General features: G+C 69.0%; 110 protein-coding genes and 4 tRNA genes (2 of these 114 cut by a window edge). 36 read left to right on the top strand and 78 right to left on the bottom strand.

Going from position 1 to position 111,767, the window contains the following annotated elements:
• The 12 genes from rpsG to AC1C2S_RS12845 all read right to left on the bottom strand — a co-directional run.
• Positions 1-101, bottom strand: the 5' portion of a protein-coding gene (gene rpsG / locus AC1C2S_RS12900; RefSeq protein WP_495352920.1) for a 30S ribosomal protein S7. 370 nt of this gene lie to the left of the window's left edge; only the first 101 of its 471 coding nucleotides appear in the window; its start codon is at positions 99-101; the stop codon falls past the left edge of the window.
• A complete protein-coding gene (gene rpsL, locus AC1C2S_RS12895) occupies positions 101-475 on the bottom strand; it encodes a 30S ribosomal protein S12 (protein ID WP_108596013.1) in 375 nt (124 codons plus the stop codon). Before rpsL ends, rpsG begins: the two co-directional genes overlap by 1 nt.
• A gap of 299 nt (positions 476-774) precedes the next feature.
• On the bottom strand, positions 775-1,422 hold the full coding sequence (locus AC1C2S_RS12890; RefSeq protein WP_495352919.1) for a spermidine/putrescine ABC transporter substrate-binding protein: 648 nt from the start codon (positions 1,420-1,422) through the stop codon (positions 775-777).
• Positions 1,423-1,514: 92 nt separating this feature from the next.
• A complete protein-coding gene (locus AC1C2S_RS12885; protein WP_495352918.1) occupies positions 1,515-2,000 on the bottom strand; it encodes a DUF6121 family protein in 486 nt (161 codons plus the stop codon).
• Positions 2,001-2,029: 29 nt separating this feature from the next.
• Complete coding sequence (locus tag AC1C2S_RS12880) at positions 2,030-2,386, bottom strand: hypothetical protein (protein ID WP_495352917.1); 357 nt, start codon at positions 2,384-2,386, stop codon at positions 2,030-2,032.
• Positions 2,386-3,261 (bottom strand): T6SS immunity protein Tdi1 domain-containing protein, encoded by an 876-nt coding sequence (locus tag AC1C2S_RS12875; protein WP_495352916.1) that lies wholly within the window; start codon positions 3,259-3,261, stop codon positions 2,386-2,388. The genes AC1C2S_RS12880 and AC1C2S_RS12875 overlap by 1 nt, the downstream gene beginning before the upstream one ends.
• Positions 3,262-3,406: 145 nt before the next feature.
• Complete coding sequence (locus AC1C2S_RS12870) at positions 3,407-3,781, bottom strand: hypothetical protein (protein WP_495352915.1); 375 nt, start codon at positions 3,779-3,781, stop codon at positions 3,407-3,409.
• Entirely contained in the window at positions 3,778-4,062 is a 285-nt protein-coding gene (locus AC1C2S_RS12865) for a hypothetical protein (protein ID WP_495352914.1), read from the bottom strand. The genes AC1C2S_RS12870 and AC1C2S_RS12865 overlap by 4 nt, the downstream gene beginning before the upstream one ends.
• A gap of 4 nt (positions 4,063-4,066) precedes the next feature.
• A complete protein-coding gene (locus AC1C2S_RS12860; protein ID WP_495352913.1) occupies positions 4,067-9,754 on the bottom strand; it encodes a polymorphic toxin type 15 domain-containing protein in 5,688 nt (1,895 codons plus the stop codon).
• A 64-nt stretch (positions 9,755-9,818) separates the two neighbouring features.
• Positions 9,819-10,130: a hypothetical protein gene (locus AC1C2S_RS12855; protein WP_495352912.1), complete on the bottom strand. Its 312-nt coding sequence runs from the start codon at positions 10,128-10,130 to the stop codon at positions 9,819-9,821.
• Positions 10,123-10,782, bottom strand: coding sequence for a WXG100 family type VII secretion target (locus AC1C2S_RS12850; protein ID WP_495352911.1), 660 nt, complete (start codon positions 10,780-10,782; stop codon positions 10,123-10,125). The genes AC1C2S_RS12855 and AC1C2S_RS12850 overlap by 8 nt, the downstream gene beginning before the upstream one ends.
• A gap of 67 nt (positions 10,783-10,849) precedes the next feature.
• Positions 10,850-11,143: a WXG100 family type VII secretion target gene (locus tag AC1C2S_RS12845; protein WP_168197117.1), complete on the bottom strand. Its 294-nt coding sequence runs from the start codon at positions 11,141-11,143 to the stop codon at positions 10,850-10,852.
• Between the two features lie 225 nt (positions 11,144-11,368).
• Here AC1C2S_RS12845 and AC1C2S_RS12840 point away from each other — a divergent pair, with 225 nt between their 5' ends.
• Complete coding sequence (locus AC1C2S_RS12840) at positions 11,369-12,094, top strand: hypothetical protein (RefSeq protein ID WP_495352910.1); 726 nt, start codon at positions 11,369-11,371, stop codon at positions 12,092-12,094.
• Positions 12,091-12,729: a hypothetical protein gene (locus AC1C2S_RS12835; RefSeq protein ID WP_495352909.1), complete on the top strand. Its 639-nt coding sequence runs from the start codon at positions 12,091-12,093 to the stop codon at positions 12,727-12,729. Before AC1C2S_RS12840 ends, AC1C2S_RS12835 begins: the two co-directional genes overlap by 4 nt.
• 33 nt (positions 12,730-12,762) lie before the next feature.
• Here the strand turns inward: AC1C2S_RS12835 and AC1C2S_RS12830 are convergent, their stop codons facing one another.
• The 3 genes from AC1C2S_RS12830 to AC1C2S_RS12820 all read right to left on the bottom strand — a co-directional run bounded on the left by AC1C2S_RS12830 (position 12,763) and on the right by AC1C2S_RS12820 (position 18,916).
• Positions 12,763-13,266: an FHA domain-containing protein gene (locus AC1C2S_RS12830; RefSeq protein ID WP_495352908.1), complete on the bottom strand. Its 504-nt coding sequence runs from the start codon at positions 13,264-13,266 to the stop codon at positions 12,763-12,765.
• Between the two features lie 184 nt (positions 13,267-13,450).
• A complete protein-coding gene (locus tag AC1C2S_RS12825) occupies positions 13,451-17,782 on the bottom strand; it encodes a type VII secretion EssC family protein (RefSeq protein WP_495352907.1) in 4,332 nt (1,443 codons plus the stop codon).
• 48 nt (positions 17,783-17,830) lie between these two features.
• A complete protein-coding gene (locus tag AC1C2S_RS12820) occupies positions 17,831-18,916 on the bottom strand; it encodes a hypothetical protein (RefSeq protein WP_495352906.1) in 1,086 nt (361 codons plus the stop codon).
• A 185-nt stretch (positions 18,917-19,101) separates the two neighbouring features.
• Between AC1C2S_RS12820 and AC1C2S_RS12815 the strand changes: the two genes are divergently transcribed.
• Both AC1C2S_RS12815 and AC1C2S_RS12810 read left to right on the top strand, forming a co-directional pair.
• The gene (locus AC1C2S_RS12815) at positions 19,102-19,662 is read left to right on the top strand and encodes a hypothetical protein (protein WP_495352905.1); all 561 of its coding nucleotides are present in this window, start codon (positions 19,102-19,104) and stop codon (positions 19,660-19,662) included.
• Positions 19,659-20,459 (top strand): hypothetical protein, encoded by an 801-nt coding sequence (locus tag AC1C2S_RS12810; protein WP_495352904.1) that lies wholly within the window; start codon positions 19,659-19,661, stop codon positions 20,457-20,459. The genes AC1C2S_RS12815 and AC1C2S_RS12810 overlap by 4 nt, the downstream gene beginning before the upstream one ends.
• A 7-nt stretch (positions 20,460-20,466) precedes the next feature.
• Here AC1C2S_RS12810 and AC1C2S_RS12805 read toward each other — a convergent pair whose 3' ends face one another.
• Both AC1C2S_RS12805 and AC1C2S_RS12800 read right to left on the bottom strand, forming a co-directional pair.
• Entirely contained in the window at positions 20,467-21,486 is a 1,020-nt protein-coding gene (locus AC1C2S_RS12805; protein ID WP_495352903.1) for a hypothetical protein, read from the bottom strand.
• A 93-nt stretch (positions 21,487-21,579) separates the two neighbouring features.
• A complete protein-coding gene (locus AC1C2S_RS12800; protein WP_495352902.1) occupies positions 21,580-22,302 on the bottom strand; it encodes a hypothetical protein in 723 nt (240 codons plus the stop codon).
• 140 nt (positions 22,303-22,442) lie between these two features.
• On the opposite strand from AC1C2S_RS12800, the gene AC1C2S_RS12795 reads away from it, so the two are divergent.
• Positions 22,443-23,411 (top strand): acetylxylan esterase, encoded by a 969-nt coding sequence (locus AC1C2S_RS12795; RefSeq protein ID WP_495352901.1) that lies wholly within the window; start codon positions 22,443-22,445, stop codon positions 23,409-23,411.
• 131 nt (positions 23,412-23,542) lie between these two features.
• Here AC1C2S_RS12795 and rpoC read toward each other — a convergent pair whose 3' ends face one another.
• Entirely contained in the window at positions 23,543-27,439 is a 3,897-nt protein-coding gene (rpoC, locus tag AC1C2S_RS12790) for a DNA-directed RNA polymerase subunit beta' (RefSeq protein ID WP_495352900.1), read from the bottom strand.
• Positions 27,440-27,482: 43 nt separating this feature from the next.
• Positions 27,483-30,974 (bottom strand): DNA-directed RNA polymerase subunit beta, encoded by a 3,492-nt coding sequence (gene rpoB / locus AC1C2S_RS12785; RefSeq protein WP_495352899.1) that lies wholly within the window; start codon positions 30,972-30,974, stop codon positions 27,483-27,485.
• A gap of 337 nt (positions 30,975-31,311) precedes the next feature.
• Here rpoB and AC1C2S_RS12780 point away from each other — a divergent pair, with 337 nt between their 5' ends.
• Positions 31,312-32,064 carry a spermidine synthase gene (locus tag AC1C2S_RS12780; RefSeq protein ID WP_495352898.1) on the top strand — a complete coding sequence of 251 codons (753 nt, stop codon included), beginning with the start codon at positions 31,312-31,314 and terminating at the stop codon, positions 32,062-32,064.
• A gap of 69 nt (positions 32,065-32,133) precedes the next feature.
• Positions 32,134-32,994 carry a spermidine synthase gene (locus tag AC1C2S_RS12775; RefSeq protein ID WP_495352897.1) on the top strand — a complete coding sequence of 287 codons (861 nt, stop codon included), beginning with the start codon at positions 32,134-32,136 and terminating at the stop codon, positions 32,992-32,994.
• Between the two features lie 164 nt (positions 32,995-33,158).
• On the opposite strand, the gene AC1C2S_RS12770 is transcribed toward AC1C2S_RS12775, so the two are convergent.
• The 4 genes from AC1C2S_RS12770 to AC1C2S_RS12755 form a co-directional block, all read right to left on the bottom strand.
• Entirely contained in the window at positions 33,159-34,826 is a 1,668-nt protein-coding gene (locus tag AC1C2S_RS12770; RefSeq protein WP_495352896.1) for a glycoside hydrolase family 10-like protein, read from the bottom strand.
• A gap of 77 nt (positions 34,827-34,903) precedes the next feature.
• Positions 34,904-35,764 (bottom strand): 5-oxoprolinase subunit C family protein, encoded by an 861-nt coding sequence (locus AC1C2S_RS12765; RefSeq protein WP_495352895.1) that lies wholly within the window; start codon positions 35,762-35,764, stop codon positions 34,904-34,906.
• A 102-nt stretch (positions 35,765-35,866) separates the two neighbouring features.
• Entirely contained in the window at positions 35,867-36,499 is a 633-nt protein-coding gene (locus AC1C2S_RS12760) for a 5-oxoprolinase subunit B family protein (RefSeq protein WP_495352894.1), read from the bottom strand.
• Positions 36,496-37,287: a LamB/YcsF family protein gene (locus tag AC1C2S_RS12755; protein ID WP_495352893.1), complete on the bottom strand. Its 792-nt coding sequence runs from the start codon at positions 37,285-37,287 to the stop codon at positions 36,496-36,498. The genes AC1C2S_RS12760 and AC1C2S_RS12755 overlap by 4 nt, the downstream gene beginning before the upstream one ends.
• Positions 37,288-37,335: 48 nt before the next feature.
• Here AC1C2S_RS12755 and AC1C2S_RS12750 point away from each other — a divergent pair, with 48 nt between their 5' ends.
• The 4 genes from AC1C2S_RS12750 (at position 37,336) to AC1C2S_RS12735 (ending at position 41,593) form a co-directional block, all read left to right on the top strand.
• On the top strand, positions 37,336-38,529 hold the full coding sequence (locus AC1C2S_RS12750; RefSeq protein WP_495352892.1) for a PQQ-dependent sugar dehydrogenase: 1,194 nt from the start codon (positions 37,336-37,338) through the stop codon (positions 38,527-38,529).
• A gap of 4 nt (positions 38,530-38,533) precedes the next feature.
• Positions 38,534-39,136 carry a SprT-like domain-containing protein gene (locus tag AC1C2S_RS12745; protein ID WP_495352891.1) on the top strand — a complete coding sequence of 201 codons (603 nt, stop codon included), beginning with the start codon at positions 38,534-38,536 and terminating at the stop codon, positions 39,134-39,136.
• A 156-nt stretch (positions 39,137-39,292) separates the two neighbouring features.
• Positions 39,293-40,792 carry an HNH endonuclease signature motif containing protein gene (locus AC1C2S_RS12740; RefSeq protein ID WP_495352890.1) on the top strand — a complete coding sequence of 500 codons (1,500 nt, stop codon included), beginning with the start codon at positions 39,293-39,295 and terminating at the stop codon, positions 40,790-40,792.
• A 189-nt stretch (positions 40,793-40,981) separates the two neighbouring features.
• Positions 40,982-41,593, top strand: a complete 612-nt coding sequence (locus AC1C2S_RS12735; protein ID WP_495352889.1) for a CGNR zinc finger domain-containing protein — start codon at positions 40,982-40,984, stop codon at positions 41,591-41,593.
• Between the two features lie 46 nt (positions 41,594-41,639).
• Here AC1C2S_RS12735 and AC1C2S_RS12730 read toward each other — a convergent pair whose 3' ends face one another.
• Together AC1C2S_RS12730 and AC1C2S_RS12725 are read right to left on the bottom strand one after the other, a co-directional pair.
• Positions 41,640-42,224 (bottom strand): 2-phosphosulfolactate phosphatase, encoded by a 585-nt coding sequence (locus tag AC1C2S_RS12730; protein WP_495352888.1) that lies wholly within the window; start codon positions 42,222-42,224, stop codon positions 41,640-41,642.
• Between the two features lie 80 nt (positions 42,225-42,304).
• Positions 42,305-43,558, bottom strand: coding sequence for a hypothetical protein (locus AC1C2S_RS12725; RefSeq protein ID WP_495352887.1), 1,254 nt, complete (start codon positions 43,556-43,558; stop codon positions 42,305-42,307).
• A gap of 100 nt (positions 43,559-43,658) precedes the next feature.
• Here AC1C2S_RS12725 and AC1C2S_RS12720 point away from each other — a divergent pair, with 100 nt between their 5' ends.
• The 5 genes from AC1C2S_RS12720 to AC1C2S_RS12700 all read left to right on the top strand — a co-directional run bounded on the left by AC1C2S_RS12720 (position 43,659) and on the right by AC1C2S_RS12700 (position 48,662).
• Complete coding sequence (locus AC1C2S_RS12720; protein ID WP_495352886.1) at positions 43,659-44,228, top strand: hypothetical protein; 570 nt, start codon at positions 43,659-43,661, stop codon at positions 44,226-44,228.
• A complete protein-coding gene (locus tag AC1C2S_RS12715) occupies positions 44,225-44,854 on the top strand; it encodes a DUF1684 domain-containing protein (RefSeq protein ID WP_495352885.1) in 630 nt (209 codons plus the stop codon). The genes AC1C2S_RS12720 and AC1C2S_RS12715 overlap by 4 nt, the downstream gene beginning before the upstream one ends.
• Before the next feature lie 232 nt (positions 44,855-45,086).
• On the top strand, positions 45,087-46,655 hold the full coding sequence (locus AC1C2S_RS12710) for a DEAD/DEAH box helicase (RefSeq protein WP_495352884.1): 1,569 nt from the start codon (positions 45,087-45,089) through the stop codon (positions 46,653-46,655).
• A 502-nt stretch (positions 46,656-47,157) separates the two neighbouring features.
• Complete coding sequence (locus AC1C2S_RS12705) at positions 47,158-47,718, top strand: beta/gamma crystallin family protein (RefSeq protein ID WP_495352883.1); 561 nt, start codon at positions 47,158-47,160, stop codon at positions 47,716-47,718.
• A gap of 221 nt (positions 47,719-47,939) precedes the next feature.
• A complete protein-coding gene (locus AC1C2S_RS12700) occupies positions 47,940-48,662 on the top strand; it encodes a VOC family protein (protein ID WP_495352882.1) in 723 nt (240 codons plus the stop codon).
• Between the two features lie 93 nt (positions 48,663-48,755).
• Here AC1C2S_RS12700 and AC1C2S_RS12695 read toward each other — a convergent pair whose 3' ends face one another.
• From AC1C2S_RS12695 to AC1C2S_RS12615, 17 genes are all read right to left on the bottom strand, one after another.
• On the bottom strand, positions 48,756-49,259 hold the full coding sequence (locus AC1C2S_RS12695; RefSeq protein ID WP_495352881.1) for a hypothetical protein: 504 nt from the start codon (positions 49,257-49,259) through the stop codon (positions 48,756-48,758).
• A complete protein-coding gene (locus AC1C2S_RS12690) occupies positions 49,256-49,894 on the bottom strand; it encodes an RNA polymerase sigma factor (RefSeq protein WP_495352880.1) in 639 nt (212 codons plus the stop codon). The genes AC1C2S_RS12695 and AC1C2S_RS12690 overlap by 4 nt, the downstream gene beginning before the upstream one ends.
• A gap of 194 nt (positions 49,895-50,088) precedes the next feature.
• Positions 50,089-51,582: an aldehyde dehydrogenase (NADP(+)) gene (locus AC1C2S_RS12685; RefSeq protein WP_495352879.1), complete on the bottom strand. Its 1,494-nt coding sequence runs from the start codon at positions 51,580-51,582 to the stop codon at positions 50,089-50,091.
• 25 nt (positions 51,583-51,607) lie between these two features.
• Positions 51,608-52,609, bottom strand: a complete 1,002-nt coding sequence (locus AC1C2S_RS12680) for a proline racemase family protein (RefSeq protein WP_495352878.1) — start codon at positions 52,607-52,609, stop codon at positions 51,608-51,610.
• A gap of 36 nt (positions 52,610-52,645) precedes the next feature.
• A complete protein-coding gene (locus AC1C2S_RS12675; RefSeq protein ID WP_495352877.1) occupies positions 52,646-53,563 on the bottom strand; it encodes a dihydrodipicolinate synthase family protein in 918 nt (305 codons plus the stop codon).
• A gap of 52 nt (positions 53,564-53,615) precedes the next feature.
• Positions 53,616-55,169 carry an FAD-dependent oxidoreductase gene (locus tag AC1C2S_RS12670; protein ID WP_495352876.1) on the bottom strand — a complete coding sequence of 518 codons (1,554 nt, stop codon included), beginning with the start codon at positions 55,167-55,169 and terminating at the stop codon, positions 53,616-53,618.
• Complete coding sequence (locus AC1C2S_RS12665) at positions 55,166-55,486, bottom strand: (2Fe-2S)-binding protein (protein ID WP_495352875.1); 321 nt, start codon at positions 55,484-55,486, stop codon at positions 55,166-55,168. The genes AC1C2S_RS12670 and AC1C2S_RS12665 overlap by 4 nt, the downstream gene beginning before the upstream one ends.
• Positions 55,486-56,670: an NAD(P)/FAD-dependent oxidoreductase gene (locus tag AC1C2S_RS12660; RefSeq protein ID WP_495352874.1), complete on the bottom strand. Its 1,185-nt coding sequence runs from the start codon at positions 56,668-56,670 to the stop codon at positions 55,486-55,488. Before AC1C2S_RS12660 ends, AC1C2S_RS12665 begins: the two co-directional genes overlap by 1 nt.
• 148 nt (positions 56,671-56,818) lie before the next feature.
• Positions 56,819-57,496 (bottom strand): GntR family transcriptional regulator, encoded by a 678-nt coding sequence (locus tag AC1C2S_RS12655; protein ID WP_495352873.1) that lies wholly within the window; start codon positions 57,494-57,496, stop codon positions 56,819-56,821.
• A gap of 39 nt (positions 57,497-57,535) precedes the next feature.
• Positions 57,536-58,948, bottom strand: coding sequence for an aminopeptidase P family protein (locus tag AC1C2S_RS12650; protein WP_495353249.1), 1,413 nt, complete (start codon positions 58,946-58,948; stop codon positions 57,536-57,538).
• An 80-nt stretch (positions 58,949-59,028) separates the two neighbouring features.
• Positions 59,029-60,357 (bottom strand): alpha/beta fold hydrolase, encoded by a 1,329-nt coding sequence (locus tag AC1C2S_RS12645; RefSeq protein WP_495352872.1) that lies wholly within the window; start codon positions 60,355-60,357, stop codon positions 59,029-59,031.
• Positions 60,354-61,202 (bottom strand): ABC transporter ATP-binding protein, encoded by an 849-nt coding sequence (locus AC1C2S_RS12640; protein WP_495352871.1) that lies wholly within the window; start codon positions 61,200-61,202, stop codon positions 60,354-60,356. Before AC1C2S_RS12640 ends, AC1C2S_RS12645 begins: the two co-directional genes overlap by 4 nt.
• Positions 61,199-62,056, bottom strand: a complete 858-nt coding sequence (locus AC1C2S_RS12635; RefSeq protein WP_495352870.1) for an ABC transporter ATP-binding protein — start codon at positions 62,054-62,056, stop codon at positions 61,199-61,201. Before AC1C2S_RS12635 ends, AC1C2S_RS12640 begins: the two co-directional genes overlap by 4 nt.
• Positions 62,053-63,048, bottom strand: a complete 996-nt coding sequence (locus AC1C2S_RS12630) for an ABC transporter permease (protein WP_495352869.1) — start codon at positions 63,046-63,048, stop codon at positions 62,053-62,055. The genes AC1C2S_RS12635 and AC1C2S_RS12630 overlap by 4 nt, the downstream gene beginning before the upstream one ends.
• Positions 63,048-64,007, bottom strand: coding sequence for an ABC transporter permease (locus AC1C2S_RS12625; RefSeq protein ID WP_495352868.1), 960 nt, complete (start codon positions 64,005-64,007; stop codon positions 63,048-63,050). The genes AC1C2S_RS12630 and AC1C2S_RS12625 overlap by 1 nt, the downstream gene beginning before the upstream one ends.
• 3 nt (positions 64,008-64,010) lie before the next feature.
• Positions 64,011-65,708, bottom strand: a complete 1,698-nt coding sequence (locus AC1C2S_RS12620) for an ABC transporter substrate-binding protein (RefSeq protein WP_495352867.1) — start codon at positions 65,706-65,708, stop codon at positions 64,011-64,013.
• Positions 65,709-65,750: 42 nt separating this feature from the next.
• Positions 65,751-67,757 carry a glycoside hydrolase family 127 protein gene (locus AC1C2S_RS12615; protein WP_495352866.1) on the bottom strand — a complete coding sequence of 669 codons (2,007 nt, stop codon included), beginning with the start codon at positions 67,755-67,757 and terminating at the stop codon, positions 65,751-65,753.
• A gap of 223 nt (positions 67,758-67,980) precedes the next feature.
• Here AC1C2S_RS12615 and AC1C2S_RS12610 point away from each other — a divergent pair, with 223 nt between their 5' ends.
• The gene (locus tag AC1C2S_RS12610) at positions 67,981-68,484 is read left to right on the top strand and encodes a GNAT family N-acetyltransferase (protein ID WP_495352865.1); all 504 of its coding nucleotides are present in this window, start codon (positions 67,981-67,983) and stop codon (positions 68,482-68,484) included.
• A gap of 31 nt (positions 68,485-68,515) precedes the next feature.
• On the opposite strand, the gene AC1C2S_RS12605 is transcribed toward AC1C2S_RS12610, so the two are convergent.
• Positions 68,516-68,875, bottom strand: coding sequence for a hypothetical protein (locus AC1C2S_RS12605; protein WP_495352864.1), 360 nt, complete (start codon positions 68,873-68,875; stop codon positions 68,516-68,518).
• A gap of 246 nt (positions 68,876-69,121) precedes the next feature.
• Between AC1C2S_RS12605 and AC1C2S_RS12600 the strand changes: the two genes are divergently transcribed.
• Both AC1C2S_RS12600 and AC1C2S_RS12595 read left to right on the top strand, forming a co-directional pair.
• Positions 69,122-70,015 (top strand): NADP-dependent oxidoreductase, encoded by an 894-nt coding sequence (locus AC1C2S_RS12600; protein WP_495353248.1) that lies wholly within the window; start codon positions 69,122-69,124, stop codon positions 70,013-70,015.
• A gap of 38 nt (positions 70,016-70,053) precedes the next feature.
• Positions 70,054-70,155, top strand: a complete 102-nt coding sequence (locus tag AC1C2S_RS12595) for a zinc-binding dehydrogenase (RefSeq protein ID WP_495352863.1) — start codon at positions 70,054-70,056, stop codon at positions 70,153-70,155.
• Between the two features lie 24 nt (positions 70,156-70,179).
• On the opposite strand, the gene AC1C2S_RS12590 is transcribed toward AC1C2S_RS12595, so the two are convergent.
• A complete protein-coding gene (locus AC1C2S_RS12590) occupies positions 70,180-70,761 on the bottom strand; it encodes an NUDIX hydrolase family protein (RefSeq protein WP_495352862.1) in 582 nt (193 codons plus the stop codon).
• A gap of 35 nt (positions 70,762-70,796) precedes the next feature.
• Between AC1C2S_RS12590 and AC1C2S_RS12585 the strand changes: the two genes are divergently transcribed.
• Positions 70,797-71,450: an alpha/beta hydrolase gene (locus AC1C2S_RS12585; RefSeq protein ID WP_495352861.1), complete on the top strand. Its 654-nt coding sequence runs from the start codon at positions 70,797-70,799 to the stop codon at positions 71,448-71,450.
• Positions 71,451-71,466: 16 nt separating this feature from the next.
• On the opposite strand, the gene AC1C2S_RS12580 is transcribed toward AC1C2S_RS12585, so the two are convergent.
• Positions 71,467-71,847 carry a DUF5997 family protein gene (locus AC1C2S_RS12580; RefSeq protein WP_495353247.1) on the bottom strand — a complete coding sequence of 127 codons (381 nt, stop codon included), beginning with the start codon at positions 71,845-71,847 and terminating at the stop codon, positions 71,467-71,469.
• A 141-nt stretch (positions 71,848-71,988) separates the two neighbouring features.
• Between AC1C2S_RS12580 and AC1C2S_RS12575 the strand changes: the two genes are divergently transcribed.
• On the top strand, positions 71,989-72,720 hold the full coding sequence (locus AC1C2S_RS12575; protein WP_495352860.1) for a LysR family substrate-binding domain-containing protein: 732 nt from the start codon (positions 71,989-71,991) through the stop codon (positions 72,718-72,720).
• The gene (locus AC1C2S_RS12570) at positions 72,717-73,466 is read left to right on the top strand and encodes a glutamine amidotransferase (RefSeq protein ID WP_495352859.1); all 750 of its coding nucleotides are present in this window, start codon (positions 72,717-72,719) and stop codon (positions 73,464-73,466) included. The genes AC1C2S_RS12575 and AC1C2S_RS12570 overlap by 4 nt, the downstream gene beginning before the upstream one ends.
• Positions 73,467-73,534: 68 nt before the next feature.
• Here AC1C2S_RS12570 and AC1C2S_RS12565 read toward each other — a convergent pair whose 3' ends face one another.
• The 5 genes from AC1C2S_RS12565 to AC1C2S_RS12545 form a co-directional block, all read right to left on the bottom strand.
• Positions 73,535-73,810, bottom strand: a complete 276-nt coding sequence (locus AC1C2S_RS12565; protein WP_056011036.1) for a GlsB/YeaQ/YmgE family stress response membrane protein — start codon at positions 73,808-73,810, stop codon at positions 73,535-73,537.
• Between the two features lie 222 nt (positions 73,811-74,032).
• A complete protein-coding gene (locus AC1C2S_RS12560) occupies positions 74,033-74,848 on the bottom strand; it encodes a YidC/Oxa1 family membrane protein insertase (RefSeq protein WP_495352858.1) in 816 nt (271 codons plus the stop codon).
• Positions 74,849-74,952: 104 nt separating this feature from the next.
• A complete protein-coding gene (locus AC1C2S_RS12555) occupies positions 74,953-75,246 on the bottom strand; it encodes a DUF6412 domain-containing protein (protein WP_495352857.1) in 294 nt (97 codons plus the stop codon).
• Positions 75,247-75,331: 85 nt separating this feature from the next.
• Positions 75,332-75,871 (bottom strand): GNAT family N-acetyltransferase, encoded by a 540-nt coding sequence (locus tag AC1C2S_RS12550; RefSeq protein WP_495352856.1) that lies wholly within the window; start codon positions 75,869-75,871, stop codon positions 75,332-75,334.
• A gap of 86 nt (positions 75,872-75,957) precedes the next feature.
• Positions 75,958-76,596, bottom strand: a complete 639-nt coding sequence (locus AC1C2S_RS12545; protein WP_495352855.1) for a hypothetical protein — start codon at positions 76,594-76,596, stop codon at positions 75,958-75,960.
• 125 nt (positions 76,597-76,721) lie between these two features.
• On the opposite strand from AC1C2S_RS12545, the gene AC1C2S_RS12540 reads away from it, so the two are divergent.
• From AC1C2S_RS12540 to AC1C2S_RS12525, 4 genes are all read left to right on the top strand, one after another.
• Complete coding sequence (locus AC1C2S_RS12540; protein ID WP_495352854.1) at positions 76,722-77,801, top strand: DNA polymerase IV; 1,080 nt, start codon at positions 76,722-76,724, stop codon at positions 77,799-77,801.
• A 510-nt stretch (positions 77,802-78,311) separates the two neighbouring features.
• Complete coding sequence (locus AC1C2S_RS12535) at positions 78,312-79,025, top strand: GNAT family N-acetyltransferase (RefSeq protein WP_495352853.1); 714 nt, start codon at positions 78,312-78,314, stop codon at positions 79,023-79,025.
• Between the two features lie 358 nt (positions 79,026-79,383).
• The gene (locus tag AC1C2S_RS12530; protein WP_121659323.1) at positions 79,384-79,983 is read left to right on the top strand and encodes a dihydrofolate reductase family protein; all 600 of its coding nucleotides are present in this window, start codon (positions 79,384-79,386) and stop codon (positions 79,981-79,983) included.
• A 12-nt stretch (positions 79,984-79,995) separates the two neighbouring features.
• Positions 79,996-80,328: a YciI family protein gene (locus AC1C2S_RS12525; RefSeq protein ID WP_210228404.1), complete on the top strand. Its 333-nt coding sequence runs from the start codon at positions 79,996-79,998 to the stop codon at positions 80,326-80,328.
• 467 nt (positions 80,329-80,795) lie between these two features.
• Here the strand turns inward: AC1C2S_RS12525 and AC1C2S_RS12520 are convergent, their stop codons facing one another.
• The 3 genes from AC1C2S_RS12520 to AC1C2S_RS12510 all read right to left on the bottom strand — a co-directional run bounded on the left by AC1C2S_RS12520 (position 80,796) and on the right by AC1C2S_RS12510 (position 82,225).
• Positions 80,796-81,311, bottom strand: coding sequence for a DUF2975 domain-containing protein (locus tag AC1C2S_RS12520; RefSeq protein ID WP_495352852.1), 516 nt, complete (start codon positions 81,309-81,311; stop codon positions 80,796-80,798).
• A gap of 160 nt (positions 81,312-81,471) precedes the next feature.
• Positions 81,472-81,813 (bottom strand): immunity protein CdiI family protein, encoded by a 342-nt coding sequence (locus AC1C2S_RS12515; RefSeq protein WP_495352851.1) that lies wholly within the window; start codon positions 81,811-81,813, stop codon positions 81,472-81,474.
• Between the two features lie 322 nt (positions 81,814-82,135).
• A tRNA-Ser gene (locus tag AC1C2S_RS12510) sits at positions 82,136-82,225 on the bottom strand.
• Between the two features lie 323 nt (positions 82,226-82,548).
• Here AC1C2S_RS12510 and AC1C2S_RS12505 point away from each other — a divergent pair.
• Together AC1C2S_RS12505 and radA are read left to right on the top strand one after the other, a co-directional pair.
• On the top strand, positions 82,549-83,379 hold the full coding sequence (locus AC1C2S_RS12505) for an SGNH/GDSL hydrolase family protein (RefSeq protein WP_495352850.1): 831 nt from the start codon (positions 82,549-82,551) through the stop codon (positions 83,377-83,379).
• Between the two features lie 9 nt (positions 83,380-83,388).
• Positions 83,389-84,753: a DNA repair protein RadA gene (gene radA, locus AC1C2S_RS12500; protein WP_495352849.1), complete on the top strand. Its 1,365-nt coding sequence runs from the start codon at positions 83,389-83,391 to the stop codon at positions 84,751-84,753.
• A gap of 81 nt (positions 84,754-84,834) precedes the next feature.
• On the opposite strand, the gene AC1C2S_RS12495 is transcribed toward radA, so the two are convergent.
• Positions 84,835-85,245: a dehydrogenase gene (locus tag AC1C2S_RS12495; protein WP_495352848.1), complete on the bottom strand. Its 411-nt coding sequence runs from the start codon at positions 85,243-85,245 to the stop codon at positions 84,835-84,837.
• Between the two features lie 304 nt (positions 85,246-85,549).
• Here AC1C2S_RS12495 and AC1C2S_RS12490 point away from each other — a divergent pair, with 304 nt between their 5' ends.
• The gene (locus tag AC1C2S_RS12490; RefSeq protein WP_495352847.1) at positions 85,550-86,020 is read left to right on the top strand and encodes a hypothetical protein; all 471 of its coding nucleotides are present in this window, start codon (positions 85,550-85,552) and stop codon (positions 86,018-86,020) included.
• Positions 86,021-86,083: 63 nt separating this feature from the next.
• On the opposite strand, the gene AC1C2S_RS12485 is transcribed toward AC1C2S_RS12490, so the two are convergent.
• From AC1C2S_RS12485 to AC1C2S_RS12475, 3 genes are all read right to left on the bottom strand, one after another.
• Complete coding sequence (locus AC1C2S_RS12485; RefSeq protein ID WP_495352846.1) at positions 86,084-86,719, bottom strand: hypothetical protein; 636 nt, start codon at positions 86,717-86,719, stop codon at positions 86,084-86,086.
• Positions 86,720-86,782: 63 nt separating this feature from the next.
• Positions 86,783-87,286: an amino-acid N-acetyltransferase gene (locus AC1C2S_RS12480; RefSeq protein ID WP_495352845.1), complete on the bottom strand. Its 504-nt coding sequence runs from the start codon at positions 87,284-87,286 to the stop codon at positions 86,783-86,785.
• 210 nt (positions 87,287-87,496) lie between these two features.
• Positions 87,497-90,025, bottom strand: a complete 2,529-nt coding sequence (locus AC1C2S_RS12475; protein ID WP_495352844.1) for an ATP-dependent Clp protease ATP-binding subunit — start codon at positions 90,023-90,025, stop codon at positions 87,497-87,499.
• Between the two features lie 222 nt (positions 90,026-90,247).
• Here AC1C2S_RS12475 and AC1C2S_RS12470 point away from each other — a divergent pair, with 222 nt between their 5' ends.
• Both AC1C2S_RS12470 and AC1C2S_RS12465 read left to right on the top strand, forming a co-directional pair.
• Complete coding sequence (locus AC1C2S_RS12470) at positions 90,248-90,868, top strand: hypothetical protein (protein ID WP_495352843.1); 621 nt, start codon at positions 90,248-90,250, stop codon at positions 90,866-90,868.
• Entirely contained in the window at positions 90,868-91,116 is a 249-nt protein-coding gene (locus AC1C2S_RS12465) for a helix-turn-helix domain-containing protein (RefSeq protein WP_495352842.1), read from the top strand. Before AC1C2S_RS12470 ends, AC1C2S_RS12465 begins: the two co-directional genes overlap by 1 nt.
• Here the strand turns inward: AC1C2S_RS12465 and AC1C2S_RS12460 are convergent.
• Positions 91,109-91,591 (bottom strand): hypothetical protein, encoded by a 483-nt coding sequence (locus AC1C2S_RS12460; RefSeq protein WP_495352841.1) that lies wholly within the window; start codon positions 91,589-91,591, stop codon positions 91,109-91,111. The genes AC1C2S_RS12465 and AC1C2S_RS12460 overlap by 8 nt on opposite strands.
• A gap of 60 nt (positions 91,592-91,651) precedes the next feature.
• Between AC1C2S_RS12460 and AC1C2S_RS12455 the strand changes: the two genes are divergently transcribed.
• On the top strand, positions 91,652-92,704 hold the full coding sequence (locus AC1C2S_RS12455) for a pirin family protein (protein WP_495352840.1): 1,053 nt from the start codon (positions 91,652-91,654) through the stop codon (positions 92,702-92,704).
• 39 nt (positions 92,705-92,743) lie between these two features.
• On the opposite strand, the gene cls is transcribed toward AC1C2S_RS12455, so the two are convergent.
• The 17 genes from cls to tilS all read right to left on the bottom strand — a co-directional run bounded on the left by cls (position 92,744) and on the right by tilS (position 107,417).
• Entirely contained in the window at positions 92,744-94,210 is a 1,467-nt protein-coding gene (gene cls / locus AC1C2S_RS12450) for a cardiolipin synthase (protein WP_495352839.1), read from the bottom strand.
• Between the two features lie 4 nt (positions 94,211-94,214).
• A complete protein-coding gene (locus AC1C2S_RS12445) occupies positions 94,215-94,391 on the bottom strand; it encodes a hypothetical protein (protein WP_495352838.1) in 177 nt (58 codons plus the stop codon).
• A gap of 93 nt (positions 94,392-94,484) precedes the next feature.
• Complete coding sequence (locus tag AC1C2S_RS12440) at positions 94,485-94,643, bottom strand: hypothetical protein (RefSeq protein ID WP_495352837.1); 159 nt, start codon at positions 94,641-94,643, stop codon at positions 94,485-94,487.
• Between the two features lie 15 nt (positions 94,644-94,658).
• Positions 94,659-96,206, bottom strand: coding sequence for a lysine--tRNA ligase (gene lysS / locus AC1C2S_RS12435; RefSeq protein ID WP_495352836.1), 1,548 nt, complete (start codon positions 96,204-96,206; stop codon positions 94,659-94,661).
• A gap of 83 nt (positions 96,207-96,289) precedes the next feature.
• Positions 96,290-97,156, bottom strand: a complete 867-nt coding sequence (panC, locus tag AC1C2S_RS12430) for a pantoate--beta-alanine ligase (protein ID WP_495352835.1) — start codon at positions 97,154-97,156, stop codon at positions 96,290-96,292.
• The gene (locus tag AC1C2S_RS12425) at positions 97,153-97,911 is read right to left on the bottom strand and encodes a Rossmann-like and DUF2520 domain-containing protein (RefSeq protein WP_495352834.1); all 759 of its coding nucleotides are present in this window, start codon (positions 97,909-97,911) and stop codon (positions 97,153-97,155) included. The genes panC and AC1C2S_RS12425 overlap by 4 nt, the downstream gene beginning before the upstream one ends.
• On the bottom strand, positions 97,901-99,724 hold the full coding sequence (locus AC1C2S_RS12420) for a PH domain-containing protein (protein WP_495352833.1): 1,824 nt from the start codon (positions 99,722-99,724) through the stop codon (positions 97,901-97,903). The genes AC1C2S_RS12425 and AC1C2S_RS12420 overlap by 11 nt, the downstream gene beginning before the upstream one ends.
• Positions 99,721-100,254, bottom strand: coding sequence for a PH domain-containing protein (locus AC1C2S_RS12415; protein WP_495352832.1), 534 nt, complete (start codon positions 100,252-100,254; stop codon positions 99,721-99,723). Before AC1C2S_RS12415 ends, AC1C2S_RS12420 begins: the two co-directional genes overlap by 4 nt.
• The gene (locus AC1C2S_RS12410; protein ID WP_495352831.1) at positions 100,247-100,720 is read right to left on the bottom strand and encodes a DUF3180 domain-containing protein; all 474 of its coding nucleotides are present in this window, start codon (positions 100,718-100,720) and stop codon (positions 100,247-100,249) included. The genes AC1C2S_RS12415 and AC1C2S_RS12410 overlap by 8 nt, the downstream gene beginning before the upstream one ends.
• Positions 100,717-101,202 (bottom strand): 2-amino-4-hydroxy-6-hydroxymethyldihydropteridine diphosphokinase, encoded by a 486-nt coding sequence (folK, locus tag AC1C2S_RS12405; protein WP_495352830.1) that lies wholly within the window; start codon positions 101,200-101,202, stop codon positions 100,717-100,719. The genes AC1C2S_RS12410 and folK overlap by 4 nt, the downstream gene beginning before the upstream one ends.
• Positions 101,199-101,585 (bottom strand): dihydroneopterin aldolase, encoded by a 387-nt coding sequence (gene folB / locus AC1C2S_RS12400; protein WP_495352829.1) that lies wholly within the window; start codon positions 101,583-101,585, stop codon positions 101,199-101,201. The genes folK and folB overlap by 4 nt, the downstream gene beginning before the upstream one ends.
• Positions 101,578-102,369 (bottom strand): dihydropteroate synthase, encoded by a 792-nt coding sequence (gene folP / locus AC1C2S_RS12395; protein WP_495353246.1) that lies wholly within the window; start codon positions 102,367-102,369, stop codon positions 101,578-101,580. The genes folB and folP overlap by 8 nt, the downstream gene beginning before the upstream one ends.
• Before the next feature lie 79 nt (positions 102,370-102,448).
• Entirely contained in the window at positions 102,449-103,069 is a 621-nt protein-coding gene (gene folE / locus AC1C2S_RS12390; protein ID WP_495352828.1) for a GTP cyclohydrolase I, read from the bottom strand.
• A gap of 42 nt (positions 103,070-103,111) precedes the next feature.
• Positions 103,112-105,127, bottom strand: a complete 2,016-nt coding sequence (gene ftsH, locus AC1C2S_RS12385; RefSeq protein WP_495352827.1) for an ATP-dependent zinc metalloprotease FtsH — start codon at positions 105,125-105,127, stop codon at positions 103,112-103,114.
• A gap of 146 nt (positions 105,128-105,273) precedes the next feature.
• Complete coding sequence (gene hpt, locus AC1C2S_RS12380) at positions 105,274-105,825, bottom strand: hypoxanthine phosphoribosyltransferase (protein ID WP_495352826.1); 552 nt, start codon at positions 105,823-105,825, stop codon at positions 105,274-105,276.
• 43 nt (positions 105,826-105,868) lie between these two features.
• Complete coding sequence (locus AC1C2S_RS12375) at positions 105,869-106,291, bottom strand: hypothetical protein (RefSeq protein ID WP_495352825.1); 423 nt, start codon at positions 106,289-106,291, stop codon at positions 105,869-105,871.
• Positions 106,292-106,340: 49 nt separating this feature from the next.
• Entirely contained in the window at positions 106,341-107,417 is a 1,077-nt protein-coding gene (tilS, locus tag AC1C2S_RS12370) for a tRNA lysidine(34) synthetase TilS (RefSeq protein WP_495352824.1), read from the bottom strand.
• Positions 107,418-107,523: 106 nt separating this feature from the next.
• Between tilS and ppa the strand changes: the two genes are divergently transcribed.
• Complete coding sequence (gene ppa / locus AC1C2S_RS12365; protein WP_495352823.1) at positions 107,524-108,009, top strand: inorganic diphosphatase; 486 nt, start codon at positions 107,524-107,526, stop codon at positions 108,007-108,009.
• 159 nt (positions 108,010-108,168) lie between these two features.
• Here ppa and AC1C2S_RS12360 read toward each other — a convergent pair whose 3' ends face one another.
• Complete coding sequence (locus AC1C2S_RS12360) at positions 108,169-109,425, bottom strand: C40 family peptidase (protein ID WP_495352822.1); 1,257 nt, start codon at positions 109,423-109,425, stop codon at positions 108,169-108,171.
• 16 nt (positions 109,426-109,441) lie between these two features.
• On the bottom strand, positions 109,442-110,659 hold the full coding sequence (locus AC1C2S_RS12355; RefSeq protein WP_495352821.1) for a peptidoglycan DD-metalloendopeptidase family protein: 1,218 nt from the start codon (positions 110,657-110,659) through the stop codon (positions 109,442-109,444).
• A 319-nt stretch (positions 110,660-110,978) separates the two neighbouring features.
• Between AC1C2S_RS12355 and AC1C2S_RS12350 the strand changes: the two genes are divergently transcribed.
• From AC1C2S_RS12350 to AC1C2S_RS12340, 3 genes are all read left to right on the top strand, one after another.
• Positions 110,979-111,051 (top strand) — tRNA-Glu (locus AC1C2S_RS12350).
• A gap of 71 nt (positions 111,052-111,122) precedes the next feature.
• A tRNA-Asp gene (locus tag AC1C2S_RS12345) sits at positions 111,123-111,196 on the top strand.
• 90 nt (positions 111,197-111,286) lie between these two features.
• Positions 111,287-111,362 (top strand) — tRNA-Phe (locus tag AC1C2S_RS12340).
• A gap of 34 nt (positions 111,363-111,396) precedes the next feature.
• On the opposite strand, the gene AC1C2S_RS12335 is transcribed toward AC1C2S_RS12340, so the two are convergent.
• On the bottom strand, positions 111,397-111,767 hold the final stretch of the coding sequence (locus AC1C2S_RS12335) for a tyrosine-type recombinase/integrase (protein WP_495352820.1). 859 nt of this gene lie beyond the right edge of the window; only the last 371 of its 1,230 coding nucleotides appear in the window; its start codon lies beyond the right edge, outside the window — the gene reads right to left on this strand; the stop codon is at positions 111,397-111,399.

The raw sequence follows: 111,767 nt of genomic DNA, 5'->3' as shown, positions 1-111,767 counted from the left end.
CCGTCGATGAGGATCTTGTTGACGAGCTGGCTGACGACGGGCGAACCGTAGACCGGGTCGGCGACGACGGGGCGCTTGGGAGCTGGTCCTTTGCGAGGCATTACTTCTTCTCCATCTTCGCGCCGTACTTGCTGCGACCCTGCTTGCGGTTCTTCACGGCCTGCGTGTCGAGCGCGCCGCGGACGATCTTGTAGCGCACACCCGGGAGGTCTTTCACACGACCGCCGCGGATGAGCACCATCGAGTGCTCCTGGAGGTTGTGGCCCTCGCCGGGGATGTAGGCGGTGACCTCACTGCCGTTGGAGAGCTTCACACGGGCGACCTTGCGGAGCGCGGAGTTCGGCTTCTTCGGGGTGGTGGTGTACACACGCGTGCAGACGCCGCGCTGCTGGGGGTTGGCCTTCAGGGCGGGAGCCTTGGTCTTGGTGACCTTCGGCGAGCGACCCTTGCGGACCAACTGCTGAATCGTTGGCACTGCTTCTCCTTGTTGGTGCTGCACGGTGACAGCGTTTGATGGAATTCACATCAGACCCACCGGCACTGCAGAGCTGCAGCGCCGTTTCTGTGGTGGGTATGCCGTGGGGGCGACCCGTGAAGGTGCCCATGACGTGGTCGATCTGCCGCTGCCTGCCTCGCGCGCCTTGTTCTTCGCAGAATGTCGGGGCACGATTCAAGCGCGCGTCAAAGCGCACACTCGATCCATGGTAATGCCACGTAACCTTGCGGTCAAATGGGGACGGATGCCGCGGGCCCGCGTTCGCTGTCGGCAAACGGTCAGCTCGGCCACCCGGGCGAATCGAGCTCCCGCTCGAGATCGGCGAGGAGGTCCTCGACCTGCGGCTCGACGAACTCGGTCACGGCGTCGCCGATGCGCCCGCGGTGCTGGGCGAGTTCGACGCAGATGCGCCGCCCGAGTTGCTTCGCGAAGTCATCGGCGAGGCGCACCTCTTCGCGGAGCGCCTCCTTCTCCTCCATCGTGAAGGGGCGCGGCGCCGGCTCGAGCGCTTCGGCTGCGGCATCCGCCTCGAGTCCGCTCAGGGTGAAGAGGAACGGCTGGTCGGGCATCGGCTCGGGGTCGAGGTCGAGACCGAGGAATTCCGGCTCGAGGCCCTCACCAGCGCGGTACGGGCGCCGCGCCTTGCGCTCTTCGGCGAGCCTGATCTCACGGTGGAGCATCGGCAGGTTTCGCGCTGTGTAGTCGTCGACTGCGAGGTCGATGATGCCCTTCATGCGCATGGAGAAGGAATGCTGCACGGGGTGCGGCACGTCGATGTCGAGCCCCGCGGCGGTCAGGATCGGCGACCCGAAGCACCGCGTGCAGAGCCGCACGCGGGCGCGGTGGGTGCCCGGTCGCCACCGGGGCAGCCACGCCAGCCACCGGTCGACCTCGTGGCTCACCCGCGCCTCGATCGAACCCTGCATCAGCTTCACGATAGCGCCGAGCCGGTGCCTCGTCACCGATGCTGGTACCGGATGGCGCGCCGCGGCCCCTTCGACAGGCTCAGGGGACGCCGTCACTCGTTGTCTTGGTCGCGCTCCCACGGCCACCGCGGCCGCTCCATGCCGGCACCGCGCCCGCGCGCGACGAGCACGGCGAGTGATGCCGTCAGTACGGCCAGCGCCGGGATGAGCAACCCGAACCACCCGATGCCGAAACCGAGGCCGAACAGGAGCGCCGCCAGCATCGTGTTCGCCGTGCTCGCGAGCGCGTAGCCGATGGCCGAGACCACGACCGCGGCGAGCCAGCTCCACACCGCCGAGAACGCGAGGCTCGGCAGCATCCGAGCGGGTCGACGAAGGGTCTGGGCGAGGGTGAGCAACAGGGCGATGACGGATGCCCCGACCGCCGCCGGCGCCACGAACAGGCCGGCCTCGGGGTCGACGATCACCTCGATGTCCGTGAGGAGACTCACGAAGCCGAACGCGCAGACGACGAGCGCGAGATCGAGCGCCGCGGCGAAGGCGGCGATCACCCAAGCGTCGCGCGTGCGCTGATCCATGCTTCGAGGCTACGCCCCGTGCTCGCCGATCAAGCCGCAGCGGAGGTTCCGGCCGGATCCCAACCGGGGTACCCGGCGCAGCCGACCGTGAGACGGATGAACCCGTCGGTCTTGTCGGTGAGGATCGCGTAGGACTTCGCCGCGTCGCCCGCCTCGACGGCCTCTCGCATGCTGTCGAGGTTGCGCAGCGCCGTCGGCAGCCAGGCGAGGAACGGCCCGTCGGCCAGACCAGACGGGTCGTCGGCGAGGATGCTTCGCACGCTCGCGATCGCCTTCAGCAGCTCGGGGAGGTCTTGTGTGCGGTACGCCGCCGACATACTCGTCGCGACGAGCTCGGTGACGGGCTGACGTAGCCGCTCGCACCGATGCTCGAGGGTGTCGGCCATCAGGCGCCCCCACCGTTCTGGTCGAGCTCGAACTTCTCGAGCGGGGTCCGAACCCCATCGCGGAACGCCCCGAGGCCGGCCTCGAAGTCGACCGCCGAGCCGACGAACAGCACCGTTTCATCGGGCGCGACGTAGATCTTGCCGCCGCCGCGAACCGAGTGCACGAGGCAGACACCGAGCCCGTCGGGCAGGTCGATGATGTTCAGTTTCGGGTTGTCGGTGAGCTTCGCGAACAGCGCTCGCCCGACCGCGACGAGCCGGTTCTCGTCCGAGGCATCCGTTGTCGTCTCTGCTGTGCTGCCCTGCGCTGCAGCCGTCTGCAGGTGCTGCCGCACCGACGGCTGGCCGACGAGCTGCGCGATCGTCGTCAAGTGCTCGTAGAGACCGCCGAGCTGAAGGTTGCCCGGGTCCGGCGAACCGCCGAGGCCGAGCAGCGGTACGTAGCCATAGCACTGCTCGAAACCGGGCACGCCGTCGCGGTCGCGAGCCTCGGGGTACGGCTGCCACTCCCAGGCGCCGTCGCGCTCTGCCGGGTCTTCGATCAACGCGACGAGCTGGTCGACGTCGGCGCCCTCGATGAGGTCGATCACGCCCCAGCGAGCCTTGTAGACGAGATACAGCCCCTTGACGTGCACGACGAGGTCGCCGAGGGCCGTGGCGAACAGCACCGTGGCCCCCTCGGGCATCTCGAAGACACCGGCGAGCATCTGCGCGGCACGCGCCGGGTCGAGGAACCGGAAGTACCCGTCACCGACCAGACCTGCGCCGTAAGTGCGCCAGAGCTCGGAGACCTCGGCCGGGACCGCGCCGGCGAATGCGGCGATCGTCTCGTCGGAGATGGGGGCGACCGGATCGAAGCTCCGGAACCTCGTCATGCGTGACCCTTTCGTCAGACGGAGCCTTTTGGCTCACTGTTGAAACGGATCGGCTCGATGCGATAGGCGGCGCCGAGCCGCCTCGGAGAGTCTACCGAGGCGTGAGGCGAACGACATGGGGAGGAGTCCCCATGCGCGCGTTCGCTCAGCCCGCGTGAGCAGGAACGTCGAGGCCGACCTCGACGAACGGGGTGACGAGCAGTGCGTATTGCTCGGGCGTCAGCTGGGCGGACTTCTCCACAGCCCGTGCTGCGATCACCACGGCACTCTTGGCGTCGGAGTGCAGCCCCAGCCGGAAGTCATCCAGCTCGTCGGCCCGCGGCAGCAGCGCCGCACGCACCGCATGCTCGAGCTGCGAATTGTCGATCGCAGACAGCTTCAACGCGCGCGACGCCTCCTTCCCACCGGCGCGGCGCAGCGAAACCGCGCGATCGAAGGCCGCGGCGAGCGATACCGGCGGGAGCGCGCAGGCCTCCGCGATGAACGTCCGGGTGCTTGTCTCGAGAACGATCTTCGTCACTCCGTCCCTGCGACGGACGTCATTCGACTGATCTTCGCGAAGTTCGGGGTGTGGAACTCCTCGCGGACCGCGCCCGTGCGCTTGTCGATGAAGATCGCGAGATTGTCCCAGCGGGCGTACGCCTCGACACCGTCGACGTAGAACTGCCGTGAACCCCAGACCGGCAGATAGTCCTGCTCGTCCTCGAACCACTCATCGGCGATGTAGAGGTCGCCCGAGATCGCGGGCGGGTGCTCGACGAAGTACTGTTCGAGCGCCCGGCGTGCTTCCTGGATCGTCATGGTCCTAGTCTCGCTCCTTCGACGGGCCCGCGCCGACCCGCTTCGCATCGCCGTGCTCATCTTCGTAATCGTCGCCCGGACCGTTGGTCACGATACTCGACCGGGTATACGTTCCGTCCGACCCATTGGTCGCCGCCCCCGGTGGGGTGGTGGCCGGTGCGGCAGGCGCGCTGCTGGGCGGAGTGACCAGCTCGAGCTTGAACTGCACCGCTCCGGCCTCGAGCCTCAGGTTCTGGTCGTGGAGCACCTGGATCTCGCCGTGCAGCCGCATCGCCTCGGCCGGGCTCGTCGCCGGGTCGTGCAAGATCGCGATCCGCTCGGCCATGAGCTCGTTGTTCCGGTCGCGCCATCGTTCGTTCGCCGCGAACTCGCGGTCGATCATCTGCTGAGGCAGTGCCGAGGGATCCGCGGCGTCGCGCCAGTCGAGCAGCAGCTGGTACTCCGGCTGAGTCCACGGCTTCGAGGTCTTCAGCACCTCGCTCGTGGGCACGAGATCATCGACCCGAATGACCGAGATGTCCTTCCACGGTGCGGAGGCCGTCTCGTTGAAGTGCATCGCGTCGAGATAGCCGGAGACGTCGGACCGATTCACCTGGCCGTCGTACAGCTTCACGCCATCGGCTTCCTTCACCACGGTGAAGATGTGTCCACCGCCCGTCTTCCAGTACCCCGCGATGAACCCGCGGCCGCCTTCGGGCCACGATGCGGTGAGTGCGTCGAGCGCGTCCTGCGCCGTCTGGCCCTCGTAGTCGCCCAACTGCTCGAAGTCCCGACGACTGCCATCCGACTGCACCCAATCGGCCGCAATGCTGTGCGGGAAACGGCCCTCGAAGGTCGGGTTGATCGCGCCCGTCGAACCGTCGACGACCGCACCCTGCACGGTGGGGCTGGCGATGACGTCGTAGCCACGGAAGCGGAGCTCGAGGGCGTTGACGACGTAGTGACAGTTGTTCAGGAAGCGCCCTTGGTCGACCGTGACGCCCAGCCCGTTGACGATGTGGATCGCCTGGACTCGCGACTCAGGCGTCGCGATGTGCGGGAACGCGTCGTCGAGGACCTGGTGGTGGATCGTCTCGGGCACCTGCGGCTCTGCGGACTCCGGTGAACTGCCATCGCCCGGAGCGGACTCGGCCTCCCGCCCGGATCCGGCCTGGGACTCCGCATCGGCGGCGTCGGAACCGGAGTCGGAAGCGGGGTCGGTACCAGCACCGGAGTCGGTATCGGAAGCGGAGTCGGAGTCGCTTGCGCTGTCGGTTCCCGCCTCGCTGTCGGTTCCCGTTTCGTTGCTGGATTCGGCAGGGGTGGTGGACTCGGCAGGGGTGGTGGACTCGGCCGGGGTGGTGGACTCGGCCGGAGGGGTGGACTCGGCAGGGGTGGCCCCTGATTCGGGGTGCGACCCTGACATCGGGGCCGGGTCCGCACCGGTGCGTGCGGACGTTCCCTGTCCCGCTCCCCCGGTCGCACTCGATGGAGCGGTACCCGAGGGGGTCGAACCCGAGACAGGCGTCGCACCGGACGGCGTCGAACCCGAGGCGGGCGTCGCACCGGACGGCGTCGAACCCGAGACAGGCGTCGCACCCGAGACAGGCGTCGCACCCGAGACAGGCGTCGCACCCGACGGCGTCGAACCCGAGGCGGGCGTCGCACCCGACGGCGTCGAACCCGAGGCGGGCGTCGCACCGGGGACGGAAGCACCCGACGGCGAGCCGGCGCCCGAAGCTGCACTCGCGCCCGCCGGCCGTCCAGTCACCGGCTTCGCCGAGGTGAGCGTCGCCTGGGTGGCGTTCGGGTTTCCACCGACCGAGTCCGAGGCGCCGAGGTGCACGTTCACCTTGATGTGTGCGTGAAGCTTCGGGTCGATGTCGCTGACCGCGCCGGCGATCTCCTGCCGAAGGTCGTCGATGCGGTGCTGCCACTGGCTTCCGAGCGAGCTGTTGATTCCGAGGTCGCCCGCGCCGTCGAACCGGTCTGCGCGGCCGCCCGCCACTTGATCCGGCCCGTGCAGTACGGCCGGGTTCGTGATGGGCACGCCCGCCAGCTTGAGGGCCTTGATCGCCGCCGTCTGAAGGCCCGGAGCAACCCGCTTGAACTTGTCGTAGAAACGCGTGTTGTGCTGCCACTCGGCGACTGTCAGGTCGTTCAGGCCCTGCTGCTGCAGTCCGACCTGACGCTCGTACTCTGCCCAGTCGTGATTCGGTTCAGATCGGGCGAATGCGTCGACGTCGATCGGGTTCTTGAGCGAGTACGAGCCGTCCTGATTGCGCACGATCGGCGAGTCGGTCTGCGCAGCGAGAGCGTCGAGCTGCTGACGGATCTCGGGCGTCAGCTCCGGGATCGTGTACTTGTTGTAGGTGAGGCCGCCGCCCTTCGAACCGTCGGAGGGGTGGGACGCGTCGACCCGGAGGGACTTCGCCGGAGGACGGTACCCTCCTCGATTGCTGTCGACAGGAGTCGAACCGTCAGGAGTCGAACCGTCAGGAGTCGAACCGTCCGCGGCCGGCTGCACGGCGTTCGGCTTCGTGCCGTCGGGGTTCGTGACGCGCTCGGGCTGGATCGAGGCGTCCCAGTTGGTCGCGTTCGGCTCGGCCGGAGGCCACGGCGAGCGGCTGCCGTTCTGCGCATCGAGCGACCATACGGTATCGCCGTCGAAGTAGGCGTTGAACCAGTGACCATCAGTGGCAGACCGGTCGATGCCGACCACGCAATGCGAGCCTGCACCCATGTCGCGCAGGGTCGCCTCGATCTGCTCTGGAGTCATCGAGGTCTGCGGGTTGCCGGTGCGCGCTTCCATGTCGGGCACATCGAGGGTTCCAGTGGATGCTTCGGAGCGCGAGTTGCCGTTCAGGAAGTCGTTGAGGTTGGCCGAAGTGTTGCCGCAGTTCGTCGCGTACCCGTTGGCCGGGTCGGACGGGTCGTAGTTCGGATTGATCTCGTTCAGCGCAGCATCGATCTCGTCGAGCGTGCGGTCGCTGTGATTCGATCCGCCCTGATCGGCCTCGGGCTGGTGCGCACCGTCGTTCTCGGGCGTTGCCCCATCGTCGGGGTTCGAGCCCGAGTCGGGCGTGCTCGCGTCGTTCGAATCGGCGTCGATGCCGGAGCCGTCAGCACCCGAGCCATCCGCCCCTGCGTTCGAGGAGTTGCTCGAACCGTCGGCGTTCGGGCCGGCAGGCTTGGGCGCAGCCGGGGTCGAACCGCCGGGAGTGTGCGTCGGCAGGAAGCCGGGCTTGCCGATCATGACGGCCGCAGCACCGGCCGCAACCGCAGCGCCGGCAATCCCTTCCGGGGCCACCAGGCCATCGACATCGGATGCCTCGGGCGAAGTGCCCTCGCCGTCACCGGACGCGTCGGTCGAATCGGTGTCGCTCGAGTCGGTGTCAGCGTCGCTCGAGTCGGTGTCAGCGTCGTTCGAATCGGTGTCGGTGTCGGTCGAATCGGTGTCGGTGTCGGTCGAGCCGCTGTCAGCGTCGGCATTCGAGCCGTCGCCCTTCGAGCCCGTTGACGAAGCGCCACCCGCCGCACCCGCAGTCGGCGCCTCCGAGCCGTTCGAGCCGTCGCCGTCCACGGCCGCTGCATCGATGTCAGGTGTTCCACCATTGTCAGCAGGCGTCGTCCCACCATTCTCGGCAGGCGTCGTCCCGTTTTCAGCAGGTGTTCCACCATTGTCAGCAGGCGTCGTCCCGTTCTCAGCAGGCGTCGTCCCGTTCTCAGCAGGCGTCGTCCCACCGTTCTCAGCGGGCGTCGTCCCACCGTTCTCAGCGGGCGTCGTCCCACCGTTCTCAGCAGGCGTCGTCCCGTTCTCCGCAGGCGTCCCACCATTGTCAGCAGGAGTCGTCCCACCGTTCTCAGCAGGCGTCGTCCCACCATTCTCGGCAGGCGTCGTCCCGTTCTCAGCAGGTGTTCCACCATTGTCAGCAGGAGTCGTCCCACCATTCTCAGCAGGCGTCCCACCGTTATCGGCAGGCGTCCCACCGTTGTCAGCCGGGGTCCCCCCGCCGTCGCCGCCACCGACACCACTGCCGTCGCCGACGCCGCTGCTCGGGATGTCGACCGAGCCGCCACCGTCGCCTGCACCGGCACCGCCGTCACCGCCGCCGCCCATCGGGGCATCCGTCGGAATATCGACCGATCCCCCGCCGTCGCCGGCACCAGCACCGCCGTCACCGCCGCCGCCCATCGGGGCATCCGTCGGAATATCGACCGAACCGCCGCCGTCGCCGACGCTGGTGCCCGCATCCCCCGCGCCGGGCTGCGGCGCGTCGTTCGAGATGTCGACCGAGCCGCCACCGCCTTGGTTCGACGAACCATTGCCGGAGCCTCCGGGCGTCGGAATGCCGTCTGGAGCGGTCACACCCGAGCCCGCACCAGCGTGCGACCCAGGTCTGAGTGCGCTGACGCCGCGGCCGGCGGCCGTCATGCCGCCACCGAGCAGGGCGCCCAGCACCATGCCCGAGATCGGATTGAACTCGGTGTCGTTCATGCCCGCTTCGACCCCGGAGCTCACGAGACCGTCGGCGGCGCCGCCGACCGATTCTGCGCCGACCTCACGCATAGCGGCCTTGAAGCCGGGCCCACCTGAACCGCCGAGGATTCGCGAAACAGGTGAGGCGATCGCACCGCCCGCGAACGCGGACACGAACGCCGTGCCGACGTTCTGCTGCTGGTAGCCCTCTTCGTCGGCTCGAGCGGAGTTGACGTAGGTGACCGAGATGGTCGAGGCGAGACCCGCCTGCAGGCCCTCCTTCGCGGCGCGCAGGCCGCCGCGCACCAGAATGCCCTTGACACCGCGGATACCCCTGAGGAACGTCTTCAGCCTCTGGATGAGCTGGGCGATCTTGATGCACCAGCGGACGACGGTGTGGCCGACCTTCGCGGCCGTCGCGAGCGCGCCGATACCCACGGTGACGATGCTGAGCAGGCCGCCGATGGCGAGCTCCGCGGCAATCTCGATCGCCATCTGCTTCAGGAACCAGCCGAGCTCTTCGCGCATCTGACCCAGCTGGGTGCGGAAGTTTCGAATCCACTGCTCCATCGCGTCGGCGCTCTGTCGGAGCTCACCGAGGCCGGTCGACATGCTCGTGCGGCAGGCCAGCATCGAGGCCTTCTGCGGGCCGGGCAGCGTCGCCGAACCGGCGTTCGTGAAGCTCGAGGTGACACTGGTGCGGGCCGAGGTGATGCTGGTGGAGAAGTCGCCCCAGGCGTCGGCCGCGGTCTGCAGCTTGTCTTCGTCGCCGGTGGGGATGACGACGCCGACCTGGGCGAGACCCCACTCGAGGATCTCCTGGAACTCTCCGAGCGGACCGGGCCACCCCGGACCGAGTGCGTCTGCCGGGTTCGCCTTCGAGTTGTCGATGCGTGCGGTCGCCTCTCCCGGCCGCGCCGTCTCGGGGTCGAGCCCGGCACCCGGCTTCTGCGCCGCGTCGTAGGCGCGTGCCGTGTTCGAGAGCGCAGCGTCGAGGATGCGCAAGGCGTTGCCGTGCGAGGTGACCGCGTCGATCGTCGGACCGGCGAGCTGGTCGTATCCCTCAGAACCCTCGCAGAATTCCTCTGCGGCGTTGTCGTCGCCCGCCATGCCGCCGCAGCCACTGAGCTGCGAGAGCAGTGTGGTCACCGCGCTGTCGAGCGTCGTGGCGATGCTGTAGAGGTCATCACCGTCTTGCACGAGACGTGCAGGATCCAGCTTCACCTGGGTCATCAGGAGTCCTATCCGAGTGTCGGTTCTGATACGAGAAGGCGCGAGCAGGCGGTGGGCCTCGGCGCTACGCCTCGAAGTTCGATTGGATCGACGCCCACGAGGAGTCGAGGTTCTCGATGGTGGTGGAGTACGCCTTGGACGAGGCCTCCGCCTGGTTCTTGAGCGCCAGCGCGTTCGCCTCGATGGCTGAAGCACCGACCGTCCAAGCGCTGAACGAGCCGAGGAATGCCTGCATCGCGGGGCCTTGCCACTCGGTGGGCAGCATGTAGGCGAACCCGCTCGCTCCCTGCTTGAGTGCCGAGGCGTAGCCGATGAGTTCGTTCATCGTCTGCACGAGCTCACTGAGCTCAGTGGTGTCGGCCTGCTGCTCAGCCATTCGCGCCGCCTCCCTGGATCTGTTCGAACGCCTCGACCACGGGGCCGAAGTCGGGCAGGTCGATGTCGACCTCGACGTACCCGTTCACATCAGGCTCGCCGTCGGCACTGAGGCGGAAGACGCCTTTGCCGATCGAATCGTCATCGCCGTCGCCGTCGGTGTCGCCTGAACCACCGCCCGTAGCCTGGCCGCTCGTCTTGCGCGGGCCGAGCGCGCCACCGCCGAACTGCTCGACCTCGTCGTCGCCGGCGTAGTCGCGACCGAAGAACTCGGCCATGTCCTCCGCTTTGTCCTCGCCCTTCGCCACGCGCGTGCTGAGGTTGCCCGAGGCGCTGCGCACGCTGACGAGGCCCTGCTGGCGCTGGCGGAAGCCGGTACCGATGCCCGTCTCAGTGCGGGTGTAGCTGCCGTCGGCGGCGATCAGGCCCTGCTGCAGGCCCGTGAGAGCGAGCCGGACCTGCGAGGCCAGGGTCATGAATGCGGCCCAGTTCTCACTGAACTTCTCGGCGTCATCACCGACCCACGTCGTGCCTGCCATGCGGCTGACGACGCTGTCGGCTGACGCGAGGTTCGCGTCGAACGTCACGATGACGTTGCCGATCAGCGCCGCGACCTCGCTCAGCGAATCGGCGCGTACTTTGAAGAAGACCATCCATGACCCCTAGCCGTGAACCGATGCCGGCGTGCGTCGCCGCACGCCGGCATCTGTTGTCCTTACGTCAGCCGTTGAACGTGCCGGCGATCGCGTTCTCGCTGTCTTCGTACGACAGTGCAGCCTGGTTGAGCAGGTCGCTGATGCCCTGAAGAGACTCCTTCAGTTGGAGACCGGCCTGGTCCCACTGCGAGTACAGCTCGTTGAAGCTCTGCGACGCGGTGCCGCCCCAGTCGCCCGAGATGAGCCCCTCGACCAGCGACTTCAGGTTCGACAGCTGCGACTCGATCGACTGCGAGCCGCTCGAGAGCTGGCCGGCGACACCGGCGAGAGAGTCGGATGTGACGCGGATCTCCGCCATGATTTCCTCCGTTGAATTGGATGCCTCGGTAGGCACCGAGCAGGAGCCTTCGCTCCGAATTGTCTGTGCGTCGAACACGTTACCTGCAAGCACCGGAAATGCCGATGGGGAGGACTCCCCTACTGCTCCACGCGGCCATCGCCCCCGAATGCGCGACACGCTGAGGCCGGGTAGGCTGACGGCGCGCGCGGTACGCCTTGTCCGTGGCATGAGAATGAGGATGCAGTGCAGGCGGACTACCGGGCCCACGTCGACCGGGCGAAAGTTGACACGACCGAGCGTCTGAATCGTCGCATCCTCGTGGCCGGTCTCGTCACCGCGGCCGTCTTCGCCGCCCTTGTCGTCGTCGCGATCATGAAGGGCTTCGGCTGGTTCACGGTGGTCATCGCCGCGCTGGCCATGTTCGCCGGCCTCGCGTCCGCGATCCTCGCGCATCGACGCCGACGCGCCCTCGGGCTGCTCATCGCCGACGACGACATCGCGATCGCCGTCGGGTCCTCCGGTGTGCAGCTCGCAACGGCCCCGCTCATCCCCTGGTCCGAGATCGTCTTCGTCGGGGTGCTCGACGACCGGCGGCGCACCGGCATGCTGCAACGGCTGCCGGTCATCGGCTTCTTCGCGAACACCGCCGTGCGCGCCGGCAGTGGCACCCTCCTGTGCGAGCTCGGGGTGCGCGACGCGGCGGCGCTGCGTGACGCGTTCGCGGGCGCGCCCGGCGGTGAACGCGTCACCGTGTTCGATGAATTCGACGGTCGGCGTCGCGGTCTCGTGCCACTCCTGCTCGATGCGGTGCTCGACGACGCCAGTGCGCACCAGGCTGCACAACTCGTCATCCGCGAGGCGGAGCGCCGATGCATCCCGGCCCGTGCCTTCGACCGCATCTTCGACTACTTCGAATGGAAGGGGCCGATGATCGATCACAAGTGGCCCGTTCAGAAGGGCACCGCGTGACCGCCGAACCTCAGGAGCAGCCGCTGCACGCGAGCCCGACCGAGGTGCGCCGCGTGCGCTCGCACGGGCAGATGATCGCCGCGGTCGTGATGCTCGTGCTCGGGCTGGCCCTCTTGGTGCTCAGCATCGTCATGTACGACGCCCTCGTCGAACTGTCGAGCACGTACCGCGGCCGTCGCGGCGGCCTGCGCGACGCGGTCGCACCCGGCGCGGTGCTGCTCAGCGCCGGAGCCGCGCTGGGCGGACTCGTCTGGCTGCTCGCCTGGTCGTACCGCTGGGAGCGCGTCGCCACCGGAACGGTGCTGAAGCAGCAAGCGAGCTCCTATCTGGCGCTGCCCTCGCACGAGGCCTCCGCCGTACTCGGGCGACTGGCAGGCGGCGACCCGCGGGTCTACCTGCCGCTGCCCCTCACGAACAAAGGAGACGTCGTCTTCGGCGTCTGGCTCGCCAGGGCCGACCGTGTCGCCTACGCCGGCGTCGCCGGCCGCAACCGGCGTGACTGGCAAGCCCTGCCGCTCGTGCGACTCGAGGGGCCCTCGTACGAGGCGATCAGCCGCCTCACGGTCGACCACTACGGCGCTCGCGCCAGCCAGACGATCGTGAACGGCTTCGTCTCGGGTCTCTTCAGCGACTGAGGACTGAGCGAGTGCGCACGACCCGCTGCCGCGTCAGGCCGCGTGCAGCACGAAGCTCAGATCGCCGAGCCAGATCGTATCGGCGATCTCGACCGCGACACGGGTGCCCGCGCTCTCGAGCGGCACCAGCTGACCGGCGCGCTCGATCCGCGAGCCGTTCGCCGATCCGGCGTCGCCCACGGTGATCTGACCGCCCTGCACCTCGAGGAAGAGGTGTACCCGTGAAACCGAGCGCGTGTCGTCGACGACCTCGACGGCCCGGGCGCCCATGGCGAGCGCGGTGTCGGCGGGCTTTCGACCGATGACCGCGGCCCCCTCGACGACGATTCGCTGACCGGTCGAGAACAGCAGCTCGACCCGCTCGATCGGCGCGACGGTGACGGGCTCTGGCGCAAGCACCTCGATGCGTGCACCCGGCTGCTGCCAGGGCAGCGAGCGGGGCAGCGGAACGGGCTCGAGCGGGGCGGCTGCGGCCGGAGTCGGGGTGTCATTTCGCGGCGCCGGCTTCGGCTTCGCGACCTGGAATTGAGCGGGCACGGGCGGCGTGCTCGACTGCGGGATCAGCTGACCGCACGAGATGCAGTACATGCTGTTCGGCTGCAACGTGGCGTCACAATACACGCAACGGGCAGAAGCCACTCGGATCATCCCCTTCTCGACGGGCGCACCACCCGGTCATTCCCGGTGTCGCCCGGGCCAGTCTATGTGCGCGAGGCATCCTTCATTGCCGGATATCAGGCACCCGTACCGGCAGCCAGCCGCTCGGCGTCGTGAGTACAGCAGAACCGGGCGTGGCGCGACCGAGCATGAACTTCGGAATCGGTGAACCGACCGCCTGAGTGCCCATGATCGTCGACTCCGGGCGCAGGACGAGGGCACGCCTGGCGCGCTTCGCCTCGACGACCGGACCACCGAACAGCGTCGACAGCGACTCGGAATCGGCGGCCACGATGAACACTGCACGATGCTTCGCCCCCGTGAGCGCGTGCTCGATGGGCGCGTTCTTGAGCTGCTCGGCGTCGTCGACGACGACGGTGACGAACTCACCGGCGGCGTCGAGGATCGGGTCGAGCTCTGCCGGACCGATGTCGCCGCCCCTGAGGACGTGGATCCCGTGGGCGGCCGCCACTTCGGTGAGGATCGACTCGCGACCCGAGACCACGACGACCGGGGCCTTGCGCCAGGCGAGCTGGTGCACGATCGCCGCGAGCGCCGACGAACGACCCGACTTGCGGGGGCCGGTGACGACGAACCCGCCGTCGGCCGGCCAATCGAGCGTGAACCGCGACAGCAGGTCACCGCCGACCGCGACGACCGGGCCGTCGTCTGGCCCGGACTCGCCGAGCGGGAGTTCGTAAGAGGCCGTCAGCGCGAAGTGACCGGGCAGCGGATCGACGCGGAACGGCGAGGGCAGCGCCGCGAGCTGCGGGAACTGGTCGAAGTGGTCGCGCACCTGCTCGACGATCCGGCGTAGCGCGGTCGTCTGCGCCTCACCGCTCGTGTCATGCACGAGCACCGCGAGCTGGGCTTCGGCGGCGTTCGCACCGAAGAGCACGCGACCCGGCCCGAGGTTCAGCGGGACCTCACGGGCGAGGATGCCGGCCGTACGGTAGTCGGCGATGTCACGCAGCGGCAACACGTACTGCTCGTCGATGAACGAGATGATCTTGTCGCCCGTGATGCCGCGGTCGCCGGTGATGATCACGCGCACACCCACCGCGGGTCCCTCGCGCAGGATCCGCATGAACTGATCACGGAAGGTGACGAGCTGGTCGGGGTTCATCGTCGAGAGCATGCGCTCCCAGCCGTCGACCGCGACGATCGCGAACGGCAGCCGCGTCTCGGGGGTCGACTGGGCCCGCTGCTCGGAGATGTGCCCGACGCCGGCGGCCGAGAGCACCGACTGGCGGCGGCCGAGCTCTTCGAGCAGGCGCTGCACGAGTCGCGGCAGCCGATCGGAGTCGAGCTGGGTGACGACCGCACCGGTGTGCGGGGCGTCGACGAGCGGCAGCAGCGCACCGTTGCCGAAGTCGATGATGTACATGTGCAGGTCGGCCGGCGAGAACTCCTGCACGAGCTGCGCCAGCATCGTGCGCAGCGCCGTCGTGCGGCCCGAGAGGGCACCGCCGAGGAAGAGCACGTGCGAACCCTCTGCGACGCCCCAGGTGAGGGTGCGCTGCGACTGCTCCCCCGGCACGTCTTCGAGGCCCAGCGCGATGTGGTGCTCGGGCACCCGCTGGTCCTGGAACTTCTCGAGCGGCAGCACGGTCGGCAGCGGCATGAGCCACGGCGAGGGGTTCTTCGGCACACCGAGCTGCTGAGTGGCGGCCGTCACGAGGTTCACGAGCGCCCGCAGGTCGGTGTCGTCGTGGTCGGCGTTCTGCTGCTGGGTCGACACCGCCTTCGGATAGCGCACGGGGTAGCCGAGGTCCGCCCACTCGAGCGGCGCTTTGCGCGGCAGCACTTTCACCTGGCGCTGCGCTCCGGGACGGATGCCCGCAACTCGAGCGGTCTGGAACGGGGCGGGCGCCGAGGCCGGCCCCGTGCGCACGAAGCCCCGGCCCGGTGTCGAAGGGCTGATCATCGCCGCCTCGCCCGAGCCGAGGATGTCGGAGGAATCGGTGCGGTCGGTGACGCGCAAGGCGACGCGCAGGTTGATGTTCGACTGCATCTCGGGGGTGACGACACCAGCGGGCCGCTGGGTGGCGAGCACGAGGTTCACGCCGAGCGATCGACCGACGCGGGCGATGCGCACGAGTCCGTCGATGAACTCGGGCAGCTCGGTCTTGAGCTCGGCGAACTCGTCGATGACGATCATCAGGCGCGCGAGTCCGCGACGGGCGGCCGTGTCGGCGTCTTTCGCCCACGCGGAGTCGACGTCTTTCGCATTCATGTCGCGCAGCACCTTCTCGCGGCGCTTCAGTTCGGCGTCGAGCGAGGCGAGGGCGCGCTCGGTCTCGCGGGCGTCGAGGTTCGTCACCATGCCGACCGTGTGCGGCAGCCGCTCGCAGTCGGCGAACGCGGAGCCGCCCTTGTAGTCGACGAGCACGAAGTTCAGCGCGTCGGGCCGGTTGGCCATCGCGAGGCTGACGACGAGCGCCTGCAGGAACTCGGACTTGCCCGAACCGGTGGTGCCGGCCACGAGGGCGTGCGGGCCGTCGCGCGAGATGTCGATCGCGAACTCGCCCTCACCTGTCGCGCCGACCACGACGAAGGTGTTGCGCGGGTGGGTGGACCAGCGGCGCACGATCGGCTCGGGGTCGTCGAGGTCGATCTTCAGCAGCTCGGCGTAGCGCACGCTCATCGGCAGCATGGCGTCGTCGCCGACGCCGCTGACGTGCCGTAGCGAGCAGAGGCTGCGCGCGATCTGATCGCAGCGCGTCACCGAGAGGCCGTCGAGGAGCACGATCGGGTAGTACTCGGAGCCGGTCTCGACGCGTGCCATGGCAGGGTCGTGGTCGTCGACGACGACGACACTCTTGGCCTCCTCCGGCAGTCGCGCACGCTCGCTGTCGAGGGCGATGACGTGGATGCCGTGAGCCGCGCCATGCTCGAGCAGCGGCACCATGCCCGGCAGCATGCGGTACTCGCGCGCACCGTCGACGACGACGAGGATGTCGTTCGACGGTGGGGCGCCGCGCTGGCCGGAAGCGCGCACGCGCTGCTCGAGCACGACGCCGAGCTCCCGCACGCGCTCGCGTCGGCTGTCACCGGTGTTGCCGACGGCGGCCGCGGCGGAGCCGCTCTCGGTGTGGGGCAGCCACTGGGTCCACGCCCAATCGTCGGCCGCGTCGTCGGGGCAGACGATGACGATCTCGGAGTCCCGGGGCGAGCGTAGCGTCGCGAAGCTCGCGACGATCGAGCGCGAGACGCTGCGGACGACGTCGGCAGGCCCGGCGATGCCGAGGGGCCCGCTGCGCAGCTCGGCCGCGACCGGTGCCGGTGCCACTCCGACGCGACGCGACTCACCGCGGTCGCGACCGCCGCCCTCGAAGCGCACGTCGAGGGCGACCTCGGCCACGCCGACGCGCATCGACAGGGCGTCGGCATCGGTGCGACGCCGCTCCCAGAGGCGCGACAACGGCTTGGTCGCGATGTCGCCGATGACGACCGGGTCGGGCAGCCGATACCAGTTCTCGAGCCGCTGCACTTTGGCGAGGTCCTCGATGCGCCGCTCGGCGACGCGCACCTCCTCGATCCACTGGTGTTCGGTCTTCACGCCCTTCTTCTTCGCCAGCTTGCGGTTGGTGAGGAAGGAGCCGATGACCATGATGGGGCTCGCCGCCGCCATCAGCAGCATGATCGCGCGGCCGAACACCATCGCCATGGTCACCCCGAGCACGACCGGGATGATCGCCGAGAGCCACGGCAGCGGCGACTGGTCGGGGTCTTCGGGGCGGTCGCCGGGCAGCGAGATGGCGGGCTGCTCGGTCGCAGGGCGGATGCGCGATGGTCGGTTGAAGCCGCGATCGCCGAGGGCGTCACGGGTGAGGTCGGCGTCGGCGGCCGGCGCGATACCGAGTCGCAGCACGCTGCTGCCCAGCTGCAACAGGTCGGCCGGGACGATCTCGCGCGCCTCTTCGAGGCGCTCACCGTTGACCCAGACCTCCGCGTCGGGTGCCGGGGTGAGGGTCGCAACGAGGCGTGCTGGGCGACCGTCGGCGTTGGTCGCCTCGCTCAGCGCGAGGCTCGCGTGCATCGGCAGCAGCGCACCGTCGGTGACCACGATCGAGGCGCCCGATTCGCTGCCGACGGTCACGGCGGCGCCACGGGCGAGGGCGACCGCGTCGCCCGCGAATGGGCCGCCGACGAACTCGAGTCGCACGGTGCCCGGCTGCAGCGACTGCTCGCCTCGGGTCGGCACGGATGCCCCGGACAGCAGCGTGCTCTCGGCGAGCGCGGCGGCGTCGCCGGCGAGCGGGTCGAGTACATCGCTGGGCAGGCCGAGCGCCTCGGCGACCTCACCGACCGTCGTCGCCTCATCGACGTCGAGCGACCACGAGCCTGCCGCGTCCCCACTGATCGCCGGATCGATCGTCAGTCTCAAGCTCATCGGTCCGGCCCTCCGCCTTGGGTCATTCGTTCATCACTCATCGTTTCGTCACGCGCCCACCCGATCGAACACGGACAGGAGCGGCCCGAGCAGTCCGCCGCCCGTCGCCCCGTCGTCCTCGACCGGAACCGCGGGCGGCACGAGCACGGGCACGCCCGTCTTCGACTGTTTCGGCGGCGCGATGGACGCCATGCCCGGTGCAGGCTCGGTCGTGCCGACCGGCACGACCGTGACCGTGCCGAAGCCGCGGCCGCCCTTGGCAGTGGCCACCTGGAACGAGAACTGATCGACGCCGCCGTCGCCGCGGTACTCGGCAGTGCCGTCGGCCGCGCAGCGCACCTGCCCGCGAATCGGATCGCCGCAGCCGACTACGATCAGCTCTCCCCCGCCGAGCGGAAAGGCGAGCGCGTTCAGATCGACGCTCGCCGCGCCCTCGGCCAGCTCGACGACGATGTCGGCGGTGGCCAGTGGTCGGACGGCCGGGTCGAGGATCGACACGGCGAGTTTCGCGTCGCCCGACCATGATCCGTAGTCGTCCGCGAAGCGGAAGACGAGTTCGACGGGGCCCCGCGCATCGGCGGCGGCCCTGAACACGAGGTGCGTGGGGGTCGCCCAGAGCGAGCCCGCGCTCTCGGGCTGCACAGCGACGGCGCGCAGGCTGCCGCCAGTGGTGTTGCACACCTGGCACTCGAGCCGGAGCTCGGAGATCGGGATCCGCAGCAGCGAACCGGCCGGCACCGGGCGCAGCTCGGTGCTCGGCATCGCCGTGGGCAGCGCCGGCGGCTCGAGCACCACCCGGTACACCGTCGTCGTGCTGATGCGCCCGTCGCTCAGCGACAGTCGCAGTGCCACGGCCCCGGCATCGGGGTCGTACTCGGGTGCGGCGAGCGAGATCGTGTTCGCTTCGCACGCGGTGACCAACGGGGTCGCGGCGAGCGGCGCCGCGCAATCGGTGATGAACCAGGGAGCCGGGATGTCGATGGACGCGGTGCCGAGGTACGGGATCTCCACGCGAGCGGGGTCGGCGTCGGGCGGTGCCTCTGCGGCATCGGCGGCGAACGGAGAGGACGCCAGGAACAGCGTCGCGAAGAGCATGGCGAAGACCACGGCGAGCGCCGGGAGTCGTCGTCGCACGATGCCCACACTCACCTCTCTTGCACTCTGCTGTCGGCGCCGGGCCGAGCAGGCGCACCGATATAGCATGGTACGCGGTCGTGCGACCAGCTCTGCGCGACCGACTGAACACCGCACCTACCGAACACCGCATGTACCGAACCGCGCACCGAACACCGCGTGCACCGAAGGCAGGGAGCCGAGCGATGACCGACCGCCTGACCGGGATGCCGTCGACTGCGACGAGGACGGCGACGGTCGGTGGGGCCGCGGGCCAGCCGAAGCTCGGGGGCCGTGGCGGGGCCCGCGCACTCGGAAGCGGCGGTTCGGTCCTACCCGAGCTCTCCGAGGCGCCGCCGCATGTGCGCCGCTGGTGGCTGCACCCCGCTTTCATCGTCTCGGTCAGCCTCACCTTCCTCGCGCTCACCGGACTCGTCGTCTGGCTCATCGTCTCGGCCCTCACCGACTCGAGCGTGAAAGTCTCCGCCCTCTCGGTGAATACCGAGTCCGGCAACCTGCGCCTGGACTGGTCGGGTCCCGACGCCGACTACGCGCTCTTCGCTGTTTCCGGCGACGGCACCGCGAGCGACCTCACTGGCTTCGTGACCGGCACCGAGGCGTGGCTGCCCGCAGCAGCGGGGCTCTACGACGACCGCACCTGCTTCGTGGTGCGCCCCGCGGGCGATCAGGGCGAGGTCTCGCTCGACGCCGCCACCGTCGCCGAGCAGAAGGGCGCGAGCATCTGCGCGGCGGACGCCGCCTCGTGACCGCGCCCCGCAGCGCCGCGGGCCGCTCGGCGGGCACACGCGCGGCGAGCCGCCGAGGCATCCGGATCGCCGCCTTCGCCGTGGCCGCCCTCACCGCTCCCGCCCTGCTCACCGCCTGCAGCGCGGCGGCCGAGCTCCCGGCCGCGCCGAACGGCATCGACGCCGAGTCCTTCGACGGTGCATCCGGCAACGGCCTCTGGCTGGCCCCCTCGAGCGAGATCGCCTCGATCATCGTCCAGTCGGTGCACGCCGCCGGCCCGGTGTCGATGCGGGGCACGGTGAACGAGTTCATCTTCACCGAAGAGGGCGAGACGCTGCCCGCCCGCATGCTGACGATCGACTTTGCGGGCCGGCCGTCGGGCTATCGCGCGCACTTCCTCGCGGGCGACCTCGAAGCGCAACTGCTCGTCGATGGCGGCAGTACCCGGGTGCGAGGCAACGACGCCTACGCCGCCTCGAGCGGCCGCCCCGAACTGACGTCCGCGCAGTGCACCGTCGGCACCGATCCGGCCGCCGCCCGATGGGCGCCGTTCACCGAGCCGGCCGCCGTGCTCGACGCGGTACTGTCCGGCGCGCAGCTGTCGGTGGCCGCTCCCGACGTCGACGACGACACCCTCGCCGTGCAGATCGGCTCGTCAGAGGCGATGGTGGGCGTGCTCACGGTCGAGCGATACGGTTCGCCGCTGCCCCGTTCGCTCAGCGTCGCCGAACTCGAGGGTGATACCGAACTCGCCTTCACGGCGTGGGGCGATGCCATCGACCTCGACGCGGCCGCCGCCGAGCTGCCCTGCGGCTGAGCCGGGCTCAGCGCGCCTGCGGCCCCGCCGCGACCTCACGGTCGTAGGCCTCGAAGGCCAGGCGGTTGCGCTCGGTGACGGCGCGGCCGCGCGCGGCGATCCAGCCGCCCAACCAGATCGGGATCTCCCGGGCGATGACGGCTGCGACGATCGCGAACGGGTCGAGCCAGCGTTCGGCGATGAATTGGGAAGCCTGGTCGAGCGTCAGCGTCCACGCTTCGACGGCCAGCAGTGCAGCGCCGATGTACGAGAAGTACACGAGCACCCCGACGAGGAGGCCGAACACCGCGTAGGTCCACCACGGGCCGCGATTGACGATCGCCGCGAGCAGCGCGAAGGCCAGGAAGAAGACGATCACCGGCACCCAGAAGGTCGGCTGGGCGAGGAAGTCGGCGACGCCGAGGGCCTGGCCGGCGGGCGCTCCGTAGTTCAGGTACAGCACGTATGCGATGACGGCGTAGAGCACGCCGAACAGCACCGTGCCGATGAGTGCGACGAGCACCCCGAAGCCGCGGTTGCCCCTCGCCTTCGGCGGGGTCGGGGCCTGCACGTAGATCGTCTGCGGCCCGGCCTGCGGAGCGACGTAGAGGGGTTCGGGCGTCTCATCGGCGAGTGTCGCGGCGCCGGCGGCCGTGCCCGTCGCCACGGTCGCAGCCGGCACGTAGGTCTCGCGCCGTACGGTGTCGGCGGGAACGGGCAGAGGTGCGGCCGCGACAACCGTGTCGTCGATGCCGTTGGTCTCGGATGCCGCCGCGTCGGCGTTCGCGCGCTCGACGGCCTCGTCGAGGCGCGAGGTCACTGCGAGGTCGTCGCTGCCGGCATCGGGGGCGGGCTCGGCATCGGTTCCGAAGGCCGGTTCGACCGGGGTCGGCTCGTCGCTCGCGTCGATCGCGCCCGTGCCGGTCGCATCGCCCGTGCCGGTCGCATCGACCGCGGGGTCCACGGCGTCGACGCCGGCGCGGTCGTCGACCGGACCGGTGTGCTCGTCGTGTCGCTCCGGTTCGCTTCCGGGAGTCGTGCTGCTCATGATCGCGCTCCTTCCGGGCAACGCTCGTACCCGCGGTTGACCAACTGTAGCAACGCGCAGCCCCCGAGACCGGGAGCGCACACGGCGCTTCGCTCAGCCGAAGATCGTCGCGACGATGTCATGCGTGTACCCGTCTGCGGTGACGTTCGACCAACGCGTGGCCGACCAGATGCCCTCCCGAAGGAAATGCGACTCCCCTGAAGCGCCCGCGTCGGACGACGACTCGACGACGCATCGGGTGCCCGAGAGCTCCGCGTAGCACGCGAAGCCACTCGCGCCGAGGTGCTCCAGCATGGAGACCTGCTGCTCGGGGCTGAGACTCGAGATGTTCGTGATGATGCCCACATCGCCGCCGCCGTTCGGGCTCACCCACGCACAGGTGAGGGCGGATGTCGCTTCGAGCACGGTGATCGCTCCGGCGTCGTTCGACCCCCAGAAGGGCCCGTTGCCGGGCGTCTCCGTCCACTCCGGGTTGAGGGCGAGGCCGCCGAGCTCGGCATTCCAGTCGCGAGTGTAGATTTCGGCGCACTCCCCCGGCACCGCAGCGGTCGCCGGCGTCGCACCCGGTGTCGCGGGTGGGTCCGAGGAGGGCGTCGTCGCCGTCGAGCCGGGCGACGTGCTCGGTGACGCCGACCCTGCGGCGCCAGCTCCTGCCGCCCCGCCGATGGCGGTGCCGACGAGCACCGCGACGACGGCGACCAGCAGCACCGCGATCACGACGAGCCAGAACAGCGGGCGCTTCAGCAGGGGTCGAGGGGCACCGGCACCCGTCGGTGCCGACACCGCGGATCGTGCAGGCGGAGTGTGCTCGGTCATCGCGAGTCCTTCGGTCGGCTGCGTCGGCGTTTCGAGCGAGCGTAGCGCCCCGTGCGACGTCTTGTCACTGGCGCACTCTGCGCCGGCGACCGGCCGCGCTACGCTGACCACCGATTCCACCATTGACCCGGAAGGACCCCGTGCCCCGCTTCGACCGCCCCTTCGACGAGCTCCGCGACTATCGACCGGAGGTGGCCGAACCCGCTGACTTCGATGAGTTCTGGGCATCGACCCTCGCCGAGTCCCGCGCCCTCGCCCAGCCGCCGCGTCTCACCCGGCTCGATTCACCGCTCAGTTCGTTCGAGATCTTCGACATGACCTTCAGCGGCTTCGCCGGGGACCCGGTACTGGGCTGGTTCGTCGTGCCCGCAGGTGCAACGGGCGCGCTCCCCGCCGTGGTCGAGTACAACGGCTACGGCGGCGGCCGAGGCCTGCCTCATGAGCGGCTCGCCTGGGCCGGCGCGGGCTACGCGCACTTCATCATGGACACCCGCGGACAGGGCAGCGCCTGGGGCACGGGCGGCGGCACGCCCGACCCGCACGGCACCGGGCCCTCGTTCCCCGGCTTCATGACGCGCGGCATCGACGACCCCACGGGATACTACTACCGCCGGGTGTTCACCGACGCGGTACTCGCGATCGACGCGATCCGATCCCTCGACCGAGTCGACGAGACTCGCGTCGCCGTCTGCGGCGGCAGCCAGGGCGGCGGCATCGCGATCGCCGCGGCCGGCCTCACCGACGGTCTCGTGGCAGCGATGCCCGACGTGCCCTTCCTCTGCCATTTCGAGCACGCTGTCGGCATGACCGACCGGGACCCCTACCGAGAGATCACGCGTTACCTCTCGGTGCAGCGCGGCGCTGCCGAGCAGACCTTCCGCACGCTCTCGTACTTCGACGGTGTGAACTTCGCCAAGCGGGCGAGCGCGCCGGCGCTGTTCTCCGTGGCCGGCATGGATCCGATCTGCCCGCCGTCGACCGTCTATGCCGCACGCAACCACTACGCGGCGGCCGCCGACATCGTCGAGTACGACTTCAACGAGCACGAGGGCGGGCAGGGTGTGCAGTGGCAGCGTCAGGCCGAGTGGCTCGCGACCCGCTTGGGCTGAGCGGATGCCGCGGCATCCGTCGCCTCATGGGGTGATCGGATGCCGCAGCATCCCTGAGACGGAACAGGGCCCCGGATCGCTCCGGGGCCCTGTTCGTTGCTCACTTCGACACGCTCAGTGAGCGGTCACACTCAGCTGTAGTTGCCGGGGGTGAAGTCGTCGCTCGAGAATGCGTCGAAGTCGACGAAGCTCAAGTCGCCCTCGGTGAAGGCCGCGTCGTCGGTGAAGATGCGGTTCGGGTACCGCTCCGCCTTCGCCTCCTCAGTGGCCTCGACCGCGACGTTCCGGTACTTCTGCAGACCGGTGCCGGCGGGGATGAGCTTGCCGATGATGACGTTCTCCTTGAGCCCGACCAGCGGGTCGCTCTTGCCTTCCATGGCCGCCTGCGTGAGCACGCGGGTGGTCTCCTGGAAGGAAGCGGCCGACAGCCACGACTCGGTCGCCAGCGACGCCTTGGTGATACCCATGACCTCCTGACGGGCCGAAGCCGTCTTCTTGCCCTCGGTCAGCGCGGCACGGTTGATGCCGTTGTACTTCAGGCGGTCGACGAGCTCACCGGGCAGCAGGTCGGTGTCGCCGTGGTCGACGACGGTGACCTTGCGCAGCATCTGGCGCACGATGACCTCGATGTGCTTGTCGTGGATCGGCACGCCCTGCGAGCGATACACGTCTTGCACACCGTTGACGAGGTGCTTCTGCACATCGCGCACACCCTTGACCCGGAGGACTTCCTTCGGGTCGACGGTGCCGACGATCAGCTGCTGGCCGAGCTCGACGTGCTGGCCGTCTTCGACCAGGAGGGTCGAACGCTTGAGCACGTTGTACGCGATCGGCTCGTCGCCGTTGTCAGGCGTGAGGATGACCTTGCGCTGCCGGTCGGTCTCATCGATCGTGATGCGCCCCGGGGCTTCGACGATAGGTGAAGCACCCTTGGGGGTACGAGCCTCGAAGAGCTCCTGCACGCGGGGAAGACCCTGCGTGATGTCGTCGGCCGAAGCCGAACCACCGGTGTGGAAGGTACGCATCGTCAGCTGCGTGCCGGGCTCGCCGATCGACTGGGCCGCGATGATGCCGACGGCCTCGCCGATGTCGACGAGCTTGCCGGTCGCAAGCGAACGGCCGTAGCAGTTCGCGCACACGCCGACGGCCGACTCGCAGGTCAGCACCGAACGCACCTTGATCGACTCGACGCCTGCGGCGATGAGCTTCTCGATGAGCACGTCGCCGACGTCGGAGCCGGCCTCGGCCACGACCGTGCCCTTCGCGTCGACCGCGTCGGCGGCGAGGCTGCGGGCGTAGACCGCGTTCTCGACGTTCGGGTCGCGCACGAGCGCACCCGAAGCATCCGTCGTCGCGATCGGCAGTTCGAGACCCTTGGTCGTGCCGCAGTCGTCTTCGCGGATGATCACATCTTGCGAGACGTCGACGAGACGACGCGTGAGGTAGCCCGAGTCGGCCGTACGGAGGGCCGTGTCGGCCAGACCCTTGCGGGCACCGTGCGTCGCGATGAAGTACTCGGCGACCGAGAGGCCTTCGCGGTAGCTCGAGATGATCGGGCGAGGGATGATCTCACCCTTCGGGTTGTTCACGAGGCCTCGCATGCCGGCGATGTTGCGCACCTGCAGCCAGTTACCACGAGCACCCGACGTCACCATGCGGTTGATGGTGTTGTCGGTCGGGAAGTTCTCCTGCATGGCCTTGGCGACCTCGTCGGTCGCCTTGGTCCAGATCTGGATGAGCTCCTGGCGACGCTCGAGGTCGGTCGTGAGACCCTTCTCGAACTGGCCCTGGACCTTGGCGGCCTGCTTCTCGTACTTCGAGACGATCTCGCCCTTGTTGGGCGGCGTCAGGATGTCGGAGAGAGCCACGGTCACGCCCGAACGGGTCGCCCACTTGAAGCCGGCGTCCTTGATTCGGTCGAGGGTCGCAGCGACCTCGGTCTTCGGGTAGCGCTCGGCGAGGTCGTTGACGATCTCCGAGATCTGGGTCTTGCCCGCCTGCGCGTTCACGTAGGGGTAGTCGACCGGCAGCGCCTCGTTGAAGAGCGCACGCCCGAGGGTCGTCTCGAGCAGGTACGGCTTGCTCGGCACGAAGTTCTCGGGCGTCTCGCCATCGGCGAAGTGCAGCCCCTCGAGGCGGATCCTCACCGTGGCACCGAGGTCGAGCGCGATCTCACCCGGACGGTTCTGGTCGAACGCGAGGATGGCCTCGGAGATCGACGAGAACGCGCGGCCCTCACCGGCTGCGCCGGGCTTGCCCGTCGTCAGGTGGTGCAGGCCGATGATCATGTCCTGCGTGGGCAGGGTCACCGGACGACCGTCTGACGGCTTCAGGATGTTGTTCGAGGCGAGCATCAGGATGCGGGCCTCGGCCTGCGCCTCCACCGAGAGGGGAAGGTGCACGGCCATCTGGTCGCCGTCGAAGTCCGCGTTGAACGCAGCACACACGAGCGGGTGGAGCTGGATCGCCTTGCCCTCGACGAGCTGCGGCTCGAAGGCCTGGATGCCGAGGCGGTGCAGCGTGGGTGCACGGTTCAGCAGAACCGGGCGCTCACGGATGATCTCTTCCAGCACGTCCCAGACCTGCGGACGCGAACGCTCGACCATGCGCTTGGCCGCCTTGATGTTCTGAGCGTGGCTCAGGTCGATCAGGCGCTTGATCACGAACGGCTTGAAGAGCTCGAGTGCCATCTGCTTGGGCAGACCGCACTGGTGCAGCTTCAACTGCGGGCCGACGACGATGACCGAACGGCCCGAGTAGTCGACGCGCTTGCCGAGCAGGTTCTGGCGGAAACGACCCTGCTTGCCCTTGAGCATGTCGCTCAGGGACTTGAGGGCACGGTTGCCGGTACCGGTGACGGGGCGACCACGACGACCGTTGTCGAACAGTGCGTCGACCGCCTCTTGCAGCATGCGCTTCTCGTTGTTCACGATGATCTCGGGAGCACCGAGGTCGAGCAGACGACGCAGGCGGTTGTTGCGGTTGATCACACGACGGTAGAGGTCGTTGAGGTCGGAAGTCGCGAATCGGCCACCGTCGAGCTGCACCATCGGGCGCAGCTCGGGCGGGATGACCGGCACGACGTCGAGCACCATCGCGGCCGGCGAGTTGCCGGTCTGCAGGAAGGAGCTGACGACGCGCAGTCGCTTGATCGCGCGGATCTTCTTCTGGCCCTTGCCCTCGGCGATCTGCAGGCGCAGGTCGTCGGCCTCGGCGGCCAGGTCGAACGCCAGGAGGCGCTTCTTGATGGCCTCGGCGCCCATGTAGGCGTCGAAGTACATGCCGAAGCGGTCTTGGAGCTCGTGGAACACCGAGTCTTCGGGCTTGAGGTCGCCGACCTTGAGGGTGCGGAAGTCCTCCCACACGCGCTCGAGGTGCGCGATCTGCTCGTCTCCCGACTTGCGGACCTGCGTCATCTCCTTGTCGGCGGCAGCTTCTGCGCGCTTCTTCTGGTCGCTCTTGGCGCCTTCGGCCTCGAGGGAGGCGAGTTCCTCCTCCTTGCGGGCCATGAGCGTTGCGATGCGTGCGTCGCGCTGGTCGCCGATGGTCTTGATCTCGAGCCGGAGCTCGTTCTCGAGGCCGGGCATGTCGGCGTGACGACCTTCGTCGTCGACGTCGATCACCATGTAGGCGGCGAAGTAGATGACCTTCTCGAGGTCTTTCGGCGCCATGTCGAGCAGGTAGCCCAAGCGCGAGGGAACGCCCTTGAAGTACCAGATGTGGGTCACGGGCGCTGCGAGCTCGATGTGTCCCATGCGCTCACGACGAACGGAGGACTTGGTGACCTCCACGCCGCAGCGCTCGCACACGATGCCCTTGAATCGCACCCGCTTGTACTTGCCGCAGGCGCACTCCCAGTCGCGGCTCGGGCCGAAGATCTGTTCGCCGAACAGACCGTCCTTCTCGGGCTTCAGGGTGCGGTAGTTGATGGTTTCTGGCTTCTTGACCTCACCGTAGGACCACTTGCGGATGTCCTCTGCGGTGGCCAGGCCGATGCGAAGCTCGTCAAAAGTCGTTGCGTCGAGCAATTTCTCTCCTTGGAAAGTCTCTGGAATCGTCTACTGGCCTGGCTTAGATCTCGTCGATGTTCGACGACTCGAAGCGCGCGGAGATGTTGATGCCGAGCTCTTCCGCAGCGCGGAAGGCCTCGTCGTCGGTGTCGCGGAGGGAGACAGCCGTGCCATCGGCCGAGAGCACCTCGACGTTCAGGCAGAGCGACTGCATCTCTTTCATGAGCACCTTGAACGACTCGGGGATGCCGGGCTCCTGGATGTTCTCGCCCTTGACGATCGCCTCGTACACCTTGACGCGGCCGAGGATGTCGTCGGACTTGATCGTGAGGAGCTCCTGCAGCGCGTACGCGGCACCGTAGGCCTGGAGCGCCCAGACCTCCATCTCACCGAATCGCTGACCACCGAACTGCGCCTTACCACCGAGCGGCTGCTGGGTGATCATCGAGTACGGACCCGTCGAACGCGCGTGGATCTTGTCGTCGACGAGGTGGTGCAGCTTCAGGATGTACATGTAGCCGACCGAGACCGGGTACGGGAAGGGCTCGCCGGAGCGGCCGTCGTAGAGCTGCGTCTTGCCGCTCGAGTCGATCAGCCGCTCGCCGTCGCGGTTGGGGAGTGTCGAGTCGAGCAGACCCGCGATCTCCTCCTCGAGCGCACCGTCGAACACCGGGGTCGCGACCTTGGTGCCGGGCGCAGCCTCATGGGCGTCTTTCGGGAGCTTCTTGGCCCACGACGGGTTGCCCTCGACCTTCCAGCCCTGCTTGGCGACCCACCCGAGGTGGGTCTCCAGCACCTGGCCGAAGTTCATGCGGCCGGGGATGCCGAGCGGGTTCAGGATGACGTCGACCGGAGTGCCGTCTGCGAGGAACGGCATGTCTTCGACGGGCAGGATCTTCGAGATGACGCCCTTGTTGCCGTGGCGGCCGGCGAGCTTGTCGCCCTCGGTGATCTTGCGCTTCTGGGCGATGTAGACGACCACTCGCTGGTTGACGCCCGAGCCGAGCTCGTCGTCACCGTCTTGCGAGTCGAACACCTTGACGGCGATGATCGTGCCTTGCTCACCGTGGGGAACCTTCAGCGAGGTGTCGCGAACCTCACGGCTCTTCTCGTTGAAGATCGCACGGAGCAGGCGCTCTTCGGCCGACAGCTCGGTCTCGCCCTTCGGCGTGACCTTGCCGACGAGGATGTCGCCGGGCCGGACCTCGGCGCCGATGCGGATGATGCCGCGCTCGTCGAGGTCGGCGAGCAGGTCGGGGCTGACGTTCGGGAGATCACGGGTGATCTCCTCTTTGCCGAGCTTCGTGTCGCGCGCGTCGACGTCGTACTCCTCGATGTGGATCGAGGAGAGCACGTCGTCTTTCACCAGGTTCTGGCTCAGGATGATCGCGTCTTCGAAGTTGTGACCCTCCCACGGCATGAACGCCACGAGCAGGTTCTTGCCGAGCGCGAGCTCGCCGTTGTCGGTCGCAGGGCCGTCGGCGACGACCTCGCCGGCCTCGATGCGGTCGCCCGTGTTCACGAGAACGCGGTTGTTGTACGAGGTGCCCTGGTTGGAGCGGTCGAACTTGCGCAGGAAGTAGTTCTGCGTGCCGCCCTCGTCGAGCTGCACGGTGACCGAGTCGGCTGAGACCTCGGTGACCACGCCCGACTTGTCGGCGGTGACCACGTCACCCGCGTCGACCGCGGCGTAGCCCTCCATACCGGTTCCGACGAACGGCGAGTCGCTGCGCAGCAGCGGCACAGCCTGACGCTGCATGTTGGCACCCATGAGGGCGCGGTTCGCATCGTCGTGCTCGAGGAACGGGATCAGCGAGGTCGCCACCGACACCATCTGGCGCGGCGAGACGTCCATGTAGCCGATCTCGTCTGCGGGGAAGAGGTCGACCTCGCCGCCCTTCTTGCGGGCGAGCACGCGCTCTTCGGCGAAGTGGGCGTCTTTCGTCAGCGGGGCGTTGGCCTGCGCGACGATGTGGTCCTCTTCCTCCATCGCGGTGAGGTAATCGATCTGCTCGGTGACCTTGCCTGCCACGACCTTGCGGTACGGGGTCTCGATGAAACCGAACGAGTTGATGCGCGCGAACGATGCGAGCGAACCGATGAGGCCGATGTTCGGGCCTTCCGGGGTCTCGATCGGGCACATGCGGCCGTAGTGCGACGGGTGCACGTCTCGCACCTCGACACCGGCGCGGTCACGCGAGAGACCGCCGGGGCCGAGCGCCGAGAGACGACGCTTGTGGGTCAGACCCGCGAGCGGGTTGTTCTGGTCCATGAACTGCGAGAGCTGCGAGGTGCCGAAGAATTCCTTGATCGCGGCGACGACGGGTCGCACGTTGATCAGGGTCTGCGGGGTGATCGCCTCGATGTCTTGCGTCGTCATGCGCTCACGCACGACGCGCTCCATGCGGCTGAGGCCGGTGCGCACCTGGTTCTGGATGAGCTCGCCCACAGCGCGGATGCGACGGTTGCCGAAGTTGTCGATGTCGTCGACGTCGAGGCGCAGGTCGACCGCCTTGCCGGCGCGGCGGCCGGGCAGGGTGGTGCGCTCATCGTGCAGGGCGACGAGGTACTTGATCGTGGCGACGATGTCTTGCACCGTCAGCACCGAGTCGGTGAGGGGAGCCTCGAGGCCGAGCTTGTTGTTGATCTTGTACCGGCCGACCTTGGCGAGGTCGTAGCGCTTCGGGTTGAAGTAGAAGTTGTCGAGGAGCGCACGCGCGGCCTCGGCAGCGACCTGCTCGCCCGGACGGAGCTTGCGGTAGATGTCCTTGAGCGCCTCTTCCTTCGTGAGGATGTTGTCCTTCTCGAGGGTGAGGGCGATGGACTCGTAGCCGGCGAACTCTTCGAGGATCTCTTCCGAGGTCAGGCCGAGGGCCTTGAGGAACACCGTGACCGACTGCTTGCGCTTGCGGTCGATGCGAACGCCGACCTGATCGCGCTTGTCGATCTCGAACTCGAGCCAGGCACCGCGGCTCGGGATGACGCGAGCCGAGTAGATGTCTTTGTCAGAGGTCTTCTCGGCGGTGCGGTCGAAGTAGACACCCGGCGAACGCACGAGCTGCGAGACGACGACACGCTCGGTGCCGTTGATCACGAACGTGCCCTTGGGGGTCATCAGCGGGAAGTCGCCCATGAAGACGGTCTGCGTCTTGATCTCACCCGTGAGGTGGTTCATGAACTCCGCGTTCACGTACAACGGTGCTGAGAAGGTCTTCGACTTCTCTTTGCACTCGTCGATCGTGTACTTCGGAGGCTCGAGCTCAGGGTTGGTGAACGAGAGCTGCATGGTCTCACCGAGGTCTTCGATCGGGGAGATCTCTTCGAAGATCTCCTCGAGACCGGTGGTCTCAGGCAGGTCTTCACGACCGGCTGCCTTGCCATCAGAGAGGCGTGTCTTCCACGCATCGTTGCCGACGAGCCAATCGAAGCTCTCGGTCTGAAGGGCGAGCAGGTCGGGTACCGTGAGGGTATCGGTGACCTTGGCGAACGAGAGACGGCTTGCACCGCGTCCGTTCTTGGGGGTGGGCGTGGTTGCGTTGCGCGCAGCGGCCAAGTGAAAAACCTCCATGGCCCCGTCGGGCCGGTTCACTGTCGGTAGCGGAGAGTGGAACCCCTCAGACGAATGCGGCCGAATATCCCAGCGGTGAACCGCACAGAATCTCGACACGTACACGAAGCCGACCGCAATATGAAGGCATGGTGGGTCTGGGAGCGCAAAGGTTAACTATATGCCGCCAGGCGCGCCGTGTCCAGTCGATTCTTGATTTGTCTGCGATTCTCCGGTATAACCCGATTTCGCGTCCACTCAGCACCGGCTTTCCGACCGGGCAAGGCACCCTGCCAGTCGACAGGCAAGGCGACAGGCGAGGCATCCGTGACACGATTCGTGAATGGAGCCGCGCATCGAATTCGAGGCCGACGTGTTCTCGTCGAACGGCTTGACCCTGCTCGTCGACGGCACGGCCCAGTCGCACGTCGACGCGGTCGATCCGACCCGATTGTTCTTCGAGTACACCCGTCGCATCGGTCACGTCGTCGACGCCCTCGCCGCGCCGGGTACCCCGCTTCGCGTACTGCACCTCGGCGGCGGCGCCCTCACGCTCGCCCGCTACGTGGCGGCGACCCGGCCCGATTCCGAGCAGCTCGTCGTCGAGCTCGACCGCGAGTTGCTGAGCACCGTGCTCGCGCGCCTGCCGCTGCCCGCCGACGCGCGCGTCACGTTCGTGATCGGCGACGCGGCATCCGTCATCGCCACTGTCGCCGAGCAGTTCGACCTCGTCATCGTCGACCTCTACAGCCGACTGGAGGCGCCGGCGTTCGTCGATTCCATCGAGTTCATGAGCGGATGCCTCGGACTCACCGCGCCCGGCGGCGTGCTCGCCGTGAACGTGGCCGACGCGGCGGGCCTCACCCGGCTCCGGAGTCAGACGCGGGCGATCGCCCGCGCCGATCCTTCGGCGGCGCTCCTCGTCGCCGGCGACCCGAAGGTGCTCTCGGGCGCGGAAGAGGGCAATGCCGTGCTCATCGCCGCACCCGCCCGTCTGCCGGTCGGGCTTCGCGAGCAACTGCTCACCCTCGGTCCGCATCCCGCCGGCGTGCTCGACGGCGAGCGACTCGACTTCGCGCTCTGGGGCGCATGCTGAACACGTGCCGCACTCGCTCGCCCGCGAGCAGCGGCTCCCCGACGGGCGGTGCGCGGTAGCGTGGCATCCGTGCCAGACCTCGAACGCCGCCTCGCCGTCAGCGGCCACCTCGCCCGGCTCGAGGAGTCGCGTCAAGCGCCCGGCTCGTGGACCCTCTACGTCGACGGAACGCCCCAATCCCACGTCGAGCTCGAGCGGCCCGACTGGCTCGGCTTCGAGTACGTACGGCGAATCGGCCACGCGATCGACCTCGTGCGCCCAGACCGGCAACCGATCACCGCGGTGCATCTCGGCGGCGGCGCGCTCACCCTGCCGCGGTACGTCGCGGAGACCAGGCCCGGTTCACGCCAACAGGTGATCGAGCTCGAGTCCGAGCTCGTCGATCTCGTGCGCGAGCACCTGCCACTCCCCCGCGGCGCTCAGGTGCGCGTGCGCCACGGCGACGCTCGCGAGGTGCTCGCGAAGCTGCCCGCCGGACTCGACGGCGCCGTCGACATCGCGGTCGTCGACATCTTCTCGGGCGCCCGCACACCCGCGCACGTCACGAGTGCGGAGTTCTACGGGCTCGTCTCGCCTCGACTCGCGCCGGGCGGCATCGTGGCGGTGAACGTCGCCGACGGCGCCGGCCTCGGCTTCGCGCGGTCGCAGGCCGCGACCCTCGCCCACGTCTTCCCGCACCTCGCGATCGCGGCCGACACCTCGATGCTGAAGGGCCGCCGCTTCGGCAATATCGTGATGTACGCCTCGCACGACGAGCTGCCCTTCGACGGTCTGCCCCGGCGCCTCGCGAGCGACCCGGCCCCGGCGAAGCTCGTCGACGGCGATGAGCTCCGGCGCTTCATCGCAGGCGCACCCGTCGTGACGGATGCCACGGCGGTGCCGTCGCCGCCACCCGCCCGGTCGATATTCCTCTCGAAGCCCGGCGCCTGACGCCTGACCCTGACGCCTGGCGCCTGGCGCCTGACGCCTGACGCGGCATCCTTCCCTCTCGCTGTCAGTCGCGCCCGCCATCAGATCGGGGATCTGCGCAGAATCGGATGGATTCCCACGTAGATCTCCGATCGAGGGCAGATCTCCGTTTTCTGCGGCTCGGCTCAGCGGGTGGTGCGCACCCGGCTCGGCGGCGTCTCGTTCCAGACCCGGTCGAGCGCGGTCACCGCGTAGCTGTAACGGACACCGGCAGCCGCAGTCGCGTCGACGAATCGCTGCATCACGCTGTCGGCGGACCGAATCGTCGCGATGAGGTTGCCCGGGTGCTCGACGTCGATCTGGTCGACGCGACCGTCGACCCGGTAGATCGCGAACGAGGTGGCGCGGAGCTTCGGCGGTGCAGCATCGAGCCAGTGCAGCGCGACACCACCCTCGGACCGCAGTGCGGTCGCGAGCACCGGGGTGCGCACCTCGGTCGCGGGCAGCCACGGCATCGCCGGCACGATCGCGGGCCGCGAGTAGTGATCGGCCAGCACCCGCGACATCGAGCCCTGCGGGTCGGCCGGCACGTGCTTGGCCGAGAAGTAGACGTTGCCGTGCACGGGCGCCTGTGCGGCGTCGATCTCACGGTCGAACGTGAGGTGGTTCGAGAGTTCCGCCGGGTCGGTGAAGACACCCGAGGTCACCTTGTAGAGGGCTTCGCCGATATAGAGGTGCGTTCCGGATGTCGCGGCGACGTCGGCCCACCACGGCACGAGCTTCGCATAGTCGGCGACCGCAAGGCCGAACTGCCAGTAGATCTGCGGGTTGATGTAGTCGAGCCAACCCTCGAGCACCCACTTGCGGGTGTCGGCGAACTGCAGGTCGTACGACTGCGAGCCGGCCGTCTCCGAACCGAGCGGGTCAGTCGCGCGGTTGCGCCAGATGCCGAACGGGCTGATGCCGAACTTGACCCAGGGTTTCAGCGCCGTGATGCGCTCCGAGACGGAGCTCACGAACGTGTCGACGTTGTGCCGGCGCCAAGCGGCGATGTCGTCGAAGCCGGCGCCGTGAGCGGCGTAGGTCGCGGCATCCGGAATCGACTGCCCGGCCACCGGGTACGGGTAGAAGTAATCGTCGAAGTGCACGCCGTCGAGGTCGTAGTGCTCGACCGAATGCAGGATCGCCTGCTGGATGTGCTCCTGCACCTCGGGCAGTCCGGGATCGAAGTAGAGCTTGCCGCCGTACGCCCAGATCCATTCGGGGTGCACCCGCGCGGGGTGCTCGGGCACGAGTGCGGCCGGATCGGCCCCCATCGAGACGCGGTACGGGTTGTACCAGGCGTGCAGCTCGAGGTTGCGGCGGTGCGCTTCCTCGACGATGAAGGCGAGCGGGTCGTAGCCCGGGTCCTGCCCCTGCACGCCCGTGAGGTATTGCGACCACGGCTCGAGCGGGCTCGGCCAGAACGCGTCGGCGGTCGGGCGCACCTGCACGAAGACGGCGTTGAGATTGAACTGCTCGGCCACGTCGAGCCAGTGCAAGAACTCGGCGCGCTGCTCGTCGGCGGTGAGTCCGGTGCGCGACGGCCAGTCGATGTTCACCACCGAGGAAATCCACATCGCGCGGAGCTCGCGCTTGCGGGATGCCGCTGTGACGGCGGCAGCATCGGCGGCTGCGTCGCCGGTCACGGACGATGCGATCGCGGGGGTCGCGGCGAGCGTGCCGACGGTCACGGTGAACGCGGACGCCGCGGCTCCGGCGACCGCGAGAGTGAGGAACCCCCTGCGGTGGAGCGCGGGCGAGGTCTGGGCGGGCGGTGTCTGGTCAGGGGGCGGTGTGCGGTCGAGGGGCATCGTTGATCCTCCGAGTCGGTCCGTTTTGGAAGATACTTCCACGCCCGACACCGGATGTGAAGAGTTGTTTCCACAGGTCAGACGTGACGGAATCGCACCTCGTGCCCGGGCCCCAATTGCGCGACGGCATCGAGCGATGCGGGCGCGACGATCGCGATGACGGGATAGCCGCCGGTGACCGGGCGATCGGCCAGCAGGACGGTCGGCCGGCCGTCGCCGGCGACCTGGATCGAGCCCGGCACCGTCGCCTCGCTCACGAGCTCGCCGGGCACCCGCCGCTCGAGTGCGGGGCCGGTGAGGCGGGCGCCGACCCGGTCGGCTTGCTCCGACACGCGCCATGCGGTGTCGAAGAGGGTCGCACGTGCATCGTGCGTGAACCAATCGGCGCGCGGCCCCGGCAAGAGGGCGAGCGTCACGGCACCGGTCGGCGGCGGGAACGCCGCTTCACGGTCGAGCAGGGGCACGGATGCCGCGGGCGCCGCGCCGATCGTGAGCACACGACCCGCGGCGACGGGGTCGGGACCGATCGCGGCGAGCGTGTCACGAGAGCGCGAGCCGAGCGACTCGGGTTCGTCGATGCCGCCGCGCACCGCGAGGAGGTATCTGAGGCCCTGTGCGGCCGGTGCGATCTCGAGCAGCGCACCTGCACTCGCGCGTGCAGCAGTGTAGAGCGCGACGGGCCGGCCATCGAGCGTCACCGGCCCCCAAGCGCCGGCGACCGCGATCCAGGTCTCCTCCTCGAATCGCGCACGGAACCCGCCGAGCAGGATCTCGAGCCCAGCCGTGCCGTCGGGGTTGCCGACGAGCCGGTTCGCGAGCGCGAGGGCTGCGCGATCGAGCGCCCCTGAGCCGGCGACGCCGAGATGGGCGAGGCCCGGCCGGCCGAGATCCTCGACGAGCACGAGCGGCCCTGTCTCGAGCACGGTGAGACTACTCATGGGCGATCACCGCCCCGGCACAGCACCCTGAAAGCCACGGTGAGACCGCTCAAGGGCGATCACCGCCCCGGCACAGCACCCGGAAAGCCACGGTGAGACTACTCATGGGCCGTCGACCGCCCGGAAGCGCACGCGACGGCCGGGCACGAGCAATGCGGGCGCCGGGTCACTCGGATTCCAGAGCACGGCATCGGTGCGCCCGATCAGACGCCACCCGCCGGGGCTCTGGCGCGGATAGACACCGGCGAAGGCTCCGGCGAGTGCGACGGCACCCGCTGGCACCCGGACGCGGGGAGCGTCGAGGCGCGGCACCTCGAACGGCCAGCCGTCGCTCACGAGGTAGCCGAATCCGGGTGCGAACCCGATGAACGCGACCCGCCACTCCGCGGCCTGGTGCCTTGTGGCCAACGCCTCGGGCGAGACACCGAGGAGGCCGGCCGTCTGCCACAGGTCATCGCCGTCGTAGACGACATCGATCACCGCCTCGCCGGCGACCTGACCCGCGCGCCGCGCACCGGCCTCGGACGGGATGCGCCGCACCCAGGTCGCCGCAGACTCGAGCGGCAGCCGCTCGGGATCGACCGCGACGAGAATCGTGCGGGCGGCCGGCACGAGTTCGATGACGCCAGCGGGCGGCTCTGCCGCGAGCGCGTCGTGCAGTGCCAGCACCTCCTCAAGGGAGTCGCACTCGACGAGCAGGGCTGCGTCACCGCTCGGCAGCAGGCGGCGGCTCACGCGAACGACTCGATCGAGATGTCGGAGCGTTCGAGCGCAGCACGCACCGCCCGGGCGATCGCGACGGCACCGCTCGTGTCGCCGTGCACGCAGAGCGAGTCCGCGGCGAGCTCCACCCTGCTGCCGTCATCGGCGGTGATGCCGCCGGTCTCGACGATCTCGAGCGCCCGATCGGATGCCGCGGCCGGGTCGTCGATCATGGCGCCCGGCTCCCCTCGCGGCACGAGGGAGCCGTCGGCCACGTACCCCCGATCGACGAACGCCTCACGGGCGTACCGGATGCCCGCGGCATCCGCTGCCCGTTCGACCGCGCTGCCCGGCGGGCCGAGCACTGGAAGCGAGGCGTCGTAGGCGGCGACGGCCTCGACGAACGCATGAGCAGCCGAGTCATCGCTCGTGAGCCGGTGATAGAGGGCGCCGTGCGCCTTCACGTAACGCACGCGGGTGCCGGCCGCACGGGCGAGTCCGTCGAGGGCGCCGAGCTGCGCGAGCAGTTCCGCGGCGATCTCGGCGGGGCTCGTGTCGAGCGCGCGTCGCCCGAAGCCCGCGAGGTCGCGGTAGCCCGGGTGCGCGCCGAGCGCGACGCCAATGCGGGCGGCGAGCCGAGCACTCCCGAGCATCGTCATCGGGTCGCCCGCGTGGAAGCCGCACGCGATGTTCGCGCTCGAGACGAGGGCGAACATCGCCTCGTCGTCGCCCAGGCGCCACGCCCCGAACGACTCGCCGAGGTCGCTGTTGAGGTCGATGCTGTTCAGGTCGATGCTGTTCGCATCGTTCTCGACGGGCATGCTCCCATTCTGGCGCGGACTCGCGCAGACTGGGGTGGGGAGGGCCGGATGCCGCGCAGTCATGCTCGAGACGACCTGCGTCTGCGCGCAGCATCCGTCGCCCTGATCGCGCTCGTCGTGCCGTTGGCCGGTCTTGCCGGCTGCGCATCGGAGCCGCCCCTGCCGAGCCCGACCCCGCTCGCATCCACGGATGCCCCGCCGTCGACGTCACCGCCCGCGACGCCTGTTCCCCCGCCTCCCGTGCTGCAACCGGCCGGCACCCCGGAGGCGATCGCGGCGGGACTCGACGCGCCGTGGTCGATCCTGTTGCTGCCGAACGGCGGCGTGCTCGTCAGCGAACGCGACAGCGGCGACATCGTCGAAGTGCTGGCCGACGGCTCACTGCGGGTCGCTGCCACCGTGCCCGGCGTCGCGGCGGGGGGCGAGGGCGGGCTGCTCGGTCTCGCCTTTCTCGCGAGCGACGGGGAGCGGCCCGATCGCGTCTACGCCGCGCACACCGCGGCATCCGACAATCGGGTCGTGCGGATGCCGCTGACCGGCGCACCCGGCGCACTCGCGCTCGGCGCGCCGGAGCCCGTCGTCACCGGCATCCCGCGCGGCGGGGCCAACCACAACGGCGGCCGCATCGCGTTCGGGCCCGACGGCCTGCTCTACGTGACCACCGGTGACGCCGGCAACCGGGATGCCGCGCAAGACCCCGCCTCGCTCTCGGGCAAGATCCTGCGAGTCACGCCCGACGGCGCGGCGGCACCCGGCAACCCCTTCGGGAATGCCGTCTGGAGCCTCGGCCACCGCAACCCCCAGGGCATCGCGTGGGACGCGCGCGGCGACATGTGGGCCGCGGAGTTCGGGCAGAACACGTGGGACGAGCTGAACCGCATCTCGCGCGGCGGCAACTACGGCTGGCCGATCGTCGAGGGCCAGGCCGGCGACGGTCGGTTCCTCGACCCCGTCGTGCAGTGGCCCACCTCCGAGTCGAGCCCGAGCGGGCTCGCGGTCATCGGCGACACGCTCTTCCTCGCGGCGCTGCGCGGCGAACGCGTCTGGACCGTGGCACCCGCGACGAGCGGCGGCGCACCCACCGCGACTCCCTGGTTCGCGGGCGAGCTCGGGCGCATCCGCGACGTCGCCGCCGGACCCGACGGCTCGCTCTGGCTCATCTCGAACAACACCGATGGGCGAGGGTCGCCCGGCGATGGCGACGACCGGTTGTACCGGGTGCCGCTCGCGCCGACCGGCTAGGTGGGTGCGGGCGCTGGCGCTGGCGCTGGCGCTGGCGGCCGGAATCTGCACCCGATCGGGGGTCGCCGCCTTCTCGCCGGTGTCGCCGGTCAGCGCTATTGTCTGTTCCATGGCGGATCTCGAGCGCGTGCGGCGGTGGGCCGAGGCCCTCATCGCGCTGCATCTCGACAATGCCACCTGGACGTTCGGGTTCGACAACGCGAAGAAGCGCGCCGGCCTCTGCAACTACACCGACAAACGCATCTCGGTCTCGCGCTACCTCGCCGCCCGCTACGACGATGACGAGATCCACCAGATCCTGCTGCACGAGGTCGCGCACGCCCTCGCCGGGCCGCGCGCAGCACACGGGCCGAAGTGGGCGTCGATCGCATCGAGCCTCGGGTACGTCGGCCGTCGCACCCATGACGGCGAAGTGGCCCACGAACTCGCGCCCTGGATCGGGCAGTGCCCCGCCGGCCACGAGCACTTCCGCTACCGCGAGCCGCAGCGCCAGTTGAGTTGCGGACTGTGCCGCCGAGGCTTCGACCTGACGAACCTCATCGTGTGGCACCGCCGCGAGATCACCGCCGCGGTGCGGCGCAAGGCGGCGAGCGCGGCGAGCGGCTGAGCGAGGTAGGCGCACACGCCGCCTGCAGGTCGTCTCGACACGTGCGAGTCGACCGCGCACCCGTGAGGTTCGAGAGAGCCGACGGATGCCTCCTGCCGCGCACCAGCTCGGCTGCCCGCTTCGTCGGCGTGAACCCCCACTGACTCATCCTCCACAGTGTCGCATTCGCCAAGTTCTCCACAGGCGGTTTTCGCAGATCAGGTTTGTTTTCCGACCCGCTCCGAATGTCGGTGGGTGGGTGCAGGATCGAAGCATGGAAGAACACCCGCGACCGCTGCAGGCGCTCGAACGCGACCTCGATGCCTTGCGCGCGAGGTGGGCAGACGGCCTGCCGGCGTTCGGTGCGACCACGGGTTCGACGCAAGGCGAGCTCGAGCAAATGAGCGACGCGGCCTTGATGCGAGTGACCGAGACGCTCGCGCAGGTTCGCCGCGACGCAGACGCGTTGCTGACCCGGGTTGCCGCCGAAGTCGCCAAGCGCTCGGGCAGCACGTTCGGCAACGACGGCCTCGCGAAGGCGCAGGGCTTTCACAACCCGGTCAGGCTCATCGCGGCCTCCCTCGGCGGTTCGCGGGGCGATGCTGCGAAACTCATCGCGGTCGGCACCGCGACCGCCGAACGGCAGACCTTCGGCGGCCACCGGGCCCCGGCGCCCACCCTTACGTCGCCGCCACCTTGGCGACTGCGTCGATCAGTGTCGAGGCGGCCTCGGCGATCACCTCGATGCTCGACCGCGTCACGCTGCGCGCCGACGCGGCACTGGCGGACGTGGTCGAAGCCGCACTCGTCGAACTCGCCGGGCGGGTTTCCCTCGAGTTGCTCATGCGCGGAGTCCGTGAAGCAGAGGCGCGTCTCGACGAATCCGGGGTCGAGCCCCGCGAGGAGGCCCTCCGGCAGGAGCGGTCCTTGACGATGCGTGAAGACGGCGCCGGCATGCTGCACCTGCACGCCCGGCTCGACCCGGAGTCCGCCGCACCCCTCAAGGCCGCCATCGAGGCGCTCGTCAGCGACGTGTTGCGCCGACGGGAGCCCAAACCCGACGAGACGGGTGCCGTGATCGAAGATGCACGGTCGATCCCGCAGATCCAAGCCGACGCACTCGCCGCTCTCGCCCGGCACACCCTCGGCTGCACGCAGACCCTCACCCCGCTTGCCAAGACGACCGTCGTGATCCGCCTCGACCTGCGCACGCTCACCGACGGGCTCGGGCATGCCGGCATCGATGGCATCGAGCAACCGATCTCCGCCGGCACCGCCAGGCGCATGGCCGCCGACGCCGAACTCATTCCCGCCGTCCCCGGCGGCCAATCCCCGCCACTCGACCTCGGTCGCACCGCTCGCCGCTTCACGAAGGCGCAGCGTCTCGCTCTCGCTGAGCGCGATGGTGGCTGCGCCTCGTGCGGGCAGAACATCGGCTACGTCGACGCCCACCACATCCGCTGGTGGAAGCGCGACGACGGGCCGACCGACCTCGCGAACGGCGTACTACTGTGCAGCTTCTGCCACCACATGATCCACCGCGAAGCTTGGGAGATTCGCGCGACCGCGAGCGAGGTGTGGTTCATACCACCACCGCACGTCGATCCGCACCGGACACCACGACTTGGCGGCAAGGCGCGCTTCGCCTTGCCCGAACGTCAGCACGCTGCGGCCTGACCCGGGAATCAGCCGACCCCGACAGGCGCATCGTTGATGTGTCCCGACGCCCGACGGCCCGACGCCCGGCGCCCGGACTCAGAGATCGCGAGGCGCCTCGCTCGCTACGTCTACGACCATGCCGTTCGCCGCATACATCCCCGAGCCACGCCGTCGATGAGGCGACCCGTCAGCCAGTACCTTGGTTGTATGCCCGTCTCCACCGTCTCGATCGCCGTCGGGCAATGGTTCACCAGCGGCGAAGGCACTCGCTGGTGGTTCGACTCGGGTTCGTTCGCACTCGACTTCGCCTACACCGGCCAGATCGGCGGCCTGCAGTCGGGCGAAAGACTCCACGCGCCCGATGACCTCACGCGGTGGCTGCACGAACGGTTCCCTGTGCCCGTGGGCGCGGCGCGCTCCCGCGATCTCTTCGACGCGATCGCACTTCGCGATGCGATCAGCCGCATGGCGGTGGCCGCGAGCCGCGAAGAGCAGCTGCGCGCCGCCGACGTCGACCTCGTGAACCTCTATGCGGCCACACCCGACATTCCGCCGTCGCTCGCGGGCGGCACCCGGCAGGCCGGCCGCTCGGTGCAAACCGTGCCGCAGTCGCTCTCCACGATCGCGCGTGATGCCGTCGACCTCTTCGCGCCGGCGAGCGTCGAGCGCATCCGCTGCTGCTCGGGCGCCGACTGCGAGGTCGTGTACCTCGACACCTCGAGGGCGGCGAGTCGTCGATGGTGCTCCATGCAGCGCTGCGGAAATCGCGCCAAAGTTCGCGCACACCGGGCGCGGAAGGCCGTGCGCCCCGCCGCGTGAGTGGTCACCACGACGACCGCGCGACGACGAAACGCGGGCACCTCGATTAGTCGACGGATGCCTCGGCGGCCGCCCCGCTCGGGCGAACGACTCGGACCGTCTGGATCGAGTCGAGTGCGGCGACCCCGTGCAACTCGACGGTGCTCATGCCCGCGGCTGCGGCCGCACGACCCGAGACCGACGCCGAGGTGAGGTGACGCACCGCCCGGCGCAGGCCCCCGAACGCCGCGCTCGCGACCGCGGCCTCTGGTGAGGTGTCGTCGATGCCGAGCGACGCCAGCGCATCGATGACGGCTCCCGCACCGAGCAGGTCTTCAGCGGTGAACCCCTCCTCGGCATCGCCCGCGGCGATGATCGCAATGAACGCACGGCGCCCGAGACGTTCCTGCTCGGCGAGGATCCAGCGCGCGGTCGCGGTGGCGTCGACGAATCCCGCGGCGAGCACTGCGGCCTGCGCGGGAGCGAGCTCGACGACGCCATCGGGCAGGTCCTGCGCCGAGGCATCCGGAACCACATCGACCCAGACGAGCAGGTCGGCGCCGGCGCTGATGCGTGCCGTACCGGGGCGACCCCAGTCGAACCGCACCTGATACGTCGATTGGGCCTCGGGGCCCGGGTTCTGCTCGTTCACCCGCACAGGTTATCCCGTGCGGCGGGGGTGCCTGCGCCGGATGACGGGGATCTCGACGCGGGCCGCGGCGCGGGAACCGCTCACATCGCGCGGTAGAGCGCCAGCGCCTCGGCGTCACTCGCCCGCGATGTCGCCCGGCGCGCCGCGTCGAGCGCCGCCACCGGATCCGGCTCCTGATGGGCGATGAGGAGTTGGCGTTCGGCCTCCGCCAGCCTGGTGCGGGCGTCGGCGCCGACCGCGTGTCCGCCCCGATCGATCGCCGCACGGGCAACCCGCAACTGGCTCTCGGCGATGGCGATCGCCCCGCCGAGCGCCCCGCGGGCGCCGTCGAGACGGCCCTGCGCGTTGCGAGCCGCAGCGCGTGCGACCTCGAGCCGGTCCCGGCACGCCCGGAGCCGGTCGCGGTCGGTGAACGGGTCGCCGGCCAGTTCGGCACGCCCGGCCATCGCGGCCGAGCCGTCGCCGATCGCCGATCCGAGCACCTCGGCAGCGTCGGGATCCTCCTGGGCATCGCGCTCGCGCCGCGCTGCCACGAGCTCGCCGTCGAGTGCGGCGGCCTCCCGCGACGCATCCGATTGCGCGGCCGCGAGGGCCAGTTCGACGGCGTCGATCTCATCGAGGTCGCGGGTCGCGCGTACGAGCGCATCCTCCGCAGACCCCAGCCGACCGGCCGCCGGCTCGGCACGTGCGAGGCTCGCCTCGGCCGCGTCGAGCGCGACGGTCGCCTCGACGAGCGCGGCATCGACCCGGGTCGCCGCCCCTCGCCCGGCGGCGAGCGCCGATGGCGCGAACCTCGAGCCGAGTCGCCCGAGCATCGCCTCGGCCTCGAGTCGTCGGCGGCCGAGCTGCTCGACCTGCTCGCGCAGCGCCGGCAGTTCGGCGTGCGCCCCGCGCTCGCTGCGTCGCCTGGAGGCGAGTGACGACTTCGCATCGTCGAGCACCCCGATCGCAGAGACGCAGAGGCCTTCGATACGGGCGCTCCAGGTGCGTCGTTCGGCCACGGTATCGACCTCGGCGTCGTCGAGACGCTGCTGCAGGATGAACGCCTCCCGCAGCCAGCCCCGTGCCGAATCGAGCGCCGTGTGCATCGCCCGCGCCTGCTCGGCGCCGAACTGCGCCTCCGCGTAGGCGACTTCGCGTTCCGCATCGCGCACGGCGTTGTCGGCCTGCACGATGAACACCTTGGCCCTCGCCTCGGCCTCGGCGCCTTCGGCGAGCGCGCCGCGCTCCCGACGCGCACCGCTCCGGCGCAGCGCCACCACCGCACCGGCGACTGCGGCGACAGCGGCCGCGAACACGACGAGGGAGGGCAACCACCAGAGTCCGTCGGGCATGAGCGGGAGTCTAGGCGTTCGTGGTTCGGTTGAACCGTGCGTCAGCTTCGAATCCGGCGCGGCGCTTGGCAGGGGCATCCGAGCGCCCTACTCTCAGCTCATGCGGGTGCTGCTGAAACTCACGCTCGATTGCACTCCGGATGCCGCATGGCGGGCGCTCCGGAGTCCGGCCGTGCTGCGCGAGGTCGTCGCGCCGTGGCTCGACTTCGACTCGCTCGAGCCGGGCGGTCTGCCGACGGTCTGGCCAGAGGGACCGCACCGCTTGCGCGTGCTCGCCTTCCGCCGCTATCCGATCGGCGAGGAGCGCGTCGAGCTGAGCAGCCCGGGCGGCCTGCCCGTCGGCGTGCGGATGCTGCGCGACGGCGGTGGCGCCGAGACCGGGCCGTTCGCCGCGTTCGAGAGCTGGGATCACCGCATGGCCGTCTCGGCCCTGCCCGATGGTCGCACCCTCTACCGCGACCGGTTGCTCGCGAGCGCCGGCGCCCTCGACGCGCTCGCCTGGTATCCGACCTGGGCGTTCTGGCAGTGGCGCGGCATGCGGCTGCGACAGCTCGCACCCGGTTGGCGGTACGACCCGCCGGGCACCGCCGATGCCGCCGGTGCCGCCGGTGCCGCGGCATCCGAGACCACGGCAACGGCGACGCTCGCCTCGATGGGGGCGGCGGCATGACCGACACGATCGGCGCCCTCCAGCTGGCCGACTGGCGACGACGCGTCTTCGGACTTTACTCGGGCGTGCGTCAGTTGAGCGTGCACTCCCCCGCTGCCGGCCATGAGCTGTGGAAGTCCGCGCGAGACGAGCTCTTCGCGGGGCATCCGCAATCGCCCCTGCTGCCCGACGACCGGGCCAGCTTCACCGGACTCACGGTGGCCAGGTACGACCCCGACTGGCGGTTCGAACTCGAGGTGCGCCGCGCCGCCGAGCCCGTGCGCATCACCGTCGACAGTGCGACCGACGGCGTGATCCCGTTCTCGCTCATCGGCGAGGTGCGCGTTCCCTACCTCGGCACCCTCGACGTGTGGCGGCTCACGGGCTACGGCGGCGGACTCTTCCTGCCCGTCAAAGACCGACTCGCCGGCACCCCGGGCGGCACCTACGGCGGCGGGCGATACCTGCTCGACTCGGTGAAGGGCGCCGATCTCGGGCCGGGCGCCGAGCCCGACTCCCTCGTCATCGACTTCAACTTCGCCTACAACCCGTCGTGCGCCTACGATCCGTCGTGGTCCTGCCCGCTCGCCCAACCGGGCAACACGCTGCGCGAAGACGTGCCCGTCGGCGAACGGATGCCCCGCTGACGGCGGTTGCACAGGGTCATCCGCTAGAGTGATCGATGGCGGCCGCGATGAACGCGCCGCTTGCGTCGTAGAAACGCTTCCGGGCACCGCACATCGTGCAGTGGCCCGTTGACTCTCATACGGCGAACGGATGCGCCGACCGGCGCCTTCGCCACAACACCCACCGCCGGGCCGAGAACCCTCCGCAAGCCGGAGCTCGAACCAGCGGTGTGCTCTGCCCTGAAAGGCACCAGTGACCGACATCACCTTCAGCACGCTCGGCGTGCCGGCCCCCCTCGTCGCGGCCCTCGCCGCCGACGGTAAGACCACCGCGTTCCCGATCCAGGTCGACACGCTGCCCGACACGCTCGCCGGACGCGACGTGCTCGGCCGCGGCAAGACCGGCTCGGGCAAGACCATCGCCTTCGCGCTGCCCATGATCGCGCGCCTCGGCACCACGCTCGCCGGCGGACGTCGCCGCCCGGGCCGCCCCCTCGCCCTCGTGCTCGCACCGACCCGCGAGCTCGCCACCCAGATCGACGCGGTGCTCGCGCCGCTCGCCGCCGCCTACGACCTGAAGACCACGACGATCTTCGGCGGCATCAGCCAGAAGCGCCAGGTCGACGCGTTGCGCGCCGGCGTCGACATCGTCGTCGCCTGCCCGGGCCGTCTCGAAGACCTCATGAAGCAGGGCTTCGTCACGCTCGACGCGATCGAGATCACCGTGCTCGACGAGGCCGACCACATGGCAGACCTCGGCTTCCTGCCCGTCGTCACGCGCATCATGGACAAGACCCCCTCAGGCGGTCAGCGCCTGCTGTTCTCGGCGACGCTCGACAACGGTGTGGACAAGCTCGTCAAGCGCTTCCTCCACAACGAGGTACTGCACTCGGTCGACGAGGCCACCTCGCACGTCGCCGCGATGACCCACCACGTGTTCGAGGTCGCCGACGTCGACGCGAAGAACGAGCTCGTGCGCACCCTCGCCTCGGGCACCGGTCGTCGCATCCTCTTCATGCGCACCAAGCACCACGCGAAGAAGCTCGCGAAGAAGCTCACCGAGCAGGGCATCCCCGCGGTCGACCTGCACGGCAACCTCTCGCAGCCGCAGCGCGACCGCAACCTCGCCGCGTTCTCCGACGGCTCGGCCAACGTCATGGTCGCCACGGATGTCGCGGCCCGCGGCGTGCACGTCGACGCCATCGAGCTCGTGATCCACGTCGACCCGCCCATGGAGCACAAGGCGTACCTGCACCGCTCGGGCCGCACCGCCCGCGCCGGCAGCGAGGGTGACGTCGTCACCATCAGCCTGCCCGCGCAGAAGCAAGACTTGAAGACGCTGCTCCGTAAGGCCGCGATCACCGTCACGCCGCAGCAGGTCACCGCGACCTCGGCGGCCGTGACCACGCTCGTCGGCGACGTCGCTCCCTTCGTGAAGCCGTCGCCTCGTGCGGCTGTGCAGCAGCAGGGCGGCGGCGGCCGCTCGCAGGGCGCCAACGCGCAGCGCAAGCGCACAGCTCGCGACGAGCGCGGCGCCGGCGAAGGCCGCACGAGTGCCGGTCAGGGCCGCGGTCGCGGTCGTGGCGGCAACGGCGACGGTCAGTCGGATGCCGCGGGCGCACCCCGCCGCGACCGCTCGGGCCGCCCGGCCGAGGCGCGTGCGAACGCCCCGAAGCAGGGTGGCGGCCAGGGCCGCGGTGCGCAGACGACGGGCGCGCAGCGCGGGTCATCCGCTCGCTCGGGCGCGAAGGCGCCGCTTCGTGTCGGCAGCCTCGTCTCGCCCTCTGGCAACTCGCGCGGCAACCGGCGCGCCCAGGGCTGACGCCCGAACACCCGGCTGAACGGCCTCGACGAGTTCGCTCGTCGGGGCCGTTCGTGTCTCGTGGTGCAGCTGACCGCGTTGAGCCCCCGACCTTCCTCCTGGTCACGCCGACTTGGCAGGACCCGCCGAACTGACAGGCCGGGCCGAACGGACCGGCGTCCCCCGACACCGGCCCGTTGCTCACCGTGAATCTGAACCGGTCCGAGTCCCCTGCGGGCCGGCACCGCGCACGGCGAGCGCGACGGCGTGCGATCACAATCCCGACATGACCGCCCGACCGATCTCGCCGCCGACCATGAGTGCCACGGTGATCGTCGCCGCCATCGCACCGGCGACGATCGTGGTCGCCATCACTCTCGTTCCTCGCATCCACAACCTCCGTCCCTCACACGGATATGTCCGGATCCCCGTCGGCGGTTCCATCGGGTCGCCGCGGAACCCCACGCCCGTGCCGGACATAACGATGTGTGCGGCCGAGCGGCCGCGTGAGAAGAGGAACCCGATGAAGAAGATCCGTGCGATCGGCGCTGTACTCGCAACGACGTTCGTGTTCGCGACCCTTGCTGCGGTCTCACCGGCGACGGCGGCACCACTCGATGCCGCCGTCCAGAGGGCCGCCGCCCCAGTGCACTGCGCCGTCGAAGTGCAACCCGTCGATGCACCGGTCGTCGAAGCGACGCCCGTCTGCTTCGCGGAGCGACAGAGCGTCGACCGATATCTCGATCTGATCGCCGCGGCGGATGCGTCGTCGCGCGGTGTGGCTGCGGCAGCCACGACCCAGCTCGGCACCGTCTACTCCGACAGCAATGGAGGCGGCTCGAGCCTCACTCTCTGGGGGTCGAGCGGATGCTACGGCGTGCTCTTCGGCTTCTCGAGCATGCCCTCGGGCTGGAGCAACAACGTGAGCTCAGCCGGCGGCTCCAACGGGTGCTGGGTTTCCCTGTACACGACGACGGGCTACGGCGGATCCCGCCTGACTTGCACGCCATGGTGTGGCGGCGTCGGCACCCTGAACGACCAAGTGCGCTCGGTGGTCTTCCGCCCCGCCGGCACGTTCGGCTAGGCCGGTAGGATCGTGCGGCGCATGAGCCTGTCCGGCCGACCAGCCGCTTCATCTGCGCGCGGTCGCCGATCGTCGGCACGGGCAGCATGGGCGATCCACTGAGCCGGCCGCGGGCTGCGACGGTCGTGGTGAGGCGCGTCTGCACGAGGTCCGAGGGCCTCACGAGCTCGAAGTGGATTCTCTGATGCCGCTGCGGCTGAACCAGAGTTAAACTCATGTCTATGGACATGCTCAAGGGCAAGCAGATCGCCGCCGCCGACCTGACCGACTGGCGCAAACTGGCCCAGGGACTGCATGCCCGGTACGTGGTCGACGACTTCGGCACCGGCGCACGGTTCGTCGTCGCGGTGGGCGAGGCGGGCGACGCGCTCGGCCACCACCCGCGCGTGTCGATCGGCAATGGGTACGTCGATCTCAAGTTGATCAGCGACGACGCCATCTACCGCGACGACGAGGGCACCGAACACATCGTCGAATGGGTGACCCAGCAGGACGTCGACCTCGCGCGCCGGATCACCGAGATCGCCGCCGACCACAGCCTCGCCGCCGAACCGGCCTCGGTCAGCCACATCGAGCTCGGCCTCGACACGGGCCACTCAGCGACCATCGCCCCAGTGTGGGCCGCGCTCCTGACCGGGAGCCCCGAGTCCCAGGGCCGCGGGTCCCCCAGCGACGAAATCCGGGACGCCACGGGACGAGTACCGAACCTGTGGTTCGGGGACGCCGACGAGCACGAGACCCCGCGTCACCGGTTCCACATCGAGGTCTACGTGGCGCCCGAGGTGGCCGAGCAACGGATCGCCGCCGCCCTCGCCGCGGGCGGGATCGTCGTCGATGACAGCGACACGCCATCGCTCACGGTGATCGCCGATCAGGATGGCAACAAGGGAATCGTCTGCGTCGACGTGTCCGCTGCGAAGGTCGACGTGTCCGCGGCGAAGTAGGAGTGAACCGCCGACTGGGGTGGCCACCACCTCCCGTGCCGGAGCCGTCCTCCACGCCATCATCGCCTGGACCGAACGATTGCGAGACACCACCTAGTCGTCGAGCAGCGCCAGACCGAGCGCGGGACAGATCGACGCATTCGAAGACGGCACGATCACCGCGCTCCCGTCGGGCATGACACAGGCTTGCAGCTCGTCGGGAACGCGGCCCGGCGGGTTGCTCTGCGCCGACGGATCGTACTCGGCGTCGAGCACCCCCTGCTGCCACATCAGTGAGCAGAGCTCGACCGCATCGGCGACCCTGCCCTCGCCGCTCGGCGAGGCAATCGTCGCCGACGAGCCAGGATAGCTGCCATCGGCATTGCGTTCCGCGGCCGTCATGCACAGCACGATCTCGGCGTTCGAGACTGCGGTGGGCTGCAGCAGCACCGCACCCGCCGTGGCGGCGGCACCGATCACGAGCACGCCGAGACCGCCCCAGCCGAGCAGTCGCGTGCGACGGCGCTTGGCCTGGGCGACCGGCTCGGAGCGCACGTGATCGAGGAGCATCTCGCGAATCGCGGCATCCCGTTCGGGGCGCATCTCGGGCCCGCTCATCCGGTCACCCCCAGGTCGTCGACGGATGCAGCGCCCGAAGCGGGCGCGGCGCCCGGGGCGCCGTGCTCTCGTGGCTCACGAAGGTCGCCGAGCGCCTGCTGGAGCTTCGTGCGCGCCCGCGAGAGCCGGGACTTCACGGTGCCGACGGGCAGATCGAGCACGCTCGCGACGGTCGCCATCGAGAGTTCGTCGACGAGGCACAGGTCGACGATGCGGCGATCGCTCGCATTCAGGCGCTGGAGTGCTGCGGCGATGCCGCGCGCGATGCGCTCGCCGTCGAGCCGCTCACCGACCTCATGGCTCGGATCGGCCGAGAACTCGGCGGCCGGGAGCTTCGCGAGCAAGCGCCGGTATCGCCTGCCCGACCGCTGGCTGTTGAGTGACACGTTCGTGGTCACGACGAGCAGCCATGGCAGGAGCGAACCGTCGACGAACCGCACCGCGTGTCGGCGCCGCCACGCCTCGAGGAAGACCATGGCGACGACGTCTTCCGATTCAGTGCGGTCGAGCGTGCGGGAATACGCCTTGCGGAAGATGCGCGCGCGATAGCGGTCGTAGACGACGCCGAACGAAGCCTCCGTGCCCGAGGTCGCCTCGAGCCAGAGCACCGCGTCGGATCGGGCATCGTCAACCATGGTCGAGCCAGCCTAACCGCGCCGCGCCGCATCGGCGCATGCACCCCGGCCCGCGGGCCGACGCCGCATCCCCTCGCCTCTCGCGTTCCCCGGGTGTCTTCCATGCCGCACGGTCCCCTTTCCATCGGCGAAGCCCGCCGCACAGAGAGGTATGTCCGGATGCCGACGCCGGGTTCCGTGCCGGCCGAACCCGATTACCCGACCGAGGCGCGCGACCCCCACGATGTCGACTGCCCCGCGGGTGACAACGCCTGCGGCACGCCCCAGGGGTTCGCACTCTGCAGGGGCGCCGGCAGCAGCGCTTCAGCGGCGCCCTGGTAGGCGACCGGGCGGAGGAACCGCGTGATCGCCGCGGTGCCGACCGAGGTCGAGGAGTCGTTCGTCGTCGCGGGCCACGGCCCACCGTGCTGCATCGCCGGCGTGACCGCGACGCCCGTGGGCCAGCCGCCGAAGAGCACCCGCCCGGCGTGCTCGGTGAGCACGCGTACGAGCGCGCGCAGCGGGGCATCCGCTTCACCGGTCGCCGCGTGCACCGTGGCCGTGAGGTTGCCCTCGAAGAGCGTGGGCACGAGGCCGGCGAGGTCGGTGCCGGCCTCGTGCTCGACGAGCACCGAGAGCGGCCCGAAGGCTTCACCCAGCAGCACGTCGCGCCCGGCGACGAGGTCGTCGAGCGAGACGGCGACGATCGTCGGGGTGGCCCGACCCTGCCCGTCGCCGTCGATCTCGATGCTGCCGGGTGCGATGACGCGCACGCCCTGCGCGGCGAGGATCTCGTCGCGGCGCGTTCGGTAGCCGGCGGCGATACGCGGGTTCAGCAGGCGGTGCGGGGCGACGGATGCCGCGGCATCCGCGATCTCGCCGTCGAGGCCGTGCCCGAACGGCACGAACACGAAGCCCGGCTTGGTGCAGAGCTGCCCGGCCGAGCCGGCGACGCTCGCAACGTACCCCGCGGCGATCTCGCTGCCGCGTTCGGCGAGGGCGCCCTGCGTCACGAAGACCGGGTTGACGCTGCCGAGCTCGCCGTAGAACGGGATGGGTGCGGGGCGCGCAGCAGCGATGTCGGCGAGCAGGCGGCCGGCGGGGATCGAGCCGGTGAACGAACCGGCCTTCACGCGCGGGTCTTTGAGGATCGCGACGCCCTCGGCCTGGCCCGTGACGAGGTGGAACACCCCATCGGGCATTCCCGCGGCTGCGAGGGCCGCCGCGACGACCTCGGCAGTGCGCCGGGAGAGTTCGGGGTGGCCGGAGTGGCCCTTCAGGATCACGGGGCAGCCGGCGGCGAGCGCCGCGGCGGTGTCACCGCCCGCGACCGAGAACGCGAAGGGGAAGTTCGAGGCGGCGAAGTTGACGACGGGGCCGACCGGCACGAGGTAGCGGCGCACGTCGGGGCGCGCACCGAGCACGAACTCGGGGTCGGCGGCGTCGATGCGCACGTCGAGGTAGCCGCCGTCGACGATCGTGTCGGAGAAGAGACGCAGCTGCACCGCAGTGCGCTTGAGCTCGCCGCGGAGGCGCGCCTCGGTGAGGCCCGTCTCGTCCATCGCGATGCCGACGAGCTCGTCGGTATTCGCTTCGAGCGCGTCGGCGACGGCCACGAGGGCTGCGCCGCGGTCGCGCGGGTTCGTCTCCGCGAACGGAACGGCTGCTGCGGCAGCGCCTGCCGCGATGGTCTCGAGGTCTTGCGTCATGAGGTCTCCTTGAGTGCGGCGGCGGTCAGAACTGGAAGCCGGTCGGGAACGGGTCGGCGGGGTCGAGCAGGTACTGGGCGGTGCCCGTCACCCACGCACGACCGGTGATGGTCGGGATGACCGCGGGCCGGCCGTCGACCTCGGTCTCGGCGATGAGCCGGCCGACGAAGCGACTGCCGATGAACGATTCGTTGACGAAGTCGGTGTCGAGCGCAAGCTCGCCGCGGGCCCAGAGCTCGGCCATGCGCGCCGAGGTGCCCGTGCCGCACGGTGAGCGGTCGAACCACCCGGGGTGGATCGCCATGGCGTGGCGCGACAGCGTGGCATCCGACCCCGGAGCGATGAATTCGACATGGTGGCAGTGGTCGACGCCGTCGATGAACGGATGCCGCGGCGGCGCGGTCTCGTTGATCGCCGCCATGATCGCGAGGCCGGCCGTGATGATCTCTTGCTGCCGCGAACGGTCGAACGGGAGCCCGACATCGTCGAGGTCGACCATCGCGTAGAAGTTGCCGCCGAACGCCATCGAGTAGGGCACGGTGCCGTATCCCGGCACCTCGATGGTGGTGTCGAGCGCGTCGACGTAGCTCGGCACGTTCTCGATCGTCACCGAGTCGGCATGGCCGTCGGTCACGGCGACCCGAGCGACGACGAGCCCCGCAGGGGTGTCGAGGCGGATCTCGGTGACGGGCTCGACGACCTCGACCATGCCCGTCTCGACGAGCACCGTGGCAACACCGATCGTGCCGTGCCCGCACATCGGGAGGCATCCGCTCACCTCGATGAACACGACGCCCCAGTCGCAGTCGAGGCGCGTCGAGGGCTGGAGGATCGCGCCGCTCATCGCGGGATGACCGCGCGGCTCGTTCATGAGGAAGAGCCGCAGCTCGTCCATGTGCGCCATGAAGTGCAGGCGCTTCTCGTTCATCGTCTCGCCCGGAATCACGCCGACGCCGCCGGTGACGACGCGCGTCGGCATGCCCTCGGTGTGCGAGTCGACGGCAGAGATCATCCGCTTCGAACGCATGTGTCCTCCTCCAGCCCCGCCTCGGCCCTGCCTCGCCTAGCGGCTCGCGATGTAGTCGAGCGCCTTCTGCGTGTCGCGGCGTACGAGCGCCTCGTGCTCGGCCGAGAGCGGACCGCGCGGCGGGCGGGTGGTTCCACCGTAGCTCTGCCCGGCGACGTCGATCGACAGCTTGATGGCTTGCACGAACTCGGTCTTCGAGTCCCAGCGGAACACGGCGACGAGGTTCTTGTAGAGCTCGCGGGCGGCGTCGATCTGCCCCGACTTCACGAGGTCGTAGATCTCGACGGCCTCCTTCGGGAAGGCGTTCGGGTAGCCTGCGAACCAGCCGGTCGCGCCCACGACGAGCGACTCGAAGAGCAGGTCGTCGGCGCCGGCGATGACGTCGATGCCGCAGAGCTCCTGGATCTCGAGCACGCGACGGATGTCGGTCGTGAACTCCTTGATGGCCACGACGTTCTCGAGCTCGAAGAGCTCGGCGACGAGGTCGGGGGTCAGGTCGACCTTCGTGTCGATGGGGTTGTTGTAGAGCATGATCGGCAGGCCCACCTCGTTGAGGCGCGTGTAGTGCTCGATGACCTCGGCGCGGTTCGCACGGTAGATGGTCGGCGGCAGCGCGAGCACGCCATCTGCGCCGTCGGCCTTCGCGTACTCGGCCCACTGCACGGCCTGGTGCCAGCCGACGCCGTGCACGCCCGCGACGACGAGTCCGCGGCCGGCCACGGTCTCCACCGCGACCTGGATGACCTTGCGGCGCTCGTCGTCGGTGAGGCTCGAGTACTCGCCGAGCGAGCCGTTGGGGCCGACGCCGCGGCATCCGTTCTCGATCAGGAAGTCGCAGTGCGCGGCGAACTTGTCGTAGTCGACGGCGAGGCCCGCGGGCGCCGATGCGTCTTCCTTGAACGCGAGGGTCGTCGCGACGACGACACCGCCGAGGTCGAACTTCTGCGTGGTCATGGATGTCCTTTCTGGACGATGGGAGTGGTGTGGACGTTGAAGTGCGACGCGCTCACTCGGGCGCGACGCCCGCGGCGAGTTCGCCGAGGCGCACCGGCGAGGCGATGGGGCGGCGGTCGGTCGTGACGCGCTCCGGATGGTCGAGTAGGCCGCCCGCGGCCACCCCCCGCTGGTCGAGTAGGCCGCCCGCGGCCACCCCCCGCTGGTCGAGTAGGCCGCCCGCGGCCACCCCCCGCTGGTCGAGTAGGCCGCCCGCGGCCGTATCGAGACCCCCGACCGCACCGGCTGCCCCCACGAGTTCCTCGACCGTGCGACCGCAGACGCGGCCCTGGCAGATGCCGAGGCCCGCGCGCGTCGTGAGCTTCATCGAGCGGAGCCCGCTGCCGCCGGTCTCTGCGGCGGTCTCGCGGAGGCAGCCGTAGGGCACCTCTTCGCAACGGCAGACGAGGGTGTCGTCGTCGAGCCAGGCGGTCCAGCCCGAGCGGATGCCGTGCGCCGCCTCGATGCGGGCTGCGAACCCCGTGAATGTCGTGCGCGCACGAACAGCCCGGCGAACGCCGGCATCCGTCGGTGCTCCGCCGGCGGCGCAGTGGCCCGCGAGTTCACCCTCGGCGAGCGCGGCGTCGACACCGCCGATGCCCGTGATCTCACCCGCGGCGTAGACCCCGGTGACGCTCGACTGCTGGGCCGCGTCGACCTCGACGAAGCGCGCCGGGGAGATCGCGCAGCCCGCGGCGATCGGCAGCTCGAGGCGTGGCGTGAAACCGTGGCTGACGCACACGGCGTCGGCGGCGATGCGCCGCTCGGTGCCGGGCACGGGCTTCCAGTTCGCGTCGATCCGGGCGACCGTGACGGCCTCGACCCGGTCGAAGCCGTGCGCGGCGATCACCGCACGACCGGTCGCGTACGGAATGAGGTGCCGCACGTGCGTGCCGACGTAGCCTGCGAGTTCGCCGCCCTTCTTCGCGGCGCCGAGGAGCTGCCACGGCTTGCGCAGCCACCCGCGCACGAGTCCGGCGACGCGGCTCGCCTCGTAGACGCCGAGCACCTTCGCACCGGTGGCGGCGAGGGACGCCGCGACGGGGAGCAGGAACGGACCGGCGCCCGCGATGACGACCCGCTGGCCGATCGCGACCCGCTCGCCCTTCGCGAAGGCCTGCGCCGCCCCGGCGGTGAAGACGCCCGGCAGGTCCCAGCCGGGGAAGGGCAGCGTGCGGTCGTGGGCGCCGGTGGCGAGCACGAGCGCGTCGGGGCGGAACGTGCGGGCGGCGCGGCGCGAGCCGTCGGGCGGCCCGACGAGCACGTGCACGGCGACGGGAGTGGCGGGGGCGGGGGAATCCGCGGGTTCGATCGCCCAGACCTGGGCGCCCATCACGATCTCGCAGCCGGCATCGGCTTCGAGGGCCCCGCGCATGGCGGTGAAGCGATGCCAGCCGTGGTGGAGCACCTGCTCGTCGGCCGAAGGGCGCTCGGGTGGCAGGTGCCGCCAGTACTGGCCGCCCGGTTCGTCGGCAGCATCGAGCAGGGTCACGGATGCCCCGCGAGCCCGTGCAGCGAGCGCGGCGGCGAGTCCGGCGGGGCCGGCGCCGACGATGACGACGTTCATTCCGCCTCCGGGAGTTCGTCGTGCTGACTCTCGACGATGTCGCCGTCGACCGCCCGGCGCTGACAGGCACGCACGTCGCGCTCGCCGTTGACCGTGACGATGCAGTCGAAGCAGATGCCGATGCCGCAGAACAGGCCGCGCGGGCGACCGTCGACCGAGGTGCGCCGCCACGCGAGCCGGCCGCTCGCGAGCACGACGCCCGCGATCGTCTGCCCGGCGATGCCGCGCACGGCCGCGCCGTCGAGCGAGATCGCGAGCGGCGCGCTCGCCGAAGGACGGATCGGGTCGGAGGAGGCCGGCAGCAGTCGCGCGCCCATCACGCCACCGCCGCGAGGTGGGGCGCGAGTGATGCGCGGTCGAGCCGGAACGGTGTCGCGTCGATCGACGCCGATCGATCCGTGAACTCGGTGACGAGAAGTTGGGCGGTCGCGAGCGAGAGTCCGATGCCCGCGCCCTCGTGGCCACTGGCGTGCCAGAGGCCGGGCGCGCGGTGGTCGGCGCCGATCACGGGCAGGTGATCAGGCATGAACGGCCGGAACCCGCCGTAGCTGCGCATGATGCTCGCGCCCGCGAGAAATGGGAAGAGCCGCAGCGCCTTCACCGCGATCTCGCGGAGCGCGGCGACCCGCAGCCGATCGTCGAAGCCGATCTGTTCACGGCTCGAACCGATGAGCACGGTGCCTGCAGCCGTCGACTCGACGACGCTCGACGTCTGCAGCGCCGCGTCGCTCGACTGGGTGGCGCCGAAGTAGTCGCCGTCGTACACCTTGTGGAAGACGCGGTGGGGCATGCGCGTCGTGACGAGCACGTTGCCGCGGCGGGGTCTGACCGGCAGGTGCACCCCGAGCGAGGCCGAGACCTCGCCCGACCAGGGGCCGGCAGCGACGATCACTGCGCCAGCCGGCACGTCGCCTGCCGTCGTCGTGACGCCGGCGACGCGGCCGCTGACATCACGCAGCGCACCGGTCACGGTGACGAACGGGCGGATGTCGGCACCGTGGTTCCTCGCCGAGGCGAGCAGTGCTTCGGTGGCGATGACCGGCTGCACCTGCGCGTCTTCGGGGTAGTGCACAGCCGCGGTGATCGCGGGGTTCAGGTGCGGCTCGAGGGTGCGGGCATCGTCGATCGTGATGGCGCGCGCATCGACGCCGGCAGCGAGCTGGGATGCCGCGAATGCGAGCAGCGGCGCGGCGCCCTCGGCGGTGGTGGCGACGACGAGCCCGCCCTTCTGCTCGTACTCGATCGCCGGGAACGACGAGCGGAGCTCGTCGGCGAGTTCGGCGGCGAGGCCCGGCCAGAGGGAGGCGGCGTACTGGGCGAGCGCGAGCTCCGCGCCGGGGCCTTTGTCGGAGACGAGGAGGTTGCCTTCGCCCTTCGCGCTCGTGCCCGAAGCGGGGGCATCGCGGTCGAGCACGGTGACGCGGAACCCGGCCAGGGCGAACGCCCGCGCACACGCGGCGCCGACGATGCCGGCCCCGACGACCACGATGTCACTGATCATGGCGCTGCTCCCCTTCCCGTTGGATCGATCGTATCAGTAATATGTCACACATTGCCGGGTGGGAAGCGCGGTCTGGGCGGGGCCGCATACCGCGTGCCGACTCCGGCCACGGGACATCCGCTCGCGCCTCGCCCTCGCCCCAGCTCCCTCAGCCCTGCTCGGTCTCGGGGTTGCCCGCCCACCAGCCGAGCGTGTGATGGATGTGCCGGTGCATGAGCTCGCGCGCCCCTGCGGCATCCCCTGCCTCGAGCAGTTGCAGGAGCTCGAGGTGCTCGGCTGCCGACTCGTCGAGCCTGTTGGTCTCGAGCATCGCCGAGAGCCCAACGAGTCTCGTACGCGACCGCAACTCGGCGACGGTCTCGACGAGCAGGCGGTTGCCCAGCATGCGCGTGAGCGTCAGGTGGAAATGCACGTCGGCCTCGAGGTAGGCGCGCAGGTCGCCCGTGCGCGCGCCGACGACGATCTGCGCGGCGAGCTCGGTGAGCGCCGGCAACTCGCCGGCCGGGAACCGTCGTGCGAGCTCCTCCATCGCCGGCGGCTCGAGCAACTGGCGCACCTCGACGATCTCGCGAAGCACCTCGGGGCTCACGGTCGTGACCCGGAAACCCTTGTTGCGCACCGGTTCGACGAACCCCCGCCCCTCGAGATCGAGCATCGCCTCTCGCACCGGCGTCGCCGACACGTCGAACTGCGCCGCGAGCGTCGGTACCGTCAGCAGTGTGCCCGGTGCGAGCTCGCCGGAGATGATCGCGGCCGAGAGCGCCTGCTCCACCTGCGCGCGCAGGCTCTGTTGCTGCTCGACCGGACGAATCGCGGTGACCCCCATAGCTGTTCCGACCTCTCTCATCGATCGCGGGCGACAGGACTACCGCGCCCGCATCCACTCTTCGAGGCCGACGGCATCGATCGGCAGCGCGTCCGAGAGAACCTCGGAACCGCCGGTGGTGACCAAAATATCGTCTTCGATGCGAACTCCGATGCCACGCAACTCCGGCGGCACTGTTTCGTCGAATGCGTGGAAGTACAGGCCGGGCTCGACCGTGAGCACCATGCCGGGTTGCATCAGGCCGCCCTGGTAGGCCTCGTAGCTCGACTGGGCGCAGTCGTGCACGTCGAGGCCGAGGTGATGGCCGATGCCGCACACCAGGTATCGGCGGTGGTGCTGGCCCTCGGGTGAGAGCGCCTCATCGACCGAGACCGGCAGCAGTCCCCAGTCGGCGAGCCCCGTTGCGATGACCTCCATCGCGGCTGTGTGGAAGTCGAGGAAGTCCCGCCCGGGGCGGACGGCGGCGAGGCCTGCCCGGTGCGAGCGCTCGACGAGATCGTGCACCTCGCGCTGCGCGGCGCTGAACGTGCCCGAAGCCGGGAACGTGCGCGTCACGTCGGCCGTGTAGTACGCGCGGGTCTCGACGCCCATGTCGAGCAGCAGCAGCTCGTCGGGCTTCACCGGTCCGTCGCAGCGCACCCAGTGCAGGGTCGGCGCGTGTTCGGCCGAACCGACGATCGTCGAGTAGCCGGGCCCGTTGCCGAAGGTTCGCGCGTGCCGGTCGAACGTGCCCTGCAGCCAGCGCTCGCCGCCGAGGGCGATCGCATTCGGCACTTCGCGGATGACGCTCGCGAAGCCGCCGACCGTCGCGTCGACCGCACGGCGGAGTTCGGCGATCTCCCACTCGTCTTTCAGCATGCGGAGCTCGGCGAGCACGCGCCCGAGCTCGGGTGATCGACGCAGGCCCGCGAGCGCCGCGTGGTCGGAGTTCAGCGTGCCCGTGACGAGCGCTCCCTCGCCGCGACCGACCGTCTCGGCCAGCCGTGAAAGCGGCCGCACCTCGATGCCGAGCGCCGCAGACCAGTCCCCCAGGTCGGGCGCGGCGCCGACCCAGAGTTCGCCGTGCGCGGCGTTGCCGAAGAAATCGGGGTCGCCGGGATAGGCCGGAGCAGGAAGGAACAACGTCGCGTCATGGCCGGTGCCCGCCGGCGTCAGCACGACGACGGCGTCTTCGACGGAGCATCCGCTCAACCAGAAGAAGTCGCTGTCGGGCCGGAAGTCGTAGTTCGAGTCGTTCGCGCGCACCGGCGCGCGACCCGAGGCGACCACGATCGTGCGACCGGGAAAGGCCGCGCTCAGACGCGCTCGGTGCGCAACGGATGCCCCCGCGACGCCCGGCTCGACCGGCGGCGTGCGATCGGGGGTTCCCCAGCCGGTCGCCATGTAGTCGAGGAACGCAGGCACCTCGCGCAGTCGCGGCAGCCGTGGGTCGCGAGTCGCGGGCGCCGGCATCGAAGCTGCCGAGGCGACCGTGGCTGCCTCGTGGTCGTGGCCGGCGTGGGCCGAAGCCGCGGGGGTCGTCTGGGTCTCGCTCATGCTGCGTGTCCTTTCATCTTGTGAGACTGGTCCACGATCGGCCCGCCCTGCTCGGCGACGAGTTGCACGAGCCGTGGGAAGACTCGCTCGGATCCGATTCCGTCGTGTTCGTATTCGTTCGTCACCCACACCCGTGTGTTGCCGACGTGCTCGGCCGTGGCGAGCTGCAGCCCCGCATCGACGTACATGTCGTCGTGGTAGACGGCAGCAGCGAGCGGCACCTCATTGGCGGCGAGTCGGTCGAGATCGTAGAGCGCACTCCAGTCGGTGCGTTCGGCGAGCAGGTCGACGACCGCTTCGAACGGCTCGAGGGCGCGGATCTCCCGGAACATCCAGGGGAACATCATCTCGCCGGTCATGAGCAGGGGGCGAGCCGACTCGGCGAACTGCGGGCGTCGTTCGCGTTCGGCCTGCGCGGCCCACGCGGTCGCGCCGGTGTCGCCCGAGGCGTAGATCGACTCCTGCATGACGGCGAAGAGCGGGTTGTCGCTGTAGGAGCTGCGCGCCTCCACCTGCGCGAGGAAGGTCTCGGTGAGCTCATCGGATGCCCCGGCGAAGGCTTCGTCGATGAGGAAGTGCATGCGTTCGAACCCCGGCTTCATGCCGTAGTCGATGCCGAGGCTCTGGAAGCGCCGCACCGTGAGCGCGTCCCCGCCGGGCAGCACCACGTCGCCGGCCGCGAGCCGGTCGGCGATGCGCGACATCGTCGCGACGTGGTGCGGGTAGCGGCGGGCGAACTCGCGGTTCTTGCCCTCGGTGCGCGGGTAGGTGCGGCGGTACACCTCTGCGGCATCGGGCCACACGCTCGCGAGCCCGCCGGTGACGTAGCTCGCCGCGAGCCCCTCGGGCGCGTTCGAGAGGTAGGAGAGGGTGATGAAGCCGCCGTAGCTCTGCCCGAGGGTCGACCATCGCTTGCCGCCGAACACGGTCTTCCGCAGGTGCTCGGCGTCGGCGACGATCGAGTCCGCGCGGAAGCGGGCGAGATAGTCGGCTTGCGCGGCGGCGTCGCCGACGGCCGCGATGACCCGGCCGTCGATGCGCGAACTCCGGCCGGTGCCGCGCTGGTCGAGCAGCACGACGCGATGCGTCTTCAGTGCTTCGCCCACCCAGCCGTCGGGCGCGGGCGGGCGCGGGCCCTTGCCGCCTGGTCCGCCCTGCAGGTAGACGAGTACCGGCAGCTCGTCGCGACGCTTCACGGGGTCGACGATCTCGCGGGCGAACACGGTGATGCGCCGGGTGCTCGACTCGTCGAACCAGTCGAGCGGCACCTCGACGAGGTGGTCGCGCACGTGCATACCGGGGATCGTGTACTCGGCCTGGATCACTCTGCTGCTCCTTCTGCTGCGAGCATGCGCACCCGCTCGCGTTCCCATTCGGGGTTGATCTGCGGCACCGCGGCGAGGAGCGCCTTCGTGTACTCGTGCTCGGGGTGCTCGAAGATCGCCGCCCGGTCGCCATGCTCGACGATACGGCCCCGGCTCATCACCGCGACGGTGTCGGCGATCTGTCGCACGACCGCGAGGTCGTGCGCGATGAACACGTAGCTGAGCCCGAGCTCGGACTGCAGCTCGTTCAGCAGGTTGATGACACGCGCCTGCACCGAGACGTCGAGCGCCGAGACCGCCTCATCGCAGATCACGAGCTTCGGACTCACGGCGATCGCCCGGGCGATGCCGATGCGCTGCGCCTGGCCGCCCGAGAACTGGCCCGGATACCGTTGCGCGTGGTCGGGGTTCAGCCCGACCCGCTCGAGCAGCTCTCGCACGAGGGTGCGCTTGCCCTGCTTCGGCGTGATGCCCTGGTAGTCGAGGGGTGCCGCGATGATCTTCTCGATCGTGTGCCTGGGGTTCAACGACGAGAACGGATCCTGGAAGACGACCTGCACGTTCGACCGGAACGCGGCGAGCGCGCGCCCGCTCGCCTTCGTGACATCCTCGCCCTCGAACTCGAGGGTGCCCTCGGTCGGGTCGATGAGCTTCGCGACGATGCGCGCCGTGGTGGACTTGCCCGAACCCGATTCACCCACGATGCCGAGCGTCTTGCCGCGCGGCACCTCGAAGTTCACGTCGTCGACCGCGGTGAACCGGGTCGTGCCGGCGAACACGGCGCCCTCTCCGCGCGTGACGAAGACCTTGCTGACGTTCCTTGCGGCGAGGATGGCCTCGGTCATGCGCCCGCTCCCTTCAACTCGAACGGGTCGTCGATGCGAGGCAGCGCCTCGAGCAGCGCCCGGGTGTAGGGCGCCTGCGGCCGCGAGAAGATCTGCTCGGTCGTGCCGCGCTCGACCTGCTCGCCGTCTTTCATGACGAGCACGTCTTGTGCGACCTGGCTGACGACGGCGAGGTCATGGGTGATGAAGACCATGCCCGTGCCCGTCTCGCGCTGCAGTTCGGCGAGCAGTTCGAGGATCTGCGCCTGCACGGTGACGTCGAGCGCGGTCGTCGGTTCGTCGGCGATCAGCAGATCGGGCTCGAGGCAGAGCGCCATCGCGATCATGATGCGCTGGCGCATGCCGCCAGAGAACTGGTGCGGGTAGTGATCGACCCGCCGCGAGGCATCCGCGATTCGTACTCGTTCGAGCGCTTCGATCGTGACGTTGCGGGCGTGCTTGCGGCTGCCGCCGTTGTGCGCTCGGTACGCCTCCTCGATCTGGAGGCCGACCGTGTAGTAGGGGTTCAGCGACGAGAGCGGGTCCTGGAAGACCATCGAGACCTTGTCGCCGCGAACCCGGCGCATCTCGCGGTCGCTGCGACCGAGCAGTTCATGGCCGTTCAGCCGGATGCTGCCGCGTGCGACGCCGCCCCGAGGCAGCAACCCCATGATGGCGAGCGAGGTCATCGACTTGCCCGAGCCCGACTCGCCGACGATGCCGAGCGTGTCGCCGGCCTCGACGTGGAACGACGCGTCCTTCACGACGTCGACGGGGCCCGAGGAGGTTTGGAACGTCACCGTGAGGTGCTCGACCTCGAGCAGCGTCGAGCCGGGCACGGGGATGGAGATCGTGCGTGGTGATGTGAGACTCATGCGGACTTCACCCTCACTCTCGGGTCGAGGTACGTGTAGGCGACGTCGACGAGCATGTTCGCGATGACGACGAGCGCGGCGGCGAGCAGCGTGACGCCCATGATGACGGGCTGGTCGTTCTTCGCGATCGAGTCGGCCGTCAGCTTGCCGACACCGTTCAGGCCGAACACCGTCTCGGTGATGAGCGCACCGCCGAGGAGGCCCGCGAAGTCCATGCCGAAGAGGGTCACGACCGGAGTGAGCGACGGACGCAGCGCGTGACGGCGCAGCACGAGCGGGGCGTCGAGCCCCTTCGCCTTCGCCGTGCGCATGAAGTTCTGGCCGAGGGTGTCGATGACGTTCGTGCGCACGATGCGCGAGTACATCGCCGCATACCCGAAGGCGAGCACGAGCCAGGGCATCAGGTAGGACTGGAACCACAGCAGCGGATCCTCGGCGAACGGAATCGACTGCGGGAACGGCAGCCACCGCAGTTGCACGACGAGCACGTACTGCAGCAGTAGGGCGACGAAGTAGTTCGGCAGGCTGATGCCGGCGAGCGCGGCCATCATGACGCCCTTGTCCCAGCCGGTGCCCTGCTTGACGGCGCTGAGCAGCCCGCCGCCGATGCCCGCGAGCATCCAGAGCACGGCCGCGCCGACGGCGAGGGTGATGCTCACCGGCATCCGGGTGGTGATCATGTCGGTGACCGACTCGTTCGTCTGGAAGCTGAAGCCGAGGCACGGAGCCGCGCACTCGATCGCCGCGGCGCCCTCACCGTAGGTGCGACCCGTGAAGATGCCCGAGATGAACTGCCAGTACTGCTGCCAGAACGGCAGGTCGAGACCGAGCTGGGAGCGGATCTGGTCGATGCGTTCCGGCGTGCACGTCTTGCCGCAGATCTGCACCGCGGGGTCGGGCGAGAGCAGGAAGAAGATCGCGTAGGTGAACAGGCTGATGAGGAAGAGGATGGCGAGGGCCGCGAGGATGCGGCGAGCGAAGTAGAAGAGCATTACGCGGCATCCCCCGTGTCGAGCGCCGTGCGCAGATGGTCGCCGAGCACGGTGAACGAGAACACGGTGAGGAAGAGGAAGGTGCCCGGAATGAGGAAGAACATCGGGTCGACGGCGTACCAGCCGACCGCGGTCGAGATCATCTGGCCCCACGACGGCGTGGGCGGCATGACGCCGACGCCGAGGAAGGAGAGTCCCGCCTCGGTGCCGATGTACCCCGGAACAGCCAGGGTCGCGAGCACGATGATGGTGCCCCGCAGGTTCGGCAGCACCTCGCGGAATGCGATGCGCACCGGGCGCGCACCCGAGGCGCGCGCTGCCTCGACGAACTCGCTGTTACGCAGCGACATCGTCTGACCCCGGATGACCCGCGCGGTGTAGGGCCAGCCGAAGATGCTGAGTACGACGACGAGGAGCGCCGGGCGGTTGCCGGCCGGCAGTGCGGAGAGCAGCGCGATCATGAAGATGAGGGTCGGGAACGCCATGAGGAAGTCCATGACGCGGGAGATGATCTGGTCGGCGACGCCGCCGAAGAATCCGGCGATCATGCCGAGCACGACGCCGAGGGTCATCGTCACGAGCGTGGCCGAGACGGCGATGGTGAGCGAGACCTGGGCGCCGTAGGCGACGCGCACGAGGATGTCGCGGCCGTTGCCGGGCTCGACTCCGAGCCAGTGCTCGGCGCTGATGCCGCCGAGCGGCCCGATGGGGATGCCGCCGAGATCCGAGTCGATCGCGGTCTTGTCGAATTCGTACGGCCCCCAGCCGGTGATCGCCGCGATGAGCGGCGCGCACACCGCGAGGAGCGCGATGAACAGGATGATGCAGACGCTCACGACGACTGCAGGGGACTTCATGAGCGTCGCGATGACGCGTCGGGCCGGGGTGGGGGCGCCGCCCGTTGGCAGCGCCCCCTTCGCTTCCGACTCGACGGCCAGCTCGCTGGGGACCGTCGACATCGTTTACTGCTCCGGGCTCGCGAGTCCGACCGACACGTAGTCGATGCCACCCGAGAATCCCGCGTGCGCGTAGGCGCCTGCGACGTTCGAGCCGACGACCATGACGGCCTTCTCGAAGAGGAGCGGCACGGCGGGCGCGATCTCCATGATCTGCTCGTCGAGCGCGCCCCATGCGGCGTTCGCCTCGTCGACGTCGGTCATCGCGCGGATCTCGGTGATGCGGGTGTTCACGGCCGGATCGTTCAACTGGCCGACGTTCGAGTTGCCCTTCTCGTAGATCTGCGAGCCCTCGAAGAGCGGCGGCAGGAAGGTCGCACCCGACGCCCAGTCAGGGCACCAGCCCGTGATGGCGGCATCGTGCTGTTGCGACGTGGTGCCGATGACCTCGTAGAAGGTCGACGAGTCGATGAGGTTGAACTCCACCGTGATGCCGGCCTTGGCGAGCGACTGCTGGATCGCTTCGGCCTGGGCCTGCATCTTCGGGTTGTTCCGGATGTCGAGCACGAACGTGAACCCGTCGGGGTATCCGGCCTCGGCGAGCAGGTCCTTCGCGGCATCCGGGTCGCCGGCGAAGTCGTCGGAGGGGTACAGGTCGAACTCGGTGAATCCGGCGACGGTCGGCGGCATCATCGTCGTGGCGATGTCGGCGAGCTGGCTTCCGCCCGTGCCGTCCTTGACGGCCTGCTTGTCGACGGCGAGGTTGATCGCCTGGCGCACGAGCGGGTTGTCCATGCCGGGCTTCGTCGTGTTCAGCGGCATGTACGTCGTGCAGCCCTGCAGGCCCTGGATCGTGCGTTCCTGGATCTCGGGCGTCTGGATGCGCGAGATCGACGCGGCCTGCACGGATCCGGCGATCGCGTTTCGGTCGTCGCCCTGGCCGGCGATCATGCGCTCGTCGATCGTGGCGCCGTCGAGTCCGAAGCTCCACTCGAACGAGTCGGGGTACGCGCCGCGCACGTCGTCGCTGTCCTGGTTCCAGTTCTCATTGCGCTCGAGCACGAGGGTGCTGCCGCGCTGGTATTCCGTGACCCGGTACGGGCCCGAGGCGATCGGCTGCTGGTCGAGGCTCGTCGTCGTCACGTCGGCGTCGACCGGGAACGGCGTGAACGGCGACTGGCCGACGACGGCGTCGAAGTCGGCGTACGGCTGGTTCAGGTGGAAGACGATGGTCTGCTCATCGGGCGTCTCGATCGTGTCGAGGGGCCCCGAGATGTAGTAGCCCTGGTAGTCCTCGGGCATGTCGAGCACGATCTTCGCGTATGGCGAGCCGATCGCGATCGACGGGTCGAGCGAGCGCTCGACGCCGAACTTCACATCAGCGCTCGTGATGGGTGTGCCGTCTTCGAAGGCGATGTCGTCCTTCAGCGTGTAGGTCCACACCGTCGCGTCCTCGTTCGGCGTGCCGAGGTCGGTCGCGAGGTCGGGCACGATCTCGGTGCCCTCGGCGCCCTCGCCCGTGCTCTGCGTGGTGAGGGTGCGGTAGATGAGCCGGTAGAAGTTGTTGACGCCCCCGTCGAAGCCCTGTGCGGGGTCGAGGTGGGAGAAGTCGGTGTTCTGCAGCACCCGAAGGGTGCCGCCCGCGGTGGGGGTGCCGCCGACCCCGTCACCTCCGGAGTCGGGGGTGTCGGTTGCGGCGCTGCAACCGACGAGCGCGAGCGAACCCGCGAGTGTCAGCGCGAGGAGCGCGGTGCGTTGCTTCATGCTGTCTTCCTTCGTGTGAGAGTGGTGGAACGGTGCAGTGGTTCAGGCCGTGCGAAGCCACACGCGCATGGCCGCCGCTCCGCGGTTCCCCCAGAGGTGGTAGGGAACGAGCGTTGCGGTTGTGGTGACGGATGCCGCGGCATCCGTCACCCTCTCGATGCCGAGCTCGGGGTAGAGCCCGCCCTTGTGGGGCGGGGCGACCCGCGTCGGCACCGTGATGATCCGGGTCTCGTCGCGACTGCCGGCCGTGACGACGCGGGGCACGGCAGTTGCGGCCGCCGCGTCGGCCGGAGCGAGCAGCAGTTCGTCGAGCTCGAACTCGTTGTCGATCTGCTCGGCGCAGTAGACGATCGGGCCCCGGGCGAGGGCGATCGAGCCGCGCAGGGCGTCGACTCGTGGGTCGGCGCCGTGGGCGCGCACGGGCATCGGGAGGTCGAGTTCGATGCGATCGCCCGCGCCGAGCGTCTGCTCGATCCGCAGCCAGCCCGCTGGGGCGTCGGCCGCGATCGTCTCGCCGTTGATCGTGAGGCTCGCACCGTGGCACCACGCGGGCACTCGCAGCGCGAGACGCGGCGCGTCGGCCGGCGCATCGGCGACGTCGATCGTGACCCGTTCGGTCCAGGGGTATTCGGTGGTCACCGCGAGGCGGAGGCCGCCGTGCTCGATGTCGGCACCGGTGAACTGGGCGAGGTAGAGCGTGTCGGCGTCGGCCGCGGCGACGTGGTCCTGCAGCTCCGACGTCCAGCGGATGATGTTCGGCGGGCAGCACGGGCAGCCGAACCACGCGCGGCGCAGCAACTCGCCGTCGGGCTCTGCACCTGAACGCTGTTCGTGGTCGGGACGGCGCTGCAGCGGGTTGTCGTAGAAGAACGCGCACCCGTCGTCGGAGAGGCCGGCCGCATACGCGTTGTAGAGCACGGTCTCGAAAACGTCGAGGTACGGCGTCTCACTCGAGGCGAGGTACATCCGCCACGCCCACTGCATCGTGGCGATCGCCGCGCACGTCTCGCTGTAGGAGCGCTCGGAGGGAAGTTCGAACCGGTCGCCGATCGCCTCATCGGAGTGCCGGCTGCCGAGGCCGCCCGTGAGGTAGAGCTTCGTGTCGACCATGTCGTTCCAGAGTCGCTCGAGCGCGGCGTCGAGCGTCGTGTCGTCGCGCTCGAGGGCGACGTCGGCTGCGCCGGCGGCGAGGTAGGTCATGCGCACGGCGTGGCCGGTCACGGAGTCGAGTTCGCGAAGCGGCGCGTTGTCTTGGAAGTACTCGGCGGGGAAGACGCTGAGTGCGACCGTGCCACGTCCGCGACGATCGATGAACAGTCTCGCGAGTTCGAGGTAGCGGGCCTCGCCGGTCTCGCGGCCGAGTTCGACGAGCGCCATCTCGACCTCGGGGTGCCCACAGACGGCATCCTCGCCGTCGGGGCCGAACCGCTCGTAGGCGAGGTCGGCGAAGCGGCGGGCCACCGTGAGCAGGCGGTCGTCGCCGAGCTGCCGGGATGCCGCGACCGCTGCTTGCGCGAGGTGACCGAGGTTGTAGAGCTCGTGGCCCCATGAGAGGTCCTGCCACGGGTTCTTCTCGACGTCGGGTGCCTGGAAGTACGAGTTCAGGTAGCCGTCGGCGCGTTGGGCTCGCTCGATGAGATCGACGGCTTCTTCGTAGAACGCAGTGGTCACGGCGTGCGCAGTGCCTGCGACATCGCCGTCGCGATCGTCACCGCTGCGGCCGAGCTCGTAGGCCAGGCCCTCGAGCGTCTTGAACACGTCGGTGTCGAGGAACGGGTATCGGCCGCGGAACGGGTGGGTTGCAGCCTCGCCGTCGGGTTCGGCGATGCGGCGGAGGTTGTCGAGGTTGCCCGCCAGACGCAATTGCTCGAGCGAGTGGGGAATCGTCGCTTCACGATTGCGTCGCTGCCAGTCGGCGAGCTGCCCGGAGGTGAGGCGCACCCGGCCGGAGCCGAGCGGCACTCGCGATGCGACCGTCGGTGAGACCGCAGGATCCCGTGTCGCCGAGCGTTCGTGCACTCCTCGTGGCTCGACAACCGTGTCTTCCATGTGCGAACAGACCCCTCTGTGCTGTGTCATGCATCACGGTACGTGATGTTGTAGTGGGTGACATATTACGGGGACGTGTTCCGCTCCCGTCAAGCCCGGAGGTCATGAACCGGCGAGACTTCACATGATCGAAACGAACGGCCGGACGCACGCCGACACGCCCGGCGGCGAGCCCTGGCGTCGTCGATTTCGCCGCACGCGCGCGCTGGCTTAGTCTCGGGACATGAGCACCGAAGTCGTTGCCGATGTCGTCGTCCGCCCCATCAGAGACTCCGATGCGGAGGCCCTCGGCCGCGTACACGCCACCTGCTGGCACGAGACCTACGACCACCTGATCAGCGCCGCCGCCTTCGAGCACCTCTCCCCTCGCCGCATGGCCGAGCTGTGGAACCACTACGCCGAGCGCGGCGAGGAGTACTCGCAGTTCGCAGCCCTCGTCGACGGCGAGATCGTCGGATTCGTCGGCTCGGGTCCCGCCCGAGACGAGAACCCGCCGCGCGAGCGCGAGCTCTTCTTCATCTACCTGCTCGACGCCTACCACGGCACCGGCATCGGCCAGAAGCTCTTCGACGCCGCCGTCGGCGACGACGCCGTCTACCTCTGGGTCGCCTCAGACAATCCTCGTGCTCACCGCTTCTACGCACGCAACGGCTTCGTGGCCGATGGCGCGGAACAGGTGCAGCCGTTCCTCGGCGAAGAGATCCACGAGGTTCGCCTCGTCCGCTGAAAACGGACGATAGCAGCCCCCGTCGATCGACCTACCCCGTCTTGACCGAAACGTTCTCAGTCAGGTCCGTGTAGACATCATCGGGCAGCGGCGCGCCATCGGGGTGCACGTGGTACTCGTGGCGGCCATTCGACCCCACCCAGCTGCCGCCGCTGCAGGCCATCGACCTGCCGTCGTCTTCAGGACCGTCGATGAGAAGGCAGATCCCCCCATCGGGGCCGCTGCCCTTCGCGAGGTAGAGGCGGTCGCCCTCATACTCCGTGGCGAAGCGAAGGGTGTCGACGTCGTAGAGCTCGTCATCGACAAACTCGGATGGAGGCGCATCGGCCGATTCCGCCTCCCGGTCGAAAATCGCATAGTGCTCACCGAACGTGCAACCGCTGAGCAGCACCAGCAGCGCGATCGATGCCGACGGACGGTCATGTCGCTGGTTCGAGGCGAAGAAGGTGCATGCCGTCGGGTACGCATGAGTCGAGAAGTTCCGCGCTCTCAGCGTCCCGAGTCGTCGTCGTCGTCCATTCGGGTGGCGAGCATGACGTTGATCAACATGCCTTTGGCCAAGAATTCCGGGATCTCGAGTCGCCGTGCTAGGACCTAAAGTAATCAATCGATTGCGTGCCCTCGTCGACTGCGCTGACTGCCACCGGAGGACCCCATTCGCGCATATGAATACACCAGCTTCGGCGGACCCGAGGTCCTCCAGCTCGGAGAACGCCGAAGTCCGGTCGCCGGTCCCGGCGACGTCGTCGTGAGAACCCAGGCGATCGGCCTGAACCCCATCGACATCCTTCAACGGACAGGCGCGTTCCGGCTCTTCAGTCCCACCCGGTTTCCACTGGTCCCGGGGAACGAACTCTCCGGCATCGTCACCGCCGTCGGGGAAGGAGTCACCTCCGTCGCCGTCGGTGACGCGGTCTTCGCACGCACCGACAAGGCCTCCCTCGGCGCCCTCGCCGAAGAGGTCGCGATCGCGGCGGACCTGGTCGCGCCCTCGCCGCGAACGCTGTCGTACGCGCAAGCGGCAGCCGTTCCCTTGGCCGGGACGACCGCACTCCAGGCGATTCGAGACGTGCTCATGGTGAAACGAGGCGAGCGCCTGCTGATCACCGGTGGCTCCAGCATGGTCGGCATGTTCGCGATCCAACTCGCGAATCGACTCGGCGCACACATCGTGGCGACCGCTTCCGCAAGCAGCGAAGAGGAACTTCTTCGCCTCGGTGCCGACGAGGTGATCGACTATCGGTCCCGGCCAGTGGATGCGAGCTGGGGAACGTTCGATACGGCATTCGATCTTGTACCGAAAACAGATCTTGCCGGCATCTTCGAGCTGATGTCACCTCGCGGGCGTGTCGTCTCCGTCGCGGCGACACCGACACCCGGATCCATCAGTCAGGACTATGCGCTCGCGCCGGGGAGGGAGATGTTCCTCGACGGCGCACTCCGCCTCGCCACCTCGCGCATCCGGCGTCGTGCGGCAGCCAAGGGCCTCTTCTATCAGCGTCTCTCCATGCGCCCGAGCCGAGAGGACTGATCGCGCTGGCGAGCCTCATCGACGCTGGTTTCCTCGAAGTGAAGATCGACAGCATCTACCCGTTCGACAAGGCGGCAGCTGCCTTCGCACGCGTTGAAAGCCGTCGGGCCAAAGGCAAGGTCGTAGTGACAGTCGGCTGACCGGAGACCAGTGATCGGCGACTGTTAGCGCAGGGCGCCCACCGAGGCGAGCGCCTGCTTGACGAGCGAGCCGCGTCCGCCCTCCATCTCAGCGGCGATGCCGTCGCTCACTGCCTCCTCGGGAGTCATCCACGTCACCTCGAGCGCATCCTGGCGCGGTTCGCACGTGCCCGTGACGGGCACGACGAAGGCGAGCGACACCGCGTGCTGGCGTTCATCGGTGAAGTGCGAGATGCCGGGCAACGGGAAGTACTCGGCGACGCTGAACGGCACCGAGCTCGCGGGCAGCAACGGGAAGGCCATCGGCCCCAGGTCCTTTTCGAGATGGCGGAACAGCGCGTCTCGAATCGTCTCGCCGTACATGACCCGCCCTGAGACGAGGGTGCGGGTCATCTCCCCCACCGCGTTCGCCCGCAACAGTACGCCGACCTCGGTGACCTGCCCGAGCCCGTCGACCCGCACCGGCACCGCCTCGACGTAGAGCAGCGGCAACCTGCCCCGCACCTCGGCGAGCTCGAGGTCGGTGAGCCATCCCGGATTCGCCGGCGGCCTGACGTCGGGATCGTCGTCGGGATTCCAGTCCGGGTCGGGAGTGCGTACGCTCATGCCTTGATTCTGCCTCACACCACTAGCGTTGACCCATGGTTCCCGTGCAGATCGACGATGAGGCGGTGCTCTGGTCTGCATCCGCGGCCGATCGCGAGGGTCGTCCGCTCCTCGTGCTGCTGCACGGGTACAACTCCAACGAGGGCGACCTGTTCGGTCTCACACCGTACCTGCCGCTCGCGCCGGCCATCGCCTCGCTCCGTGCGCCGACGTTCACGGGCTACGGTCACGCGTGGTTCCCGCTCACCGACGAGGGTGTCGAGCTCTCGATCGAGGGGGCGGATGCCGCGACGACGGCCGTCATCGATTGGCTCGACCGGGTGGCCCCCGACGTCTCGTCGGTCGGCGTGCTCGGCTTCTCCCAGGGCGGCGCGATGGCGCTCGAGCTGCTCCGGCGCGCACCCGAGCGTTTCACGTTCGCGGTGAGCCTCGCGGGTTTCGCGCTGCCGGGCGACCGCGACGGCGATGAGCGGATGTCGGAGCTCACCCCGCCCGTCTTCTGGGGTCGCGGCACACTCGATGAGGTGATCCCCGCGGCATCCGTGGCTCGAACGCAAGCCTGGCTGCCGACGCACGCGGATCTCGATGAGCGCATCTACGAAGGGCTCGGCCACTCGGTTTCCGAGCGCGAACTCGCCGACGCTTCAGCCTTCCTCGCCGCCCGCTACCCGACACCGCTGGTCGAGTAGCGAAGCGTATCGAGACCTAGACGCCCGAGCCGCCGCTGCGGCGCTCGGCGCGCTCCTTGTCGCGATCGGCGACGCGGATCTTCTCGGCGCGCACGGCGGCCTGCGTTGCACGTTCGGTGACGAGCCAGGCGGGCGGGGCCTCGAGCAACGCCTTGATCTGGGCGGTCGTGAGCGGTTCGGTGACCTCGCCACGGGCCAGGCCAGAGTTGGAGACGCCGAGCTTCGCCGCGACCACGGTGCGCGGGTGCGGTCCCTCGCGGCGCAGCACCTGCAGCCACTCGGGCGGGTCGGCCTGCAGCGCAGCCACTTCGTCGCGCGTGACGACCCCGGTGCGGAACTCCTCGGGCGCGGCCTCGAGGAGGATGCCGAGCTTCTTGGCTGCGGTCTCCGCTTTCATGGTCTGGGCGTTTCTCGACTGGGACTGGCTCACCTTCACACCGTAGCCCGTCGCGCGGCATCCGCCCACCCGAGCCGGCCGGGCGGCCATCGTCTACGCTGGATGCAGGCTGTGCGAGGCCGCTTGCGAACGGGGGCCGGGGTGGCACTGACACTGCGATACGTCGCCGGCGTGAGCCCCTCGAAATGGTTCAAGGTGTGGGGCGAACGCCGGCCCGACCTTCCGCTCGAGGCGCTCGTCGTCGAACAGCCCGAGCAACTCACCGCGCTCCTCGCGGGCGAGGCCGACGTCGCGTTCGTGCGACTCCCCGTCGAGACCGAGGGCCTGCACGCCGTCGCCCTCTGGGAGGAGCTCGCGGTCGTGGTGCTGGCGAAGGAGCATCCGCTCGCCGATGCCGATGAACTCACCCTCGCCGACTTCGAGAACGAGACGCCCGCACCCGTGCAGCCAGATGCCGCGATGACCGTCGAGCTCGTCGCCGCGGGCACCGGCCATGCGATCCTGCCGCAGTCCGTCGCCCGGCTGCATCGCCGCAAAGACGTCGTCGCGATTCCGGTGACGGATGCCCCGGCCACGCAGATCTCATTGGTCTGGCGTCGCGACCGAGACGACACCGACATCCAGGAGTTCGTCGCCGTCGTGCGTGGTCGCGGTGCGAAGAGCTCGCGCGGATCGGCCGACGACCCGCCCCCGATGAAGCCCGCGAAGGCGGCCAAGCTCGCCGCAGCCGAACGCCGAGCTGCTGCGGCCAAAGCGGCCGGCGGTGGCAAGGGCAAGTCCGGGGGCAAGGGCAAGTCCGGGGGCACGGCCGGCCGGCCGGCGCCACGCACCGGCGGGGGTGCGAAGCAGCGCAGCCGACGGAGAGGTCGATGACGCAGAGGCGGTTCCTCTTCCTCTCAGCACGCCCCGAGGTCGAGGCCGTCGGCCCAGAGTACGAGTCGGTGCGCCGCGCGATGGGCGTCGATGCCGGGAGCCTCGAACACGTGCGCCTCGACGTCGACCCCCTCGGCGATGTCGCGATCGACGACTACGTCGGAATCGTCGTGGGCGGCAGCCCGTTCAACGTGACGACCCCTGAGGCGGGCAAGCACGAGGTGCAGCGCCGTGTCGAGTCCGATCTCGCCCGTCTCGCCGAACAGGCGCTCGCGGCCGACTTCCCACTCCTGCTCACCTGCTATGGCATCGGAGTGCTGACCCGGCTGCTCGGCGGCGAGGTCGGCACGGCACACGGCGAACAGGCCCAGGCCGTCGAGATCCGCCTCACCGCCGAGGGCGTGGCCGACCCGCTCGTCGGCGCGTTGCCCGAGCGGTTCGACGCGCTCGTCGGCCATAAGGAGGCCACCGAGCGACTGCCGGCAGACGCCCGGTTGCTGGCATCGTCAGAAGGATGCCCCGTGCAGATCTACCGCGTGGGCGCGGGTGTCTACGCGACGCAATTCCACCCCGAGGTGTCGACCGACGACTTCATCGCCCGCGCACAGGTCTATCGCCACCACGGCTACTTCCCGGCGAGCGAACTGCGCGAGGTCGGCGAACAGCTGGCCGCGGCATCCGTCATCGAACCGCAACGCATGCTGAGACGCTTCGCCGAGCTCGCCCTCGAACGCGCACGCGAATGAGCCGCGTGCCGTCGACCGGCCGGTGAGGCCGGCCGACGAGCACGCGGCGTTCGTCGAGCCGAACGGTCTCAGGCTGCCGTGCTCTTGCTGCGGCCCCGAGTGATGAGGCCCCAGATCAACAGCACGATGATCGATCCGGCGATGGCGAGGAGCCACGTGCCGAGATCCCAGAACTGATCCATGCCGATGCCGAAGATGGCACTGCCGATCCAGCCGCCGAGCAGAGCGCCGACGACGCCGAGCAGCAGGGTGACGAACCACCCGCCGCCCTGATTGCCAGGCAGGATCAGCTTGGCGATCGCCCCGGCGATGAGGCCGAGGATCAGAAACGCGAGGAAACTCATGTTGTGCTCCTTCGTTTGATTCCCCTACGAAACCACCGCTCACCACATGTCGGCAAGCCCTTGTGCGCGTGTCGCGCGACACGATATGGGGCATGACCCGGGGGCTCGAGCCGAGAATGACGGCGGAAGACGGCCGTGCACAGCACCCGCGGGTACAGCGGAACGCCCCCGATCTTCGGGTGAGATCGAGGGCGCCCGCTCCGATCGCTCGCGCCGCCACCGTCACGCCGGCAGCGGCGCCTGCAGGGGATACCTGCGTCGCAGCAGCACTCGTTGGCACAGCGTCCACGCCACCGTGACGAAGAGGTACAGGGCGGCGGCGAGCGGCACGAACACGGCGATCACGGCGGTGATGAACTGCAGTGCGCCGAGCGCTCGAGCCATTCCCGGCCCGGCGAGCAGGGCAGCGGATGCCCCTACGGCGTCGGTCTTCGCCGCGGCATCCGCTCGGCTCGTGGTGGCGACCCCACCGGCGGCCGGGCGCGGCTGGAAGACGCGTCGGGTGATCTCACCGACGACGGCGATGCCGACGATCACGACGCCGAACACGAACAGTGCGCCCGGCGTCAGCGTGCCGGTCGCGATCTGGCCCGCGAGGCTCGAGCCGAGCGGCACGCCGAAGAAGGTCTGCTCGAGCAGCGCGTTCGGGTGCCCGGCGATCGTCGGAAGGATGAAGAGCGCGTAGATCACGCCGACGATGGGCGCCTGCACGAGCATCGGCAGGCACCCGGCGAAGGGCGTGGTGCCCTCCTCGCCGTAGAGCGCCATCGTCTCGCGCTGCAGTCGCTCGGGGTTCTTCTTGTGCTTCTGCTGCAGCGCGGCGAGCTTCGGGGCGAGGCGGGAACGCGTCTGTTCGGCCTTGGCCTGCGAGACGCCGACGGGGATGAGTGCTGCGCGCACGAGCAGGGTGACGAGCACGACGGCCGCCGCGGCACTCGCGATGCCGATGAGCGGTTCGAGGATGCCCGCGAGGGCCATGAGCACGGCATGTGCGCCGTCGAGAATGGCGGCGATGGGCGGGAAGGCATAGAGGTCCATGGGAGTTCCTTGCGGTCGGAGGGATGTGTGAATCCGTCTGGCCGCGAGGAATCGGGTCGCCGAGCCGTCGCCCGCTGGGCGATGGTTGCGTCGGTCGAGTGTCGCTACGCGGCCGCGATGCCGCGTGTCGGCGCCCTCGGGCGAGCGCGCCCGGGTGCGTCGGGGTCGCTCTGCGCGAGGAGTCGCCACGGGTCAGCCGTCTGCCGGAACCGTGTGGCCGCGCCGCTCGCGTCGGCCGCGACGATCGCCGGCAACGCCTGACAGGCCACGACGACCACGGCGACGGCGGCCGCTCCGACGACACCGAGGAGCACGATCGACATCTGCGCGTTCGAGGCGAGCGCGATCTCGAGTGAGGCCTGCGCGACCCGGAAGAGGGCGACGACAAGTTCGATCACGTCAGCTCCCCTCGGTCGTCGCGGCGGCCCGTGCCGGTGCGCTCGCGTGGGTCCACGCTAACACCGGCGGCCGGTGCGGTTCGGCTCACTCTTCGAGCAGCCGCTCGAAGAGCACGTGATCCTGCCACTCCCCCGCGATGCGCAAGTGCCGGCGGGAGAGCCCGAAGCGTTCGAACCCGTTGCGGGCGAGCACCGCCTGCGACGCGGCATTGTGCACGAGCGTGCCCGCCTGCACGCGGTGCAGACCGATGCCGCGCGCCGCATGCACGGCGAGACCGACCGCCGTCGTCGCGAGGCCGCGCCCGGCATAGCGGGCGTCGATCCAGTAGCCGAGGTGCGCATTCTGGAACGCGCCGCGCACGATGTCGGAGAGATTCATCCGGCCGACGATCTCGTCGCCGTCGACGATCACGAACGGCACGGCGAGACCCGCCTCGAGTCGGGTGAGCGATGCCTCGACGTCGCGCCGGTGCATCTCGGCGGTGAAGAAGTCGTCGGTTCGGGCGGGCTCCCAGGGCGCGAGGTGCTCGCGGTTGCGCGTATACGCCGCGGCGAGCGCAGGCCCGTCGCCGATCGCGAGTTCACGGAACATGAGGCCCTCGTCGAGTTCGACCGGTTGATGCACGCTGCGTTCCCTCCGCGGAATCCACGGCGACGGATGCCGCGTGGTCGGCCATCCACGCTAGCACCGGGTGCGATTCGGGGCCCAGCTCACACCAGCACGGGGAACGTGGCGAGGATCACCCCGCCGGCGATCGCCACGACGGCGCCGAGCCCGAGCAGGAACCATCCGGGCCAGCGCGAGGTGTTGCGCTCGGACATCGCCGTGAAGAACAGCACCATCGCGAAGAGCACGGTGAGCAGCGAGTAGTTGTCACCGCGCTGGTTGCTCTCGAGTGCGGCCTCGAACTTCTCGTCGGCGAGTTTCGCCGCCGCGACCGACTCCTCCTTCCCGATCGGAACATAGCTCGGTTCGGCGAACGGCGACTTGAGGTCCTCGCCGCCGGCCTGCCAGTCCTCGAACGCGACCGTGAACTCCGGAGTGAATCGAGCACGCACGTAGTCGGCGAGTGCGGTGTCGCCCGTCGCCGTCGCATCGATCCACTGGGTGTAGATGGCGAGGTCCACCGCCTGCGCGTCGCGCGACTCGCTCGCGAGGTCGACCGACTTGATTCGCGCGGCGGAAGCCTGGCTGAAGTCGATCGACATCTGCCCGCTCCACTTCGAGGACTCGAAGCCGCACCACGCCGTCAGGATCGCGGTGACCGACAGCAGGAAGACGGCGATGATCTCCCGCGCCTCCGCCCACCGCTGACGCGTCCGCGACTCGGCTGGCTGCTCGGTGGACATCGTGCTCCTCGTGGTCCGGATCGGGACCGGATCGGGACCGGCCCACGGTACCGAAGCCGTCGATGTTCCGAATCACTCGGTTCGGGTGATGTGGGAGCGTCGGCCTCACGAGGCAGACTGGTTCCGTGACCGGACACCGGAAGTCCTGGGTGCTGCACGTCGACCTCGACCAGTTCGTCGCGGCCGTCGAAGTGCTGCGACGGCCGGAGCTCGCAGGCAAGCCCGTGATCGTCGGGGGCCGAGGAGATCCGACCGAACGCGCCGTGGTCTCGACTGCGTCGTACGAGGCGCGCGAGTTCGGCGTCGGATCAGGGATGCCGCTGCGCATCGCCGCCCGCAAGGCACCCGATGCCGTGATCCTGCCAGTCGACGCAGAGGCCTACACCGCGGCATCCGCTGAGGTCATGGCGACACTGCGCGCGCAGCCCGGCGCGACCGTGCAGGTGCTCGGCTGGGACGAGGCGTTCGTCGGCGCGCAGACAGAGGACCCGGAGGCCTATGCCCGGATGCTGCAGCTGGCCGTGCTCGAACGAACCCGGCTTCACTGCAGCGTCGGCATCGGCGACACACTGGTACGGGCCAAGGTCGCGACGGGGTTCGGCAAGCCTCGCGGCGTGTTCCGGCTTACCGCCGACAATTGGCTCGAGGTGATGGGCGACCGCCCGACCGTCGACCTCTGGGGTGTCGGCTCGAAGATCTCCCGTCGTCTGGCCGGGCTCGGCATCACCACCGTCGCCGAGCTGGCTGCGACTGCGCCCGACGATCTGGTCGCCGAATTCGGGCCGAGGATGGGGCCCTGGTACGCCCAGCTCGGCCGCGGCGAGGGCGCCGATGTCGTCGACGACACACCATGGGTCGCCCGCGGGCACAGCCGGGAGACGACGTTCCAGCAAGACCTGACCGAGCCCGCGCAGGTCGATGCGGCCGTGCGGGAGCTCGTCGCCCGAGTGCTCGAGGACATCGCGGCCGAGGGCCGACCGGTGATCGGGCTCACGCTCAAGGTGCGGTACGCGCCGTTCCTCACCAAGGTCTTCACGAAGAAGGTGCCGGAGACGTTCGAGCGAGACCTGGTGCTGGCCAGAGCGCTGGAGCTCGCCGGCAGGATCGAACCAAATCGGCCAATCAGACTGCTCGGGCTGCGGGCAGAGATGCCCATGCCCGACGACGCCCGAGAGGGGCACACGCCGACGCGCAGCGGTTGGTGAGCGAGGCGTGTCGACGCCGGGCTAGCACGCCGTGCCGCGGGGCACGATCCATTCCTGCTTCAGCTCTGGGCCGACGCTGGCGAGGAGCTCGAAATCGCGGTCGAAGTGGATCACGGTTGCATCATTCGCCACTGCGTAGGCAGCGATGACGGTATCCAGCGCGCCGGCCGCCCGAACCAAACCGCCATGCAAAGCCCGCCCTGAATCGCAAGCGTCATGGCGCTAGTGGGAGCTTCAGGACACTCGGTGAAAGCCGCAACTGCGTTCACGATGTCGTCGTGGTCGCCCCGTTGCGCGCTGAACACCCGTACACCGCCACGAAAAGGTCTGCTTCTTGCCGCTGAGTTGACTGCGGTCGGGTCGATACACGCGCGTAGCCGATCAATTTCGTCACCGGGCTCCAGGTGTCTCGTAACCAACGGTGGGTACTCAGATCCGATCACACGGATATGACACATAGTTATGAGAATCGCCAATCCGCCTGTGAGTTTCCGAAGTCGTCTGCACGGAATGTCCAAACTCGTCTGCACGCAGTACATGTTCGCAGGAGGAACCCTGATCGGGACGGAAGTTGGCATGCGTTGTTTCGAGATGCAACAGCCCGTTCCTCTAGGTGTTGTCATGACTGAGCGTTATATCTTCTCCGCCGAAACGGACAGAGTTGATCGTGCCCGCGTGCACCAGTGGCTCAGCGAGCAGTCCTATTGGGCGCAAGGTAGGGCTCGTGAGAAGCAGGATGCAGCTATCGACGCCTCTCGGAATTACGGGGTGTACGACATCGGGTCTGGAGAGCAGGTGGCTTACGGTCGCGTCGTGACTGACGGCGTTACGTTCGCTTGGCTCTGCGACGTGTTCGTCGCAACCGAAGCCCGCGGTCAAGGCATCGGCAAGATGCTGGCCGCTGGTGTAATGGCGGACCTGGAACCTTTAGACCTAAAACGGATTCTGTTGTCAACGGGCGATGCTCACGGGCTTTACGCCCAATACGGCTTCACCGCTGACCGAGCCATCACAAATGATGGCTCGCGTCCAATGACCCATCCTTCAGCGCTCCAACCTGCTCGTACTCCACTCGTCGCGGCTGACGCGAAACTGCAGTTGGTGATGATAGTCGGGAATCTGGTCGTGGGAACTGTTTGGGAGCTGGGGAATTACCTATCTCTCGCGGGGTTTGATCCTGGGTGCAGCGTTCCTTGGTTTCCTTTTGTACGTTCGTCATCATGACGGCCATTTCTGGCAAGAGGAAGAGGCCAAGAGGGCCGATTGGGACCGGCGGGCGCGGGCACTCTGACCCCGGTGAAACCGCAGCGATCGACTGACCCTCGATCGCCGGCATCTCGTTGATATCTCTTCGTCGAGGTAGCCGAACGTCTTGCGAGACCTGAACATAGAGATAGCTCGGGTGTCGTCGCCCACTCCCATCCGATGCTGAGCTCTTGCATCGGGTTCTCGACTCCCCTGGCTAACGCTGCAGGTGTAAACACTGTGACGGTCTTGAGGAACAATTGTCGAATCGGGTGATCGCGTTCGTTGAAGTAGTGAAGCCGCCCCCAGAGGTGACTCGGAACAAGGGAGCAACACCATGAATCTCACGATCTCGATCCAGGTCAGCGTCGACGGCGTCATGCAGGCAAATGGCGGCAACAATGACGAGCTCGACCCCGGTTTTGCGCGCGGCGGCTGGGCCATCCCGACCGGCGACAAGGAGTCGGCCGCGTACATCGCTTCGACGTGGCAGCGCGCGGACGCGTTCCTGCTCGGCCGCAAGACGTACGGACTGTTCGCGAGCTACTGGGGTGGTCAGGCCGACGACTCGAACCCGTTTTCGGGCGCGATGAATCCTCGGCCGAAGTACGTCGTGTCCAACACCCTGACCGACCCGGCATGGAAGAACACGACGGTGATCTCGGGGGATATCGCCGCGGGCATCAGGGAACTGAAGGCACAGCCGGGAGGCGAGCTGGTGGTCGTGGGCAGCGGCGTGCTGGCGCGCTGGCTGCTCGAGAACGAACTCGTCGACGAGATCAACCTCATCGTGTGCCCGGTCATCGTGGGAGACGGCCTTCGGCTGTTCCCGCAGCAAGGCAAAGACTTCGGTCTCGAACTGGTCGAGACGCGGGCGTTCCCGACCGGTGTCCTCGCTCACACCTACCGGCTCACCGGCCGCCCCAACTACGCCTGAGAGGACCAAGCCATGCAATACCTGGTCAATGTCATCGACTACCGCAGCGAATCGGGCACCGTCCAAGAGGCTGTCGCGATCGACGCCTTCAACGAGAAGCTGGTCACCGGTGGCCACTGGGTGTTCGCCGCCGGCCTCGCCGACCCGACGGTCTCGACCGTGATCGACGGGCGCGGCGACGAGCCGGTCTTCACCGACGGACCGTTCGTCGAAGCCACGGAGTGGGCCGCCGGATTCTGGATCATCGACGCGCCTGACCTGGACGTCGCCCTCAAGCTGATGTGCGAGGGCTCGAAAGCCTGCAACCGTCGGCTCGAAGTGCGGCCCCTCCTGTCGGATCCCTGATCGACGCGCAGGACGCCTTGACCCCGTGTTGTCCGTCCACCCGAACCACGCGAGCACGCCGGGTGCGGCCGCGGCGAGAGAGGCCCCACCCGCGAGTGCGAACACGATGAAGCCGCCGGATACCATCGGGCGCCATCGGCGTCGTGCCGTCAGCGGCTGTGCATCAACCAGGTCATCCAGTGCGAATGTTAGGCGTGGGCTGCGCTCTGCCAACTCGGGCTGCGATCGACGCAGCAGCTCATCCAGATCCTCGTTCACCGTGTAGCCCATCCAATCGTTCGACTTACACATATATGTCCGCTGGTGCCCGAAACGTCCATACCGCGAATCGAAGCTCAAATCCGAACTCAACGCGCTGAACCAGGAATCCCATCCTGAAGAAGGACCACGTGCACAGCCGCTTCACCGTGGACGGTGCGTGTTTCGGTAAGGCACCGGCTTGCGGGCGAGCTGAGAGCGCCGAGGCTCTACTGGCGAGCATTGGCAGGATGCGGCGCCCGATCGTTGCCATCTTCAAGTGTGAATTCCATCGCCTTGCGTCTCAGCACGATCGCGCAGATGACGACCGCGACGGACACGAGGAGACCAAAGAGCATCGGTGGCCCACCGACGCGTGCGACCGACCCGGCATGCACGAAAACACCGGCGAACAGTGCGCCCGACGAACCGAGAGCCACAGGTAGGGCGATCGCCCACCATTTCTTTCGCTGGGTGCGGGTGTTCGTGGCCGCGGCCGAAAGCACCTGCCACGCGGCCAGCAGGGCCACCTCAAACAGTCCGATCGCGACCCCGACGACGATGACGTATGGACGCGCCAGGCCCGCATATTCGGGATATCGGGCTGCATACTCGGCGGCAACGCTCGGAACGAGCCAGAACTGCATCAGCAGGGCGACGAAGAACAGTGCGCCCAAGGCGATGCGCGCCACTGGAACGTTCTGCTTGGACATGATCATCAGAATCGTCTCGCCTTCGTCATTCACACGATAGTGACGATGATGTTAGCCGTGCGGGACAGAATCCGGACCGCGCGCCGCGCGGCAGGCTAAGCCAGCTAGAAGTTCTGCGGGTCGATCCGCAGAGAGATCCGCTTGCGTGCCCTCGACGGCCCATCCCGCACCGGTCGATGAATTCAGGCCACCGCTACTCGCTTCGGACCGGCCCGCGCAGTGGCCAGGGCTCGTACCGCACATCCGCGTAGTCGGCGACCTCCTCGCGCAGGCGGCGAGCGATTTCTTCGCCGTCGGCGCCCCAACCGTCGCGGACTTCGCTGCTGCCCCACCCCTCTGCGTGGTCGAAGTGGGCCTCCCAGAGCTTGTTCCAGGCGTCGATGTCGGCGGTGAGTTTCTCAGACAGGCCGTATGTCTCAGGGGTGGTCGTGTAGCCCACGTCCCATGTCGGCGTCGAGTTCTCCCAGAGCGGCCAGTCCCGTGAGTAGTCCGGGAACAGCCGGATGATGCGTCGATCAGTCGGTATCCCACTCATCCCGCGAGGCTACCGCGGCCGAACAGTGGCTCTGAGCGCTCTCTCTGCGCGGTACGTGGCATTCACGGTGTCCCCGTTCGCGATCGGGGTACGTGGACCCGGCTGCGCCGCCGGCGATGCCTACGCAACGAACGCCGTCAACCACGGCTTTTACGGCACCGGCACGAAGTCGATCAACCTCTCAGGCGTCCAAGGTCGCATTCGGCGCGTCACTCCCCTGCTGTTTTGCGGCTGAGCGGCCCAGATGGCGAGAAATACACCACGGCTGCACCATGAGGGATTTCAGAATGCAAAAAACCCCTGTTTTACCAGGGGTTTTCTGTGGCGGTACCGGTGGGATTTGAACCCACGGTGGGCTTTCACCCACACAACTTTTCGAGAGTTGCACCTTCGGCCGCTCGGACACGGTACCGAGGACGATCTTAGACGACGCGCGCGCCAGTGCCAAAACGAGCGGATGCCTCGACCAACGCGCCGACAATCCATACTGGGTGCATGATCCGAGCGGTGATCTTCGACCTCGACGGCGTGATCCGTCACTTCGACCCGTCGGCTGCCGCAGAGATCGAGCGGCCGCACGCCCTCGAGACCGGCACGCGACCGCGACTGCGACCGCGTTCGCGCCGCCCTTGCTCACCACCGCCGTCGGGTGAGACCGTCGCCAGACGCCTCATGCCCAGCTCACGCCCAGTCCGCGCGCAGGCAACTCGAAGTCGACGGTCATAGCGTCGTGTGATGACCGCAGAACTCCTCGTACCGGCGACGACTACCGCCACGAATCGCGCGTCAGGCGACTCGACGAGCGTGTGGCGCGGCATCCGTCTGTCCGCCGTCACGCTGCTCGGTGCAGGCGGAGTGCCCCGGTTCCGTGATCGCATGCTCGAGAACAAGTCGACGCTGAACGACACGCTGCCGGTGCACTCGAAGTGGTGGCGCGATCACGCGAAGGTCGAGGGCGAGCTGCTCTACGTCGCCATCGGCGACAGTGCGGCGCAGGGCATCGGCGCGTCGCGGCCCGACCGCAGCTACGTCGGCGTACTCGCCGACGGGGTGCGCGCGGTGACCGGGCGAAGCGTGCGCGTCGTGAACCTCAGCGTCTCGGGTGCGACGACGGCGCTCGCCGTGCGCGACCAGTTGCCGCGGTTCCGCGATCTGCGGCCCGACGTGGTCACGGTCTCGATCGGCGCGAACGACATCGCCGACTGGAGCCCCCGGGCGTTCGACCGCAACATCCGTTCGATCTTCGCCGAACTGCCCGCCGGCGCCGTCGTCGCCGACCTGCCGTGTTTTTACTTCCCCCACAGCGAACGCAAGGTGGCCGAAGCGAATCGGATGCTTCGCGCTGCCGCCCGCGAGCACGGACTCGTCGTCGCGCCGCTGCACGAGATCATGAAGCGGCAGGGACTCCGGGGCATCCTGACGCAGTTCGCGCGCGACATGTTCCACCCGAACGACCACGGGTACGCGGTGTGGGCCGAGGCCTTCCGGCCCGCTGTCGCCCGGGCCGCCGCACACCTCGGCGTCGGCGCGCGCGCCGACGCGGTCACTGTCGGCGGCCGCAGCTAGTCTCGGGGCATGGCCCGCCCCACCTCCACGTTCCGCTGCACCGAGTGCGGTTGGAGCACTGTCAAGTGGGTTGGCCGCTGCAGCGAGTGCCAGCAATGGGGCACGGTCGTCGACGTCGCCGAGCCCACGGGCATAGTGCGCGCCGTGCAGGCCGTGCAACTCGGCGAGGCGCGCACCGCTCGCCCGATCACCGACGTGCAGACCGAAGACGCCGCGCACCGCCCGAGCGGCATCGGCGAGTTCGATCGGGTGCTCGGCGGCGGCATCGTGGCGGGCGCCGCGATCCTGCTCTCGGGTGAGCCGGGCGTGGGCAAATCCACACTCCTGCTCGAGGTCGCGGCGCGCGTGGCAGCCACCGGGCGGCGGGTGCTCTACGTCACCGCCGAAGAGTCGGTCGCGCAAGTGCGCCTTCGAGCTGGGCGCACGAAGGCCCTGCACGACGAGCTCTTCATCGCGGCAGAGACCGACCTCGCGACGATCCTCGGGCAGGTCGACGCCATCGCCCCCGAGCTCCTCATCGTCGACTCGGTGCAGACCGTATCGTCATCCCTCTCCGATGGTCTGCCCGGGCAACCGAGCCAGGTGCGCGAAGTCGCGTCGACGCTCATCCGCATCGCGAAAGAGCGGCGGCTGCCAGTGCTGCTCGTCGGCCACGTCACGAAAGACGGCTCGATCGCCGGCCCCCGTCTGCTCGAGCACCTCGTCGACGTCGTCTGCCAGTTCGAGGGCGATCGACAAACGGCCCTTCGCTTCGTACGGGCCCTCAAGAACCGCTTCGGGCCGACCGACGAAGTGGGTTGCTTCGAGATGACCGGCGAGGGCATCTCCGAGGTGCCCGACCCGTCGGGGCTCTTCCTCTCGAGCGGGCGCAGTGCCGTGAGCGGCACGTGCGTCACCGTCGCACTCGAGGGGCGCCGTGCCCTGCCGGTCGAAGTGCAGGCGCTCGTCGTGTCCACGAAGGCGCCGCAGCCTCGCCGCGTCGTCAACGGTGTCGACCCATCACGGGTGGCCATGATCATCGCCGTGCTCGAGCGCCGAGCCGGCCTGAAGACTCTCGGCGATCATGACGTCTACGTCTCTACAGTCGGCGGTGTGCGGCTCGCCGAACCCGGCGCCGACCTCGCGATCGCCGTCGCCATCGCCTCGGCCATGCGCGACCGTGCCGTGCCGCACGAGCTCGCCGCCTTCGGCGAGATCAGCCTCGCCGGCGAGGTGCGCCCCGTGACTGCGGCGAAGCAGCGGGGCGCCGAGGCCCGCCGACTCGGCTACACGACCATCCTCGACGTCGAAGCCGGCAGCGTGCACGCCGCCGTGCAACGCGCCATGATGGCCTCGACCGGCCCGCGCGAACGCGAGCTCGACGCCGCCTTCTGACGGCCTCACACGGTTCCTCAGGGCGCGCCGCAGCCGCACACCTGCAGACTCGAGCCGTGCGCGCCGACTCGGCGTACTCCGCTACGCCTCGAGCGCGCGCAACAGCTCGCCGGGCGACGCTTGCATCGGGTGCGGGCCCGCGATGTCGAGGAACACCGTCGTGATCGTCGACTCGTACCGCTTGAGGAACGACCGCAGCCACCCCGGGCTCTGCAGGCCGACCGCTGGCGGCAGGTTCGCCGGCTTGTTCGCGGCATCGCTGAAGAGCAGCAGTGCGACGTCGCCGGTCTTCGGGTCGCGGTAGGTCCACACCTCGCCGCCGTCGAGTGGCTTGTCGCGCGGCCCCGGCTTCACGAGCGGCACGACCGTGTTGCCGTGGCGGAGGGCCAGGGCGACCGCCGCCACGTCTTGCCGTTCGAGTGCCTGCGCGAGCGCCTGCGAACGGAACTCCACGGGCTCCGTCGACTGCTTCTGTTCTGCCTTGCCTGCCATCCCTCAAGGGTACCGAGCGGATGCCGCGCACCCGTCTCCGTCCGCGCAGGGCGCACTGCGGGGCATCCGCTCGGGAGGCTCTTCGACCGACCCTCGACTGGGATGTGTATTTCAGAGAGAAGCAGCCTATGCTGTCTGTGCCGGACCGTGAGGGTCCGAGGTGTCGACGAAGACGACGGCGTTCTCGTTGACCCCACGGCGCCGGCGCATTCGCTCGTTTCCTGGCCCTCAGACTCTGTCGTGGGCCGCACGTAGCATCGAAACAAACCCGCGCGGGCCGGCGCGCTCCATCTCGAGGAGCACCATGGCAAGCAGTCTTCCGAAGCCGATCCGTTACGACGGCGACACTTGGCTGTGCATCCGCAACGACGCGCTCGTGCCGAAGGCGATCATCCGCCGCTACCGTGACCTGAAGCGTGGCGAGGTCTACCTCGTCGTCAAGTGGGCGCTCGACCCGGCAGAGCAGCAACTCATGGCGTCGGCGCCATCACTCGATGCGGCCAACGAGCTCGTGCGCTTCGACCCGCCCACCGGCTCAGCGCCGGCGTTCGCGGGCTACCCGCACCGTTCTGGCGCAGACCCTCGGCCGGAGCAGCGGAACGCCCCCGCGAGAGCGCCGGGCGGGCTTGATAGCAGAGGGGGAACCCCCGGCGCTCTCCACCAGCCTGGCGAGGTGGTGGTGCGCGTCCCTTCGGCCGGGAACGCCAGACGCGCACTCAACGAACCTAAGCCGGAGGCTCCTGACCGCGCGGCCCCCGTACGCGGGTCAAAATGACGAACGCCGGGTCGTGGCCTGCACAAGTGACGAGCGGGTACGCGGGTGCGAGTCACGCGGATGTTAGTAGAGCAAGAACTGCTTCTGCTCGGCCGAATCGAAACCGTCGACCGACACCCCGAGGTGGTACGAGGCACCTTCGGCCGGCACCGTCTCGCGCGGGCCGGCGCACGTCTCGGGCGTCGAGCGAGTGCGGTCCCAGACGATCGGCACAGTCGAACTGACCGGCGTACCGGGGGTCAGCGAGACCTCGGCGTCGATCGCGTCGACCTGGCAGTCGGTCGAGGTCCAATACACCTCTGTGCCGCTCATGATCGTGAAGATCTGGGCGTTCGTGCCGGCGTTCAGCACGCAGACGTTCTTGCCCGTGTTGGTGATCGTCACCGACAGCTGCGGCTGCTCTCCCGCCTCGTATGACGACTTGTCGGTCACGGCCTCCACCGAGATCTTCTCGGGCGCGCACGGGTCGCCGTCGGCCGCGGTCGGCTCGGTCGGGATAGAGGTCGTCTCCGGCGCAGTCGTCGGGTCGGCGCTCGACGATGGTCCACCCCCGGCGCCGTCTTCACCCTGACTCGCCCCAGGACGCACGATGATGAGCACGATCGCGATGATCACCGCGACGAGGCCGATCAGCACGATGAGTCGCCGACGTCGATACACCTGCGGCGATTGCCGCCCGGCCGGTGTGTTCGTCGACATGCACACAGGGTACGACCGGGATGCCGCTGCCCGCGGCATCCGCTCGGCGCGCCGAATCTCGTCTCAGAGAAGCTTCAGCATGCGGGTGTTGCCGAGGGTGTTCTGCTTCACGCGGGCGAGGTCGAGGAACTCGGCCACGCCTTCGTCGTTGGAACGCACGAGCTCGGCGTAGACCTCGGGGTCGACGGTCTCGCGCCCCATGTCGACGAAGCCGTGGCGGCCGAAGAAGGTGGTCTCGAACGTGAGGCAGAAGAGGCGGCTGAGGCCGAGCTTGCGCGCTTCATCTTCGAGCGCGGCGAGCAGCGCGTGGCCGACGCCGTGGCCGAGCCAGACGTCGTCGACGGCGAGGGTACGCACCTCACCGAGGTCTTCCCACATGACGTGCAATGCGCCGGCGCCGACGAGCCGGCCGTTGTCGGTCTCGGCCACGCGGAATTCCTGCACCGAGCCGTAGAGGTCGACACGCTCTTTGCCGAGCAGGATGCGTCGGGTGACGAGTGGCTCCACGAGGTCGATGATTCGCGGCACATCGCTCGTGCGGGCCCGCCGCACGTTGAACTCGGTCATCCCCTCATCGTATTGCCGCTGGGGACGCCCCTGCCGCACTGCCGCCGCTCCCCGACGTGCGTAACTCCGGATGAATCGACCGGCGCGCCGCGCCCCTCTGCCAACACGCCGGTGCGGCAGCGCGACATCCGGAGTTGCGCACGCAGGCGAACGGCGGCGGGAACGACGAAGGGGCGGATGCCGCAGCATCCGCCCCTCGTGTCGTATCGACTACTCGCCCGACGCGGCCGCCAGATCGGGGCTCACCGGACCGGTGCCGATCGCCGCGTTCGTGTTCACGCCGACGCCGACGGGCAGGGCCCGCTGCGTGGTGGTGAACAGGAACTCGCCGTCTCTGAAGTCGACGTGCACGTGGTCGCCCGAGTTGAGCTCACCATGCAGGATCTTCTCGGAGAGACCGTCTTCGATCTCGTGCTGCACGGCGCGGCGAAGCGGCCGGGCGCCGAGGGCCGGGTCGAACCCGACCTCGATGAGCCGCTCCTTGGCCGCCTGCGTGAGCTCGACGGTCATGTCGCGGTCGAGCATGCGCTCGCTGAGCCGCTTGATGAAGAGATCGACGATCTGCAGCAGCTCGGGCTTGGAGAGCTGCGGGAAGACGATGATCTCGTCGACGCGGTTCAGGAACTCGGGCTTGAAGTGCTTCTTCAGCTCTTCGTTCACCTTGCCGCGCATGAGGTCGTAGCCCGTGCGGGTGTCGCCCTCGATCGCGAAGCCCACCGGGCCGCTCGAGATGTCTTTCGTGCCCAGGTTGGTCGTCATGATGATGACCGTGTTCTTGAAGTCGACGACGCGGCCCTGACCGTCGGTCAACCGGCCCTCTTCCAGAATCTGGAGGAGCGAGTTGAAGATGTCGGGGTGCGCCTTCTCGATCTCGTCGAAGAGCACGACGCTGAAGGGCTTGCGGCGCACCTTCTCGGTGAGCTGGCCGCCCTCTTCGAAGCCGACGAACCCGGGAGGGGCGCCGAAGAGGCGCGAGACGGTGTGCTTCTCGCCGTACTCCGACATGTCGAGCGAGATCATCGCCGCCTCGTCATCGAAGAGGAACTCGGCGAGCGCCTTGGCGAGCTCGGTCTTGCCGACGCCGGTGGGGCCGGCGAAGATGAACGAACCCGAGGGGCGCTTCGGGTCTTTCAGACCGGCACGCGTGCGGCGGATCGTCTTGGCGAGGGCCGAGATGGCCTCTTCTTGGCCGATGACGCGCTCGTGCAGCGCCTTCTCCATGAAGACGAGACGCGAGCTCTCTTCTTCGGTGAGCTTGAAGACGGGGATGCCGGTGGCCTGCGCGAGCACCTCGGCGATCAGGCCCTCGTCGACGACGGCGGTCGTCTTGACGTCGCCCGACTTCCACTGCTTCTCGAGGCGCAGTCGCTCGCCGAGGAGGTTCTTCTCCTCATCGCGGAGGGAGGCGGCCTTCTCGAAGTCCTGCTCCTCGATCGCGGTCTCTTTCGCGGCGCGAACGACGGCGATCTTCTCGTCGAATTCGCGCAGCTCGGGCGGGCTCGAGAGGATCGAGAGACGCAGGCGTGCGCCGGCCTCGTCGATCAGGTCGATCGCCTTGTCTGGGAGGAAGCGGTCGGAAACGTAGCGGTCGGCGAGGTTCGCCGCGGCCACGAGCGCACCGTCGGTGATCGACACCTTGTGGTGCGCCTCGTAGCGGTCGCGAAGGCCCTTGAGGATGTTGATCGTGTGGGGCAGGCTCGGCTCGGCGACCTGGATCGGCTGGAAGCGGCGCTCGAGCGCGGCGTCTTTCTCGAAGTGCTTGCGGTACTCGTCGAGGGTGGTCGCACCGATGGTCTGCAGCTCGCCGCGTGCGAGCAGCGGCTTCAGGATCGAAGCGGCGTCGATGGCGCCTTCGGCGGCACCCGCACCCACGAGCGTGTGGATCTCGTCGATGAAGACGATGATGTCGCCGCGCGTGCGGATCTCTTTCGTGACCTTCTTCAGACGCTCTTCGAAGTCGCCGCGGTAGCGGGAGCCGGCGATGAGCGAGCCGAGGTCGAGCGAGTAGAGCTGCTTGTCTTTCAGCGTCTCTGGCACCTCGTTCTTCACGATCGCCTGCGCGAGGCCCTCGACGACGGCGGTCTTGCCAACGCCGGGCTCACCGATCAGCACGGGGTTGTTCTTCGAGCGACGCGAGAGGATCTGCATGACCCGCTCGATCTCTTTCTCGCGCCCGATGACGGGGTCGAGCTTGCCGTCGCGCGCAGCCTGCGTGAGGTTGCGGCCGAACTGGTCGAGGATCTGCGAGCCGCCCTGCGGGGTGGTCTGCTCGTTCGCGCCGACCTGCACCTGCTCTTTGCCCTGGTAGCCCGAGAGCAGCTGGATGACCTGCTGGCGCACGCGATTGAGGTCGGCGCCGAGCTTGACGAGCACTTGGGCTGCGACGCCCTCGCCCTCGCGGATGAGGCCCAGCAGGATGTGCTCGGTGCCGATGTAGTTGTGGCCCAGCTGCAGCGCTTCGCGCAAGCTCAACTCGAGCACCTTCTTGGCGCGCGGAGTGAACGGGATGTGCCCGGTCGGCTGCTGCTGACCCTGGCCGATGATGTCTTGCACCTGCTCGCGCACCGCGTCGAGCGAGATGCCGAGCGACTCGAGCGCCTTGGCGGCGACGCCTTCACCCTCGTGGATGAGCCCGAGCAGGATGTGCTCGGTGCCGATGTAGTTGTGGTTCAGCATCTTGGCCTCTTCTTGGGCCAGGACGACGACACGACGAGCTCGGTCGGTGAATCTCTCGAACATTTCTACTCCTCACGACCCCGCTGGGTAGGGGCGCCGATATGAAGAGCGTAACCAGCAGAGGGGGCCGCGAGGCCGTTGTTCGCCCTCGGCGCAGAGCTCAGGCAGGGGTTGACGGACCGTGACGGCGACGGATGCCGCGGCTCGGCCGCCGACCGTTGACAGGGTCGAGCGACCTCCGTACCATATCGTTTATCGTTATTATCGATATTCGTTAGGAAGAACATGAGCGCCACCATCCCCACTCCCACCGTCAAGCGAAGCGACGCCGTCGCCCTGTGGATCTTCATGGTCGCCGGCATCGGCATCGCGATCTGGGCGGTCTGGTCGTCCGTCGCCCGCATCATCGAAGTGCTTCCGAATCACGACGTTCCCGTGATGGCCGAGTTCACCGGCACCACGGCCGCCGCACCGATCGGCGTCGACGGGGCTCCCATCACGGTCGAACTCGATCGCGCGATCATCACCGCTCCCTCTCTGCCTGCGGCGTCGCTCTGGTCACTCGTCATCCAGCAGGTCATCATGGCCGTCGTGGTGGTCGGCCTCGTGGTCTGCCTCGTGTGGCTCGCACGGAATGTCAGCAGGAGCATCGTCTTCGGCCGCACCAACACCGTGCTCGTCACGATTGCGGGATTCACCGGCATCGTGGGCTATTTCGCGGTGCCGTTCTTCGGCAACATGGCTGCGAACGGCGCATTCGCCGTGCTCAGCGACCGCACCTTCGACAACGTGGTGATCTCGGTCGAGCTGTTCCCGCTCATCCTCCTGACGTTCATCGCAGCGACGGCCGCGACCGTCTTCGCAGTCGGCGAGCGCCTCCAGCGCGAAACCGAGGGTCTCGTCTGATGGCTCCGGCCGAACCCGACGAGGCATCCGACATCCACTGCCGGCTCGACGAGCTGCTCGAGGCACGCGGCATGACGCTCACGCGACTCGGCGAGCTCGTCGGCGTGAGCGTCGTGAACCTCAGCGTGCTGAAGAACGACCGCGCTCGCGCCATCCGCTTCTCGACGTTGCAGGCCATCTGCGACGCACTCGACTGCGAGGTCGGCGAACTGCTCGTGCTCCGGCCGAACCTGGCCGAGGCTACTTGATCGGTACGACGACCTCTGTGCCACTCACCTCGACGTAGAGCGGCTCAGTCGTCGTCACGTACACCGGCGTCCAGAAGAGCGTCGTGTGGGGCACGATGTCCATCGTGCAGACCTGACCTTCGGGCTGCTCGACGAGATCGATCGCAACGCGGTTGCCCTCGCCGGCCTTCTCGAGCACACGGATCTCTTTGCCGATCACGGGGCACGTCGAACTGCCCGAGATGGTCAGGGCGAGCTGACCGCCTTCGGCCCACCACACGACCACGGGGCCGTCTTCGGACGACTGCGCCTCTTCTTCGTCGCCGGCCGTGTCGGGACCCTCCTCGACGTCGACAGCCTCGGCATCGGCACTGACCGGAACACCGGGGAAGTTCTCTGCTGCCCTGCCCGACGGGTTGCATGCCGACAACAGGAACACCGACGAGACCGCCAGAGCGAGGAGACCAGCGCGACGAATGCGCATCGAGGGAGCCATACCTTCATGCTAACGGTCGCCCCGGTTCTCGTGCGCGGGCACCCGCGTACTATTTTCGACATGAGCAACCAGGAACGCGATCCGGTCGAAGTGCTCTCGCGACCCGACGAACCCATGGGCGCGGTCGTGCAGGTGCTCGCTCCACGCGACGTGCCGCTCGGCGGGCCGCGAGCGATGAACGTGCGCCGCACGCTCCCCCAGCGGGGCCGCACCACGATCGGCGCCTGGTGCTTCGCCGACCACTACGGGCCCGACGACGTGGAGGTCACCGCCGGCATGGTCGTGCCGCCGCACCCGCACACCGGCTTGCAGACCGTGAGCTGGCTCTTCGAAGGCGAGATCGAGCACCGCGATTCAGCCGGCAGCCACGCCACGGTGCGGCCGGGCGCCGTGAACCTCATGACGGCGGGCCGAGGCATCTCGCACTCCGAGGTGTCGACGCCCGAGACCACCCGGCTGCACGGGGTGCAGTTGTGGGTTGCGCTTCCCGAGGCCTCCCGGCATGTCGGCCCCTTCTTCGAACACGCCGACATCGCACCGGTCGTCGTGGGCGACGCCACGGTGCGGGTGTTCGTCGGTTCCCTGCCGGTCGGCGGCGCGCCCGAGGCATCCGTTCGGCAGGCTCAGGGCGGCGCCGTCACCGTGTTCTCGCCGCTGCTCGGCGCGCAACTCGACCTGCCACCGTTCGGCACCGTCGACCTCGACCTCGACCCCGCGTTCGAACACGGTGTGCTCGTCGATTCGGGCCCCGTCGAGATCAGCGCAACGGATGCCGCGATCGGCGGCTTCTCGACCGACACCGTCTCGACGACCGCCGCATGGAGCGAGCTCGCCTATCTCGAGACCGGGCTTCGCCGCATCCGCCTGTCGGCCGAGGCGCAACCCGTGCGCGTGATCCTCCTCGGCGGCGTGCCGTTCGGTGAAGAGCTCGTGATGTGGTGGAACTTCATCGGCCGCAGCCACGACGAGATCGTCGAGTTCCGTCGGCAATGGCAGGCCGACGTCATCGGCCGCGATAACCCCGACGGGCGGTTCGGCACGGTCGCGGGCTACGACGGCGCGCCGCTGCCCGCGCCCGAGCTGCCGACGGTGCGACTGAAGCCGCGCAAGTAGCAGTCCCGCTTCGACGGGCTCAGCGAGCGACGGCGCCCGCTACTGCAGCGCCGAAGTGAGCCTCGCGAGGTTGTCGAGCACGGTCGATCGAAGCGGCTGCTTCATCCACGCCTCGAGCGTCAGCTCGTGGCTGTCACGCCGATAACCGTCTTCGACGGCGCGCATCTCGCGTACGAACGAGGCCCCGCGCACGAGCAGCGACACCTCCATATTGAGCTCGAACGAGCGGATGTCCATGTTGCTCGAGCCGATCACGGCGACGTCGTCGTCGATCGTGAAGTGCTTGGAGTGCAGGATGTACGGCGCCTTGTACATGAAGATCTTCACGCCTCCGCGGAGCAGCGCCTCGTAGTACGAGCGCTGCGCGTGATACACGAGCGCCTGGTCGCCGATCTCCGAGACGAAGAGCTCGACGTGGATGCCGCGCTGCGTCGCCCCGCTGATCGCGCGGAGCATCGCGTCGTCGGGCACGAAGTACGGGCTCGTGATGATGATGCGCTCTTCAGCGGCATAGAGCAGCGCGAGGAAGAGCTTGAGGTTGTTCTCGTTCGGGAACCCCGGCCCGCTCGGCACCACCTGGCAGTCGAGATCTTGCGCCTCGCCCGGCTGGTCGAGCGACGCCGCGAGGTCGCGAACCGGTTCCTCGTCGGTCTCGAGGTACCAGTCGGTGGCGAAGATCGCATCGAGCCCGGCCACGATCGGCCCTTCGACGCGCGTCACGAGCTCTTTCCATTTCAGGCCGCGACGGATGTTGCTGCGCTTGTTGTAGCTGCGGTCGATGACGTTCTGCGAGCCCATGAAGCCGACCTCGCCGTCGACGACGAGGATCTTGCGGTGATTGCGAAGGTCGGGCCGCTGGTACTTGCCCTTGAACGGCTGCACGGGCAGCATGAGCTGCCACCGCACCCCCATCTCGGTCATCCGCTTGAGCGTCTTCCGGTAGCCCTTCACCCGGAACGACGCCACATGATCGAGCAGCACACGCACCTCGACGCCACGAGCGACTGCTTCGCCGAGCGCGTCGAAGAACGGCGCCGTCGTGGTGTCGTAGGCGAAGATGTAGAACTCGACGTGCACGTAGCGTTTCGCATCGTGCACCGCCGCGGTCATCGCGTCGAGGGAGCCTTGATAGTTGCCGATGAGACTCGCGCTGTTGGAGCCGATGAGGGGCATCGAGCCGAGATTGCGGTTGAGGCGCACGACGCCCTCGAACCAGGCCGGCCAGTCACCGGGATCGCTGACCCGCTCGACACCGTGCGTCGATTCGCGAATGTAGCGGTCGACCTCGGCCTGTTTGCGACGCCGGTGCCTCGGCAGCTTCGGATTGCCGATGAGCAGGTAGAACAGCACCCCGATGTACGGGACGAAGAAGATCGCGAGGAGCCAGGCCATGCCCGCGGTCGGGCGGCGGTTGCGCGGCACCACGATGATCGCGGTGATGCGGACGATGATGTCGATGACGATGACGATGCCCGCGACGAGCAGCGTCGTCTGCTCCGCGGTCACGTGTTCACGCTGCCGGTCGGTGCTGGGCGAGCTTCGCCCGCTCCTCCGCCTCGATGCGGGCGTACGCCTTGCGCTCGTTGCGGTCGGAGTGGATGATCGCGCGCATCACGAACCAGAAGATGAGCCCGATGAGCACGGTCGGCGCGAGCGACCAGATCGCATTCGCCCAGAATTCGTCCATAGAGCTACAAGGATACGGGGCTTTACCCGGTTTCGCCGCATAACGGCACTGCGCCGCTGCCCGAGAACGGGAAGGGCAAGCGGTGAGAGCCGGTCAACCGGCGGCGATGAGGCCCCAGACGCCCGAGCCGACGAGGTAGAGACCGATCGCACCGACGACGATCCAGATTCCGAGGCGCGCGTTCGAGGGGCGCTTGGGATCCTGCTCGGGTTCGAGCTCGGATTTCGGAAGGAAGTCGTTCATCTGGGGCATCCGCTCACTTGAAGCTCACTTGACCAGCGGGAAGAGGATCGTCTCGCGGATGCCGAGACCCGTGAGCGCCATGAGCAGCCGGTCGATGCCCATGCCCATGCCGCCCGACGGCGGCATGCCGAACTCGAGCGCGCGCAGGAACTCCTCGTCGAGGCGCATCGCCTCTGGGTCGCCGCCCGCGGCGAGCTTCGCCTGCTCGACGAAGCGCTCGCGCTGCACGACCGGGTCGACGAGCTCGGAGTAGCCGGTCGCGAGCTCGAAGCCGCGGATGTAGAGGTCCCACTTCTCGACGACGCCCGGGACCGAGCGGTGCTCGCGCACGAGCGGCGAGGTGTCGAGCGGGAAGTCCATGACGAAGGTCGGGCGCTCGAGGCCGGACTTCACGTGGTGCTCCCACAGCTCTTCGACGTACTTGCCGGGCAGCGGGTGGTCGACCTCGACCCCGGCCTCGTCGGCAAGCTGCTTCAGGCGCTCCACCGCCGTCGACGCCGTGATCGTCTCGCCGACCGCCTCGGAGAGCGAGTCGTACATCGAGATGCGCGGCCAGTCGCCGCCGAGGTCGAACTCGGCGCCGTCTGCCCACGTCACCACGTGCGAACCCGACGTCGCGATCGCGGCATCCTGGATCAGCTTCTGGGTGAGGTCGGCGATCGTGGTGTAGTCGCCGTACGCCTCGTAGGCCTCGAGCATCGCGAACTCGGGCGAGTGCGTCGAGTCCGCGCCCTCGTTGCGGAAGTTGCGGTTGATCTCGTACACGCGCTCGATGCCGCCGACGACCGCGCGCTTCAGGTACAGTTCGGGCGCGATGCGCAGATACAGCTCGGTGTCGAACGCGTTCGACTGGGTCACGAACGGGCGAGCGGATGCCCCGCCGTGCATGACCTGGAGCATCGGCGTCTCGACCTCGATGAAGCCGAGCCCATCGAAGGTGCGGCGGAGGCTCGCGTTGACCTTCGCGCGGTCGATGACGTTCTTGCGGGCCTGCTCGCGCGAGATGAGGTCGAGGTAACGGCTGCGCACGCGCATCTCTTCGGAGAGCTCGTTGTGCAGGTTCGGCAGCGGCAGGATCGCCTTCGAGGCGATGCGCCACTCCTTCACCATGATCGACAGCTCGCCGCGGCGGCTCGTGATGACCTCGCCGGCGACGAAGACGTGGTCGCCCAGGTCGACGAGTTCCTTCCACTCGGCGAGCGACTCCTCGCCCACCTCGGCGAGGGAGACCATCGCCTGGATGCGGCTGCCGTCGCCCGATTGCAGCGTGGCGAAGCAGAGCTTGCCGGTGTTGCGGGAGTGCACGACGCGGCCGGCGACACCGACCTGCACGCCACTCGCCTCGTCGACGCCGAGGCCGATGAACCGGTCGCGCACGCCGGGAATCGTCGCCGTGATCGGCAGGCGCACCGGGTACGCGCCGAAGGCCGGGTCTTCGGATGACGCGATCAGCCGCTCGCGCTTGGCGAGCCGCACGGCCTTCTGCTCGGAGATCTCGTCGGCGCTGATCTGGTCGGCGCTGATCTCCTCGGCAGTGGGCTCGGGCGTGGCGCCCGTGTGGTTGTCGGCCATCGTTCTCTCTCGTCGTGCGAAAAGGTGCGTGCACCAGCCTACTTGTGCGCTCCTGCGGGCTGAGCCCGTCGAGACGCCGGCCGTCAGCCGAGCGTGATCGTCGCGTTGTCGATGAGCCGGGTGGCGCCGACGCGGGCGGCGACGAGCACGACGGCCTCGCCTCTCGCGTCATCGGCGACCGGCAGGAACGTCTCGGGATCGACGACGACGAGATAGTCGAGCGTGACCTCGTCGTGGTCGCCGAACGCGGCGGCGGCCTCGGCGAGCACCTCGGAGAGACCGTCGGGGGCCGCCTCATGCGCCGCCTTGAGCGCCTCGGAGAGGGTGAGCGCCGCTGCACGTTGCGCCGGGTCGAGGTAGCGATTGCGGCTCGAGAGAGCCAGCCCGTCGGCTTCACGCACGGTCGGCACGACCTCGATATCGGCGGGTACGTCGAGATCGCGCACCATGCTGCGCACGAGGAAGACCTGCTGCGCGTCTTTCTGGCCGAAGACCGCGATATCGGGGAGGGCGATGTTCAGCAGCTTGCTGACGACGGTGAGCATGCCGTCGAAATGACCCGGGCGCGATGCACCCTCGTAGAGCGACCCCACCCGACCGGCGGTGAGCGTCGTGCCGACCTCGCCTCTCGGGTACATCTCGGCGACTGTCGGAGCGAACACGAACTCCACGCCGAGGACCGCGAGCGCCGCGGCATCCGCGTCGAGGGTGCGCGGGTAGCGGTCGAGATCTTCACCCGGGCCGAACTGCAGCGGGTTCACGAAGATCGACACCACGACGACGTCGGCGAGCTCACGCGCACGCGCGACGAGCGCGAGGTGACCGTCGTGCAGGGCGCCCATGGTCGGCACGAGGGCGACGGATGCTCCGGCCGCGCGCCGTTCGGCGAGCAGCTCGCGCAGCTCGGCGATCGTCGGCACCACCCGCGTGCCCGCGGCGACCTCGGTCACGCGCCACCTCCCAGCGTCCAGTCGGTACCGGCCCCGTCGATCGTATCTGCCCCCTCGGCGTATGCGCCGCCGTCGTGCCTTGCGAGCGCGTTCTCGACGGAGGAGCGCACGAGCGGCGCAAGCACGGCGCCCGGGCGGGCGATGCCGATGCCATCGAGGAGGCTGCTCGCCTGGTCGATGATCGCACTCGAGAACGACACCGCGGTGTCGATCGCCTCGCCGTAAGCCGCGCGGTCTCGCTCGGCGACGATGAAGGGTTCGCCGCCCATCTCGACGACGAGCGCCTGCCCGATCGGCAGCACCGGCGCCGGAGCGGTGACCGCGAACCAGGTGCCGGGCAGTCGGGCGAGATCGACGCTCGTGCCGGTGAAACTCATGGCGGGATGCACGGCGAGCGGGATGGCCCCCGCGAGTCGCGCGGGATCGAGCACTTCGGTGCCGAAGCGTGCGACGGTGTGCAGCACGAGTTGCCCGGGCTGCCAGACGCCGGCGTCGGCGAGACCCGCGACGAGCGCGCCGAGCTCGTCTTCGGGTACGGCGAGCAGCACGAGTTCGCTGCGCTCGATGATCTCGGGGATCGTCAGTACCGGAACCGACGGCAGCATCGCCGCGGCTCGCTCGCGGCTCGAGTCGGAGACGGCGGAGATGCCCGTGAGGGCGTGCCCCGCACCCGCGAGCGCTGACGCGAGCACCGCGCCGACGCGTCCGGCGCCGATGGTGCCGACACCGAGCCGGCCCGGACGATCAGCCGACACGATCCTGCTCCGTTCCGTCGGGTGCTGTTCCCTGAGCCTGCCGAAGGGAGGGCGAGCCCGGGTGCGCTTCGACGGGCTCAGCGAGCGCAGCGGATGCAGCAGATGCCGCGACCGGGACCGCGCCCCAGCGGTGAGAGGTGTCGCTCGCCGCACGCTCGACCGCTTCGTGCGAGAGACGCTCGAAGAGCGCCGTCGCCTCGGAACGCTCGACGACGGGCAGCAGCGCCGTGACCGGGCCGGTGACGGTATGGAGGCGAAGGGTCGCGAGGTCGAGTGCGCGTTCGATCGGGCCGACCGACACCGCGAGCGACTGCATGCGCGCGAGTGGCACGAGGCTGAGGCTGCGCACGAGCGCACCCCGCCGGATCACCGCGACGCCGGAGGCGGATGCGATTCCGATTCGTCGCCACGAGAACGGCCGCAGCCATGCGGCGCGCTTCGGCGTGCTCGAGAAGCCGCCGGCGCCGCCCCGGCCGGTGAGGCCGGCGTCGACGAGCGGTTCGACGTCGGCCGCGGCATCCGGAAGCAGCAGACCGAGCACCCGGTGCACGTCGGCCGCCATGCCGACCGGCAGCACGATGGTGCGCTGCGCGGCATCGCCGGAGGCGGAGACCGACTGTCCGGCGACGTTGATGCGCACCGACCACCACCCGAACGGCCGCCAGAACACCCACTGCGTCGCTTCGATCGCATGCACGCGCCCCGGGGGGATCGTCTGGTTCGCGGTGGAGAGCAGCCCGTGACCGATGCGCACGCCATCGGGCGTGCCCGCGATCGAGTAGCGGAGCGACTTCGTGATGCGGGTCCACATGTAGCTCACGAGACCGATCCCCGCGGGCACGAAGCTGAAGAGCACCCACATCTGGCCTGTCGTCACGCCCACCACGATGATCGCCACGAGGATGATCGCCCACAGCGTCGAACCGCCGAGCAGGGTCGATCCGATGACGCGCCCGATCGGCAGGTGCACGACCGACTCGGGCGGCGCGAGCTCGGGGTCGAGCTCGGGCGCGAGGAACTCGCCGACGCGCTGGGTGACGATCGCGCCTGCGCGGGAGGTCACGGGCTGGTGCGCGCCGCTCGGGTCGACTCCTGACGCGACGCCCGTGTCGGTGCCCGGGACGACGGCCGGGCCTGCGCCCCCGTCACGCTCGGGGCCGGCCGCGACCTCGCCGGATACTGCGGCCCGGGCGGCGCCAGGGCCCTGTTCCCGTTCGGCGCGGGCACCAGACGCCAGCCGAAGTATGTCGGCCCGCAGGGCGTCGGCCAGCGCCGAGCCGAGATAGGCGAGCTGCACGTTCGCCGATTGGCCGGCGACCGAGACCTCGAGCTTCGCGGTACCGAAAAGTCGTGCGAACAACGGCCGGTTGACGTTGATGCCCTGGATGCGATCGAGCCTGGCGCTTCGATGAGAGCGGAAGAAGATGCCGCTCTTCACCTCGACCGCCTCGCGCGTCACCCGGAACGAGTGCATGCGCCATGACAGCCAGAAGGCGACCACGACAGCCAGGATCACGACGGCGAGGCCGAGGATGGCCCACCCCACGAGCCCGTTGGAGACGATGCCGCCCACGGGGTCGTTCGCCCAATCTTGACGCCACCCGCCGTACTCGGCGTCGAGCCCTTCGCCCGCCTCGGGCGCGAAGACGGATATCCAGATGTCGACGACCCGTTCGCGAAGGTTGGCGATCAGGAAGCCGATCACCGCGATGAACACGAGACCGCCGCGCAGCAACGGGCTCGCCGGGTGCAGGCGGTGCCACTCGCCGTCGGCGAGGTTCACGACCCCCTGCGGGCGCTCGATTCGGCTCACAGCCCCGCCCGGCGCGACTCGGCGAGGGCGACGAGCTCGTCGCGCAGGCGGTCGGCCTCTTCCATCGGCAGCCCGGGCACGGTCACCGCGGTCGACGCGGCGGCCGTCACGAACTTGAGATCGGCGAGCCCGAGCCACCGCGCGACCGGACCGCGGGTGATGTCGACCAGCTGCATGCGCCCGTAGGGCACCGCCACCTGTCGCTGGAACATGATGCCTCGCCGGAACAACAGGTCGTCGGCCCGCAGCCGGTACTCGATCGAGCGCACCCGGCGCGGCTCGAACGCGATGCCGATGATCGAGGCCACGGCGATCGCGATCGCGATCCAGAGCGCCCACTGCTGCTGCCAGAGGAAGTACACGACGAGCAGTGCGCCGACGAAGATCACCATGCCGATGATCGAGCCGATCACCTCGACGACGAGGTACTTCGGTGAGACGCGCTGCCAGCCGGTATCGGATGCCGCGGTCTGCGTGCCGGGCAGTTCAGGACCCGTCACGTCGGGCTGCGTGCCGGGCAGTTCAGGCATGAGCGGGTTCTTCCTTCTCGGTTTCGGTGTCGTCGGGCGGAAGCGTGCAGAAGTGCTCGGCGATGAGGCCGCCGGCCATGAGGAGCGCCGCACCGATCGCCGTCGCGAGTGCGAGCCAGATGGTCGACGGCGCAGGCACGACGCTGCGGGTCAGGAGGAAGAGGGTGATGCCGAGCCCGAAACCGAAGACGAGCGCTCCGCTCAGGCTGCACGCCTTCGCAAGCACCGCGGTGCGCATCGCCCGGAAGGGGTCGAGGTGCTTCGTCGACTTGCCCTTCACTGCGCGCCGGATAGGCCACGCGAAGGCGACGACGAGGATCGCGACACCGGTCAGAGTGATCGGCAGCGAGATGGGGGGCACGAGCGCCTTCGCCCCGGAGGAGACGGTCGCGAGGTCGACGAGGTAGCCCGCGACGAGCCCGGCCAGCACGAACGCGATGATCGTGGAGACGTGCGTACGCTTCACCGGCGCACCACCTCGTCGGTTGCGGCTGCGCGCAGAGCGGCGATCGGCCCGCGCGCGGCCAGCACGGCGTCGGGCTCCACATCGAGCCACGGCGCCAGCACGAAGGCCCGCTGCCAAGCGCGCGGATGCGGCAGCACGAGTTGATCGTCGGCGATCACGGTGCCGCCGACGTCGATGAGGTCGAGGTCGAGGGTGCGATCGCCCCAGTGCTCGGAACGCACCCGCCCGTGCTCGCGCTCGATGTGCTGCAGCACGTCGAGCAGGGCGTGCGGGTCGATGCTCGTCTCGACGATGACGACGCCGTTGAGGTATCGAGGCGCATCGTCGTCGACGCCCGCGTCTCTGATCGCGGGTGTCTCGTAGACCGGCGACACCGCCACGAGCACGAGGCCGTCGGTCTCGGCGATCTCACGCGTCGCGGCCGCGATCGTCGCCTCACGATCGCCGAGGTTCGCCCCGAACGCGATGACGGCGCGCGTCATGACCGCCCCCGCACGATCGTGACCGCGACATCCGCGAAAGGAACGCTGATGGGTGCTTGCGGCTTGTGCACCGTGACTTCGACCTCGTCGACAGCCGCGAAGCCGAGCGCGACGACAGCGACGCGTTCAGCGACCGTCTCGATGAGGTCGACCGGGTCGCGTTCGACGGCGGCGACGACCGCTTCGGCGAGTTCGCCGTAGTGCACGGTGCGGTCGAGGTCGTCGGTGGATGCCGCGGCGGCCAGGTCGACCGCGACCGCGACGTCGATCACGAACTCCTGCCCGTCGGTGCGCTCGAAGTCGAACACGCCGTGGTGCGCGCGCACGCGAAGCCCCGTGAGGGTGATCCGGTCGCCCCGGTCGCGTTTGCACAGTTCAGGCACGTCGACCACTCTGCCACGCCCCGAGGACGTCGAGGGCGCGGCGCGTGCCCTGCACGTCGTGCACCCGCACCCCCCAAGCGCCTGCATCGGCGGAGAGCACGCTCACGATGGCGGTCGGCAGGTCACGGTCGGTGACGGATGCCTCGGCCGGCAGCATCGCGCCGAGGAATCGCTTGCGCGAAGCGCCCACGAGGATCGGCAGCCCGAGCCCGGCGAGCACGTCGAGTCGCCCGAGCAGCTGCCAGTTCTGCTCCCCGCGCTTGGCGAAGCCGAGTCCGGGGTCGAGGATGAGCTTCTCGGGCGCGACGCCCGCGGCCACGAGTGCGTCGACCCGCTGGGCGAGTTCGTCGCGAACTTCGACGGCGACGTCGTCGTAGTCGGCGAAGTCGTCCATGCGGTCGGCGTGGCCGCGCCAGTGCATCGCGACGTACTGCACTCCGGTCTCGGCGGCGATCGCGCCCATCGCGGCGTCGGCGAGGCCCGCGGAGACGTCGTTGATGATCTCGGCGCCCGCTTCGACGGCCGCGAGCGCGGTGGTCGCACGCATCGTGTCGACGCTCAGACGGATGCCGCGACCGGCGAGCGCCCGGATGACCGGTATCACCCGGCGCAACTCCTCTTCTGGTTCGACGCGCGCCGCGCCCGGGCGCGTCGACTCGCCCCCGACGTCGAGGATGTCGGCACCCTCGGCGACGAGTTCGAGTCCGTGCGCGATCGCCGCGTCGGCATCGAACCACTTGCCGCCGTCGCTGAACGAGTCGGGTGTGACGTTGACGACCCCCATGACCAGGATCGGCTCCCCGAGCCTGTCGAAGGGAGGCGCCTCTTGCAGCGCTTCGACGGATTCGGCGAGCGAGTGCTCGTCAGGCATTCGCCTGCGCACCGATCAGCGCGATGATCTCACCGCGGGCAGCGGGCTCGGAGAGCGCGCCGCGACTCGCGATCGTCACCGTGGAGCTGCGCTCCTGCCGCGAACCCCGGGTCGTCACGCAGCGGTGTTGCGCGTCGAGCACGACGAGCACGCCCTTGGGGTCGAGACCGGCCACCAGAGTGTCGGCGATCTCCTCGGTGAGCCGCTCCTGCAACTGCGGACGGCGGGCGAGCGTGTCGACGACCGCGGGAATGCGTCCGAGTCCGACGACCCGGTCACCGGGCAGGTACGCCACGTGCGCCGTACCGACGAACGGCAGCAGGTGGTGCTCGCACACCGAACGGAACGCGAGGTCGCGCAGGATGACCGCGTCGCTCGTCGCGGGCACGCCGGCATCCGCGCCGCCCTGAGCCTGTCGAAGAGCCGACCCGATCGGAACCGAGTCGGCGAGGTGACGGAGCGGGTCGACGTCGAGACCGCCGAAGAAGTCGGCGTAAGCCTCGGCGACTCGCTGGGGCGTGCGCTCGAGCCCGGGCCGCGATGGGTCTTCACCGATCGCGAGCAGGATCTCGTGCACCGCGCGCTGGATGCGCAGGGCGTCCACTCCGGCCATGGCTCCCCTTCTTCGGGTCGATGGACTTCGACCGACCGACGACTACGCCGTGGCGGGGCGCGGGTTCGACCGGGGCGCGCGCGCAGCGGTCTCGTCGACCGGCAGCTGACCGGAGTCGACCCCACCGTCGACGGCACCCTGGTCGATCGGCATCTTCTCGGTCGGGAAGGCGATCGGAGGCCGGTCGGACACGGGGCGCTTGTCGCTCGACAACCACTGCGGGCGCTCGGGCAGCTTCTTCACGTCTTTGAAGATCTCGGCGATCTGCTTGTGGTCGAGCGTCTCTTGTTCGAGCAGTTCGGCCGCGAGCTTGTCGAGGATGTCGCGGTTGTCGTTCAGCACCAGCCAGGCCTCGTCGTGCGCCTGCTCGATGAGCGTGCGCACTTCGCCGTCGACCCGCTCGGCGATGCGTTCGGAGTAGTCGCGCTGGTGGCCCATGTCGCGACCGAGGAAGACCTCGCCCTGCGACTGGCCGAGCTTGACTGCACCGACGTTCGCGCTCATGCCGAATTCGGTGACCATCTTGCGAGCCGTCGACGTGGCCTTCTCGATGTCGTTCGACGCACCGGTCGAGGGGTCGTGGAACACGATCTCTTCGGCGACGCGGCCACCCATCGCATACGTGAGCTGGTCGAGCAGTTCGTTGCGGCTGATCGAGTACTTGTCTTCGAGCGGCAGCACCATCGTGTAGCCGAGGGCGCGCCCACGCGGCAGGATCGTGATCTTCGTGACGGGGTCGGTGTAGTTCATCGCCGCGGCAGCGAGGGCGTGGCCGCCCTCGTGGTAGGCCGTGATGAGCTTCTCCTTGTCTTTCATGACGCGGGAGCGGCGCTGCGGGCCGGCGATCACACGGTCGACGGCCTCATCGAGGGCGCGGTTGTCGATGAGCTGCGCGTTCGAGCGCGCGGTGAGCAGCGCTGCCTCGTTGAGCACGTTCGCGAGGTCGGCACCAGTGAAGCCCGGCGTCTTGCGCGCGAGCACCTCGAGGTCGACGCCGTTGGCGAGGGGCTTGCCCTTGGAGTGCACCTCGAGGATCTTCTGGCGGCCCTTGAGGTCGGGTGCGTCGACGCCGATCTGCCGGTCGAAGCGGCCGGGGCGAAGCAGCGCGGGGTCGAGGATGTCGGGGCGGTTCGTCGCCGCGATGAGGATGACGTTGGTCTTCGGGTCGAAGCCGTCCATCTCGACGAGCAGCTGGTTGAGCGTCTGCTCGCGCTCGTCGTGGCCACCGCCGAGTCCGGCACCGCGGTGCCGGCCGACGGCGTCGATCTCGTCGACGAAGATGATGGCGGGCGCGTTCTGCTTGGCCTGCTCGAAGAGGTCACGCACGCGGGATGCGCCGACGCCCACGAACATCTCGACGAAGTCGGAGCCCGAGATCGAGTAGAACGGCACTGCCGCTTCACCGGCGACCGCTCGTGCGAGCAGCGTCTTGCCGGTGCCGGGAGGGCCATAGAGCAGCACGCCCTTGGGGATGCGTGCGCCGACGGCCTGGAACTTCGCGGGTTCCTTCAGGAACTCCTTGATCTCGTGGAGTTCTTCGATGGCCTCGTCGGCACCGGCGACGTCGTCGAAGGTGACCTTGGGGCTCTCCTTCGTGACGAGCTTCGCCTTGGACTTGCCGAACTGCATGACCTTGCTGCCGCCGCCCTGCATGCCCGAGAGCATGATCCAGAAGAAGAGGCCGATCAGCACGAGCGGCAGAAGAATGCCGAGCATCGAGAGGAACCAGTTCGGCTGCGGCACCTCATCGTTGTAGCCGTCGGCGGGGTTCGCCTCGTCGACGGCGGCGACGATGTCGGGCCCGCGCGGCGTCACGTAGTAGAACTGCACTTGCTTGCCGAGCTCGTCGTCTTCTTTGGCGAGCGTGAGGTCGACACGGTTCTCACCGTCGACGATCTTGACCGAGGCGACCTTGCCGTCGTTCAGCAGTTCGAGGCCCTCTTGCGTCGACACCTCTTTGAACCCCGAGGCGGTGATGAGGCTCGAACCGATCCACACGGCGACGATCGCGAGCAGAATGTAGATGATCGGCCCGCGCAGGATCTTCTTGATGTTCATGGTGCTGACAGGCTACCGCGGCGATGCTGCAGGTCGGCTGCGTGTTCGCTGTGGGCTGCGAAGCAGGCAGCAGCGAACCAACGAGCGCAGCCGCTGTGGGCTGCGAAGCAGGCCGCAGCGAACCCACGAGCGCAGCCGCTGTGGGTTCAGCTGTAGACGTGCGGTGCGAGGATCGCGACGTCGCGGAGGTTGCGGTACTGCTCGGCGTAGTCGAGGCCATAGCCGACGACGAACTGGTTCGGGATGTCGAAGCCGAGGTACTTGACCGTCACGTCGACCTTCGCGGCGTCGGGCTTGCGCAGCAGCGCGCAGATCTCGACCGACTCGGCGCCGCGCGATTCGAGGTTGCCGAGCAGCCAGCTGAGCGTGAGGCCCGAGTCGATGATGTCTTCGACGATGACGACGTGCTTGCCGGTGAGGTCGGTGTCGAGGTCTTTCACGATGCGCACGACGCCCGAGGACTGCGTGCCCGCACCATAGGAGGAGACGGCCATCCAGTCCATCTTCACGTGCGGGCGCAACTCGCGCGCGAGGTCGGCCATGACCATGACGGCGCCCTTCAACACGCCGACGAGCAGCACGTCTCGGCCCTCGTAGTCTGCCTCGATGCGGCGGGCGAGCTCGGCGAGCTTTTCGTGGATCTCGGCTTCGGTGACGAGCACCTCGGTGAGGTCGGCCTCGATCTCGCGCGCGTACATTTCCGGTCTGCTCCTCGTTGCTCGGCGAACGGATGCCACGAGCCTACCGGTCGCCTCCTGTGGATGCCGCGCCGGTTCCGGTTGCACGTCGCGCGTCCCGCAGCCAGAGCGTCGTGATGACGATCAACGGCACCTGGGTGGCGGCGTAGACGATATGGAATCCGTAGTGCGCGATGGTCTGCGCCGGCTGGAACGGCAAGAACCCGAGCGGGAGCACGGTGAGGATGCCGCCGATGAGCGAGAGCCAGCCCCAGACGAGGAGCGCCCACGTCGCGACCCGCCTGATGGGGCGCACGAACCAGCATCCGGCCAGTACGAGCGTGACGAGCGTCGGCACGAGGGTCTCGGCGCTGAGGATCGTCTGCCCCGGGAGATCAGCGACGTTGTGCACGAACATGCCGAGCCAGGCGATCACCGCTGATGCCAGGATCGCGGCGGGCCATCGCCGCACGGAAGGCCGTTCCATGGCCCGACGTTGGCACGCCCGGAACCCGCGCGCAAGGCGCGGGAGCAACTCAGGCCGCGGTGAACACCAACAACTCGCCGATGCGCGAAGCCTGCACGCCCTGCAGGTCGATCGGGCCCTGGCCGTGCCAGTCGGTGACGAGGCGCGCGACCTCGAGGGTCTGGGCGCGCGAGAGCGAGACGCCGAACTCGCTGCCGACGACGTGCCTGATGATGCGCTGGCGCAGCGCCGCCGGGTTCGACGCGAGGGCGCCGACCGACACCGCGATGCCGGCCTCGGCTGGTTCGCAGATCTCCTCGATGAACTCCTCGATCTGCTCCGCGAACGCCGCCTCGTCTTCACGCAATTGCTCGGCGGTGCGCACGAGCGCCTCGGCGATGCCCGGGCCGAGTTCGGCCTCGAGCACGGGCAGCACTCGTTCGCGCACGCGCACGCGCGCATAAGAGTGGTCGGTGTTGTGCGGGTCGTCCCATGGGGTGAGCCCCGCGTCGAGGCAGGCCTGCCGCGTCGTCGCACGGCGGATGCCGAGGAGCGGCCGGGCGTAGCGACCGGCACGCGCCGGCATGCCAGAGAGGCTCGCGGCGCCCGAGCCGCGGGCGAGGCCGAGCAGCACCGTCTCGGCCTGGTCGTCGAGGGTGTGCCCGAGCAACACGAGCGCCGCGTCGGTCTCGGCGGCGGCGGCATCGAGAGCGGCATAACGCGCTGAACGAGCAGATGCCTCGGGCCCGCCCTCGCCCGTCACCTCGACGCGGCGCACGATGACAGGGTCGAGCCCGAGCTCGCGCGCGGTCCCCGCTGCGGCGGCCGCGACATCCGCAGACCCCGCCTGCAGTCCGTGGTCGACGATGACGGCGCCCGCGCGGAGTCCGGCGCGCGGCGCCTCGAACGCCGTCGCCGCGGCGAGCGCGAGCGAATCGGCGCCGCCGGACAGGGCGACGAGCACGAGTGGATTCGTCACAGGAGTCTCGATACGCGTCGCCTGCGGCGGCGCTACTCGACCAATGTCGGGCAGCACGCCGCGCACTGCGCGGCGCACGTCGGCGATCGGCGGTGTCAGTCGCGGCCGGTGCGGGGTCGCGGGCACTTCGGCGGGCTCAGAGGGAGCCGTCGGCTGGTCAGGAGGCATCAAGTAACCTTATTCCGCCGATCGCGGCCGCTCCTGAACGGGCCGGCCCGGGGCCGAGCTTCCAGAGAGTGCTTCCAGAAGTGCTTCCGATACAAGGAGAACCAGCATGGGCGAGTACGCCGCCATCATCGAGATCCCCAAGGGGAGCCGCAACAAGTACGAGGTCGACCACGAGACCGGCCGGGTCTTTCTCGACCGCGTGCTCTACACGACGTTCGTCTACCCGACCGACTACGGCTTCTTCGAGAACACCCTCGGCGACGACGGCGACCCGCTCGACGTGCTCGTGCTGCTCGACTACCCGCTGTTCCCGGGCGTCGGCGTGAAGGTGCGCCCGGTGGGCGTGTTCAACATGACCGACGACGGCGGCGGCGACGCGAAGGTCATCGCGGTGCCCGCGGGCGACCCGCGCTGGAACCACATCCAGGACCTGAACGACATCCCCGAGTTCACCCGCAAAGAGATCGAGCACTTCTTCGAGCACTACAAAGACCTCGAGCCCGGCAAGTGGGTCAAGACCGAGGGCTGGGCCGATGCGGCCGAGGCCGAGGCGCTCATCCAGAAGGCGATCGACAAGTTCCCGGGTCACTGACCAGGGCATGAGCCCGAACGGATGTCGCGAGCTCGCGACATCCGTTCGGTGCGACTGAGACAGCAGGGGCGGGCCGACGAAGTCCTCCCAACCGTCGTGACGAGCGAGCGAGCACGACGCACTTCGCTGGCGTGGGCCGGCTCAGCGCGCACATCGGAATCAGCTCGCGGGGCGCGCGGCCGCCGACGGGCTGCCCCAGATGGGCCACTCGCGCACGGGCTTGCCGTAGTCGGGCGCCTCGAGAATGCGCCCGCCACCGAGGTAGATCGCGACGTGGTAGTAGTTGCCGGGCGAACCCCAGAACAACAGGTCACCGCGCTGCGCGCTGCCGAGTGAGACCGCCTTGCCGCGATCCGCGAGCGTGTGGTACTGGTTCGTCGCCGAATGCGTGCCGATGCCGATGCCCGCCGCGGCGTACGCGGCCCGTGTGAGGCCCGAGCAGTCCCACGAGTCTGGACCTGCGCCGCCGAGCCGGTAGGGCTCGCCGAGTTGCTGGCTCGCGAACCAGATCGCCGTCTCGACGGCACCCGCGTTCGGCGGGGCAGGGTCGGGGTTCGGCGCCGGAGTGCCTCCGCCGTTACCACCGCCTCCGCCTCCCCCACCGCCACCGGGCGCAGGCGCAGGCGCGGGGGCCGGTCGAGTGGCTTCGGCGAGCGCTGCAGCTGCCGCCGCCTGTGCCTGACCTTCGACCCGTTCACGTTCAAGCTCGGCGGTCGTGTTCTTCAGCGTCGCGAGCTGGGCGTAGAGCTCGACCGAACGCTGTTCCTGCGCCGTGACGGCCGAGAGTGCGGCTTCCGCTGCGGCATTCGCCTCCGTCGCTTTCGCCTCGGCGAGTGCGGCGAGGCGGGTGCGTTCGGCAGCCGCTGCCGCTGCCTGGGCGCGCAGTGCGTCGGCGGTGTTGCGGTCGGCCACCGCCTGCTCGTAAACGGCCTGCGACTGCTCGCCGAGCTTGGAGGCCATGCCGAGCTGCTTCAGCAGCCCGTCGGCGTTCTCGCCCGAGAAGACGAGCTCGGCGCTCAAGTCATTGCCGGCGGTCTTCGCGAGATGCGCGGCGAGGAGCCCGGCGCGCATCTTCGAGATCTCGGCGACCGCGTCGGCCTCGTCGGCCTGTCGCGCGAGGGTGCTCTCGCGTTCGGCCGCCCGATCGCGCGCGTCGACCGCGATGCGGTACGACTCGGCCGCGATCTGCGAGGCCTGCACCGCGACATCCGCCGCCTGTTGCAAGCCCGCGAGCAGCTCGCCGACCCGCTCGATCTCTGCCTGCTTGGTCGCCTCGTTGGTCTTCGCCTGTTCGATCTCGCTCCACGACGGATAGTCGGGCTCTGCCATGGCCGGGCCGCCGGCCGCAACGACCGACGCGGTGACGGCACCGACCGCGACCGTCGAGAAGACCGTCGCCGGCTTCACCCGCGACACGGGCCTCGTTCGATTCTCAGCCAAGACGGATCCCCCGATCGGCCATGAACGGGATCGGATCGATGCGGGTGCCGCCGATCCAGACCTCGAAGTGCAGGTGGCAGCCATCGGATGCCCCGGTGGTGCCGCTCCACGCGATGTGCTGGCCGGCGCTCACCCACTCGCCCGCGCCGACGAGTCGGCCGCCGTCGACGATGTGGGCGTATCCCGTCGAGACGCCCCCGCCATGGTCGACCCTGATGTAGTTGCCGTACGTGCCCGAGCTTCCAGAGAAGCTGACGACGCCACTGTTCGCCGCATAGATCGGCGCACCGCAGCCGGTGCCGAGGTCGACGGCATAGTGGAAGCTACCTGAACAGCCGCCACTGCAGATCGGGGCGCGGGGGCCGTAGTCGCCGGTGATCCGTCCGGCGGCGGGCTTGGCCCATCCCGAGGCGGCGACAGCACCGGGCGAACCGGTGCGGGCTGCCTCTTCGCGGCGCTTCCGTTCTTCCTCCTGGCGGATGCGCTCACCCTCCTGGTACGCCGCCGTGGTCTTCGCCTCGGCGTCTTTGAGGAACGCCAGCTGCGCCTCCAGCTCGATCTTCTTCGATTGCGATTCGGCGAGCGCGGCCTCAGCGGCCGCTTGTGCTTCTTGCGCGGCCACGAGGGCGGCTTCGGCGGCGATGCGCAGCTTCTCGCGCTCGGCCTGTGCCACCTCGGCTTGGTCGCTGAGCGCGAGCGCCGTGTTCTTCTTCTCTTGAGCACGGTCGTAGATGCTCGAGGTGCGCTCGACCATCTTCTCCATGCTGCCGAGCTTCGAGAGCAGGGCGTCGGTCGCCTGCTCGTCGCCGGCGTCGAGGAAGAGATTCACGCCGACATCGCTGCCGCCCGAACGGTAGAGCTGCGCGGCGACCTGACCCGCGTTCGACTCGGCTGCGGCGGCCTCAGCCGCCGATGCGTCGGCCTGAGCCTGGATCTGGTCGGCGCGCGTCACCGCCTCGTCGTACTTCTGTTGGGCGACGAAGAGCTCGTCGGTGCGGCGCTCGGCCTCGGCGCGAGTCACCTCGACATTCGTCTCGAGCTGCGCGATGAGGGCGATGACCTGATCGACGGCCGCGGCGCCCGCGGCGGTGTTCGCCTTCGCGGCCTGCAAGTCGTCCCAACTCGGATAGGTGGCGGCGGTCGCGGACTGCGGCGCCGCGATGACGGGGCCGAGCAATGCTGCCGCAGCGATCGCGACGATGGCGCCCAAGCGACGCGAAGTACGCTGGCGGCGCGATCCCGTCGCGGCGCCTCGATTCAGGCTCGTTCCAGCTCGAGCGGTCGGCTGTCGGTCTGTGCTGCGATACATCTTTCCCCGTCCACGCGGGCTCGGGTCCCCGCGCTCATCACTCTCGGTTCGGGCACTGGCAGCCCAACGATAGGGGCGGGATCGGCGCTTTCCGGGCATTTGGGGCGCGTGTGGCGGATGCCGCGTGGCGAGCCCCGCGGCATCCGCGCCCCTCGTTTTGCCATCTCGCGTGAGTGCACGTATGCTTGGCTGTCGGCGGGCGTGCCCAGCACTGCCCTCCGGCCCCATCGTTTAGTGGCCTAGGACACCGCCCTTTCACGGCGGCAGCACGGGTTCGAATCCCGTTGGGGTCACTGCACGACAAGCACATATAATCGAATAACTCGGTGTCGAAAAGACACCACGGTGTTGCAAGACACCACGAGGCCCTGTAGCGCAGTTGGTTAGCGTGCCGCCCTGTCACGGCGGAGGTCGCGGGTTCAAGTCCCGTCAGGGTCGCTCAGGCGACAAGCCCTTTCCCTTTCGAGAGAAGGGGCTTTCGCCTTCTCGAGGCAGTAGGTCCGGTGAGAATCGGGCGGATGGCCCCGAGGCTCTGTAGCTCAGTTGGTAGAGCGCACGACTGAAAATCGTGAGGTCACGGGATCGACGCCCGTCGGAGCCACCATCGAAACCCCCGGTTCACCGGGGGTTTTCTGGTTTCAGCGGGCGATCTCGCCTGGGCGCCGGTGAGGCTGTGCCATTAATGTGCCATTAATCTCGGCAGGGGCCTGCCGTGTGGTTCGCTGCAATGGTTCGCCGGCTGCATTCTTGAGCGCGTCGTTCAGGGCGGCGCCGGCACGGAGCGCGACCCCCTCGCGGGCACGCGAGTAGCGCTCAGTGACCTGCAAGCTCGAGTGCCCGAGCGTCGCCTGCACGTCGGGCGCGCTGGCGCCGGCATCGAACAGGATCGTCGCGAAGGTGTGCCGGAGATCGTGGATGCGCAGGTCGGGTCGGCCGATCGCCTCCCGGAGCTTTGCCCAGTCGACTCCTCGTCGCGCGTTGTGGTTGGTGAGCCGGCCGCCATCAGGTC

It is taken from the genome of Agromyces sp. Y782, assembly GCF_059445405.1.
The sequence above is the reverse complement of the archived record's forward strand: the minus strand, read 5'-3'. Positions and strand labels throughout refer to the sequence as shown.

What these genes read in the sequence shown, in the direction of transcription:
- AC1C2S_RS12890 (WP_495352919.1), bottom strand. Translation starts at nt 1,422, where the DNA reads ATGCAGGGTTCGATCGAGGCGCGGGTGAGCCACGAGGTCGACCGGTGG.
- AC1C2S_RS12885 (WP_495352918.1), bottom strand. Translation starts at nt 2,000, where the DNA reads ATGGATCAGCGCACGCGCGACGCTTGGGTGATCGCCGCCTTCGCCGCG.
- AC1C2S_RS12880 (WP_495352917.1), bottom strand. Translation starts at nt 2,386, where the DNA reads ATGGCCGACACCCTCGAGCATCGGTGCGAGCGGCTACGTCAGCCCGTC.
- AC1C2S_RS12875 (WP_495352916.1), bottom strand. Translation starts at nt 3,261, where the DNA reads ATGACGAGGTTCCGGAGCTTCGATCCGGTCGCCCCCATCTCCGACGAG.
- AC1C2S_RS12865 (WP_495352914.1), bottom strand. Translation starts at nt 4,062, where the DNA reads ATGACGATCCAGGAAGCACGCCGGGCGCTCGAACAGTACTTCGTCGAG.
- AC1C2S_RS12860 (WP_495352913.1), bottom strand. Translation starts at nt 9,754, where the DNA reads ATGACCCAGGTGAAGCTGGATCCTGCACGTCTCGTGCAAGACGGTGAT.
- AC1C2S_RS12855 (WP_495352912.1), bottom strand. Translation starts at nt 10,130, where the DNA reads ATGGCTGAGCAGCAGGCCGACACCACTGAGCTCAGTGAGCTCGTGCAG.
- AC1C2S_RS12850 (WP_495352911.1), bottom strand. Translation starts at nt 10,782, where the DNA reads ATGGTCTTCTTCAAAGTACGCGCCGATTCGCTGAGCGAGGTCGCGGCG.
- AC1C2S_RS12845 (WP_168197117.1), bottom strand. Translation starts at nt 11,143, where the DNA reads ATGGCGGAGATCCGCGTCACATCCGACTCTCTCGCCGGTGTCGCCGGC.
- AC1C2S_RS12825 (WP_495352907.1), bottom strand. Translation starts at nt 17,782, where the DNA reads ATGAGCTTGAGACTGACGATCGATCCGGCGATCAGTGGGGACGCGGCA.
- AC1C2S_RS12815 (WP_495352905.1), top strand. Translation starts at nt 19,102, where the DNA reads ATGACCGACCGCCTGACCGGGATGCCGTCGACTGCGACGAGGACGGCG.
- AC1C2S_RS12805 (WP_495352903.1), bottom strand. Translation starts at nt 21,486, where the DNA reads ATGAGCAGCACGACTCCCGGAAGCGAACCGGAGCGACACGACGAGCAC.
- AC1C2S_RS12800 (WP_495352902.1), bottom strand. Translation starts at nt 22,302, where the DNA reads ATGACCGAGCACACTCCGCCTGCACGATCCGCGGTGTCGGCACCGACG.
- AC1C2S_RS12780 (WP_495352898.1), top strand. Translation starts at nt 31,312, where the DNA reads ATGGAGCCGCGCATCGAATTCGAGGCCGACGTGTTCTCGTCGAACGGC.
- AC1C2S_RS12770 (WP_495352896.1), bottom strand. Translation starts at nt 34,826, where the DNA reads ATGCCCCTCGACCGCACACCGCCCCCTGACCAGACACCGCCCGCCCAG.
- AC1C2S_RS12765 (WP_495352895.1), bottom strand. Translation starts at nt 35,764, where the DNA reads ATGAGTAGTCTCACCGTGCTCGAGACAGGGCCGCTCGTGCTCGTCGAG.
- AC1C2S_RS12755 (WP_495352893.1), bottom strand. Translation starts at nt 37,287, where the DNA reads ATGCCCGTCGAGAACGATGCGAACAGCATCGACCTGAACAGCATCGAC.
- AC1C2S_RS12750 (WP_495352892.1), top strand. Translation starts at nt 37,336, where the DNA reads ATGCCGCGCAGTCATGCTCGAGACGACCTGCGTCTGCGCGCAGCATCC.
- AC1C2S_RS12735 (WP_495352889.1), top strand. Translation starts at nt 40,982, where the DNA reads ATGCCCGTCTCCACCGTCTCGATCGCCGTCGGGCAATGGTTCACCAGC.
- AC1C2S_RS12725 (WP_495352887.1), bottom strand. Translation starts at nt 43,558, where the DNA reads ATGCCCGACGGACTCTGGTGGTTGCCCTCCCTCGTCGTGTTCGCGGCC.
- AC1C2S_RS12720 (WP_495352886.1), top strand. Translation starts at nt 43,659, where the DNA reads ATGCGGGTGCTGCTGAAACTCACGCTCGATTGCACTCCGGATGCCGCA.
- AC1C2S_RS12715 (WP_495352885.1), top strand. Translation starts at nt 44,225, where the DNA reads ATGACCGACACGATCGGCGCCCTCCAGCTGGCCGACTGGCGACGACGC.
- AC1C2S_RS12705 (WP_495352883.1), top strand. Translation starts at nt 47,158, where the DNA reads ATGAAGAAGATCCGTGCGATCGGCGCTGTACTCGCAACGACGTTCGTG.
- AC1C2S_RS12700 (WP_495352882.1), top strand. Translation starts at nt 47,940, where the DNA reads ATGGACATGCTCAAGGGCAAGCAGATCGCCGCCGCCGACCTGACCGAC.
- AC1C2S_RS12695 (WP_495352881.1), bottom strand. Translation starts at nt 49,259, where the DNA reads ATGAGCGGGCCCGAGATGCGCCCCGAACGGGATGCCGCGATTCGCGAG.
- AC1C2S_RS12690 (WP_495352880.1), bottom strand. Translation starts at nt 49,894, where the DNA reads ATGGTTGACGATGCCCGATCCGACGCGGTGCTCTGGCTCGAGGCGACC.
- AC1C2S_RS12685 (WP_495352879.1), bottom strand. Translation starts at nt 51,582, where the DNA reads ATGACGCAAGACCTCGAGACCATCGCGGCAGGCGCTGCCGCAGCAGCC.
- AC1C2S_RS12680 (WP_495352878.1), bottom strand. Translation starts at nt 52,609, where the DNA reads ATGCGTTCGAAGCGGATGATCTCTGCCGTCGACTCGCACACCGAGGGC.
- AC1C2S_RS12675 (WP_495352877.1), bottom strand. Translation starts at nt 53,563, where the DNA reads ATGACCACGCAGAAGTTCGACCTCGGCGGTGTCGTCGTCGCGACGACC.
- AC1C2S_RS12670 (WP_495352876.1), bottom strand. Translation starts at nt 55,169, where the DNA reads ATGAACGTCGTCATCGTCGGCGCCGGCCCCGCCGGACTCGCCGCCGCG.
- AC1C2S_RS12665 (WP_495352875.1), bottom strand. Translation starts at nt 55,486, where the DNA reads ATGGGCGCGCGACTGCTGCCGGCCTCCTCCGACCCGATCCGTCCTTCG.
- AC1C2S_RS12660 (WP_495352874.1), bottom strand. Translation starts at nt 56,670, where the DNA reads ATGATCAGTGACATCGTGGTCGTCGGGGCCGGCATCGTCGGCGCCGCG.
- AC1C2S_RS12655 (WP_495352873.1), bottom strand. Translation starts at nt 57,496, where the DNA reads ATGGGGGTCACCGCGATTCGTCCGGTCGAGCAGCAACAGAGCCTGCGC.
- AC1C2S_RS12650 (WP_495353249.1), bottom strand. Translation starts at nt 58,948, where the DNA reads ATGCCGGCGCCCGCGACTCGCGACCCACGGCTGCCGCGACTGCGCGAG.
- AC1C2S_RS12640 (WP_495352871.1), bottom strand. Translation starts at nt 61,202, where the DNA reads ATGACCGAGGCCATCCTCGCCGCAAGGAACGTCAGCAAGGTCTTCGTC.
- AC1C2S_RS12635 (WP_495352870.1), bottom strand. Translation starts at nt 62,056, where the DNA reads ATGAGTCTCACATCACCACGCACGATCTCCATCCCCGTGCCCGGCTCG.
- AC1C2S_RS12630 (WP_495352869.1), bottom strand. Translation starts at nt 63,048, where the DNA reads ATGCTCTTCTACTTCGCTCGCCGCATCCTCGCGGCCCTCGCCATCCTC.
- AC1C2S_RS12625 (WP_495352868.1), bottom strand. Translation starts at nt 64,007, where the DNA reads ATGTCGACGGTCCCCAGCGAGCTGGCCGTCGAGTCGGAAGCGAAGGGG.
- AC1C2S_RS12620 (WP_495352867.1), bottom strand. Translation starts at nt 65,708, where the DNA reads ATGAAGCAACGCACCGCGCTCCTCGCGCTGACACTCGCGGGTTCGCTC.
- AC1C2S_RS12615 (WP_495352866.1), bottom strand. Translation starts at nt 67,757, where the DNA reads ATGGAAGACACGGTTGTCGAGCCACGAGGAGTGCACGAACGCTCGGCG.
- AC1C2S_RS12610 (WP_495352865.1), top strand. Translation starts at nt 67,981, where the DNA reads ATGAGCACCGAAGTCGTTGCCGATGTCGTCGTCCGCCCCATCAGAGAC.
- AC1C2S_RS12590 (WP_495352862.1), bottom strand. Translation starts at nt 70,761, where the DNA reads ATGAGCGTACGCACTCCCGACCCGGACTGGAATCCCGACGACGATCCC.
- AC1C2S_RS12585 (WP_495352861.1), top strand. Translation starts at nt 70,797, where the DNA reads ATGGTTCCCGTGCAGATCGACGATGAGGCGGTGCTCTGGTCTGCATCC.
- AC1C2S_RS12580 (WP_495353247.1), bottom strand. Translation starts at nt 71,847, where the DNA reads ATGAAAGCGGAGACCGCAGCCAAGAAGCTCGGCATCCTCCTCGAGGCC.
- AC1C2S_RS12570 (WP_495352859.1), top strand. Translation starts at nt 72,717, where the DNA reads ATGACGCAGAGGCGGTTCCTCTTCCTCTCAGCACGCCCCGAGGTCGAG.
- AC1C2S_RS12565 (WP_056011036.1), bottom strand. Translation starts at nt 73,810, where the DNA reads ATGAGTTTCCTCGCGTTTCTGATCCTCGGCCTCATCGCCGGGGCGATC.
- AC1C2S_RS12560 (WP_495352858.1), bottom strand. Translation starts at nt 74,848, where the DNA reads ATGGACCTCTATGCCTTCCCGCCCATCGCCGCCATTCTCGACGGCGCA.
- AC1C2S_RS12545 (WP_495352855.1), bottom strand. Translation starts at nt 76,596, where the DNA reads ATGTCCACCGAGCAGCCAGCCGAGTCGCGGACGCGTCAGCGGTGGGCG.
- AC1C2S_RS12535 (WP_495352853.1), top strand. Translation starts at nt 78,312, where the DNA reads ATGTCCAAACTCGTCTGCACGCAGTACATGTTCGCAGGAGGAACCCTG.
- AC1C2S_RS12530 (WP_121659323.1), top strand. Translation starts at nt 79,384, where the DNA reads ATGAATCTCACGATCTCGATCCAGGTCAGCGTCGACGGCGTCATGCAG.
- AC1C2S_RS12525 (WP_210228404.1), top strand. Translation starts at nt 79,996, where the DNA reads ATGCAATACCTGGTCAATGTCATCGACTACCGCAGCGAATCGGGCACC.
- AC1C2S_RS12515 (WP_495352851.1), bottom strand. Translation starts at nt 81,813, where the DNA reads ATGAGTGGGATACCGACTGATCGACGCATCATCCGGCTGTTCCCGGAC.
- AC1C2S_RS12505 (WP_495352850.1), top strand. Translation starts at nt 82,549, where the DNA reads ATGACCGCAGAACTCCTCGTACCGGCGACGACTACCGCCACGAATCGC.
- radA (WP_495352849.1), top strand. Translation starts at nt 83,389, where the DNA reads ATGGCCCGCCCCACCTCCACGTTCCGCTGCACCGAGTGCGGTTGGAGC.
- AC1C2S_RS12495 (WP_495352848.1), bottom strand. Translation starts at nt 85,245, where the DNA reads ATGGCAGGCAAGGCAGAACAGAAGCAGTCGACGGAGCCCGTGGAGTTC.
- AC1C2S_RS12490 (WP_495352847.1), top strand. Translation starts at nt 85,550, where the DNA reads ATGGCAAGCAGTCTTCCGAAGCCGATCCGTTACGACGGCGACACTTGG.
- AC1C2S_RS12485 (WP_495352846.1), bottom strand. Translation starts at nt 86,719, where the DNA reads ATGTCGACGAACACACCGGCCGGGCGGCAATCGCCGCAGGTGTATCGA.
- AC1C2S_RS12480 (WP_495352845.1), bottom strand. Translation starts at nt 87,286, where the DNA reads ATGACCGAGTTCAACGTGCGGCGGGCCCGCACGAGCGATGTGCCGCGA.
- AC1C2S_RS12475 (WP_495352844.1), bottom strand. Translation starts at nt 90,025, where the DNA reads ATGTTCGAGAGATTCACCGACCGAGCTCGTCGTGTCGTCGTCCTGGCC.
- AC1C2S_RS12470 (WP_495352843.1), top strand. Translation starts at nt 90,248, where the DNA reads ATGAGCGCCACCATCCCCACTCCCACCGTCAAGCGAAGCGACGCCGTC.
- AC1C2S_RS12465 (WP_495352842.1), top strand. Translation starts at nt 90,868, where the DNA reads ATGGCTCCGGCCGAACCCGACGAGGCATCCGACATCCACTGCCGGCTC.
- AC1C2S_RS12460 (WP_495352841.1), bottom strand. Translation starts at nt 91,591, where the DNA reads ATGGCTCCCTCGATGCGCATTCGTCGCGCTGGTCTCCTCGCTCTGGCG.
- AC1C2S_RS12455 (WP_495352840.1), top strand. Translation starts at nt 91,652, where the DNA reads ATGAGCAACCAGGAACGCGATCCGGTCGAAGTGCTCTCGCGACCCGAC.
- AC1C2S_RS12445 (WP_495352838.1), bottom strand. Translation starts at nt 94,391, where the DNA reads ATGGACGAATTCTGGGCGAATGCGATCTGGTCGCTCGCGCCGACCGTG.
- AC1C2S_RS12440 (WP_495352837.1), bottom strand. Translation starts at nt 94,643, where the DNA reads ATGCCCCAGATGAACGACTTCCTTCCGAAATCCGAGCTCGAACCCGAG.
- lysS (WP_495352836.1), bottom strand. Translation starts at nt 96,206, where the DNA reads ATGGCCGACAACCACACGGGCGCCACGCCCGAGCCCACTGCCGAGGAG.
- AC1C2S_RS12415 (WP_495352832.1), bottom strand. Translation starts at nt 100,254, where the DNA reads ATGCCTGAACTGCCCGGCACGCAGCCCGACGTGACGGGTCCTGAACTG.
- folK (WP_495352830.1), bottom strand. Translation starts at nt 101,202, where the DNA reads ATGACGCGCGCCGTCATCGCGTTCGGGGCGAACCTCGGCGATCGTGAG.
- folP (WP_495353246.1), bottom strand. Translation starts at nt 102,369, where the DNA reads ATGGGGGTCGTCAACGTCACACCCGACTCGTTCAGCGACGGCGGCAAG.
- folE (WP_495352828.1), bottom strand. Translation starts at nt 103,069, where the DNA reads ATGGCCGGAGTGGACGCCCTGCGCATCCAGCGCGCGGTGCACGAGATC.
- ftsH (WP_495352827.1), bottom strand. Translation starts at nt 105,127, where the DNA reads ATGAACATCAAGAAGATCCTGCGCGGGCCGATCATCTACATTCTGCTC.
- hpt (WP_495352826.1), bottom strand. Translation starts at nt 105,825, where the DNA reads ATGTACGCGCGCGAGATCGAGGCCGACCTCACCGAGGTGCTCGTCACC.
- AC1C2S_RS12375 (WP_495352825.1), bottom strand. Translation starts at nt 106,291, where the DNA reads ATGGAACGGCCTTCCGTGCGGCGATGGCCCGCCGCGATCCTGGCATCA.
- tilS (WP_495352824.1), bottom strand. Translation starts at nt 107,417, where the DNA reads ATGCCTCCTGACCAGCCGACGGCTCCCTCTGAGCCCGCCGAAGTGCCC.
- ppa (WP_495352823.1), top strand. Translation starts at nt 107,524, where the DNA reads ATGGGCGAGTACGCCGCCATCATCGAGATCCCCAAGGGGAGCCGCAAC.